The organism is Helicobacter sp. MIT 01-3238 (assembly GCF_003364135.1).
Taxonomy (GTDB): Bacteria; Campylobacterota; Campylobacteria; order Campylobacterales; family Helicobacteraceae; genus Helicobacter_B.
In genome coordinates this window covers 1-87,980 of sequence record NZ_NXLN01000009.1, presented here as the reverse complement: position 1 = coordinate 87,980, position 87,980 = coordinate 1, and the positions used below count along the sequence as shown (strand labels likewise).

Sequence of the window (87,980 nt, the reverse complement as noted above, 5' to 3'; positions counted from 1 at the left end):
GTTTATCGCTTTTTATTCCTTGTTGTAAGGAAGCAAAAAAACAAAACTTTTGCGAAAAATAGGCAAAAAGTCTTGACTAAAGTTTTATTTTTCACTAAAATTACGCTTTTGTTTTGCGATACTGCTTGGCGGTGTGCTATTTGGAAGCACTATTTGGAGTGTTTAGCGATGTTCTTTATCGGTGTTTTAGGCGCATTTGGTAGCATAGTGGCATTTAGGTATGTAGGCGCAACATTTTCTTAGATTAAAGTTATAGAGGAAATATTATGGAAAAGATTCGACTTAAGCTTAAGGCTTATGACCATAGGGTTTTAGACCGCTCGGTAGCTTCGATAGTAGAGGCGGTGAAGCGCACAGGCTCAGAGATTTGTGGACCGATACCTTTGCCTACCAAAAAGAAAAAATACACTGTGCTTCGTTCGCCACATATCAATAAGGACTCTCGAGAACAGTTTGAGATACGACTACATAGTAGAATCATAGATATTATGTCTGCTACACCTGATACAGTCGAGGGGCTTATGAAGCTAGATTTAGCACCTGAAGTGGATGTCGAAGTTACTTCAATGAGTAAGTAGGCATTTTTAGCAGGTATATCGGTAGATAACAGAAGTTAAAGTCATAGATTTAAGGAAAGAGAATGGAATTTTTGGTAGAAAAAATAGGAATGAGTAGGACGATAGGTTCTCCTAGCATTCCTGTTACTTTGTTGAAAATCATCAATGCTAAGGTGTGTGATACACAAGAAAATGGAAAAGTCATAGTGGCATATCCAAGAGGTAAAGCACACAACAAATCCATAGCAGGGCAACAAAAGAAATATAGCCTAAGCAAAGAGTTTAATCGTTTTGTAACGCTCCGCGTGAATGGCGAGGCTCAACAAGATGGACAAACAGATGGACAGGCAGAGTCAAACAAAGAAGCAAATAAATCAAAAGCAATTGATTTGGATATGTCTGTTTTAGAAAGTGCGGTGAGGGTAAAGGCTACTTTTTACACAAAGGGTCGTGGTTTTAGCGGTGTAATGAGGAGATGGAATTTTCAAGGTGGTCCCGCAGCTCACGGCTCACGGTTCCATCGCAGAGTGGGCTCTATCGGCAATAGAGAGTGGCCAGGGCGTGTCCAAAAGGGCAAAAAAATGGCTGGACACTATGGAAATGAAAAAGTTACCGTGCAAGCAGAGGTAGTGTCTTTTGACAAAGACAATTCTATCTTGGTACTAAAAGGCTCGGTGGCTGGATATAATGGTGCACAGGGCAAAATCTCTGTCATTAGGGGTGGCAAATGAGTGCAATAGTTTTGGATAATAAGTTTAAAAAAGCAAGTGAAATTGCTCTACCTGAGCGATATAAAGATATAAATGAGCATAATCTCTATTTGTATATAAAATCTTATTTAGCTTCGCTTAGAACCAATGGTGCAAAGGCAAAAAATCGTGGCGAAGTCAGTGGCGGTGGCAAGAAAACTTGGGCACAAAAAGGTGGAGGTAGAGCGCGTGCGGGGAGTATTACTTCTCCTGTGTTTGTTGGTGGTGGTGTTTCTCACGGACCGAGCAACAACAGAAACTATGAGATAAAAATCAACAAAAAACAGAAGCGACTAGCACTAGAGTATGCGCTTCAACAAAAAGCAAGCACAGGAAAGCTGTATGTGCTAGATTCACTAAGTATTCCTAGTGGCAAGACAAAAGACGCGTTTGGTGTGTTTAAGTCTATTGGCGAGCGTAGTGTGCTGTTCGTGGCACAAAGTATTGCCGATGAAAAAACATTCTTAGCATATAGAAATCTACAAGATTGCTATTTTATTGACGGTAATGAAATGAATGCTTACCTTGTAGCTGCTTTTCATAGTGTCGTTATTGAAAAAGCAGTGCTTGAGGCGTTTTTAGATTCTAGCGATAAGGGGAAATAATGGCTGATATAACTGATATAAAATCTATCCTTTACACAGAGAAATCACTTTCGTTACAGGAAAAAAGTGTGCTTGTGGTGCAAACTTCCACAAAAGTAACAAAAAATCAACTAAAAGAAGTGTTTAGAGAATACTTTGGTGTTGTGCCATTGAGAGTAAATTCTTTGCGACAAGAAGGCAAAGTTAAGCGATTCAAAGGAAGAGTTGGACAACGGAATTCATATAAGAAATTTTATGTGAAGATTCCAGAGGGTGCGAAAATCGATGCACTTACTGCTTAGATTTTTCTAAAAAGTAAAAGAGTTAAAGATACAAGATTAGGAGTAACAAATGGCGATTAAAACCTACAAACCATATACGCCCTCCCGCAGGTTTATGAGCAATCTTAGCTCAAAAGATATTACCGCAAAACCTAGTGTGCGAGGACTTTTGACAAAGCTGTCTGTGAGTGCTGGGCGCAACAACAACGGCAGAATCACAAGCCGACACAAAGAGGGTGGAGCAAAGAAGCTATATAGAATCATTGATTTTAAACGCAATAAATTTAATATTGAGGGCAGGGTTGTGGCTATTGAGTATGACCCATACAGAAATTGCAGAATCGCACTTATTTCTTACCCCGATGGCGAAAAACGATATATTTTGCAACCAAGCGGGCTAGGTGTAGGGAGTGTGGTTATCGCAGCAGAATCTGGACTAGATATAAAAACAGGCTATGCTATGAAGCTAAAAGCTATCCCCATAGGGACAATCGTGCATAATATTGAAATGCACCCCGGTGCTGGCGGGCAGCTCGCTAGAAGTGCAGGAGCAAGTGCGCAGATAATGGGGCGTGAGGGCAAATACATTATCCTAAGAATGCCAAGCGGAGAAATGCGCTACATTTTAGAAGAATGTATGGCGACAATCGGCGTGGTAGGAAATGAGGATTTTATCAATATTTCTATCGGTAAAGCAGGGCGCAATCGTCATCGTGGTATTCGCCCACAAACTCGCGGAAGTGCTATGAACCCAGTAGACCACCCACACGGTGGTGGTGAGGGCAAGACAGGTTCTAGCGGACACCCTGTTTCGCCTTGGGGCACGCCTGCAAAAGGCTTTAAAACTCGCAAGAAAAAGGCGAGCGATAGACTTATCATCTCAAGAAAGAAAAAATAATTAAAGGAAACAACAATGGCAAGGTCGATTAGAAAAGGTCCTTTTATAGATTCTCACTTAGCGAAAAAAGTGGCTAAAAGCAAGGAAACAAAAGATAACAAGCCTATTAAGACTTGGTCGCGCAGAAGCACAATTTTACCTGATATGATTGGGCTTACTTTCAATGTCCATAATGGTAGGGCATTTGTCCCTGTGTATATCACAGAAAATCATGTGGGTTATAAACTCGGTGAGTTTGCACCTACAAGGACATTTAAGGGACACAAGGGTAGTGTCCAAAAGAAAATTGGTAAATAGAGGTAAAAAATGAGCAAAGCATTATTACGATTTATACGATTGTCCCCCACAAAAGCTCGTTTGGTAGCAAGAGAAGTGCAAGGAATGAACGCAGAAATTGCGCTTGCAAGCCTAGAATTTACTCCTAATAAGGCGGCTAAAATTATTGCGAAGATTATTGCTTCAGCCGTAGCAAATGGTGGATATGAGGCAAAAAGTGCTATTGTTCATTCTTGCAGAGTGGATGCAGGTCCTGTTTTGCGTAGGTTTATGCCACGCGCTAGAGGTAGGGCTACACCGATTCGCAAGCCAACTTCTCATATACTTGTGGAAGTAATGAATCAGAGTGAAATTGACACACTAAAGACTTCTTTTAAAAACTCTAAAAAGACAGTTTCTAAGGTGGACCAAAGTGTTAAATCTGCAAAAAAGATAGAATCCAATGAGCCTGCTTCGGTGGCAAATAAATCAAGCCAAACAAAATCTAGTAACACAAAAATAAAGCAAGATGATTCTCAAAAAAAAGTGGCTCAAAAAAGTGCTACCAAGACAAACAAAGAAACAAAGGCTAGTTCAACTACCAATCCGAAAACTACGGCAAAACCCAAAACCACAAAAAAAGATGAGGATAAATAGCTATGGGACAAAAAGTTAATCCAATAGGACTTCGACTGGGGATAAATCGAAATTGGACTTCGCGATGGTTTCCAAACTCTAAAGTAACTCCCGCAAACATTATAGAGGACCATAAAATCCGCAAGTTTCTAAAAAAAGAATTATATTACGCGGGAGTGAGTGAAATCATCATTGAGCGTGCAGCTAGCAAAGTTCGCGTAACTGTCGTTGCAGCGCGTCCAGGGCTTATCATCGGTAAAAAAGGTGCTGATATAGAAATCAAGCGAGAAGCACTCAAAAAAGAGATTGGCAAAGAAGTATCTATCAATATCAAGGAGGTGAAACGCCCACAAGCAAATGCCCAACTTGCTGCCGAAAATGTTGCTACACAGCTAGAAAAACGCGTAGCGTTTCGTAGGGCAATGAAAAAGGTGATGCAGTCTGCAATGAAATCTGGTGCTAGAGGAGTAAAAATCAAAGTTTCTGGGCGTTTGGCTGGTGCTGAAATAGCACGGACAGAGTGGTATATGGAGGGTCGTGTGCCACTGCATACGCTTCGTGCAAAGATTGATTATGGCTTTGCTGAAGCATATACGACTTATGGAATCATCGGTGTGAAAGTGTGGATTTTCAAAGGTGAGATTTTACAAAAAGGAATCCAACCTGAGCGTAAAGAGGACGGTTACGAAGATTCTCGTCATAAATCTAGAAGAGGGAGACAAAGCTAATGTTGATGCCAAAGAAAACAAAATATCGCAAGCAGATGAAAGGTCGCAATCGTGGAAAAGCGATGCGTGGCTCAAGTTTAGCCTATGGAAACATAGGTATTAAGGCATTGGAGCTTGGACGCATTGATTCTAGACAGATTGAGGCTGCAAGAATTGCTCTCACGAGGCATATCAAGCGCACTGGTAAGGTATGGATTCGTGTTTTTCCAGATAAACCACTTACTGCTAAACCTCTAGAAGTGAGGATGGGGAAAGGTAAGGGAGCTGTGGAAAAATGGGTTATGAATATTAAGCCGGGTAGAATCATCTATGAAATCACGGGCGTGGAAGAGCAAATGGCAAGAGAGGCTCTTATGCTAGCGCAAAGCAAACTTCCTTTTAGGACAAAAATCATCACAAGTGAGGGTGAAAATGAAATTTACTGAAATAAAAGATAAAGAAAAAAACGAGTTACAAAAAATGTTGAAAGACAAAAAAAATGAGCTTTTTGAGCTTCGCTTACAGCTTAAAACAATGCAACTAACAAATACTAGCAAGATTTCTTCTGTTCGTAAAGATATTGCTAGGATAAATACGGCAATATCTGCTAAAAAGGACTAAGAAATGAATGATACGCAAAAGCAACCGCATAAGCGACTTATACAGGGTAAGGTAGTCTCTAAAGCTGGTGATAAGAGTGCCGTGATTTTAGTTGAACGAAAGGTGGTGCATCCGAAGTATCGCAAAATCGTTAAACGATTTAAAAAATACACTATTCACGATGAGAAAAATCAAGTCAAGGTGGGGGATGTTGTTTCTGCGATAGAGTGCAAGCCTATTTCTAAAACAAAGTCTTTCAATCTTAAAGAGATAGTTCAAGTTGGTGTGTAGCTGGACTTTATAGAAAAGAGCAGGAGAAAAATATGATACAGAGTTTTACTAGGCTAAATGTTGCTGATAATAGTGGCGCGAAAGAGATTATGTGTATCAAGGTGTTAGGCGGAAGCCACAAAAGGTATGCTAGCGTGGGCGATGTGATTGTCGCTTCTGTAAAAAAGGCTATACCAAATGGTAAGGTAAAAAAAGCTCAAGTTGTCAAGGCGGTCGTAGTAAGGACAAAAAAAGAGATTCATAGACAAAATGGTTCGCTAGTGAGATTTGATGATAATGCTGCCGTGATTTTGGACAACAAAAAAGAACCAATCGGCACGAGAATCTTTGGTCCTGTAAGCCGAGAAGTGCGATATGCAAATTTTATGAAAATCGTGTCGCTAGCACCAGAGGTGCTATAAAAAGTGTTTAAGAAAAATTAGGAGAGCAAAAAATGATAAAGTATAAAATCAAAAAAGGCGATATGGTGAAGATTGTCGCTGGCGATGATAAGGGGCGGGTAGGCAAAGTGCTTGCAGTGTATCCTAAACGCGCTCAAGTGCTTGTAGAGGGTTGCAAACTTGCTAAAAAAGCTATCAAGCCAAATGATGAGAATCAAAAAGGTGGCTTTATAAACAAGGAAATGCCTATGCACATTTCCAATGTCAAAAAAGAGGGAGAATAATCAATGTTTGGACTCAAAACAAAGTATAACCAAGAAATAAAAGAGCAACTTAAGAAAGAATTAGATATTACCAATCCTATGCTGTTGCCAAAATTGGAAAAAATTGTCATCAGTGTTGGTGCAGGGGATTACTCAAAAGATTCTAAGATTATGCAAAACATTGCGGATACTATCTCAATCATAGCTGGACAAAAAGCGATTATTACCAAGGCAAAAAAATCAGTTTCTAGCTTTAAGACAAGAGAGGGTATGCCTGTGGGCGTAAAAGTAACACTTCGTGGGAATCAAATGTATAATTTTCTGGAAAAACTCATTGTGATTTCTTTACCACGCGTGAAAGACTTTAGAGGTGTGCCAAGAAATGGCTTTGATGGGCGTGGAAATTATAGCTTCGGATTAAATGAACAGCTTATGTTTCCTGAAGTTGTTTATGATGATATTATGGTAACGCACGGTATGAATATCAACATAATCACTTCAACACAAGATGACAAAGAGGCGTACAAGCTACTAGAGCTATTTGGTATGCCTTTCTCAAAAGGACGATAAAATGGCAAAAAAATCAATGATTGCAAAAACAAAACGAAAGGCTAAGTTTGGCGTGAGGGCTTATACACGATGCAAGGTATGTGGGCGACCTCACTCTGTATATAGGGATTTTGGGCTTTGCAGGGTATGCTTGCGAAAGATGGGCAATGAGGGGTTGATTCCCGGATTGCGAAAATCTAGCTGGTAAGGAGTGTAAAAATGGTAAATGATATTATTGCAGATTCTATAACAAGAATTCGCAACGCATCAATGAGGCGATTAGAGTCTACAACACTATACTATGCAAAGATTGTCGTTTCTATACTTGAGGTGTTTAAATCAAGGGGATTTGTCAAGGGGTATAGCATAAACGATAAAGACGGAAAGCAGTCTATCCTTGTCCAGCTTGCTTATGATGAGCGAGGCAAGTCTGTAATAAATGAAATCAAGCGCATAAGCAAGCCCGGACGCCGTGTATACAAAGGACATAATGAATTAAAGCGATTTAAAAATGGCTATGGCGTGATTGTGGTTAGCACGAGTAAAGGTGTGATTTCAAATGATGAGGCTCATCGACAAAATGTTGGTGGTGAGGCACTTTGTAGCATTTGGTAATTTTGATAAAGTTATAGTTAGCATAAGGAGAACGATTATGTCAAGAGTTGGAAAGCGACCTATATCTATCCCAGATTCTATTCAAGCAAGTGTAGAAGAGAGTAGGATTGTATTTAAAGGCGCAAAGGCAAGTAAAGAGCTAGAGACTCACGGGCGAGTAAAAATTGATTTGCAAAACAAAGAGCTGACTTTTAGTGCGGTGGATTCTACTCCGCAATCTCGAGCGTTTTGGGGCACTTATAGGGCTTTGGCGAACAATATTGTGCTAGGGCTTACAAGTGGTTTTAGCAAGACACTAGAGATAAATGGCGTGGGATACAAGGCTTCTGTGGCTGGTAAAACATTGGAGCTTGCTCTTGGTTTTTCTCACCCTATAAAGTATCCTATTCCTGATGGTATTGAAATGAGTGTGGATAAAAATCAGCTCATCATCAAAGGTAGCGACAAACAGCAAATTGGGCAGATAGCTGCAGAAATTCGCGAATTTCGCCCGCCAGAGCCATACAAGGGTAAAGGGATTAAGTATATTGATGAGACTATTATCCGCAAAGCAGGTAAAACTGCCAAAAAATAGTAAAATCATAATACAAAAATGACAGATATAAAATTAGGTAAAAGGATAGCAAAATGACACCAAAGATTTTAGAACTAAAAAAGACGCTACGACTTAAGCGAAAGGCTCGTATTCGTGGTAAAATTTCAGGCACGAAGTCTTGCCCTAGAATCACTATTTTTCGCTCCAATAAATATCTGTATGCTCAAGCTATTGATGATACGGTAGGTATGACTATCGCAAGCATTGATGGCAGAAAGTTAAAGATTGGTAACAACAAAGAAAATGCTAAGCAAATTGGTGGTATTTTTGCCAAAGATTTGCAAAAAAAAGGTGTTAGCAACGCTGTGTTTGACCGCAATGGATATTTATTTCACGGCGTTGTCAAAGAGTTTGCAGAATCTTTGCGAGAAAATGGCATCACGCTATAAGCTATGATAAAAAGGGAAACAAAATGGAAATCAATAGAGAAGAATTTAGCGAGGTTGTTGTAAATATCGGGCGCGTAACCAAAGTCGTAAAAGGCGGTAGACGCTTGCGATTTAACGCACTTGTAGTAGTAGGCAATCGCAATGGACTTGTTGGCTTTGGACTTGGCAAGGCAAAAGAAGTGCCCGATGCGATAAAAAAAGCCATTGATGATGCGTTTAAAAATATCATCAAAGTCAATGTCAAAGGCACAACTATCGCTCACGATATAGAATACAAATACAATGCTAGTAGAATTTTACTAAAACCTGCAAGTGAGGGAACGGGCGTTATTGCTGGTGGTTCTGCTAGACCTGTGATAGAGTTGGCTGGGATAAAAGATATTCTTACTAAGTCGTTAGGTTCTAGCAATCCTTACAATGTCGTTAGGGCGACTTTTGATGCTCTTTCAAAAATCAAAGCATAAAAATCAAATCCATAAGGAGAAAAAATGGCTTCTCTACATCTAATTAAACCTGCTAGCGGTAGCACTAAGGATATTAAGCGAGTAGGGCGCGGACAGGGTAGTGGAATGGGTAAGACTTCTACTAGAGGGGGTAAAGGACAAACTGCGCGAACAGGCTATAAGGCAAAGAGGGGATTTGAGGGTGGACAGCAACCATTGCAAAGACGATTGCCAAAAGTGGGCTTTGCAAGTCGAGTGCAAAAACCGTACACAATAAATGTCGATAAAATAAAGCAAGTTGCTGAATTATCACAAATCAGTATAGAATCTATCCATTCTGTGCATAAACTTCCTACATTTGCTCGTGGTTTGGATATTGCTGATTCTAAAGGCTCTGATAAAATCTCAAAAAAAACACAAAAAAAAGAAACTGTAAGCAAAAACACAAAAGAAGTAATAAAAGAGCCAAAAAAGCAGATTTTAGTCAAACTCATCGGCAAGGGAGCGAAATCACTCTCTGGCAAGATAAAAGATGATAGAATCTCGCTAAGTGGTGGCAATGCTAAACATACCAAGTCAAAATCTAGCCAAAAAGACGACTAAGATTATCATTCATATAAGTTTGCAAAGAGCAAAAAGTAAAAAAGAGTAAGAAGCGATGAATAAAACAATCATTAACAAGATTTTAATCACTTTGGCATTTCTTTTTGCATATAGAGTGTTAGCATATATTACTATTCCCGGGGTTGATTTGGTTGTTATCAAAGATTTTTTTGATACCAACCAAAGTAATGCGTTAGGGTTGTTTAATATGTTTAGCGGGAATGCAGTAGAACGATTAAGTATAATCTCGCTAGGTATTATGCCCTACATTACCGCTTCTATTGTTATGGAGCTACTTGCAGCGACTTTTCCTGCACTTGGTAAGATGAAAAAAGAGCGCGACGGTATGCAGAAATATATGCAGATTATCCGTTATGTAACTATTTTTATTACCGTCGTTCAAGCCATTAGTGTGTCATTTGGTTTGCGTAGTATCGGTGGTGGTAGCAATGGTGCGATACTTATCAATATGAGTGAATTTTTGGTAATATCTGTATTTTGTATGCTTACGGGGACTATGCTACTTGTGTGGATAGGTGAGCAGATTACCCAAAGAGGTGTGGGGAATGGCATTAGTCTTATCATTTTTGGTGGTATCGTTTCTGGGATACCAAGCGCGGTGGCTGCGACATTTAAGCTAGTAAATACAGGCGAAATCAATATCCTTAGCCTCATATTTATTGTTGCGATTATCATCGCTACGATTTGCTGTATCGTGTATATTGAACTAGCAGAGCGCAGGATTCCCATTTCGTATGCCCGCAAAGTCATTATGCAAAACCAAAATAAGCGCATTATGAATTACATTCCTATCAAGCTAAATCTTAGTGGCGTGATTCCACCCATTTTTGCTTCCGCGATTTTGGTGTTTCCATCTACGATTTTGCAGGCTTCTAGCAATCAATATCTCCAAGCTATTTCAGATTTTCTAAATCCAAATCAATATTTTTATAACATTTTAATGTTTGTGCTTGTGGTGTTTTTTGCGTATTTTTATTCTTCTATTGTGTTTAATGCAAAAGACATTGCTGATAATCTCAAGCGACAAGGTGGATATATCCCCGGTATGCGACCGGGAGAGGGGACATCTTCGTTTTTGAATTCTGTGGCAAATAATCTTACTTTGTGGGGCTCTTTGTATCTCGCGCTTGTTTCTACGCTACCTTGGATTTTGGTAAAGCTACTTGGTGTGCCGTTTTATTTTGGTGGGACAGCAGTGCTGATTGTCGTGCAAGTAGCTATTGACACGATGCGCAAAATAGAAGCGCAAATCTATATGAACAAATACAAAACGCTTAGTGCGGTGGGATTCTAGTTTGGCTATCATCATTCGTAGCAAAAAGGAGATAGATTCTATCGCAAAGTCATCTGCTATCGTAGCTAGTGCGCTAGATTTTGCTTCTAAAAACGCTAAAGCAGGAGTTAGCTTAAAAGAGCTAGATTCTATGGTGGAAAATCATATTTTACAAAGTGGTGGCAAACCTGCATTTAAGGGACTTTATGGTTTCCCAAATGCTACTTGTTTGTCGTTAAATGAAGTCATCATTCACGGAATCCCTACAAACTACAAACTAAAAGAGGGTGATGTTTTGGGTATTGATTTGGGTGTGGAGTGTGATGGTTGGTATGGTGATGGCGCGGTAAGTGTGGGGATTGGCAATATTAGCAAAAAAGATGAGGAACTCATAGCTTGCGCTAAGGATACGCTTTATGAAGCGATAGATTTTATCAAGGTGGGCTTGCATTTTAAAGAGCTAAGTTCGTTTTTAGAAGAAGCTATCCATTCAAAAGGATTTGTGCCTTTGAAAGGGTTTTGTGGGCACGGTATAGGCAGGAAGCCACACGATGAGCCTGAAATTCCAAATTACCTAGAATCTCCAAACCCAAAGCAAGGTCCCAAAATCAAAGAAGGAATGGTGTTCTGCATAGAGCCGATGATAGCGCAAAAAGACGGCGAGCCTGTGATTTTGGAGGATAAGTGGTCAGTGGTGGCAAAAGATAGGCTAAATGGTAGCCACTATGAGCATACTATCGCTATCCAAAGTGGCAAAGCTAGAATCCTAACAACAGCTTAAGGAGGTTAGATTGGCAAAAGATGATGTCATAGAAGTCGATGGCAAAGTGATTGAAGCATTGCCAAATGCGACTTTTCGCGTGCAACTTGATAATGGACATATCGTGCTTTGTCATATTGCGGGCAAAATGCGGATGCACTATATTAAGATTTTGCCCGGCGATACGGTAAAGATTGAGCTTACCCCATATAGTTTGGACAAAGGTAGAATCACTTATCGACATAAGTGAAAATAAGCGTGTTTTAAACTAAATTTGGGTAAAATCTCGGTTTTCAAAAATGATAGGCACAAATTTTGACACAAAAAGGAGTGATATAAATGAAAGTGCGACCATCGGTAAAAAAAATGTGTGATAAGTGTAAGATTATCAAGCGAAAAGGCGTGGTAAGAGTGATTTGCTCCACACCCAAACACAAACAAAGACAAGGATAAAAAATGGCGAGAATTGCTGGTGTAGATTTGCCAAAAAAGAAACGAGTTGAGTATGCGCTTACTTATATCTATGGCATAGGGCTGAAGAGTTCTAGAGATATTTTAAACGCTGTAAATATTTCTTTTGATAAGCGAGTTGATAATCTCAGCGAGAGCGAAGTTTCCGTGATTGCAAAGAAAATACAAGAGAGTTATGTTGTTGAGGGGGATTTGCGCAAAAAAGTGCAAATGGATATAAAATCCTTAATGGATTTGGGGAGCTATCGTGGTTTGCGGCATAGAAAGGGACTCCCTGTGCGTGGGCAAACGACAAAAAATAATGCTCGCACTAGAAAGGGCAAACGCAAGACTGTGGGCTCAAAAAGCTCATAATATTTGAGTGTTATACAAGGATAAGATATGGCAAAAACCACTACAAATAAAAAGCGGGTTGTAAAGAAAAATATTGCACGAGGGATTGTGTGTATTTCTGCAACCTTTAACAACACAAATGTAACTGTTACTGATGAAATGGGCAATGTCATCTGCTGGGCAACTGCTGGTGGGCTAGGATTCAAAGGGAGTAAAAAATCCACCCCTTACGCAGCACAACAAGCAGTAGAGAGTGCGCTAGCTAAAGCAAAAGAGCACGGTGTGAAAGAAGTCGGTATCAAGGTGCAAGGACCGGGAAGCGGACGAGAAACAGCGATAAAAAGTGTGGGTGCGACAGAGGGCATCAAGGTGCTTTGGCTAAAGGATATTACACCGCTTCCGCACAATGGTTGCAGACCACCTAAAAGACGAAGAGTGTAAGGAGGTAGTATGGCACGATATAGAGGACCAGTAGAAAAACTAGAGAGACGATTTGGCGTATCTTTGGCACTAAAGGGAGAGAGGAGACTAGCAGGTAAGAGTGCGCTTGATAAGCGTCCTTATGCGCCCGGACAGCACGGACAAAGGCGAGGTAAGATTTCGGACTATGGATTGCAACTGCGTGAAAAACAAAAAGCAAAGGCAATGTATGGGGTGTCAGAGAAGCAGTTTCGCTCTATTTTTGTGGAGGCAAATCGCTTAGAAGGCAATACGGGTGAAAATCTTATTCAGCTTATTGAGCGAAGGCTTGATAATGTCGTGTATCGTATGGGCTTTGCTACCACTAGGAGAAATGCTCGTCAGCTTGTTACACACGGGCATATTTTAGTCGATGGCAAGAGGCTTGATATTCCCTCATATATAGTCAAAGCGGGGCAAAAGATTGAGCTAAAAGAAAAAACAAAAAGTAATCCGCAAGTTGTTCGCGCACTTGATTTGAGCACTCAAAGCGGAATCGTAGCGTGGGTTGATGTTGATAAAGATAAGAAGTTTGGGATTTTCACGCGCTATCCTCAAAGAGAAGAAGTTGTGATTCCTATCGAAGAGAGACTTATCGTTGAGTTGTATTCCAAATAATGCAAAAAAGTAGGTGGTAATATGGATATTTTCAAGACAGTTCCTCACATTCCAAATGAGATTTTAGTAGAGGATATTGGCACAAATCGTATTCGTGTAAGTGTGTGGCCTTTTGAGCCGGGCTATGCTATCACATTTGCACATCCGTTGCGCAGGCTTATGCTATCTTGCACGCCGGGCTATGCGCCTGTTATGCTGCATATTGATGGCGTTTCTCACGAGTTTGATTCTATGCGTGGTGTGGTTGAAGATGTGACGCCTTTCATTATGCATCTTAAAAAGATTCGCTTTGCTAGCAAATCTAAAGAGTTGCAAAACACTATTCGCGTTAATTATAACTTCAAAGGTCCTATGGAGTTGAAAGGCGCACATTTGGTTACTGATGAAATTGATGTCGTAAACAAAGAGGCTCATCTTGCTACTATCAATGAAGACGCGAAGTTTAGCTTCTCACTTGTAGTGAAGCGCTCTATCGGCTTTAAGCCAAATGACTTGGTGCGCAAAGACAAAGATTTCACAGGCGAAATCGGGCTTATTCCTTTGGATGCACATTTTACACCTGTAAAAAAAGTCATCTACGAAATCCAAGATGTTCTTGTAGACGATAATCCAAACTATGAAAAAGTTGTTTTTGAGATTGAGTCAGATGGACAAGTAGAGCCACTTGATGTGTTTAAAAACTCTATTGCTATCGCACAGGCTCATATGAATATATTTGGCAGTGAAGTTTCAGTGCTAAATCCAGATATAAAGTTTCCACCAGATGACCCGATTGACTTAAAAACCTTGCTTATCAAAATAGACACGCTAAACCTTAGTACGCGTTGTTTTCATTGCCTTGATAAAATCGGTGTGCAATACATTGGTGAGCTAGCTATGATGCCAGAATCAACCCTAAAAGGTATCAAAAATATGGGCAAAAAATCTTTTGATGAGATTGCTGAAAAGCTTAGCTCTCTTGGCTATCCTATTGGCTCAAATCTACCTCCAGAAGTCCAAGCAGCGTTTAACAAAAAAATCGGCAAAACAAGATAAGGAGAATCTAATGAGGCATAATCACGGCTATCGTAAATTAGGCAGGACAAGCTCGCATAGAAAGGCATTGTTAAAAAACCTTGCTATTGCGCTTATTGCCAATGAAAAAATTGAAACAGGCGTATTTAAGGCAAAAGAATTGCAAACCTATATAGAAAAACTTGTAACTACTGCGAGGGTAGGGGATTTTAATGCACATAGACTTGTGTATGCGTATTTGCAAAATAAATCCGCTACCAAAAAACTATGCACAGAAGTTGCCCCACGCTATAAAGATACCAAAGGTGGCTACACTCGTATCAATCGCACTCGCACAAGGCGTGGAGATGCTTCACAAATGGCTACTATTGAGTTTGTGAAAGACTAGAAATTCATCGTAAAAAAAGTAGCTAAAAAATACAAAAATCATAAAAATCCATTTTTTACTTATCGCTAAAAAAGATTACTTAAGAGTTAGGTTTACAGAATCTAGCTCTTAGTAGTTTTTGGTTAGTTTTTTTATGTTGTTTTTGCTTGTCGTTTTTTTACAGCGTGAAATTTTATAAAACTTAAACATTACGGAGGTTTTTACAATGTTTCACATATCTTTTTGTGCCAATGAAGCGTATGCGAAATATACTGCTGTGCTGATAACTAGCATTATCCAAAGCACAGATAGCACAAAACGATTTAGAGATTTCTTTGCTACAAGAGAGAGAGAGAGTTTAAATCCTAAAAGTCTATTAAAAAATTCTCATTTAGATTCCTACCCAAAGCGCAATTATGATTCGCTAAGCGATGATGAGAGGCGCGAAGGCTACATTTTTCACATAATTAGCGATTTTTTAAGCGATGATTCGCGCACTAGATTTGTTCATCTTGCCAAAGATTTAGCTAAAATCTATCCTTGCGAGATTTGCATTCATATTTGTGATGACAAGCTATTTAGTGGACTTCCGCGTCTTAATGGCAATTATTTGACATATTTTCGCTTTTTTATCCCGCAATTCATACCACAAAATTGCGTTTCGTGCTTGTATTTAGACATTGATATGCTTGTGGTGGGTGATTTGCGTGAATTATTCGCACTTGATATGGGTGATAAATGCGTGGGCGTGGTAAAGGACTATATCGTAAGGAACTCGTTGCGTAAAAAACCAAAACTAATTGCCAAGAGAAGTGATTTTAGAGATATTGATTTTACAGGGACGCATTTTAACGCGGGGTTTTTACTGCTAAATTTACCCGAATGGAAAAAACAAAATATTGTGCAAAAAAGCTTTGAGGTTATGAAAAATTATCATTTGGATATGCACGACCAAGATACGCTAAATGCCGTGATAGTTGAGCAAAATCGCCTAAAACTTCCTTTTGAATTCAACCTCTTGCCACGCGCATTTTTGCAAAGTATTTGCAATGATGAATCCAATCATTTTAAATTTGACTACACGCGCAAAGAGATGGATTTTGCATTAAAAAATCCTGTGATTTTTCACTTTACAAGTGCTTGTGTGAAACAGTGGCAAAATCCAAAAATCTGCAATGTGCAAGGACAAAATATTAGTTTGCTTTGGTGGGAAGTCGCGCTAAAAACGCCACGATTTGCGGATATTTTGCAAAGCGAGTTTGAGCAATTAAGCGCAAATAGCGATAAAAATTACGAAAATCGCGTGGCGATTTATTTGCTAAAATGCGTCAAAAATTTTCTTGGATTTTTCGCTTTGCCCTTTGTGGTGGCAAAAATCTTTGGCAAGAATCCGAATGAGATTTTGAAATCGCGCAAATTTGGCGAATCTAGTGTCAAATCTTGTGGTGGCAAAACTAACGATTTACACAAACTAAGCCCAAGCGATTATAACTTTGCCTTTGAGCTATTTTATCTTTGTCAAAAATGCTGGAATAAGCGCAAAAGAGGCTATTTGCTAATCTTGCCACTTAGAGCAATCAAGCTAAAAATCCGTCATAATCGCTATGGTATAAATAGAATCGCAAACAATCCATAAGAACAAAATACTATATTGCTAGACTTTTGTAGTCAAAATTTAGTAAAAACCACAAGAATCAAATCCCCTCAAAAATAGTTTTATAACCTAAAGACTGCAAACTCCCCTCGACAACAAAACCCCTCATAAAGCAAAGATTCACTAAAAACTAAACTACACACGGGGATTACGCAAAATCTTAGAATCCGTAAAAAAAACATATACAAAATAGAATCTAAACAAATCCCTCCACTTTGGCTTATGGCTATTTTGGACTTATACTATCTAAATCCTACACTTTTTGATTATGTGTGGTTTAGAGATTTTCACCCCTTATATCACTTCTGCCCTCTACTTCATCTAGTTCATCTTCTTTGTCCTCTTTGGGGCAAGTAACAGCAAACGCCACCTTTTCGCCTGCGACATTTACGATTTTGACACCCATTGTGTTGCGTGCGGACTCTCGTATTGCTTCGGTATCTACGCGTATCATCTTGCCCTTGCTTGTTAGCACCATAAGGTCTAGTTTTTCATCATTTACATTTACCACGCTTACGAGATTCCCCGTCTTTTTGTCATCTATTTTCATTACGATGACGCCCTTTCCTCCGCGCGATTGTAAGCGATATGCACCTGCATTTGTTTGCTTGCCGATACCGCGCTCACTCACGGTTAGGAGTTTGTCTTCATCGCTTCCTATCGTGGTGGCTGCGATGACACAATCTCCTTTTTCTTTGAATCGTATACCTGTTACACCTCTAGCTACTCTGCCGATTTCTCTTGCATCTTGTATGGGGAATTTGATACACATTCCCTTTTGCGTGGCGATAAATAGCTCTTTTACTTCTTGGGTAATGATTCTAGCAGTTACGACTTCATCTTTTTCATCGAGGTTTATTGCTCGCACGCCCACGCTTCTTATGTTGCTATATTCGCTTAGATTTGTGCGCTTGATGATTCCGTTTTTGGTAAAGAATACTAGCGATTTGTCTTTGTTAAAATCACTTGTGGTGATTGTCGCCATTATTTTTTCATCAGCTTGGAGATTGATTAGATTTACCACAGCTTTGCCGATAGCGGTGCGCCCTGCTTCTGGGATTTTATAAACCTTTAGCCAATAAAGCTGTCCGCGATTTGTGATAAACATTATCGTGTCGTGGGTATTTGCCACAAAGAATGATTCTATAAAATCATCTTCGTGTGTATTGCCACTTATTTTGCCTTTGCCACCGCGATTTTGCTTCTCATAGGTTTTGAGTAGCACTCGTTTGACATAGCCTCTATGGCTCATCGTTACTACCACAGGTTCATTTGGGATTAAATCCTCTATGTCAATATTGTCATAATCCTCCTCAATCTGCGTCCTGCGCGGTGTGGAGAATTTATCTTTGATTTCGGCTAGCTCTTCTTTGATGATTTCTTTTAGTCGTTCTTCGCTTTTGAGGATTTTGCTTAGCTCATCAATAAGTTTTAGTAGCTCGGCATATTCGTTTTCGATTTTGTCGCGCTCTAGTCCTGTTAGCCGTTGCAAGCGCATTTCTAGGATAGCTTTTGCTTGCAGTTCGCTTAAGCCAAATTTGCTCATAAGCCCATTTTTTGCTTCTTCTGTGTCTTTGCTAGCGCGGATTAGGGCGATGACTTCATCGATATTATCTAGCGCGATTTTTAGCCCCTCTAGTATGTGCGCTCTAGCTTTTGCCTTTTCTAGCTCAAAAATCGTGCGGCGAATGATGATGGTTTTTCGGTGTGAGATAAAAATATTTAGCAATTCTAAGAGAGTGAAAATCTTTGGTTCTTTGTTGTTGACAGCGAGCAATATTATCCCAAATGTGCTTTCCATTGTTGTTGATTTGTAGAGATTGTTTAGCACGATTTCGCTCATTGCGTCTTTTTTTAGTTCGATGACTACTCGCATACCCTCTCTATCGCTCTCATCACGCACTTCGCTTATGCCATCAATGATTTTTTCTTTTGCTAGTTCGCTTATTTGCTCGACAAGTTTTGCTTTGTTTACTTGGTAGGGAATCTCATCAATGATGATAATGTCTTTTGTCTTGGTTTTTTCTATGTGGGTTTTGGCTCGCACTCGTATGCGCCCTCTACCCGTGCCGTAGGCATCAATTATGCCTTGCTTGCCGTAGATGATTCCACCTGTTGGGAAATCTGGTCCTTTGATATGCTCTAGTAGCTCATCAAGCGGTGCTTTTGGATTGTCTATCACGCAAAAAAGCGCGTCTATTATTTCATCGATTCTGTGTGGTGGTATGCTTGTCGCCATACCTACGGCGATTCCGCTTGAGCCATTGACAAGGAGATTTGGTATGCGTGTGGGGAGGACATCTGGTTCTTTTTGGGTGTCATCATAGTTTGGGACAAAGTCAACTGTGTCTTTGTCTATGTCGCGTAGCATTTCCTCGCTTGCTTGTGTCATACGCGCTTCGGTATATCGCATAGCAGCTGCGCTATCGCCATCAATTGAGCCAAAGTTGCCCTGCCCATCGACTAGCTCTAGCCTCATAGAAAAATCTTGGGCAAGCCGCACAAGTGCGTCATATACGGCGATATCACCGTGTGGGTGGTATTTACCGATGACATCACCTACGATTCTAGCGGATTTTTTATAGCTTGCACGAGAGCTTACGCCTAGCTCATTCATCGCATAGAGGATTCTCCTATGCACAGGCTTTAGCCCGTCTTTGGCATCGGGCAATGCCCTCCCCACGATGACACTCATCGAATAATCTAAATAACTCTCCTTAATGCTATCATCAATATTTATGTCTATGATATTTTTATCATCAAGTAGATTCTCCATTTGTCGCGCTCCTGCCAAAAGTTAAAAGGTGATTCTAGCTAAAGTTTGCTTAAAAGCAAATTGTTTTAGGCAAATTGTTCGGTGGCTTAAGTTTTGCTAGATTGCGCTAGATTTTGGTTTGTGTTTTTGATTTTTCTATGGATTTTTGTGAGGTGATTTTGTGGCGATTTTGGTGGCAATTTTTGATTAAACTTACTAAACTTTGCGCTATGAAAAAATCATTAAACAAAAATATTCTCAAACTTGCTATAATCGCCTTTTTTTGCATTGTTGCTGTTTTAAGCGATAAAATCTAAAAAGGAATCTAAATATGTTGCCACAGCTTAAAATCCTTTCTTACACTTCTTGCTTCTGTCGCACTTTTTTGCTTCTGGGCTTTTTTGGGAGTGTTTTTGTTTATGCCAAACCACTAAATAATATCGCAAGTATGTCTGTAAATATGGAGGGCAAAGAAATGTTTAAGCTTTTTGCAAGGCAGGATTACAAAATTTGGGGGCTTGATTATTGCGCGAATTATTCGCGTGATTTGAATGTAGAATCAGAGGGCAAAAAAGATATAGATTCCCTAAAAGAGCGGCTAAAATGGGGGGGCAAACGCCCTCTAAAAGAGCTACAAAACTATATTGACAAACACCACAAAATCCGCTCGCTTCTATCTTGCTTTGCTATGTATGACTCGCCAAACTACCATAACGAAGTGGAGCGAATCGTAAAAAAATATTGCAAAGACTGCTATTGTGAAAATTGCAAGAAATAGCACAAAATTTTAAGAACATAGCAAGAGCTACAATTCAAAGATAAAATCTATAAATTGCTTTTATAAATGTGGTTAAACTACTTTTACAAATGCACTAAAAAGCATAGCTAAAATTCTAGGAATTCATCATCATCTGGGGGTAATTCTGGGAGGTTTTTTTGCACTTGTGGGGAAGCAAAACTCCCGCTAATATTTATTTGCAAGCCCTCTACTATATTTGCATTCTGCATATTTGGATTTTGCGTATTTGAGTAGTTTTGTGGGCTTAGGTTTTGCGAGTTTGGATTTTGCTGATTTTGTGGCGAAATCATATTTGATTCTAGCTCTTTTGATTCTAGCCATTTGGGCGGATTTTGTGCTTGATTTTGAGGATTTAGCGATTCTTGTTGTGTGTATTTTTTGGGCTTTAGGGTTAGGGCGATTTGTAGATTTTGAGCGATTAGGTTTATTATGCAGCGAGTGGATTCTATTTTTTCACTTGGTGTGTCTATGCTTAGAGAGCAGTCATTTACGCCTGCGTTTAGCTTGGATTGCATATTTAGGGTCGTGGTGTTTTGCAGTGTGTTTATCGCATTTTGTGGTGTGGTTTGCAAATCCCCAAAATCTAGCCTATTTGATTCTAAGATATTTTCCAAATCCACCACTAAAGGAGAGGGGTTTTTGCTAAGCCCCTCAATCCCATAAAAACTTAAATCCGCGCTATTGATATTTGCTCCAAGATTGCTTGCTTGCAGGCTCATAGCCCCTTTGGCAAAGAGAAAATTATAGTTTGCACTCATCTGCGCTCTCCCCTCAAGCACGCTAGGCGCACCAAATAGGGCTAAAAGTTTTTCTAAAGCGATATTTTCCGCATTTATTTTTAGATTGTCCCCATTTAGCTCAAAGTGGCTTACCCCTCCTAGCGTGTTGCTTTTGCCATCGATTATGCTATTTTGTATGTCATAGTTTCCTTGCAAGTGCATATCTCCTTGAAGTTTTAAACCTAGCATTGCGCCTAAATTCGTGAGGTTGAAAATCTCTAAGTCATATTCGCCATTTTGACTAAAATCAAGCCTGCCAAGTGGGATTTCATAGTTATCTGTGATTTTAGCTTGGGTTTTTAGGGTCTTTAGATTAGTGCTAGCTTGGGCTAGTAAAGTGAGATTTGGCAGTATATCTTTTGGCGTGCTTGGCTTATCTATGATATTTTTGCGCGGTGTTGATTTTAGGGATTTTAGCTGGGAGGTTAGGGAGGATTTTAGGCTTATAGATAGCGCGCTCAAAAGATTGCCCTCTTGCGTGCCAAATCTTGCTTGCAAGCTAAGCAGATTTGCATTTGGATTGCGCTGAATCTTTTGATTTTTTTGGTTCTTTTGTATGATTAGATTTTTGGCGTTTAAAATTGCGTTTATATTGCTTTTTTCTCTTTTGGCGTGAAGTGTGGCTTTTGCCTTTAGGTCAAAAATCCCATAAAAATCATAAGGAAAATCCAAAATCTTGCTTGCGATAATAGAGGGAAAAGCCTTTAGCTCTAAGATATATTGTTTTATCTCAAAAAATCTCGCCCTAGCCAAAATATTTACTTGTGGGGTTTGATTGGCTGGATTTTGCATCATATTTAGGGCAAAGTCAAGCGCGGAATCAAGCAAAATAGAATCAGGGCTAGAATCAAGAAGTGGATTTTGCAGCGTCAAATCAGGCGAATCTAGCGTAAAATCAAGCGAGGTAGAATCTGTATTGTCTAGTTGTGTGCTTGGATGGGATAAATCAGGTAGTGAGGGAAGTGTATTTAGAGAGGGCAAGGGGGTTTGTGAGTTTTGGGAGCGAAAACGCTCCATAGTGTTTTCAAACGAACCAAAATCGTCCTCATCTTGTAAGTTTTGCACTTGTGAATATTGTTCTTTAGAGGTATGTGATATGGCTTGCTGCTCTATTTGGGCTAATCTTGTTTGTGTGGGTTGCACACTTGCGTGAGTGGCAAAGGTGTGAGTAGAAAGAGGGCGAGTGGCAAGAGAGTGATTGGCAAGATGGTAAGTAGTGAGAGGATTAAGCATTGCGTGAGAGGGTGTGGGCAAATATTCAAGCGCGGATATTTGACTAGATTCTTTTATGCTTGTGATAATGTAGTCTTTATATCTGCCTACAAAGCGCAGAGTGAAAAGATATGGAGAAGTATTTTGCACAGGATTTTGTGCTTGACTTTGTGCGGGATTTTGTGAAGTGAATGGGGGAGGATTTTGCAGATTATTTTGTGGAGTATTTTTTGTGGAGTTTGGTGCTGATTTATTTTGATTTGAGTGTTTTTGGCTTGCGCTAAGTGTATCGCTAAGTGCGTATCCTAGCTCATCAGTAGGGGCAAAATCTGCCAAAATATCAAATCCTTTTAGCGTGTATCTGCCTTTGAGATTAGATTTTAGAGTGTCTGCGATGATGAGCGATGCCTCTATCTTGCCAAAAGATATACGCAATGATTGGATTTTGGTGCGAATGGGTAGCTTATAGTTTAGCCCTGCTTGGAGTATGGGGGCTAAAATCTTGTTGCCAAATGAGGTAAAAAGCAAAAGATTTGCGCTCACTATGAGCGTGGCTAGAAATACCCCAATGCTTAAAAGAATCTTGCGCAATGCTTTGCCTTATGTGTAGCTTTGTGTCTTAATACACGCCTTTTAGCTTTCGTCTAAAAAACGCAAAGACTATCAAAGCAATCGTGCCAAGCACAAAGGCATAGACATACCATTGTATGACGATGGGGTCGCCAGAGGCATAAGAATGTTTGCCTGATAGGAAATAATTTACCCCAAAATAAGTCATCAAAATACTATAAAACGACAGCACAGACGCGCTTGCAAACACAAATGGCATATTTGCAAACCCCATAAACCGCAAGTGCAAGACAATGGCATAGATTCCTATACTAATTAGTGCCCAAGTCTCTTTTGGGTCCCAGCCCCAATACCTCCCCCAAGACTCATTAGCCCACACCGCGCCCAAAAAATTACCAATAGTCAAAAACAAAATCCCCAAAATCATACTCATTTCATTGATAGCACCAACTGAAAAAATCGCTTTGTCAATGTTTGCCCTGCGCTCGCTTCGTAGCAAAAATAGCACAAGGCTAAACACACTAAGCATAAAGCACAATCCCAAAAATCCATATCCAGCTGTAATCACGCTTACGTGGATATTTAGCCAATAAGATTTTAGCACGGGGACGAGGTTTGTGATTTGTGGATTCATAAACCCAGCGTGCGCGACAAAAAGGCTAATACCAGATAAAAAGCTAGAAGCACACAATGCCAAAATATATCGCCTAAAAAACACCACTCCAGCTATGCCACTAGCCCACGCAATATATAGCATAGACTCATAGGCATCACTCCACGGGGCGTGTCCAGCGACATACCAGCGCAAGATAAGCCCAAAGCTATGTGCTAGCACAAACACCCCCAAAGATCCAAAAATACCATAATACAGCCCCTTTGGCAATGCCCTATCTTGCACGATAAAAACAAGCACCACTATAAATCCTGCAAATCCCAAAATCATATATGGAAAAATCAGTTTTTCAAAGATATTGTAATGATTTAGGGCGACTTCCCACTCGACTTGCGATTGGCTTAGGTAGTCGCTTCCACCATTGCTTTCTTGGTAGGATTCTATCGCTTTTAGGGCGATATTTGCGTTTTTCCAAGAATTAGTGATTGTCCCTTCTAGCACGCTAAATTGGAGCATATTTATCATCGAGGCTTGCACTTCAAAGAGTTTGGATTGCTCCTCATTTAGCATTTTTTGCATATATAGCACCATAAGTTCGCTAGGAGAAAACCACCTTTTGCTTTCTCTATCGGGGAAAATTCTTAGAGTAAGGAGGTTTTGGGTGTTGGTAAAAATCTCAAATCGCTCACTAACAGCGATGACATCTTTGTCAAATTTGCTATGCTCGCTAGCGGGGATTCTGCTTGTTTCAGCTAGGTAGTTGTGTAGCTTTGATTCCCCTAGATTGCTATCATAAATATCAAGCCAGCTTACATATTTTTTGTCTTTTGGTGTGCCCAAAATCTCACGCAGTCTTGGCGTGTCTGTGGCGATAAATTTCACCCTCATCCAATCATTTGGAAAAGCGATGATTCCTAGCAGGACTTCGACATTGCTAAGCCCGCTAAATCCGTCTTTTTTGTGGATTTTGTGCACAAATTCCATAGCAATGGTATCAAAAGGCTTGATTCGCCCTGCAAAGTCTTGCACTTGGATTTTGCCAAACCGCGCTTGAAACTCGCTAGCATTTGCCTTTAGTAGATTTTGCCTCTCTTGTATGTCCTCATCTTTTAGGAGATATGGGCTGATACGAGCGTCATTTAGAGCTTTTTCTAGTGTGGGAGAGAGATTTAGAGAATCTGCACTTGGCAGGGACATATCTTGCATATTTGGGTGTGGGTTTTGCGGTGCTTGGCTAGTGCTTTGCGTGCTTGATTGCGTGGCTTGCTTAGATGATGAGTGCGTTTGTATATTTTGGGCTTTGCTTGAATCTGCGATAGTGTTTTGCGTGGTAGCAATAAGTGCGAGTGAGGCAAGCGCAATGCCTATAACGCTAGATTTTAGCGTGGACTTTTTTGTGGTTTTGTTTGTGTTTTTCTTGGACTGATTGGTTTCTTGCATTTTTTTAGGTCGTCCCCTTTTGGTGCTTGTAGAATCTGTTTTGGAATCTGTTTTAGACTTTGCTTTGGAATTTGCTTTTGACTTTGCTTTGGAATCCGTTTTGGAGATTGTCTTTGAATCTATTTTTAAATCCACATTAGAATCTACAACAGAATTTGCTCTATCTTTTGTGCTAGATTCTTTTGGTTTTGGGAAATCGCTAGATTTTGCGCTAGATTCTGCCTCGCTATATTGCGTGCTAGATTCTGCATTGTGTAGATATTTTGCAAGCGTCCTAAATCGCCCATTTTTGTCAAATAGCACCAAAAGCCCAGCCAAAATCAAAAGCGCGTAGCCTATGTAGGTTGGGATTTTGCCGGGGTCGTTATTGACAGATAGCACGCTAGTGTAGGAGTTTGTCTCATCATCAAAGTAGTAATTGCTCTGATAAAATCGATACCCGCCAAAATCTAGCGTGTGATTCATATAGATTCTAAATGGAAACAAAATCTTGTCATTTTCATCTAGCACTTCGACTTGTGAGGCATAAGAGGAGGGATTTTCTGTGCCTGCGTAGGTTTTTTTCTCAAATTCTAGCAAGCGGATTTGGAAAGGCAAAGCCACTTTTTTTGCCCCCCAATGAAATCCAAACTTCATTCCTCCTATTTCTACGCGCAAGATTCTATGCTCATTAGAGCCACCTAGTCCGCCTAGTAGGGTTATTTCTTGTGTATCGCCATTGTAGCTTACTTCTAGGGTTAGGAGCATTTCTCTATTTTTTAGATTTTCTTCTTGTGGATTTGGTGGGGTTAGGGCTATATCTTTAGATACTATGTGTAAAGGTTTGCCAAAAATCTCTACAACCTCATTGATTTTTGGTTTGGCAAAAAATGTCCCATACACGCTAATATCCGCGCCTACAAATTGTGGTTGTGCTTTTTGCCAATTTTCATCAATCGCAGAGATATTTATATAGTTTTGGCTTGAATAATAAAAATCTGCTTTTTGATTTTCGCTTATGATAAACATTCCCTCCTTGCCAAAGTAGCGCGTGATACCTGCACCGATGATGATGATGATAAAAGAGAGGTGCAAGAGTGCGGAAGCGTATTTTTTGCGTGGCAATGAGCGATAATGGATAAAGCTCGCAATAAGTGCGAAAATAAGGTAAATATGCAAAAACGCAAACCACCACGAATTATACACAATCGCCCTTGCAGCAATCGTGCCATAGTCGTTTTCGATAAAAGTCGCTACTGCGCAAGAAAGTGCGTAGAAAAACATAATTGGCAAAATCACCCAAAATGAGTAAAAAATGCTAAGCAGTGATTCTTTTTGTGATTGTTTTTTGGGCTGCGAGTTTGTGCTTTGTGGATTTTTGTTTAGTTTTGTGCTTAATTTTGAGAAAAATGCCATTGTTGTCCTTTTGTTGTGATTTGTTGTGTTGTGATTTACTAGAAATTATTTTGTTCCCACGCTTTTTGTAGCTCTTTTTGCACAAGTGTGTTTAGCTTTTTTTCATCATCTTTTGCTTCGCGCCATTTCTCGCTTGTGATAAAGTCTAGCAACGCCCTAAACTGCACAGGTGGCAAGTAGCTAGGGTATTGCAAAATCGTCTGCCCTTCCTTGCTAGCTAGCACGATAGTGGGCGTGGGCGACACAGCATAGATTTGGGCTAGCTTTTTGGTGGGGAGTTTGACTTCTTTTATGCCCTTTTGTGCGTTGTTTTGTGTGGTGTTTGGTGTGCTTGATTGGGCGATTTTGAAGTTGTGGATTTTGGCATAGCTTAGGTTTATATAATACGCGCTAAAATCCTCTCCTATGGTTTTTTGCAGGGCTTCATCTTGCTTAATGTCGTTTTTTAGATTTTCGCAATATTTGCAACCATTTGCCCCAAATATCAGTAGCATATACTTGCCATCAGGGCTAATCTCTTTGGTATCTTTGAAAATATGCTCTAGCCCAGAATAAGAGTTTTTGTCTAAATCACTAGAATCTATGCTTTGGCTAGCTTCATCTTTGCAGCCACTTAGCAGCGTGGCATTTAGAGCTAAGAGAGCGTAAAAAAACGGCAAAAATGCGATATGTGCGAAGTGATTTTTGCGCTTTTTTAGCTTTGTTAGCAAATGGCTTAAGTTATTTTTGTCTAAGTGATTTTGTTTGATTTTTTTGAGATGATTTTGCGTTGGATTAGGCATTTGATTTTCCTTTTTTGTGATTTGTTTGGGGATTTTTGCTGTGTTTTTGTTTTGGTTTGGGTTTGTTGCTAGTTTTTGCATTGATAGATTTGTGTGGTTTTTTGGATTTGCTAGATTTTGGTTTAGGTTTTGTGTTTGGTTTTTTTGCTGATTTTGCGGGGGCGATTTGCTGTGTGGTGTGCTTTTGTAGGGCTTGATTTGCCAAGTCTATGATGACTTTGGCAAAGCCCTCTTTGTCATTTAGACACTCACACACGCGATAATCACGCACCCCAAAAGAATCTGCTAGCTCTTTGTATTGGATTTTTAGCTCATAGTCGGTTTCAGAGTTGTCTATGGTAAAGGCAAGTGGGTAGATGATGATTTTGCTATCTTTGTGTGCGGATATGGTGTCTTTTGTGCTTGGCTCTATCCAGCGCATAGGTCCTACTTTGCTTTGAAAGCAAAGCACGATTTTGGCAAAATCCACCCCCCTAGATTGCAAGATTTTGTATATTATTTGTTTGCCCCTCTCGCAATGCTCCACATAGCAATCGCCCTTTTCTATAAGACTTTTTGGTAGTCCGTGTGCGGAGAGTAGTAGCACAAACTCCTTGCTATCTGCGCCATCTAGTGTGGAGATAATCTCATCTGCGATTAGCTCATAAAAAGGCTCATACTCGCTAAAATGCTCTACCACACTCACGCGAGGTGCATACTCTAGGGACTTTAGGCAGGATTTGGCATCAAGCAAGGAAGAGTAAGTAGTAGCGGTAGAAAACTGCGGGTATAGGCTAAAAAGCACCAAATCTTGCACTCCTTGTGCTTTCAAATCAGCTAGGACATCTTTGCAAAATGGTGGGGAATATCTCATCGCATAGCTATAAGTCTTGCTAGAATCTAGCGCATTTAGCGCGGAAGTGAGGGCAAAAGTATGCTTGATAAGCGGGGAGTAGCCGCCTATTTTGCGGTAGTTTTCTTTGACAGATTCTAGTCGCTTGGATACGATTATGTTGCCTACCATTTTGCGAATCAAGCTGTTTTTTATAGGCAAAAGCAATGGGTCAGCAAAAATGTTTTTTAAAAACGGCTCTACGCCTGAAATATCGGTGGGTCCTCCCATATTTAGAAGCAAGACAGCGGTTTTGGGAGTGGAATCGGGGGATTTTTGTATCATTTATAACCCTCTTTTAAAAAATAAATCAAAATCTTAGCAAAATCCAAGCAAGATATTGCAAACAAATTATATTTGTAGCACCTTGCTTTGCTAAAAGATTTTGCTAAAGGCATAAAATTTGCTTAAACTAAGGAATCAAAAAGGAGTCAAAATGACAGCTACAATAAATCACAAAAAACAAAATCTAACACAAAGTATTTTGCACAAACTCTCTCTCTCTCTCTCTCTCTCTCTCTCTCTCGTAAAAGACTAGCTTTATTAACTGCTTCTTTATCTTTTTGTTTGCTTTCAAATTTTGCAAATGCTACGACTTATACAGAAACAAAAGGTTTTATAGACAAAGGGAATGGCGTATATGCTTATGAGAATTTCACCGAAACTAGCATATTCCTTGGGGGTATAAACGAACTTGGCTCACAGCTACGAAGAAAAGGTGCTTCTTATTTTGTCATTTCCGCTCCACAAGCGACTATCACTTCTTATAATGATATAGTTGCCAATGGTGGTGAAAATTCTCTTGGTTTCACTATCAGCGCAAAAGAGCTATTGCTTAGCCCCTATCTTGCTGATGCGAGTATGACTATATCACAACCATCAACTATCAATGCAAATCTCACCTTGCAGGGTGGTAGTCTAGAGGTTCGCACAGGGATAATGAAAATATATGACAATAACTTAGAACAAACTATGACTTTTAATGGAAGCCTAAAACTAAATGGCAATCTAAGCACGCAAGGTGCACAAATCAGCAATGTAGCTGGAGGGGTAAATAGAGGGCGTATCATCGTTAGCGGAAAAAGCAATATAACAAATACGAGCTTTTCAATCATCTCTAATGATTTTCAAGGAAACACTCAAACAAAGGTGCTAGTGCTTACCTCAAATGGTGGAATCACTTTGGGAGGTGGAAACACTGCTAGTTTTTGGGATATACATAGAGACATTACTATGCTAGAAAAAACTTATGATTTTGAGGTTTTGGACAAAAATAGCAAGAAAAGAGGTGCTATGATAGGATATGGTGGCGATATATTTGGTGCTAAACTAAAGCTGGAAAGAAATAATCTCTATGCTATGAAAGCAGTGGGTGAGAAAACGCTAAAAGAGCTAAAATCTGCTTTGATTGATATGGATATAGACGCGATATACGCGGAGCTATTTGAAATTGGAGCTGCAGAAAGTGCAGGTATAGATAGTGGATATTCACAAAGTGAAAAGACAAAGCTACAAGAACTAAAAGCAAGACTAGAATCCCTAAAAACCCAAGTGGAAAAACAAACAGACACCCAAATCGCAAAAGAATATAATGAAAAGTATGGCAATCAAGCAGGCGATATGCTACTCTCTGCCTTGCAATCAAAAAATCAAGATATAAAAGATAGTGCTGGTGCGATTATCGGCAGTGATTTGTTTTTTGGCTATGCAAAAGGGGCGATACAAGAGAATGTAAATACAGCTAAACAGACTTTACAAAATAGCTATTATGACAGTGCTATAACTGTTCAAAATATGCAAACGCAAATGGCTATACTTGAGCGAGTATCGCGATTTTCAAATCCATTTCAAAATATTCGCTACGCGCTAAACACTGCAAAAGCGAGTGTGGAAGATAGCGCAAGCAAAAATGATGCTTTAAGCCAAGCACTCACTACAAACGCATATTTTAGAGAGAGTCTACAAAATAATTTTTGGGCAAATGTATTTGGCGGGGCAAATATCATCGGGCAAAATTCAGGTGCGCTATATGGTATAAATGCGGGCTATGATAGGGATTTGGGGGTGCATTTTGTGGGTGGATATATAAGCTATGCCTATTCTACAATCAAAGATACAAATATCACGCAAAATAGCAACAATTTGCAGTTTGGTGGGTATGCGCGTCTTGTTTTTGAGAAAAATGAAGTGGATATAAAAGCATTTGGGCAAGTAGCGATAACCAAGCAAAATCGCTATGTTGTATCCACTCAAAATGAAGCAGATTTTGCGCGTGGATTTGTGGGTGTGAGTGGGACTTACGGGTATATTTTTACGCCACATAAGATGTTTGTAGCAAAGCCACTCATTGGACTAAATCTTTATTACAACCACACGCCAAAATACAGCGAAAATGGCGACTTGGCACTAGAGATAAATGCGATAAATAGTGTCAATATTAGCTTAGATTTTGGTGCGGATTTGCGTGGCTATTGGAATGCGGATAGTTTCTTTTATATAACACCAAAGTTTGAACAATATGTGTTAGTAAAAGGTGGCGATTTTGTGAGTGCGTTTGTAGGCTCGCCTACGACTTTTAGTATTTCTAGCACTCCACCGCTCAAAACTTATTTACAAACGATTGTAGGGGCAGATATTGGCGTGTATAATGGTGTTACAATTACACTAAGTGCAGGTGTCAAACAAATCATCGCAGGCAAAATACAAGATAAAAACGAAACTTTTGTAAGTGGGAATTTGGGGGTAAGGTATAGATTTTAGATTTTGGTTTGGGAGCTTTATAATCTGCTTTGTTTGGTATTTTGTCAGTATAAACTTGCTAAAATGCACTCATAAAAAAAATAATCCCTAAAAAAAGCATTTCACAAAACAATCCACAAAATAACTTGCAAAACAATTCACAAAACAATTTGCAAAACAAGGAGTAAATATGCCAAATGAAGCTGATATGGTGGTAAAAGCCTTTAATGATATGGTGTTTTTTCACGCATTTTTTATGGGATTTTTCCCTATACCTTTTCTTATCAATCTATACACGCTTTTTACTTACAAAACCTACCAAAAAGTGATTACAAAGATTTGGTTTGTGATGCCACTTATCTTTTTGCTTGTGAGTATTGGGAGCTTTACAGGGGTGTTTATCCTAGCTAGTGCGCAGTGGGCTATGAGTGCGCGTGTATGGGCTATGTGTGGGTTTATGGTGTTTGTATTTGCAGGAGAGATAGCACGGCTAAAGCGACTAAAAATCGCTAAGACAAGCGAAGTAAAAATGCTAAGTTACATAAGGTTTTGTAAATGGCTATACGCGCTAGATTTGCTTGGTGCGATAGTTTTTACTTTTAGGCTATTTGTGTAGGCGATTTTGTGCAGGACTTTAAATCGCTTGGCAAAATCATAGACCAAAATCATAGACAATGTAGAATCTATTTTTAAGCCTAAAAATATTTACTAAAGCATTCTAAAAAACTTTAAGATAAAAAATTTGCAAGATTTTATAAAAATCATATTTGTTAAGAAATAGCCAAAAAAGTGTGTCTTTTGTATAACTCATATTTGCTATAATCTCACGCTTTAGAAAGTCTAAATCTACTACTAGGCACGCGCATTTGCGCATATAGGTGATTTTGGGTGTGATTTAGAAGCTAAAATCTTTCTAAAAGATAAATTCGTATAAAAGGGTAATATTTAGAGATGGACAACGAAGCAAAAAACACAAAAGATAGGCATAAAAAATCTTTTAAAAAATCTTTGCCAAAATTTCCAAAATCTAGCGCACAATCTAGTATGCAGCCTTTTAAAAACATTTCTAACATATTAGACCGTGCTTTTGAAAATGTGCGCAATATGTGTAGTAGGCAAAACTTCCAACACGCTAAAAACACCAAAAACAACACTCCCACCAAAGATAACCCTACACAAAATATTTTTTACTCTATTTTTTCGCGTTTTGATACTCGCTTTTTTGCCGATTTGACTAACTCTCTTCATAGCCACCCTGCTTTTTTGGCATTTAAGGAGGCTTTTCCGCATACTTTGCCGATTTTTGTGGGCTATATTTTGATGGGTGCGACTTTTGGGATTTTGCTTCAAAAGGCTGGGTTTAGTTGGGTTTGGGCTTTGGGGATGGGGGTAGTTATCTATGCGGGGGCTATGCAGTTTGCTTGTGTGGCTTTGCTTGCAAATGGAGTAAGTCTGCTAGAATCGTTTTTGCTTGCTTTAATGATAAATTCTAGGCAGATTTTTTATGCGCTTTCTGCTCTTAGCTTGTTTAGAGGTGTTGAGAAAAAGAAAAAATGGTATTTGATTTTTTCGCTTACTGATGAGACTTTTGCACTGCTAAACCTAAAAAAACCTCGTCCAAGTAGTCAAAGTGCCAATCCAAATACTCTAAAGACTTCCCCAAAATCTCAAGCAGCCCACAAAGCAAAAATAGATAGTGGGTATTTTATGTTTTTCATCGCACTGCTAAACCAAACTTATTGGGTGATAGGTTGCGTGAGTGGGGCTTTGCTAAGTCAGCACCTAACGAGTTTTAACGCTCAAGGAATGGCGTTTGTAATGAATGCGATTTTTATCGTGCTATTTATCGAGCAGTGGCGCGTAGTGAGGGACAAATCCCCTGCACTTATTGGGATTTTTGTAAGTCTTATTTGCTTGTGGATTTTTGGCAAAGATATTTTTTTGCTTCCCTCTTTGGTGCTTATTTGCGCGCTACTTTTTTGGCTTGAGAAAGACAAATCTCTAAAAAGCAATAAATTTTTCAAATAAATAGATTTTGCATTTTGTGCGTTATTTGTGCTAAAATCGCGCTTTGTTTAAAACTTTTATTTTTGTGTCAAATTTTATAGATAAGGATTTTTATGGATTTAGAGATTTCTACCCAAGCAAAGCTGCCAACGCGATTTGGGGATTTTGTGATTCAGTCATTTTTGCAAAAATCTCCACAAAAAGAGAATATGCCACAAGCGCATTTTGCAAATCAACCAAAAGAGCATTTAGTCGTGCTAAGCGAGAATCTAGCAAAAATATTAGCCCAAAATCTACAAAATTTTGAGCAAAATCCCAAGCAGGATTTTGCAAATAAGGATTTTTGCGCCCAAGATTTTGGCAAGCAAGATTTTAAAAAAGTGGATTCTAGTCAAAAAGATTTTGGCAACACAGATTCCCCAAATGTTTCTCAAAAAACATTTAGTGATTTTGTCCCACTTTTGCGAGTGCATTCAGAATGCCTTACAGGCGATGTATTTGGCTCTCAAAAATGCGATTGTGGAGGAGAGCTAGCCCTAGCTATGCAAAAAATCGCCCAAAGCGACAAAGAGGGCAGGGGAGGGCTACTCATCTACTTGCGTCAAGAGGGCAGGGGTATCGGGCTTTTTAACAAGGTAAATGCCTATGCTCTGCAAGATAAGGGCTATGACACGGTGGAAGCAAATATCGCACTAGGTTTTAGTAGCGATGATAGGGATTATGCTATTGTGGGTGGGATTTTGGAGTATTATGGGATAGGGGAAGTGGAATTGCTTACAAATAACCCCAAAAAGATTGAAGCGATTTCGCGTTTTGTGAGAGTGAAGCGAAGTGAAATCATCATAGAGGCAAATAAACATAATCAAAAATATCTCGCCACCAAAAAGGCAAAACTAGGGCATTTACTATAAGCAAAATCATCGCTAAAATCACAAAAAACTTAAAACAAAACTCACACAGAGCAAAAAAATAGCAAAGCAAAAAATTAACAAGGCAAAAAACTTAGCAAGGAGAGAAAAAATGTCAAAACAAGATTCTGTCAAAAACCTAGAAGCAAGTCCAAACAAAAAGACTTCTCAAAAAACAAGCTGGCAAAAAACAAGCTGGAGGAGATTCCCTATAAAGCAGCACCCAACCTACACCGATAAAGCCGAGCTGGAATCTATCGAGCGTGAGCTAGCCTCATATCCTCCACTTGTGTTTGCAGGCGAAGCTAGAAGCCTAAAAGAGCGATTTAAGCAAGCCCAAAGAGGAGAGGCGTTTTTGTTGCAAGGAGGGGATTGCGCGGAGAGCTTTAGCCAATTTAGCGGAAGCGGAATCCGCGATTTGTTCAAAGTCATTATCCAAATGAGTGCGATTTTGACATTTGCAGGTGGGTGTCCTATCATCAAGGTGGGGCGGCTTGCAGGGCAGTTTGCCAAGCCTAGAAGTGCAGATTTTGAGGAAGTTCAGGGGGAGAGTTTGCCAAGCTATCGAGGCGATATTATAAATGGATTAGATTTTAGCGCGACTTCGCGCGAGCCACAGCCTGCACGAATGCTAAAGGCATATCATCAAAGTGCTGCTACGCTAAATCTTTTGCGTGCGTTTGCAAGCGGTGGGCTAGCTGATTTGAGTGAGGTGCATAGGTGGAATCTAGACTTTGTCAAAAACAACGCACTAGGGCAAAAATACGAGGAGCTAGCAAAAGATATTACAAAGGCGTTGGAGTTTATGAAAGCTTGTGGGATAGATTCTGCCAATACTCCTGCACTAAAAACTACGGAATTTTACACAAGCCACGAAGCACTACTACTAAACTATGAGGAACAGCTCGTGCGCAAAGATAGTCTAAGTGGCAAATGGTATGACTGCTCTGCACATATGCTTTGGATAGGCGAGCGCACGAGGGATTTGGACGGAGCGCATTTGGAGTTTTTGCGCGGGGTGGAAAATCCACTTGGTGTAAAGATAGGACCAAATGCGACAAAAGATGAAGTGCTAGGAATCTGTGATATTCTAAATCCTACAAATGAGGAGGGTAGGCTAAATCTAATCGTGCGAATGGGCGATGGGGTGCTACAAGAGAGATTTCCAAAGCTACTGCGTGAGGTATTAAGAGAGGGCAGGGCGATACTATGGAGTAGCGATGCGATGCACGGAAATACCATAAAAGCAAACAATGGCTACAAAACCCGAGCATTTGATAAAATCGCTAGCGAAATCAAGGCGTTTTTTGCTATCGCTAAGGCAGAGGGCGGTATCGCTGGCGGAGTGCATCTAGAGATGACGGGAGATGATGTAACTGAATGTGTGGGTGGCTCTCAAGCTATCACAGAGGCAAACCTCGCTTCTTGCTACAACACCCAATGCGACCCAAGACTAAATGCTACGCAGGCTATTGAGCTAGCGTTTTTAATCGCTGATATGCTAAAATCTCGCCAAAAATAAAGTGCGTATTTCAAGGTGTTTTTAAGATTTTGAGCGATTTTGGGGCTGTGATTTTTGGTGGCAAATCTAGCCAAAGATTTTGCACTAAATTTTGCTAGTTAAGCCAAAGTATTATAATTTTTGATTATAATGTCAGGTTTATTTGGGATAAAAAGTAACATAAAGCAAAATAAGCAAAATGCGATAAGCAAAGATAAAGTGGCCAAATCTTAAAAATAACTAAAATCCACATAAAATCCACAACAACTAAGGAGAGAAAATGCAAAATCACAATACTTCAAAAAAACTTAAAAAAATTCTTGTGCTTCTAGCAAGTGTAAGTGTGGGAATGGCACTATTTGGTTGCGCGTGTAAGTGCGATATGGAGGAGGTAAAAGCCCTCATCTCAAGTGAAATGGCAAAATACCCTGTAAACCCAAGCGCAAAATCAAGCAAGAGTACACCAAAAGTCGCAAGAAAATACAAGTATTTCCCCAAAACCAAAAAAGAGCTAATGATTCTCGTGCGTAAGCCAAGCGTGAATCTAGGCGAGATAAACACAAGCAAAATCACTGATATGAGTTCGCTATTTGCTATTCAGGGACTTAAGGGCGATGATGTGCTTGCTTCAAGGGATTATAGCGGGATAGAGCTGTGGGATACAAGTAATGTGGAAAATATGAGTTTTATGTTTCAAGGTGCAAAAACTTTCAACCAAGATATAAGTGATTGGAATGTCGGCAATGTCGAGCGAATGCACGCAATGTTTCATAATGCAATCTCGTTTAACAAACCACTTGATAAATGGGATGTAAGCAATGTCGAAGTAATGACTTTTATGTTTGCTGGGGCAAAAGCGTTTAATCAACCACTAAATTCGTGGAATGTCGAAAATGTCGAGGATATGACTTCTATGTTTGCTGGGGCAAAAAACTTCAATCAACCACTTAACAAATGGGATATGAGTGGTATAGAGAGTATGGGAAGTATGTTCTCAGACGCAGAATCATTTCAGCAGGATTTGGAAGCGTGGGGAGGGAAGCTAGATAAAGGTGTCGATGTAGATGATATGTTTGAGGGCTCTGGACTAGAATCCAAACCACCAAAATGGTATAAAAAACGCGCAAGACGATGATAAATAGCGATAAAAAAGCGTAGATTTTGAAAAAGCATTTGTAGCAGAGGCAAAAGGAGTAAAAATGCAAATTGATGATGAATTGCTAGGTAAGTTGCAACGATTGGCGATGATAGAAATCGATGATGAGCACAAAGAAAAAGTGCGTGAAAATCTTAGTGAGATTTTGAATTTTGTAGAAAATCTAAATAGCATTGATACGGATTCTATTACGCTTACAAACAATGAAAAAACACCACTAAGAGCTGATGAGCCAAAGCAATCAACAATAGCAAAAGAAGTGCTAGCAAACGCACCAAGCACGCAAGATGGCTTTTTTATCGTGCCTAAAATCATTGAATAAACAACGCAATTTGCAGCAAACTAAAATATAATTAAAAATAGACTTCAAGTAGTGTGATGCAAGATTTTATCCATATCATAGGCGCGAGAGAAAACAATCTCAAAAATCTAAGCCTAACAATCCCAAAAAATAAGCTAGTGGTTTTTACAGGGCTTTCAGGTAGTGGAAAATCAACCCTTGCATTTGACACGCTCTATGCAGAGGGACAGAGGCGATATATCGAGTCTCTATCAAGCTATGCTAGGCAGTTTTTGGATAGAGTAGGCAAGCCAGAGGTTGATAAAATCGAGGGGCTAACCCCTGCGATTGCTATCGACCAAAAGACTACTTCTAAAAATCCGCGCTCTACGGTTGGGACGATAACTGAAATCTATGATTATTTGCGCCTACTTTATGCAAGGGTGGGCAAGCAGCATTGTCATCTATGTGGCAAGCCTATTTCACAGATGAGTTCAAGTGATATTATCTCTCAAGTTTTATCACTACCAAGCAATACAAAAATGATGATTCTCTCCCCCATAGTGCGCGAAAAAAAAGGGACATTTGCTGATAAACTCCAAGACTTGCGACAAAAAGGCTTTGTCCGAGCGCAGATAAATGGTGTCATCACTCGACTTGATGAGGAAATAGAACTATCAAAAAGCAAAAAACACACGATAAAAGTTGTCATTGATAGGCTAACAAATACCGATGAAAACAAAACCCGACTTGCCCAAGCAGTAGAAAAAGCCCTAAATGAATCTTATGGCGAAGTAGAAATCGAATACACACTAGAATCTAAAGATTCTAAAGAGCAATCTAGCATTGCAGATTCTAGTGCAGAATCCAAGCTCGTGCATTATTCTGAACATTTTGCTTGCTTTGATTGTAAGGTGAGCTTTGAGCCGCTAGAGCCACTTAGCTTTAGCTTTAATTCCCCCAAAGGCGCGTGTGATATGTGCGGTGGGCTAGGTAGCACATATACGCTTGATATAAAAAAGATTTTAAACACTTCACTACCCTTGCTAGAGGGTGGCATAAAAGTCATTTTTGGCTACAATCGTAGCTATTATGCCGAGCTGTTTCGCGCTTTTTGCAAGGCAGAGGGGATAGATATAAAATCTAGCTTTGATGAGCTAAGTAAGCAACAGCAAGATTCTTTGCTTTATAACGGAGGCAAAGAGGTTGTGCTGGAATGGCGAGGGAGCAAGCTAAAGCGTGAGTGGAAAGGGATTTTAGCCATAGCACACGATATGTTTAGAGATGAGAGGGATTTGGCAGACTATATGAGTGAGAAGCCTTGTGGTGCGTGCAAAGCGCATAGACTAAAGCCAGAATCTCTAAGCGTAAAAGTCTCTAGCAAAGGCATCGGCGAAGTTATTGATATGCCCATAGAGGAGAGCTATGCTTTTTTTGCCAAAGAAGCAAACTTCACTCATCTAAATGCGCAAGAAAAGATGATAGCCGAGCCGATTCTAAAAGAGCTAAGAGAGAGGCTGTTTTTTTTGGTAGATGTGGGGCTAGGCTATCTTACTCTTGGTAGAGATGCACGCACTATAAGCGGTGGGGAGTCCCAAAGAATCCGCATAGCAAGCCAAATCGGTAGTGGGCTAACAGGTGTAATGTATGTGCTAGATGAGCCAAGTATCGGCTTGCACGAGCGCGATACTCTCAAACTCATAAAAACGCTTAGAAGCCTGCAAGAAAAAGGCAACACTGTAATCGTAGTCGAGCACGATAGAGAAACAATAATGAACGCAGACTTTATCGTAGATATAGGACCGGGTGCGGGCAATCGTGGAGGAGAGGTAATTTATAGTGGGGATTTGGGTGGAATGTTAAGCGCAAACACGCTTACAGCTGAATATATAAATCGCAAAAAAGATATTTTTTATCCGCAAAATCGTGCCCAAAAAGAGTGGCTAACTATCTCAAGCGTAACGATAAATAATATAAAAAATCTAAGCGTAAAGATTCCGCTTCGTAATTTTGTGTGTGTAACGGGTGTGAGTGGAAGTGGCAAAAGCTCTCTCATACTTCAGACGCTACTTCCCGTAGCCCAAGAGATTCTAAACAATGCTAGGAAAATCAAAAAATGCGATGGTGTAGAAATACTAGGGCTAGAGCATTTAGACAAGGTAATCTACCTAGACCAGACACCTATCGGGCGCACACCAAGAAGCAACCCCGCTACCTATACAGGCACAATGGACGAAATCCGTGCGTTATTTGCCCAAGTCAAAGAAGCAAAAATGCTAGGTTTTGGGGTAAGTCGCTTTAGCTTCAATGTCAAAGGCGGGAGGTGCGAGAAATGTCAAGGCGAGGGCGAAATCCGCATAGAAATGCACTTTTTACCAGATGTAATGGTAAAGTGTGATTTGTGTAATGGTGCGAAATACAATCCACAAACTTTATCAATCAAATACAAGGGAAAATCCATAGCTGAAGTGCTAGCGATGAGTGTGGATAGCGCGTGCGAATTTTTTGCCAAAATCCCTAGAATCTATCAAAAGCTAAAAACTTTGCAAGATGTCGGGCTTGGCTATATCCAGCTAGGACAAAATGCCCTAACGCTAAGCGGTGGCGAAGCCCAAAGAATCAAACTCGCAAAGGAGCTAAGTCGCAAAGACACGGGGCGCACGCTATATGTGCTAGATGAGCCAACTACGGGACTACACTTCGGCGATGTGGATAAGCTAACGCGTGTGCTTCATCATCTAGTCGAGCTAGGCAATAGTGTGATTGTTGTGGAGCATAATTTGGATTTAATCAAAAACGCTGATTATATAATCGATATGGGACCAGAGGGTGGGGCAAAAGGTGGCAAGGTAGTCGATAGTGGCAAGGTGGTAGATTTCATAAAAAACGCCAAAAAAAGTGGTAGCTACACAGCAAGATTTCTAGCGCAAGAGTTTGAATCCCAAAAATCTAAAAAATCCTAGATAATTACTAGATAGCAATAAATAACGATAAGCAGGTGTTTTTAGGTTTTAGAATCCAAAAGGTGGTTTATCTAGCTAAGCAAAAAATAATATCTCCGTTTTGGTAATTTTAAGGTTAGATTAAGAAATTTATAAAGATATTTTGATTGTTTGTCAAAAATGATATTTTCTACAAGAGTAGCAAAAAACATTGCAAATGGTAAAAGATTGCGTCATTTTTGGCAAGGATTTGTAAAAAATCAAGTTAGATTTGTCGTAAGCCTTTTTGGTGGATAGTGTAGGTGTAGGTGCACGATTTTGCTATGCTTTCATCGTGAGTGGCGATGATAAGCCCTGCTCTGTGATGGGAGATATATTCTTGCAAAGCGTTCATCACGCTTATTGCAGTGGTTTTGTCAAGATTACCCGTTGGCTCATCGGCATAGATTATGCGAGGTTTTTTTAGTAGCACGCGAGCGATAGATAGTCGCTGCTGTTGTCCGCCTGACAAATCAGCGGAGTTTTGGTGGAGAGTGTGGGCTATACCTAGATTTTCTAGTAGCTCCATATCAATAGGCTTTTGCGTGAGTGTCGCACTTACTTGGAGATTTTCTAGTGCGCTAAAACCGCGAAAAAGATAATGTGCTTGAAAGATTATGCCTAGATTTTCGCGCAGTAGTTTTAGTCGCTCATTTGGCTTTAGCGCGTAAATATCACTAGAATCTAGCAGTGAGATAGTGCCACTTTTTGGTGCTAGCATAGTGGATAGATTTGCTAGAAGTGTGGATTTGCCACTGCCAGATACGCCCAAAATAGCGATACTCTCTCCCTCTTGTAATTCCAAATCCACTCCCTCATATAAAAGTGTCTCAAAACTATGACTGACATTTTTCGCGCTTAGTAGCATTGTTTTTCCTTTGTATTTTAGTTTTTGATTTTCTAATCCTTGATATGTATCACGGTATCAAAATTATCATCAAGCACTTTTGATGATAGGATAAAAGATGGCGAAAGATTTGCCGAGTGTAAAATCGTGCTTTTTGCTTTTCTTGCATAATATTTCATAAGGGTTCGTTGCAAATATGGCTCAATGCTTGGATAAAACCAGCCATTGTTGCTTATCATCACTACGAGGTTTGGGCTATCAGCATATAGCTCTTTGCTCGTCCCCTCATAGCAAATGGCATTGCGAAATACACGCCTAAAAAGGCGAAAATCTTGTGGCACACTAGCAGAATCTAGCCCCTCATCAATCCCAAAAAACAGCTTCAAAAGTGGCTTTGCTAGAAAATCAGGCAGCGGCATTTTTTCGCCAAATGGAGCTAGAATCACTTTGTTTAGGATTTGCACATCGCCTTTGTAAATGATATAAGTGGAGTTAAAATTTGGCTTACTAAACGCTCCCAAGATGATAGCAATATCATCTGAAATGCTTTGTAGTTCCTCTAAAGTAGCGATTTGAGAATCTAGCACGATTGGCAGTATTGTTTCAGGCAAGATGATAGCTTTTTTGCCATTTGTTTTTGCTTGCTCAATGGTGCTAAATGTCGCTTCTTTTATCTCATCTAGTGCGCTTTTGCTCCATTTGAAATCTTGCTTAAAGTAGGTTTGGGCAAGGGCAAAATTTTCTCTTAAAAACAAATCGCTAGAATCTGTGCTAGATTTTGTGCCAAATTGTGAGTTGGATTTTGCGCTAGAATCTGTGCTAGTTTGAGTGTGCCTCCCTCCTAGTCCGCCTATGTCAAGTGCCAAAGCCAAACTTATCACACCAAAAAATCCTACGCAGATGCGGACACTAGGACGGGTATTAGAGAAGCGAGATTTTTTTGACTTTTTGGGGAAGTTTATATCACTTCTAAGCAAAGCTACTACTAGCGAAGCTACTCCCACAACAACAAATAAAAAATCCCACTCACTCACACCAAACGCGCTATATGCAAAAAAACTTTGTGGCACAAGCCAATCAAATCCAAAAGGGTGGATACTCCCCAAAATCATAAGTGTGAAAATCCTAAAAATGATATGTTTAAAAAAAAGCAATATCCAAAAAATCGCCCCAATGATAAAACCAATCCCAAGCCACACAAGAGGTATAAGAAAAGGAAATGGAGTGTAGCGAAATGAGAGCGCAATCCAATACAAAAGCAAAATCCCTGCAAAAAATCCAAAATAAAATCGTATCCTAACAGGTGCAAGCAGATAGCAAGCTATGCTAACAATCCCAAGCGCACTTAAGGCAATCACTCCAAAAATATTAAGCCACATAGACGCGCTATCACTAAAGCCACCACACACTTCCACAATCCCCACAAACGCATACAGCCACGCACTAAAGAGAATCCCAAAAATCAAACCATAATAATTTAGCAAAGCAAAATTTTGCCATTGGGATTTGTCAAATCGTACTAAAGAAAGCAAAGAAAGTTTGGGGATATTGGAGATAAAATCTAATTTGGAGTAAAAAAAATCTGCCATATTTTTAAAAATTTTGTAAGGAAGCAAATGTGGGGTGGAGGATTTTTTTGAGGAGTTGTTTTTTTTGTGATTTTTTTTCAAGGATTTTCCTTACAATTTTTTAAGTGAAAATTGATTTTTAAGTGAAAATAAGCTAGAATAATAGCCTTTTTTGGCTAAATTTCAAAATAAAATCCAAAAATAAAACCCCAAAATCTAAAAGTAAAATTTTGGCAGAATTGCTAAAAATACAAAATCAAAAAGAGTGGTGAAAAATGAATTATATTGATGCGGGCTTGATTGTTGTTATTGTCGTGTTTGGTTTTCGCGGTTTTGCAAATGGATTTATTAGAGAAGTGTGTAGCCTGCTAGGTATCCTTATCGGCGTGTATCTAGGCTCTATGTTTGCGATACCTGTGGGCGAAGTGCTAACCCAAATCCACGATTTTAATAGCAAAACCATTCATACTGTGCTTGGATTTTTTGTGGTGCTTGGCGTGAGCTGGATATTTTTTATGCTCGTTGCTTACGCACTTTCTAGGACTTTTACTTTTATGGGGTTGGATTTTGTAAACAAGACACTTGGTTTTGTTTTTTGCTCCGTAAAGACATTTTTTATTTTTAGCATTATTGCATATTGCTTATCTCAAGTGAAATTTATCGAAGAAAATGTCGGCAAAGTAGCACGAGAGAATAGTCAAATATACCTAAAAATGCTAAAAGCAGCGGAATTTGTTATACATTTTCCCATAGTCGATAGCGCAAAGCAAAATCTACCGCAAGTGCCTGAACCACTGCAAAATGTGCAAAAAAGCATAAAAGGCAAAAAATAGATTTTCTATGAAAGATTTGGGCGATAAAGCAAAATCTAAAGATTATAAAAAACTATAATCCAAAGAATCAAATGGCACAAAAAAAATAAAACAAACTAAGAAAGGTAAAGAAACAAGCAAAATGTTTGAAAACACTTATATCCAACAGCGAATCAAAAAAGCACATACTTTAAGAGAAAAAAACCTAAATCCTTATGCAAACGGCACAAAACGCACGATAACAAATGCAGAATTTCTACAAAAATATGCCTATCTAAAAACGCAAGAAACACAATCTAGACAAGAAACTGAATCTAGCAAAACACAAGATGAAATACAAAATGAAACAATAGTCGGGCGTGTGCGCTTTATCCGCCTTATGGGCAAAGCCTGCTTTATCAAAATCCAAGATGAAAGCGGCATTTTGCAAGCATATCTTTGCCTAAATGACTTAGATGAGACTTCGTGGGAAGTGGTAAAAAAGCTCCTTGAAGTAGGCGACATAGTGAGTGTAGAGGGATTTGGCTTTGTAACCAAAATGGGCGAGCTAAGTATCCACGCAAAAGGTTTTAAGATATTGACTAAAGCCATTGTGCCATTGCCAGAGAAATTTCACGGGCTAACAGATGTGGAGATTCGCTATCGTCAAAGATATGTGGACTTAATCGTAAATAGCGAAGTGCGAGAGGTTTTTAAACTTCGTAGCAAAATCGTTAGCCTTGTGCGGAGATTTTTTGAGGAAAAAGGGTTTTTGGAAGTGGAAACGCCTATGCTACACCCTATACCCGGGGGTGCAAATGCTAAGCCATTTATCACGCACCACAATGCGCTAGGTGTGGATAGGTATCTGCGAATTGCGCCAGAGCTGTATCTCAAGCGACTTATTGTAGGGGGGTTTGAAGCGGTATTTGAGCTAAATAGAAACTTTCGCAATGAGGGAATGGACCACAGCCACAACCCAGAATTTAGTATGATAGAGTTTTATTGGGCTTATCATACTTATGAGGATTTAATTGCCTTGACAAAGGAGTTTTTCTCCTATTTGCTAGAAAATCTAGGAATGAGCCAAAAAGTTCCTTTTTTGGATTCTAGTAAAGAATCAAATGGATATTTTGACACACAGAGTAATTCTAATGGGGGTGAGTCTAGCAATTTTGGTGGTGGCGATTCTAGCCAAAATCATAGCGAGGATTCTAGGGGTCAGTCTAGCTATATTGACTTTGGCAAATGGCAGATTTTGAGCTATGAGGATAGCTTGGAGCAAATCGGCGGGATTGCACGAGAGATTTTCACAGATGAGAAAAAACTACGCCAATACCTTGTAAAAAAGGGCGTAAAACTAGAATCAAATATGAGCTATGGCAAGCTACTTGATAGTGCGTTTAGCGAGTGTGTAGAATCTCATCTTATAAACCCTACTTTCATCACGCAGTATCCTATCGACATTAGTCCGCTTGCTAGGCGAAATGATAGCGATTCTAGCAAAGCAGATAGGTTTGAGTTATTTATCGGTGGCAAGGAGATTGCCAATGGATTTAGTGAGCTAAATGACCCGCTAGACCAGCTAGAGAGATTTCGCTCACAAGTAGCCCAAAAAGAAAAGGGCGATGAGGAAGCGCAGTATATGGACGAGGATTTTGTGTGGGCACTTGGCTATGGTATGCCACCCACAGCGGGGCAGGGCATAGGAATTGATAGGCTTGTTATGCTGCTGACAAACGCAAGGACAATCAAAGATGTGCTATTATTTCCTGCGATGAAGCCGATGAAAGAGGAGTTTGGCACAGAATCTAGCCAAGAATCAAATACAAAACCCAAAAAAGAAGATAAAAGCAAAATTTAAGGGGGTTTTAATAGCAAAAAGTTAAGTAAAGATTAACCAAAAATCTAACAAAAAGTGTGAAAATGTCGATTTGTAGTGCAGGGTTTTGCAAGATTAGCCTTGCGAAATTAGTATTGATTAGGATTAGCGCAAAATTTTAAGGCAATTCACCGCATAAAATAGCCAAAGCAACAAAACACAAGAACTCAAAATATACAAAAACTAAGGAGAGAAAATGCCCTACCACCTAGAATCCGCTGATAAAGATATATATGACTTACTACAAAAAGAACTTACCCGACAAAATCAACACCTAGAAATGATAGCAAGCGAGAATTATACTTTTCCAGCCGTTATGGAAGCACTAGGTAGTGTGCTTACCAACAAATACGCAGAGGGCTATCCAAGCAAGCGATATTATGGTGGCTGTGAGTTTGTCGATGAAGTCGAGTCTATTGCGATTGAGCGAGCAAAGAAGCTATTTGGCTGTGAGTATGCAAATGTCCAGCCTCATTCGGGTTCGCAAGCAAACGGTGCGGTTTATAACGCGCTTTTAAAGCCCTATGATAAGATTTTGGGAATGGACTTAAGCCACGGAGGACATCTCACACACGGTGCGAAAGTGAGCTCTTCTGGGCAGACTTATCATAGCTTTTCTTATGGAGTAGAGCTAGATGGCAAAATCAACTATGAAAAACTGGCAAATATCGCTTACGCAGTGAAGCCAAAGATTTTAGTCGCGGGATTTTCGGCATATACGCGCAAGCTAGATTTTGCTAAGTTTAGAGAGATTGCAGATGAGGTGGGGGCGATACTTATGGCAGATATAGCACATATCGCGGGGCTTGTAGTCGCAGGAGAAAATCCAAACCCATTTCCACATTGCGATGTCGTAACGACAACTACGCACAAGACTTTGCGAGGACCACGAGGGGGAATCATTCTAACAAACAATGAAGAAATCGCCACCAAGATAAACAAAAGTATTTTTCCCGGGATTCAAGGCGGACCGCTTATGAATGTCATAGCGGCAAAAGCGGTTGGATTTAGGGAAAATCTAAAGCCCCAATGGAAAGATTATGCTAAACAAGTTAAGGCAAATATTTCCAAAATGGCAGAAGTGTTAATAAATAGGGGGTATGATTTAGTCAGCGGAGGGAGTGATAATCATCTCATTTTGATGAGCTTTTTGACAAAGGATTTCAGTGGCAAAGATGCGGACATCGCACTAGGCAGAGCTGGAATCACGGTAAATAAAAACACCGTCCCCGGAGAGAAGCGAAGCCCTTTTGTAACAAGTGGTATCCGCATAGGCTCGCCCGCACTCACAGCGCGCGGAATGAAAGAAGCGGAGTTTGAGTGGATAGCGGGCAAAATCGCGGATATTTTGGACAATATCACAGATGAGAATCTCCAAAAGGCTACTTTGGCGGAGGTGAAGGAGCTAAGTTCTCGTTTTGTGGTGTATGACAAGGCGATATTTTAGGTTTTGTTAATATTTTGGTTTTACTAAGGATAGGCAATGACAGAAATGGATTTAAAACTCATCAAAATCCACACAGCGTTTTACTACAAAAAAATCGCTGGGTTAGGGCAAAAGATTCACTATAATGGCAGGCTTTTGTTTGATAAGTTTGAGCGCGTAGATTCTCTACTTTCAAGCCAACTCATAAAAGACCATTTCGCCCAAAAAATTATCGCTGCACATAGTTTGATTCTTCCGGGGGATAAGGTAGAAAATATCGTGTTTGATTACAACGGACGCGACCCAGAGAGATTTTATCACAAGGCACAGCTACTTTTTCGCGAAGAGGGGTTTATCAATTTCACAGCTTATAGCACCAAGACACCGGGACATCTTCACCTCTATATCCACAAAGGACACACTTCTTTGAGCGAGGGGCAAACGCTTGCTAGAATGCTTTCACTAAAACTTGGGCAAAAAACTCCTTTAGAATGGCGTGTATTTCCTAACAACGATTTACCAAAAGAATTTAATATTTTATCGTTGCCTTACGAAGTATATGCAAAAGAGCGCGGAGCTTCTTGGGCGAAACATCTTTAAACTATAAATAAGGAGTAAAAATGCAGAGAATCCAAACGCGCAGGAACGCAAAGGAGTAGTAGCAATGGATGAGAGAAATGAACTAAGCGAAATCCTGCTAGGCAACACGCGACAGAAGTCTTCTAGTGGTAAAAAAAGCATTATAATAGTGCTTATGGCGGTGGCTGTAATCGTGCTAGTAGCGTTTTTTATGTGGAAATTTCTAGGAGCAAATGAGGAAAAAATCTCAAAATCAGGCGATGGCACGATAGATAAAAGCATAGCTACACCATTTGAAAATGACTTTGGAAATCTTGGTGGCATAGATTTTGATGCGGGTTCTATTGATGATTCTCTCCTGAAAGGCATAGAGGGTATGCAAAACCCGCAAGAAGTGCCAAAACCAGATGAGGCAGAAACTTCTAGCCTAGATATGATAATCAATCGTCTAACAGGCTCATCACAGCAATCATCTCAACAGCCTACCCAAGCCGTAGCGCAAAATCCAGCTCCACAGCATACAAGCCAACAATCTCCACAAAAGCAAGCAACAGCTCAACCTCCTAAGCCTGCTAGCCCACAGCCACCACAAAATCTAAAACCACAGCAAGGCACACTTAGTGCAAATGGTGGTGCGCCAACGACAGGATTTTATTGGCAGCTTGGCTCTTTTAGCAAAGAGCCAAAGGCGGAGTTTGTCGCACTTGTCAAAAAATATTCCTATCGTATACAAAAAACTACAAATAAAAATGGACTAACCACTACTCGCTATCTGCTAGGTCCATATCCAAGTGAAGCGCAAGCTCCCACTAGGGAGGATGTTCAAAGGATTTTTAGCGAAAGTCCTATACGCGTTTTTATCCCTTAGTCCTTTTATGACCCTTTCATCTAGCGGTCAAGGATACTACCCTTTCTAGGTAGTTACGAAAGTTCGAATCTTTCAAGGGTCGCCATTTAATTCTTTTTAATAGTTTTTCTGCTTAACACTTCTCTTTGTATTTTTCTAGTTTTTACCGAAGTTTGTCAATGTGTTTAAGAATTTTTGTGAGTTTTTGTAGGGATTTTTGTGTGGATAAAAAATGAAGTAAAAAAGTATGGTGCGGAAGAGAGGACTTGAACCTCCATGCCTTGCGGCGCTAGATCCTAAGTCTAGTGCGTCTGCCAATTTCGCCACTTCCGCATAAGAAAGATAAAAAATAAAGTTGCTATTCTACCTAAAGAATGTTTAAAAAATCCTAAATATTTTGCAACTTTTTGCAGAAATTATCAACTCACTAGCATATTTTTTGCACTTTTTTGTGTCTTTGGCTTAATTTGCTTATATCTGTGCTTTTTTAAGATTTTTATTTATTAAATTTTTAGGTGGCATAATATGAGATTTATTAGTTTTTCTTGCTAAAAATACCTTAGACAAGGTTTACACAAGTCATTTTTAGCACTTTCTGCAAGCAAGTGCTAGTCTATCGTGGAATTAAATTTAAAACTCATTCAAAGAAAAATCACAATTTGGTAGCAAATATAATATGATTAGATAGTAGTAGGCGAGGTTTTATCTATCGTGTTTGTGCTAAAATATTTTGCTAGATTTGAGGTAGAAAAATAAAAAAGAGGAAAGGATAGACACAGAAAGAAAAATGGTGTCAAGGGGGAGACTTGAACTCCCGACCTCCGGCTTATGAGACCAGCGCTCTAAACCAGCTGAGCTACCCTGACAACAAGCCCAAAATTATAGGCAAAATGGACTTAAAAGTCAAGTATTTTGCACTAGATTTATTGCTTGCATTTTTGTAGCAATGCCATTAAAATCTTGCGACACAAAAATATCGCATAAGTATTGCTATACAAAAATACTATGCAAATATCACTCAAATATTTACACTACAAAACAACGCTACACAAAAGCGCAAAATCCCAAAAATCGACACTTCCAAAATCACTATTTCTGTAAAAAATAACTCAAAAAAAAAATAACTCAAACTTTTTTTATAACGCAAGCCCTACAACGCAAAATCCTCTAGCACAAAGTCAATGTAATTTCCACATTCTGCCCCCACCTTTGCGTCTATGCAGATAATCTTGCGCTTTGGGATATATTTGACTAGCTTTACGCAATCTTTGGGCAAATATATCCCATCTGCCTTTGCGAAAATCCCCTCTTTTATCTCGCGCAGGCTTGTGGATTCTAGTAGGCTTACAAGTCCCAAGTGTGAAGCAAAATCTATAAGTTCTTTTAGCTTGCCTTTGGGGGAGAGATGACTAAAAAGTAGCGCGTCTGCGCCATAAACAAGAGCTTGCAAAACCTGATATAAGCAGATAAAACAATCCTGCACGATGATTAGCGCGTCTGTATAGTGCCTTAGATAGCTTATGCACTCTAGTCCCTCTGCTCGCGGGTTTGCCCTACTATCGCGTGCGATGTCTAGGACAATGATTTTGGCATTTTGGGATTGCAAATTCGCCAAATCTACAAAGCTAAATGCTTGCACCCTCAATGTTTTTGGCATTTGCTTTGTATCGTTTTTTGGGCTGTTTTTGCTTGATTTTCTTAAATCTATAAGTGATTTTGTGGGCGTGGTTTCAAATGATTTTGAAAGCGATAGCGTGGGGAAAATCTCTCTAAAACGCGGTGGGTATGGATTATATGATAGGCTTCGTCCTAGCAAATCAAAAGGCAAAATCTCTTCTTGGGATTTTATCATCGCTTCCAAAAACGGCATAGAATCCGCATTAAAACTTTGGCTAAAATTTTGATTAAAATTTGCGCCAAAACTTTCGCTAAAATCTCCCATAAAACTTCCCAAAATCTTATGATGTTTATTCTTGCGCTTTGTCTAAATATGCTCTAAAATCTCTGCTAAATCACGATTTTCAATCACAACATTCGCGCTTTTTTTTAGCACTTCTTTGGCACAAAAAGCCACCCTTACACCAGCATAAGCAAACATACTTATGTCATTTGCCCCATCACCTACCACCATAGTGCTAGATTCATCTATTCTTAGTAGATTTTGGACTTTTTTTAGCATTATACCCTTAGAATCGCTAAACATCATTTCCCCTCCTACTTGCCCGCTTAAATAGCCATTTTTCGCGTGCAATATATTGCTAAAATCCGCCTCTAGTCCGAGAACTTTGGCAAAATGCCTAGTTGCAAGGCTAAACCCACCACTAAAGCACACTACGATGATTCCGCGCTTTTTTAGTGATTGCACGCATTTTTTTGCGCCATTCATCAAAGGCAGATTCTCGCATATCTCTTTTACCCTAGATTCACTCATTCCGCGCAAAAATTCCACTCGCTTTTGCAAACTCTCAAAAAAATCTAGCTCGCCAGACATTGCACGATGTGTGATAGCACTCACTTCATTTCCTACACCAAAATCTTTTGCTAGCTCATCTATGGTTTCGCCATCCATTAGCGTAGAGTCAAAGTCAAACACGGCTAGTTTTAGCCCTTTTGACGAAATCCTACTAGAATCCATTTTGCTTCCTTAAAGTTTTGTAGATTTTTGTGCTTGTTTGTTTGGTGTTTTTAGGCGTGGTTTTTATGCTATCTTGCAAAATTTTGCAACTATACTAGAGTAGCTCTAGCACGGCTTGTGCGTGTCCTTTTGCTTTGACATTATAAAGTGCGTGGAGGATTTTGCCATTTTGCACGACAAAAGTTGAGCGGATAATCCCTTGCACTTCTTTGCCATACATCATTTTTTTGCCATAGGCAAAATAAGAGCTAGCCACACTTTTATCACTATCGCTTAGGAGGATATGGGCTAGGCTATATTTGTCGATGAAGTTTTGATGAGATTTTGTGCTATCAGGGCTTATGCCGATTACTACGGCGTTTTTGGCAAGAAAATCGCTTAAAAGATTGCTAAAATCTTGGGCTTGTATGGTGCAGCCTGAAGTGTTGTCTTTGGGATAAAAATATAGCACAATGATTTTACTACCAAAATCTTGCAAGCTAACTTTTACGCCTTGTGCGTTTGGCAAGCTAAAATCAGGTGCGCTATCGCCTGCTTGAAGTCTAGGGCTTTTTGTGCTAGTTTTTGTGGATTCTGCCATAAGTTGTCCTTTGTCGAAGTAAATTTGTGTAAAAAATTGCAAACAAAAATGCCAAAGATTTTGGCAAAATCCGCATTATAGCAAAAGTTTGATAATTTTTCTTGGTGGTTTTTGTTGTTGTTTGTTTGTGTGGTTTTGCTACAAAAAGGCAAATGATATTATTTTGTCTATTTTGTCAAAATCTTGCTATAATGCTAGCCCAAACTAAAAGCCTGTCTTATCTATGGGAAATCTACAAAGAAGTTTTTGCTTAAAAAGATTTAAGAGATTTGCAGATAGAAATGCAGTTTTAATGCAGGCTTTGCTAAATACTACACACGGAGACTTAAAAATGCAAAATCAAAAAAATCTAGTCAAAAAAACTTCTACAAAATCAACCTCTACAACCTCCTCTAAAAAAACCACCAAAACAATAGCAGAATCTAGCACCAAAACTTCGACAAAATCTCCAAAATCCACCCAAAATCTAATCATCGTAGAATCTCCAGCAAAGGCAAAAACTATCAAAAATTTTTTAGGGCAGGGCTATGAAGTCATCGCTTCAAAGGGGCATATCCGCGATTTGCCAAAGTTCTCTTTTGGAATCAAAATAGAAAACAAACACTTCACACCACAATACACCATAGATGAGGGACACAAAGACACGATAGCGCAGATAAAGGCCCTTGCCAAAAATGCAAAAACCACCTATATCGCTACCGATGAGGATAGAGAGGGTGAAGCCATAGGCTATCATATCACTCAAGCACTTGATTCTAGCAAGCCACTATCTAGCTACCCTAGAATCGTATTTCACGAAATCACAAAAACAGCTATAAGCAACGCTCTAGCTAGCCCGCGAGAAATCGATATGGACAAGGTAAATGCCCAGCAAGCAAGGCGATTGCTTGATAGAATCGTAGGATTTAAGCTAAGTGGGCTTATCTCTAGCAAAATCTCAAAGGGACTATCCGCAGGGCGTGTCCAATCCGCCGCACTAAAAATCATCGTAGACAAAGAGCGTGAAATCCGCGCATTTATCCCACAGGATTTTTTCACTATTAGCGCGGTATTTGATAGTGTAGAATCCGAGCTAGTCATATACAAAGGCAAAAAACTACAAAAACTAGATATTAGCTCTCAAAGCAAGGCAGATGAAATGCTAGAGCACCTAAAAAGCTCAAGCTACACCATAGCCCAAATCACGCGCAAAGAAAAGAAAGTATCCACTCCGCCACCATTTATGACTTCTACACTTCAGCAGGCTGCTTCATCAGGCTTAAGCTACTCGCCTACGCGCACGATGAGTATCGCCCAAAGACTATATGAGGGTGTCCAAACAGACAAAGGCACGATGGGTGTCATCACATATATGCGGACAGATAGTCTAAATATCGCAAAAGAAGCCACACAAGCCGCTAGAGCGCACTTAGCAAAAGTCTATGGCGATAAATATGTCCCACAAAAACCCAAAATCTACACAAGTAAATCCAAAGGCGCGCAAGAAGCCCACGAAGCGATACGACCTACAAATATTGATTTTACTCCGCAAATCGCTAAAGGCTACCTAAAACCCGATGAACTAAAGCTCTACACCCTCATTTACAATCGCTTCTTGGCTTCCCAAAGTGAAGACGCGCTATATGAAACCCAAAGCGTTAGCTTTGCGACAAAGACTAGCCCAAGTGAAGTTAGTGAATTTCGCGCAAATGGTAGGAAGCTAATTTTTGATGGATTTTATAAAATACTAGGCAATGAGGATAAAGACAAACTTTTGCCAGATTTGAAACAAGGAGAGGAAATAACTCCAAGCAAAATCACTGCTAGCAAGCACACCACCGAGCCACCTGCGCGATATAGCGAGGCAAGCCTTATCAAAACGCTAGAATCACTTGGTATAGGGCGTCCTAGCACTTATGCCCCCACAGTTAGCCTGCTTGTAAATCGAGAATACATATCTATACAAAATCGCGCACTTATCCCGCAAGATAGTGCGTTTAGCGTGATAGAGCTATTAGAAGCGCATTTTAATGAAATAGTAGATAGTGCCTTTAGCGCGGGAATGGAAGAAAAGCTAGATTCTATCGCTCTAAAAAATGCTTCGTGGCAAGAAGTGCTGTGGAATTTCTATGAGCCTTTTATCGCTAAAATCGAGCAGGGCAAAACAAATATCGCAAGCCAAAAGCTAGCCAAACCCACAGGAGAATCCTGCCCACAATGTGGCAAAGAACTCATCGTGCGAAAATCACGGTATGGGGAATTTGTAGGGTGTAGTGGCTATCCAAAATGCAAATACATAAAAAGAGAATCTAACGATTTGGGAAGTGCTATCGGTGAGGCAAGCGAAGCAAATGGAGTGTGTGAGAAATGTGGCAAACCAATGGTAAAAAAGATGAGCAAAAGAGGGGAGTTTCTAGCGTGTAGTGGCTATCCAGCGTGCAAAAACGCTAAGTCACTAGGCGAAAAAAAGGAAGCAATCGCACTAGAGGGCATAGCCTGCCCAGAATGTGGCAAAGAATCTATCGTGCAACGAATGGGGAGAAGAGGTGCTTTTTATGGTTGCAAAAACTACCCAAAATGCAAATTTACTTCCCCACTAAAGCCTACAAACACTAAGTGTCAAAAATGTGGCAACATAATGGGTGAAAAATCCCTAAAAAGTGGCGAGTTTTTGGAATGCTTGAAGTGCAAAAATAGGGTAGAAATTTAGCAATAAGCCCAGGCAGATTTTCTTTAAAAAACATTGCGGACTTTCTAAGAAACCCTTTGGCTTCTTTAGTAAAACAAGGCAAAGCCGCATTTTCTTTAGTAATCCATACGCCACACCGTCATTGCGAGATTTTACTAAAGAAACTTCACTTCGTTTGTTTTGCGTAGCAAAATCGTGGCAATCCAAAATGAAGCACCATTAGTGCGGACAATGGATTTGCCGAGAGAATTCACTTCGTTCATTCTCTTACAATGACGGAAGGCATTGTCATACTTAAGGGCGTAGCCGAAGTATCTCAAAAAAGATTCCAAATAGATTTTGCAAATCTATGCCTTTTTCTATGCTTTTTGCAATCTCATTTGATTCTTTGAGATATTTTGCCTGTGCTTAAATATGGCAGCGGAAAATGAGCAGGCAAAATCTAGTATTTGTTATCTTAAGCGCAAGCTAAGTATCTCAAGTAGAATCAAGTAGAGATATTTCACTTTCAAACCTCAAATATGACAAAATGACTACACACTTGTGCTCTATGCTTGCACATTTACACTTACACCCCCGCTTACTTGCACGCCTACACTCCACTACTCAAACTCCGCTTTTTATTCATTTTTCATTTATTTTCTTGCATTTTTGTGTGTCTTTATGCCAAAATCACGGCTTAAAAACCCAACTTAAGGAAGCGCAAAAATGTCAAATGCAATAAAGCCCTTGATACCCACACGCGAGCTACTGACTATCGGGCGGTATTTCAAAGCTAGATTTGGCGAGCGAGTGAGAAAGATTCCTATATCTTTATCTGGCTTTACTTGCCCAAATATTGATGGTAGCAAATCAAAAGGCGGGTGCATTTATTGTGATAATGCGAGCTTTTCGCCTAGCTTCATAAAAGTGCAAAATCCCACTCACAAATCCACCACAAAACCCACTGCAAGTCTTACTCAAACCAAAATCCCGCCCACAACAATGCACTTCGCACTAGAATCAAACCCGCTACTAAAAACACAGCTAGAGGAGCTAGAGGAGCAGTTTTTGTGGCACACAGAGTTTCACAAGCGCAAGTTTGGCGTGCAAAAATATATGGTGTATTTCCAATCTTTTAGCAACACTTATGCCCACCCGCGCACGCTAAAGGCACTATGGGATAAAGCACTTAGCTTTGATGGTGTAGTGGGGCTAAATATCGGCACGCGCGTAGATTGCGTAGAAAATAGTGTGCTAGAGATATTGGGCGAGTATGTGAAAAACGGCAAAGAAATATGGCTAGAGTATGGAGTCCAAACCGTATCAGAGCACACACTAAATCTCATAAATCGCGCTCATAGCATAGAGGGCGTGCAAGAGCTATTTACACGCACTCGCAAAAAAGGCATAAAAATCTGCGCTCATCTCATCTATGGACTACCAAATGAGGACAAAGAAATGATGCTAACCTCCCTAAAAACCACGCTAAAATGGGGAATAGACGCACTAAAAATCCACCCGCTCTATGTCATAGCAGGCACACAGCTAGCAAAAATGTATGAAGCGGGGAAGTATGAACCTATTGATTTGGACTCATATATAGAACTAGTCGTGCACTCTATCGCGCTTATCCCTAGTGAGATTATCATTGAGCGGGTAAGTGCTGGGGCGCATATAGATAGCCTGCTTGCGCCAAAATGGTGCTTTGACAAAAATATTCAAATGCGACTTTTGCGTGAGAGACTGCTAGAAATAGGTATAGAGTATTAGCAAGCGCAAAAGCTAGCAAATATGAAAGCTAGCGGGCGTGAAGCACACTAGTAAGCGTGAAAACTAGATATACTTGAGGTTTGGCACAAACCGAAGTGCCCTCCTTGTAAGTGAAGTGCAAGCAAAAGTGAAATATCTTTACTTGATTTTGTTTATGGATTGCCACGCAAGTCTTGCGACTTGCTCGCAATGACGACAAGAATAGAATGCGGATTACTAAAGAAACTCTGCTTACGGTTAAATATGGCAAACTAGATTTATGACAAAAATTGGCTTTGCAACAAACTTTTAGCCTTTTTTGTCGCTAAACCACCCTTTGATTTTGCTTATCGCTTCTTCAAATACATTGCTATATGGTTCACTAGCGATTCCAAAGCTAGAATGCAGTTTTTCTACTAGCTCTTTTTGCTCGGTGTTTAGCGAGGTGGGGTAGGTGATTTTGACTTGGGCGATTAGCCTACCTTTGCGTGAGGAGTTTACTTCTTTTATCCCCTCTCCTGCGAACATAAACTGCTCTTTATCTTTGGTGTTTGGTGGGAGGTTTAGCTCTAGATTTTCGCCACGCAAAGAGGGGATAGGGATTTTCGCTCCTAATATGATTTGTGTGAAAAACACAGGCACTTCTATATAAATATCACTTCCGTGTCGCAAGAAATGCTCATCTTCTTTGACATAAATCACTAGATACAAATCCCCTCTACGCCCGTTTTTTAGCTCATTGCCTTTGCCACTAGCGCGTAGCCTCATCTCATCATCGACACCTGCTGGGACATCTATGTCAAAGTCTTGCTTCTCTATGCGGAATCCCTCGCCCTTGCACTCTTTGCAGGGATTTGTGATGACTTGTCCTTCGCCTCTGCATTTAGGGCAAGTCTGCCCTATCGCCATAATCCCGTGCCTGCTAAACACCTGCCCTCTGCCCCCGCACTCTTTGCACTGCTCGACTTTACCTCCCTCGCTTCCGCTACCATTGCAGGCTTTACAGGATTTTTTATAGTGTGTGGATACTTTTTTCTTACACCCAAAAACCGCTTCTTTAAATGTCAAGTCAAGTCTGTCTATAAAGTCCGGGCTGTATTTCTCATCGCTTCTACTTCGTCCTCTGCCACCGCCAAATCCAAACGCCTGTCCAAATATGCTTCCCAAATCATCAAAAATCGAGCTAAAATCCGTCCCGCTAAATCCAAAGCCCTGCTGCTCTAGCCCGTCCTTGCCGTATTTATCATAGATTGCGCGTTTGTTGTCATCGCTTAGCACTTCATAGGCTTCATTTATTTGCTTAAATTTCTCTTCAGCTGCTTTGTCATCTGGATTTCTATCGGGGTGGTATTTTAGAGCCATTTTGCGATAGGCTTTTTTGATGATTTCTTTGTCCCCCGTGCGCTCAATCTCTAAAATCTCATAATAATCAAAACTCTCCATTTATGCTCCTAAAAAAAAATTTCTAAAAGGCAATATTTAGCTTTAGCGTGCCACCATAGGAATAAAGATTTTGCGTTATTTTGCCATTTGCCACCACAGATAGTTTCACGCTCCTATTTAGCCTAAAATCTACCCCAACCAAAAGTAGCCCAAAACTGCGGTATTTTGTATCGTGCATCATTATTTCTATTTCGCCGTATTCATCGACATTTGCCACGCGCAAAAGCGGGTCGTTGTTTTCTGCACCGATAGTTTGCCGAAATCTAGGCGTAATGAAAAAATATACTCTATCATCGCCTAAATACTGCCGAAAGTGCGCACCTAGCTCAATATGTGAGTGCAAAGAATAATTTGGCAAACTCACGCCTTGCTTTTCGATAGCAAAAAGGCTAGCAATGCTAAATTTTCCATAAGGTTCAATAAAGCTACCTTTGCCTAGCGAAAAAACAAAGCCATAAGAGGCATTAAAATTTGTCGTGCTTGAAGAGATAGCTTTATCAAGCCCGCTAGAATCTAAAAAATTAAAACTTTGGGCAAATCTAGCTTGCAAATGGTGTGCATCGATGAAATTATCTGTGTATGCGCCAATAATAACTGTGTGTGCTTTTGTATTGTTTATCTCTCTATTAAGCGCAAATGTGTTATTTGTCGTGCCATTGAGCGCGAAATCATTAAACACATAGCTTGCAAAACCGCCTACGCCATATCGCTCTACTAAGCCATCATAGCTAAATGTCGCCCCGCCGTAGTTTTGCGTTACGGAGTTGCCACTATCGCTTACTCTTATTTGCCCGCCAAACGCGCTTATATTTACATTGTGCTGTGAGTCAAAGCGAGTGTTGTAGCGATGAGTGAAAGTAGAGTAAGAATCAAGTGTGCTAGAATCGATATAGGTAGAATCTCTAAATGGATTTTGAAGTGGATTTTGATTTTGCGTGGAATGTAGTGGGTTTGGTAGCGCATTTGGCGAGGTGCTTTGTGGTGTGTTTGGCGTGGTTTGAGCTTGGAGTGGGACAAAGCCAAATGCCAAAAGCGCAACAAACACACGAAAAAATAAAGTGCGAAAAAGGCAAGCACGCAAAAAGCAAAAATAATCATAGCGCGAAATCAAAGAGGGGATAAACGCAACAAAACGCATAAAAGTCCTTTGCATAAAAAGTCTTTTTGTGGGATAAAAGAATTTAGCAATATTTTGCTAAAATACTTGCGCGATTTTAGCAAAATATTCTTACAAAATCTTTACAAAGATGCTTAAACGAGCAAAACAAGCAAAATAAGGAGAATCCAAATGAGTAGCAAAGAGCTAAAAGATTTTAGTCTGTGGTGTGATTTTGTGGAGAGGGAGTTTTTGGAGTGTGAGTTTGGCAGGCTTTTGGAGCAGAGCAAGTTTGTAGGAGCTACGAGCAATCCTAGCATTTTTGCTAGTGCGATTGGCACTTCGGGGGCGTATAAAGATGATTTAGAAAGGCTAAAGGGCAAAAATGCCAAAGAGAAATACGAGAAGCTAGCTATCACAGACATCGCACTAGCAGCAGATAAACTAGAGCCTTTGTATCGGGTGAATAAGGATTGTGGGTTTATAAGCATAGAGATAGACCCTATGCTATGTGATGATGTGAGTGCGAGCGTGAGCGAGGGGAGGCGACTATATGAGAGTATAGGCAAAGAAAATGTGATGATAAAAGTCCCTGCCACACAAGCGGGATATGTCATAATGGGCGAGCTAGCAAAAGCAGGAATCCACATAAATGCTACGCTGATTTTTAGCCAAGAGCAAGCGAGGCAATGCGCTATCGTGCTAAATGAGAATCTGCGCAATGATGCTAGAGGAGTGATAAGCGTGTTTGTTTCGCGATTTGATAGCGTGGTAGATACAAGCCCACAAGCGCATTTGATAAAATCTTGCTTTGTGGATTCTTTTGCGCATTTGCTTGATTTTAGGGAATCTAGCGCAAAGTCTAGTGCGGATTTCGCACCCTGTCCAGCACTTGGCGTGCTAAATGCCTTTGCGTGCTATGATGAGATAGAACAGGTAGCAAATCCACATATCCGCACGCTATTTGCCTCCACAGGTGCGAAGCTAGAGGGGCTGCCTAAGGATTATTACATTACCAATCTTGTAGCACCTCATTGTGTAAATACCGCGCCTTTGGCTACGATTGAGGCATTTTGGGAGCGGGCTAATAGCGCAAATGGGGTTGAGAGGATTTTTAGGTGGCAGAGCGAGCAATGGAGTGGGCAAGGTGGCAAGCAAGTAGGAGGGCAGGGCAAAAAAGCCCTAGAATCTATCGCAAAGCTAAATCTAGGTGGAAAAAGTCTAAGCCAAATCCAAAATGCACTTTTATCAAATGGCTTGCAAGCGTTTAAAGATGCTTTTTTGCAAATGCTAAAAGGGCTAGAAAATAGATGAGTGGGATATAAAAACGATTCTACAAAACAATGCAGAATCTAGTAGATATATTTCGCTAACGCTCAATACGACAAAGAAAGATTAGTAAGCAAAAAACTAGCAAAAAATCTTTCTCAACCTATCCTCAAAGTCCTCAATCGGCTCTAAGTCTTTTAAATTTAAAGTAAGTTTGAAATTTGCTTGATTGTGCGGATTCATCGCTACGATTTGCTTTTGCTTATCATCGACATTAAGATAAAATTTTCTTGTCTTGTGATTGTAGATTTTCTCTCCACTGATGATTTTAAAAAACGCCGCTTTCGCGCTCAAACCCACACAAATAATGTATTTGCAATTATAATTTGGATTTATGCCATTAAATTGAAATGTATCGTTTTTTAGCCCCTTTCGTGCGGTTTTAATCTCAATTTTTGTGCCATCAATTAAGCAAATATCAAATTCATCGTGAATTACCTCGCCAAAATCTTGCATTTGCAAACCCAAATCTACAAACACCATTTTTACAAATTTTTCGCCAATTTGCCCAATAGCGTTTGCCTCAAATTCGTTGATTTTATCAAAGATTCCACTTTCTTTAAATTTGGCTAATTCTGCGTATTTTTCCTCAATTAACCCCCTTAGCATTGCGTTTAGATTCATCGGGCAAATCCTTTGTCTTCCAAAAGCTGAAAAATATGGCTTTTGCCAATGTGATAGCAACCATTTGTCGCTTTTGTCGAGTAGTGTAGCCAATCAGCACTTCTAAAAAGCCTATCTAGCTCATCTTTGCGGGATAAATCATTATAGATGATAGCAATTCCGCTTTTGTATTTAACCTTTTCAAAGCTATCCACGACTGCATTTTGCTTGAAAAAAGTCGAGCTTAGATAAAAATCCGCCTTTTTGTTAAAAATCCACTCTTTGCCACATTCTCGATTTTTTGCTAGGCTTACGGTTACAACCTTTAGAATCTCGCTAAATGGCTCTTTGCCACTATCTTTATACCAGCTAAATTCGCTTCTTTCGCTTTTGTGATTTTTGCTATAAATTTGAAAGCAGCAATGCACATCAGCGTCCTTGCCACTAGGCGTATAAAAGCTATTTTTAGGCAAGACTTCCTCATAGAGCAAATGCAGATTTTGTGGCACTCGGTAGCGAATCGAGCCTTTGCCCAGACTTTGAAAAAACATAGGCAAAATAAAGGCGATAAAATCCGCATTTTGTGCGTGCTTGATAAATTCTAACGCCAAAACACCGCGATGCCCAAAAGGTGGATTGCCAATGACGATAAAGGGCGCACTTGGCAGCGCATAGCTTAAAAAATCGCTTTGTATCGTGCCAAATTCTGTGGGTTTTATGTCAATGCCGATTGTGTTATCTCGTGGTAAAAGGTTAAAAAACGCGCCATTGCCGACACTTGGCTCAATCCAACAAAATTTCGTCAAATCTTCTTTTTGCCCCACGATTTGGCAAAATTTATCAAAGAGTTGCTTAGCAATTTCTGGCTTGGTAAAGTATTCATCAAATTTATTTTTGGCATTATCTTTCATCAAATTGCCATTTGTGTATTTAAATGCCTTATTCATTGCTAAAGCCTTTTATCATAATCGCGCTTGCCTCAAATCGTGCTATCTCAAAACCTAGCGCAAAATCTAAAAAATGCTTTTTAGATTTTGCCACCTCATTGCGCGGGGATAAACGCACTCTCATTTGTCGTAAAGATTCTGTTTTTATATTGGATTTGGTTTGATTGCATAGATTCTTCAAAATATCGCTTAAACCCGCGCTCATATAGCGATAACCCAAACTCCACCCCTATGCAAGTCGCATAGCTTACCCAATCATACTGCAAGTCGCTATTTAGTAGCGTGGCGTATTCATTTAGCTTTTTATCACTCTCTCCTATGGCATTTACTACAAAAAAGTTTCGTCTGCTTGATGGCATACTAAGCTGTAAAATCGTGGGGTTAAAATTCACTTGCGTGGATAGAAATCGCTTAGGTGCGCGTGCGGAGTAGCGGATTTGGGATAGTAAAAGCCCGCTTTTGGAAGCAGAAGTGTTTAGCAAAAGATTTTGTCCTGCGAAGTAGGGGGCTTCTTGGGGGAGCATTCTAGTGAAGTTTGAAGCGTCTTGGTTGTTTATGGTGCGCTGTCTAGTTGGGTTTAGGTTGTAAGTATTAAAGAGATTTGTGAGGTATAAGCCGATTTGGCTATCATCGCCGTATTCTACCACGCGAGCGTCTCTCATCAGTGGCAGTAGCATATCAAGCTGTTCTTTGTAACTGATTCCACCAAAGTATAGATTTCTAGGTGTGCTTCTAGCTATGCGTTCTTTGTTTATCGTAGGCACATAAGTAGGATAAGAAATCCACACGCTATCGATTAGATTTTCTACGCCTTGCTGGCTAAGTATAGCGATGACTAGGTGAAAATTGCCTTGTTTTATCCTGTCATAGTGGGTTTTGAGATTGCGACTACTCTCATCGACACTATCAAACATCTCAAACTCATAGTCTATGCCTCTAGCGATGAGGTAAGCCAAAATCGTGTTGGAGATATTTACAGAGTATCGCCCTACAAGTTGCTTTGGGATAAGTAGTGCTACTTTAAACGCACTTCTTTTGCTTTTTTTTAGGATTTTGTCATCTTCATAATAGTCATCGCTCAAAGCCTCTTGGATTTGCTGATTTTGAGCTATTTGCGCTGATTTGGCTTGCTTTGCTGATTTTGTGGTTTGCTGTTGTGTTTGCGCTTGTTGTGCTTGCTGGAGTGCTGCCCTTATGGGTCTTTTTTTGGAGGAGTTTAGTGCACAGCCCGTGAAAGCAAGCAAGATAAGGATACAAAAAAACGCGTATAAAAAGTTTTTGGGCTTAAAATGTGTGAAGTGTGCAAAAAGTGTAGAATGTCTAAAAGGTGCAAGTTGTGTAAAGTGTGCAAAATGTGTAAGGGGTGCGAAGTGCGTGAAATATGTGAAGCGGGATTTTTTCATAGATTCTCCTTAAATCAAGTAAGCACCAAAAGCGCGTTAAATGCTAAGCCTAAAAGTGTATCGCCCTAAAGCATACACTAAAAAAATGTGGCAAAAAATGCAAAAAATATGAGCAAGATTTTGTTTTATTTTGTTTTGGGCAAGATTTTGCAATCATATCACATTTTACCCAACACGGCGATAGTTTAGTGCTTCTAGCAAGTGGGATTTTCCTATCTCTTCTTTAGCGTCCAAATCAGCAATAGTGCGCGATAATTTCTTTAGCTTTTGGATACTTCTATGCGATAGACTAAATCTCTGTGCTGCTTGCAAAAGTAGCCTTTGAGATTCCTCACTAAGCGTGCAAAACTCCTCTATTTCTTTCTCATTTAGCTTGCCATTTGCGTGGCTTTGCCCGCGCTTTATTTGTGCTTTATATGCGCCAAACACCGCTTCTTGCATTTGCGCAGAAGTGATACTTGGCTTTGCATCTTGCTCATTTTCTTGCATTTGTATAAACATATCGATTCTATCCAAAAACGGCTCACTTAGTCGCGCTCTATACGAGGCGATTTCTTTTTGTGAGCAACGGCACTCTTTGCTTAGGCTTAGTAGATTTCCACAAGGGCAGGGGTTTTGCGCACCGACAAAGAGAAACGAAGTGGGGTAAGCGATTTTGCTATGCACGCGTGAGATGACAAGCTCGTTGTTTTCTAACGGTTCTCGCAGTGCTTCTAGCACTTCTTTTGAGAAATGAGGCAACTCATCAAAAAACAAGATTCCATTGTGGGCTAGGGCGATTTCCCCCGGCTTTGCTTCACTTTGCGTAGCAGAGCCTAGTATGGAGGATTTGGACGCGCTTTGGTGTGGATTGCGGAATGGTCGCAGTGGCGAGTAGGTGGCTTTTTGTCCGCTTATGGCTTGGAGGCGCACGCATTGTATGATTTCGCTTAGACTCATCGGTGGCAGGATTTCGCGCATTCGCTTTGCTATCATACTTTTGCCACAGCCCGGTGAGCCCTCAAAGATGATATTGTGCATACCGCTTGCTGCGATGAGTGCGGCTCTTTTGGCGATTTCTTGTCCTCTCACTTGGGCAAAATCACTGCTAAAAATTCGCGTGTGATAAAACTCCTCGCCATTTATGTTTATAGAAGCAAAATCTAGGCTTTTTGGCTTTGGCATTGACTCTGTGCTATCATCTTGCAAATCTGCGTTTTGGATAAGCTCGAGTGCGTCTTTTAGGCTACTAGCATAAAAAAGCCTAAGATTTGGGATATGACAAAAGAGATTTTCCCCTTCTTTTGGGACGATGACTTTTGCGTTTGGGTAGAGTAGAGATACTTCTAAAAGTAGTGGATAGATAGCTTCACTATGTCGTATCTCGCCATCAAGCCCTAGCTCCCCAAAGGCAAACCATTTTTGCTCCTCGCTAGCGTTTGTGCCTTGCTTTTGCAGGGCGATAAGTAGGGCGATAGGCAAGTCAAAGTGGCTACCAGACTTGGCTATGTCAGCAGGGGAGAGATGCACGGCGATTTTTAGCGGTGGGAAAGTGAAGTTTATGTGGTTTAGGGCGGATTGGATTCTTTGCTTGCTTTCTTGGATAGCGTTGTTTGCAAGCCCCGTGATGACAAAGGCGGGCAGGGCGCGCACAAAAGTGGCTTGCACTTCGACTATCTCGCCACCGATACCATTACGCGTGGCACATAGGATTTTGTTTACCATTATGGATTTTGCCTTATTTTGATGAAGTGATTATTATAATGTTTGGAACATAAAAATCAATCGTCATTGCGAGCCGACTTTAGTCGGCTCGCAATGACGAAAAATATTGTCATACCGAGCAAAAGGCGGAATTGTAACCAAACTTTGATAAAACTTTGCTTTAGTCAAAGTCTTAGTTAAATCTTATGGACAATGAAGCTATGGCAATGAAGTCGTGGCAAAAAGAGCAAACATTGTCATTGCGAGCGAACGAAGTGAGCGTAGCAATCCAAAATGAAGCAACATTAGTGTATACAATAGATTGCTACGAAAATTCGCCACGCTCATTTTCTCGCAATGATAAAAAATATTGTCATCTTAAGCGTTATGACAATATTAAAAATCTATCACGCATTTTTATCGCTATTGTTTAGCTTTATGATGAGGGTGCGGATTTGCTCAAAGCACTCGTGCAAACCCTTATCGCTAGCGTAGTTTATAAATTCCCCTTTTGAGTGCTCTTTGTAGCAAATCTCTTGTGCTAATACACTTGATATATCAAAATCACTTTGAGTATCTTTGGCTAAATATTGCTTTGGGACATATCCTCGCACTTGGAGTGTTTCTATGGGCAAAATCTCACTAAATTCATCTTTGTAGCACTTCAAACACGATATAATATCTTTGATTTTGTAGCGATTAAATTCATTTGCAAAGCTGGGGTGGCTAAAGGCAAATAAAATCTTGTGAGGGTGGTAGCTTATGCGCACTAGATTTTGCTGCATAGAAAGGGGTAGCGCGGCTTTTAGTCGCTCTAGGCTTTTTTGTGTGTGGAAAGTTTTGCCTAGCTTTGCATAAGCTGGATTTGATAGTATTGAGGAGATGATATGTTTGGCATTTTTTATAGAATCCATAGAATTAGCCTTTGTAGATTGTTTGGCATTGTGCGTGCGGGCGCACTTTTGGGTATGCTTTTGGGTGTGATTTTGGCTTTTGGTGGCTGTGGGTTTAAGGGCGACCCATACTTTTCTACTCCAAGTCAAGCCATAGATTTCAAAGACTTAGACAATATCGACACACGCGTAGAGTAGGCAAACCACTAAGAAGCTATGTAGCCAAAACCATAAAATCATATTTATGTTTTTTTGTTATTTTGGCTTTGTGATTAGAAAATCCTGTCTTATTTTTTGCTTGGAATTTTACTTGAAAAATATTTACTTAAAAAAAATTGGCTAGATTTTTATCTGCACTTTATTTTGACTGCTCCCATCTTTGAAGTAGGGCTATATCCTCATAGCTTGTCATATCCACACTCAAAGGTGTGATAGAGACATATCCACTCATCACTGCTTCAAAGTCGCATAGATTTTCACTGCGTTTTTTCCACTTGATAGGGTGTGTGCCTAGCCAAAAATACTCCTTTCCGCGCGGATTTGTTGCCTTGCGAGTGTCATTGCCATAGAGGCGGTATCCTAGCTCGGTGATTTTGTAGCCTTTGGATTGCTTTGTCTTTGGGATATTGACATTTAGTAGCTTGCGCTTGGATAAGCACAAGGCTTCATTTCCCTCCAAAATATCCTTTGCGATTTGGTAGGCAGCGACTTTGGCAAGTGAGAAATCACAATCCCTATCATCACCCTCCTTGTCTACAAGTTGTGAAATCGCCACACTTGGAATCCCAAAAATACACGCTTCCATAGCACCTGCGACGGTTCCAGAGTAGGTTACATCTTCGCCCATATTACACCCGATATTTATGCCTGATACGACTAAATCTGGCGGATTATCATAGAGTGTGTTTAGCGCGAGATATACACAATCTGATGGTGCGCCGTCATCTAGTTTGTAAAAATCAGATTCTACCTCGTGTAGCGTGAGCGGCTTTGTGATAGTTAGTCCGTGTCCGCAGGCTGATTTTTCACGCGCTGGGGCGACTACTATTACTCGTCCTAGTGGGCTTAGGGCTTGCTTTAGCGCAAGAAGTCCTAGTGAGTCAAACCCATCATCATTGGTAAGCAAAATATTTTTTGTGCGCGTTTTGTCTGAAGCGTTTTTTGGCATTGTGCCTCCTTAAAAGAAAGTAAGAAATTTATGAAGTGATTTTGCAAATAGCCTATTTGATTTCTTTAAAAAACTCTGCTAGCAAAAATCTAAGGTTTTTTTGTATGCCTTTGGGAAAAGAATCTAGGCTAGATTCTAGCTTATCTTTTAGTTCATTTAGCTTTTGCCTTGCGCCACTTAAGCCTAGCAGATTTACATAGCTATTTTTGGCACTATCATTTTGCGTGGTTTTGCCCGCTTGGGTGCTATCTTGCACTGCATCTATGATGTCATCTCTCACTTGAAAAAACAGCCCTAGCTCTAGCCCATAAGATTCTAGTTTGGCGATTAGTTCGCTTGGTGCATTGGCGATTATCGCGCCCATTTTTAGGCTTGCGGCGATGAGTTTTGCGGTTTTGTGGATATGGATTGTTTGGAGTTTTTCTAGGCTTAGTTTTTGTTTTTCATAGTGGCAGTCAAGTGCTTGCCCGATTATCATTCCCTCTAGCCCGCCACTCATAGCTAGCTCACGCACAAGGGATATAGCTACGCTAGGTGGTAGGACACACTCGCTAAGCAGATAAAATGTATATGTGTTTAGCCCATCTCCTACCAAAATCGCCGTAGTCTCATCATAAGAAGTGTGAAGCGTGGGGTGTCCCCTGCGCAAAGGTGCGTTATCCATACTTGGCAAATCATCGTGGATAAGCGAATAAGTATGCAGGCACTCTAGGGCGAGTGCGGGCAAAAAGGCGTTTTTATTTAGCATAGGGTTTAGCCCATCGACTACGGCTAGCAATAGATTTGGACGAAATCGCTTGCCACCATTTAGTAGCATTTCCCAAAAGGCTAGCAAAAAGTGCGGGTGAAAATCAGGTGGCAAAAAGCTAGGGCTAGAATCTTGCAAAGTGGAGTGATGGGAGGTGGAATCTTGCGAGGTAGAATTTGGTAAAGTGGAATTTTTTGAGCTAGAATCTTTGTGGTTAGAATTTTGAGTGGTGGAGTTTTGCGAGACAGAGTGCTTTTTGCGCTCTTTTGTGTCAAAAATGCTGCTAGGATTTTGCGTTTGCAAAAACGCTTCAAAGTCAGCCATTGCTTGCTTGTAGCTTGCGAGATTTTGCGCTGGTTTTTTAGCAGAGTCGCAAGCACAATCGCTAGTGGAGCTAAAAGTGGAGTTAGCAAGAGTTTTCATCTACATTCTCTTTTGGTGTGGATTTGATAAGTAGTTGGTGGATTTTTGATAGCGGATTGTAGCCAAAATCAACTTAAAAGCGCAAAAATTTGTGAATCTTAACAAAAAATACAATAATATATCACACTACTTTTAAAAGAAAAACCAAAGGAGCTAAGAAATGCAAGAGCGCAAGATAATCTCAAGCAAAAAAGCAAGGGAAAAAATAGAGCAAATAAGCCTAAGCAAATACAAAAATAGCGTAGTTTTTGGAAGTCTTTTTTTGGCTTGCTTTGCGTTTGGAGAGCCACTTTCAAATGTACAATCAAATCCTCAATCTAGTCTGCAATCAGGTGCGCAATCTAGTGAAGCAAATGCCTACACAGGCGATAATGCAGAATCTAGCCTAGATTCTAGTAAAGATTTTGGCACGGATTCTAGCCTAGATTTGTCCTCTAGCGATTCTAGTCAAAAATCTAGCTTTAGTAAAGATTCTAGTAAGGACACGGACACAAAGCCAGCCAAAAAGCCCACTTCTATCGTAGAGAGAGAAAACTTTAGCCTTATCTACACAGGCTGGGTGGAGAGCTTTAGCAAAATCGGGTTTAACAACCAAAGCATAGATGCTAATCTAGGAAAATACCCAACTGATAGCTTTAGTGCTATGGTGGGTAGCTTTGGACTAAAAAGTGAGCTAAAATCTCAAATCCAAACACTAAAAGCAGGGCTTAGCGTAACTGCGGGTGCGCTTGTGTATGACTCTAGTAGTGAATCATACCCCGGTGGCACAGGAAGCGTAATGGACGAGTATATAGGAATGTGGCGGGGTTTTGATACAGGTGGAAATGTCAGTAAGCGACATTACTATGTGGTAAATAACGCATACTTGGACTATGAGCTAAAGCTAGGCGCAAAAAGTGGATTTTACCTAAAAGGTGGGCGATATGAGTCAAGCGCGGAATATATGAGTGGCTACACACAGGGCTTTGAGGTGGGGCTAAACTTAAGCAATCTCAAATTATGGTGGTTTAGCTCCTATGGCAGAGCGTTTGCGTATGGGCAGTGGCTAGTGGATTTTTATGCCCCACGCGGATATTACAACACAGATGCAAATGGCAATAATGTCGGCAAATTTATCCACAACGGAATCCACGCATTCAAAGCGACATATAGCTTTTTGGGACTTGATATTATCCCAGCGGTGTATTTCTCAAAAGGCACTTATATCGCCCCAATCATTGAGGCTAGATATGATACCAAAAGAGATTTTGATGGCAAGGGGTTTCGCTCTCAAACTACCGTGCATTTTATGAATCCATTGCACGAATCGCGCGTGGTTGGAAACTATCGCTATGGCGACTTGGTAGGCAAGGAAGCACAGACGCTATATATCAAGCAGCGATTTGATATAAATCAATACAACTTCGGGCTTGGGCTGTATAAAAACTTTGGCAATGCAAACGCTTACATAGGGACTATTGGCAATCCTTTGAGTTTGGATTTGTGGACTACTACGGCTTATGACTTGGGGCGAAATATCAGCGATATGATTGGCAAAGATGCGATTACGCCATTTGTGTTTGTGGGTGGGAAGCACTTTGATAATAAATTTAGCTGGAATTTTATTTCTCGGTATAGTGATTCTAAGAGAAGTGAGGAGGCTTCTATCGCAGGCTCTCTCTCTTATGCACTTGGTGGTGGGCTTAGCGTGGGCGTGAAACTAGAGTGGCTAAGAGATACTACCAAAGCAGGCTATCGCGTAGGCTCAAATGGTAGTGGTAGCATAAATAGCGTAGCTGGTGCTAGCAGCGGGGATACAAAATCCACTCCCAAACGCACTGATGATAGAAGCCATAGCTTTATTTGGGTGAGGTATGAGTTTTAGGGTTTCTGCTTAGGGCAGGATTTGAGCTAGGAAGTAGATTTTGCTTGATAGATTCACTATTTTTTATCTAAAAAATAGAATTTTTAACGAACATTTATTATAATTACGAGGTCGCTTGAGGTCGGGCTCAAGTGCGAAATAATTTTGACTATCAAGGAGCAATCAAATGAGCAAAATCCTGCTTATCGAAGATGATTTAGAAATACAAGGACTTATTAAGACTTATTTAGAACAAGCAAATTTTGAAGTGATAGCTACTGCTTCTCCACTAGAGGGGCTAGAAATCATCAAAGAATCTCGCAATGGCATCGAGCTAGTGATACTTGATTTGGGATTGCCACAAATGGATGGCTTGGAGCTGTGCAAAAAGGTGCGACAAGAGAGCAAAATCCCTATCATTATCTCTTCGGCTCGTGGCGATATTTACAACAAAATACAAGGCTTTGACAAAGGAGCTGATGATTATCTAGCAAAGCCCTATGAGCCTGTGGAGCTTATCGCTCGTATAAACGCCCTGCTTCGTAGGCTAAAGCCAAAAGAAAGTGCCTTTGGTCCTTTGCGCATAGATACTCAAAAGCGCGAAGTTCATCTAGATGGTGAGCTTCTTGATTTGACAAATACGGAGTTTGACATACTTGCACTTCTTATCGAAAACCGCCTACACCCCATAAGCCGAGAATCTATCGCAAATACGATTTCTACCATACACGATGATAGCTCACTGCGCAATGTAGACACGCATATCCGCAACCTCCGCATAAAGCTAAATGACAATGCAAAAGAGCCGAAGTTTTTACAATCTGTGTGGGGGATAGGCTATAAGTTTTGCTTGTAGTTTTTGTAAAGATAAATGGCAAATTGCCGTTGTGGTGGATAAGATTTAGCTTTGCAAATCAAGCAATGTATCGATTTTGAAGTCGTTATTTTTGTATTAAATTTTGCTTGGTATAGTGCGGGCTAAATTTATCCCAAAAGGAGACAAAATGAAACAACAATCTACAAAAAACGAAATGGCAATATGCAAGAAACAAAGCATAAGCGAAAGCGCAAAACGATTTGGAAAATATCTCGCTTGCTCTACATTGCTAGCGGGTATGCTTACAAATAGTGCTAGCGCACTAGGCATAGGTAGCTTCAAAATCAACCCCGATATAGGCGTGTCTGCGGGAGCTAATGTCCACGAAGGTAGTGCGCTAAATAATGCGTTTTTGCTAGGTGGATATGCTCGCGTGTGGCTAGGCGGTAGCTTGACAATCGCGCCAATGGTGAAGTATAACTATGTATTTGACAAAAACAAAGCAAATGGCTTTGGCAATTTGCAAGTGGGTGGTTTGCTAGGATATAGAGTGTGGAGATTTATCCCTTATATCGGTGGTAGCTACTCTCGCTTTGATAAAATCGGCTATGAGGACACTGCAGCGATAAACTATGGAATCAATTTTGATATTCCTGTGTTGCCACTAAGTGTGGGACTAGATGTATCCTCTCAAAATCCAAAAGTCATCGGCAGTGTGCGCGGTGGCTGGCAACACCAAGTCGCAGTTACGCTTGGGCTTTATTTTTAGGTAAGTTTTTGGAGGGGGGGTTTGTTTTTGATGATTTTTAATGAGGGCTAGGGCTTTTGTTTCGCTTTGAAGCCTTATCTTTAGCGTGAGGGAGTTTGGTGGAGTGGGTTTAGCTTTTTCTACTTCTGTGAAAATTTACTTCTATCTGTGAACCTTGCCTCTTTCTTTTATATGGCTTCTTTGCTTTATGGTAAGTGTTTTTTAGAATCGTGCTTAAAGTTTAATTGACTTTCTAACTTCTTTCTATTTTGTTTATTACTTTTTTGTCATTCTTAAGGGCTTTGCAAAATGTTGTGTAAAAAATCGCACGATAAAAGTTTTTAGCTAATGGCAACTGACTTGTGCACCGAAGTTTTCATCGTATTTATAATCCCTTATTATTCCTTGCCAGCGCACTTTTTTGTTGTATTTTAGAGGGGACTCTAGCTCTAGCACTTCCACAAACGCATCAAGTGGGATTATGTAGTCAAGGATTTTGTAGGCTTTTAGTGCGTATTGTGAGGGTGGCTTGGGCTGTTTGGGTGGTTTTTGCGTGTTTTGCTCTGTGGGTTTGGCGGGGTTTGGTTTTACATCTTGCTTTTGCTCTGCATTTGATTCTTCTTGCGATTCTGTCGTTGGTTTTTCTTGTGGTTCTTGCGAAGATTTTGCCTCACTAGAATCGTTAGATTCTTTTTGCTCATTAGCAAAATTTTGATTTTGTGCTTGGCTAGATTGTTCGTTGGCTTGATTAGATTGCTCATTGTCTTGGCTAGGCTTTTCATCATTAGAATCCATTTGGTTAGAATCCGCTTGGAGGGAATCTGCTTGAGTGGAATCCATTTGAGTAGATTCTATTTGGCTAGAATTTACTTGAGTAGAATCTAGTAGAGCGATATTTTTAGGCTTTGGCAGGATATTTGCCCCCTCACGCTTTGGGATAATCGTAAGAAAACATTTCTTTAGCGGTAGCTTTGCTTTGCTTGTGATTTCTATGTCGTAGTTAAACCCCGTAGTATACACAAATGGGCGAAATTTGTCATATCGCACTTCTATGGGGTAGATTATCTTTTGGGATACGGCAGAAATTCCATAAGGAATGCTAAGCAAAATCCCTGTTTCAATAAGAAAAAACACAAAAAGAATGCGTCTAAATCCCCAAAAAATAAGTGATAAAAAAAAGCAAAAAACAAAAACTAGGAAAAAGAGCATAAACACGCCGATTTCGGCAAATGTGATATTATCAAGCGAGGCTAGAAGCATGGCCTTTAGTGGTGTAAAAGATAGTGGGGGATACATTATTTACCCTTTATTTTGCTTTTTTTGGTTGCTTTTTGTGGTTTTTTGTGAGATTTTGCTTGACTTTTTGCTTTGGGTGTTTTTGATTTTGCTATTTTTTGTGTGCTAGATTTTTTAGATTTTACGCTAGATTTAGCACTTCGACTTGCTTTTTCTGCCAAGCCACCGATTCCAAATCGCCTTGCTAGCTCGGATTTTACCTGCTCGGGGTGGATATTGTGCTTTGCTAGAGCGACAAGGCTATGGTATAGCAAATCAGCGCATTCATAGACAAGGTGGGCTTGTAGGCTTTTATCGGTAGAATCTTTTTTGGATTTTTCTGCTTCTTTGGTGCTTGTTTGGCAATCTTTTTTGGGATTTGCTGATTGGAAGTCTTTTAGGGCGAGGGCTACTTCGCTAGCTTCTTCGATGATTTTCTTTGCGATTGTGTCGACACCTTTGGCATAGAGAGAGGCAGTATAAGAAGTGCTTGGGTCAGCACTCTTGCGCTCCAAAAGTGTGTGGTATAAGTCATCGATTATGCCATAGCTTAGTTTTGATTTTGGTGGTTTTGCTTGATTTGTGGATATGAAATCTATCTCTCTAAAAAAGCAGCTTTTTTGCCCCGTGTGGCAAGCAGCACCTTTTTGTTTGATTAGAAACACAAGTGCGTCATTGTCGCAATCAATAAGGACTTTTTGCACGATTTGTATGTGTCCGCTTTGCTCACCTTTGCGCCAAATGCGATTTTTGGAGCGAGAGAAGTAGTGCATTTGCCCACTTTGTAGGGTGAGATTTAGGGCTTCTTTATCCATAAACGCAAGCATTAGGATTTCTTTGGTGTCGCTATCTTGGGCGATTGCGGGGATAAGTGGCGAGCTATCCCACGAAAAAAGCGAGAGAATCTTTTGGATTTTGGTGTTTTGTGGCATTGTTTTTCCCTTGTTTTCCTTTGCTTGCCTTTGATTCGCCTTTATTGATTTTGTCAATTTTACACTTTTTGCTAGAAATGTGCTTTTTTCGGCAAAGATTTGTGCAAAAATTGATTTTGCAAAAAACTTATAAAACTAACCACTGCGCAGGTAGCAAGAATGTAGCCACAAGAATGTAGATTTACTTGCTAATGACCGTGTTTTGCTGCTTGCTTTTGCTATCTACCCAGATATTTGGGACTGCACCACCGGGTGTCAAAAAGATTTGAGCATCTTTATTTTCTTTCAACGCTTCATTAAACTTGCCTTGCATTTCGATTTGTCGCAGTTCCAAAAGCCGTTGGGAAAGGCTATCATTTACAAGGCGGTTTGCTTGGGATTGCCCTTTTGCTTCGATTTCTAGTGAGTCGGCTTTACCTTTTGCCCTCTCACGCAGGGCGTTTGCTTCCTCTTTTGCTTTTTGGGCATCCCTTTTTGCTAGCTCTACACCCTCGATTCGCGATTTGACTTCTTCGGGTAGGACGATTTCACGCAGTTGGATAGATTCTAGCTTCACAGGTTGATTTGGCACAGAATCTATGCTGTTTTTGAAGCCATTGTAAATAAGGCTTGCTACTTCATCACGCTTGGTGGGTAGCTCTTCTGTGGGGTATTTTCCCACCGCACTTCGCACGATGTCGCGGATAACGGGGTTTATAAGTTTTTGCTCCCACGCAGTTCCGTAGTTTGCGATAGTGAAAGGCACTTTGGCTTCATCTAGTCGATATTGCACGGTTAGCTCAATAGAGATTGTCATACCGCTAGTGTCCATTACATTGATTGCGCCATTTCGTAAAATGCTTTGATTTTTGCCGACATTGCCCATATCTTCTGTGCTAGAGAAATTTAGCGTGCGAACTTTTGTGTCGATGATGATGACATCTTGAAAAATAGGGACAAAAAAGTGTAATCCCGGCTTCATAGGATGGTCATAGTCGTATGCACCCATCGTTACTTTGATGCCTGTTTCGCCAGAATTTACCACTACAAATGGACGCGCCATTACAAACAGCAACACAGCGATTACTCCCACTATTGCGTAAGTTACAAAACGAGAGCTTAGCAGATTTGGAGGGAGGTTGAAATTGGGATTAAAATTTGGTGGGAAAGGCGACTTGTTTTTATCGTTGTCTTGGTTATTTCTGTCGTTGTTTGAGCCATTTCCACGATTTTGTGGATTTTCGTTATTTTGATTTGAGCCGTTGTTGGCATTTTTGCGTTTTAGGTGTTCGTTTAAGTCAATCGGCATTGATTCTCCTTAGGTTTTTAGATTTTGTTTTGTAGTTGTGTTTTAAAATTTTCGCTTCTGCTACTTTTGTAGTAGCTTTGCTTTAGTCAATAAAAGTGAGATAGTGCGCGTATTTTGGATTCTCACCATTGATGATTTTGTTAAACTCGGCTTGGAGGGATTTTGTAATCTTACCTGCCTTGCCCGAGCCTATGGGATAGAAATCCACCTCGCGTATAGGCGTAATCTCCGCAGCCGTGCCTGTGAAAAACGCCTCATCAGCGATATAGACTTCATCACGCGTGATATTTCGCTCAATGACTTCTAAGCCCAAATCACGCGCTATTTCTATGGTGGTGGCTTGGGTTATGGATTCTAGAGTATAGTCGTGCGGAGGGGTGATGAGCTTGCCATCGCGCACGATGAAAAAGCACTCCCCACTTCCCTCGCTTACAAACCCGTTTTCATCAAGTAGCAATGCCTCCTCGCACCCACAAGCAATCGCTTCGTATTTTGCCATTTGGGAGTTTAGGTAGTTTGCTGCGGCTTTTGCCTTGCCCATCAAGCTTTTGACAGAATTACGCGCAAAAGAGCTCATTTTGACCTTGATTCCATTGTTTATGCCCTCTTCGCCAAGATATGCGCCCCACTCCCACGCAGCGATTGCTGTTTCCACAGGTGCATTTGCGTGATACACACCCATAACGCCATAGCCCAAGAAAATAAATGGGCGAATATAGACATTGCCTTTGTAATCAGCCTTGTTTGCCTTTAGCAAGTCGATATGGGCTTGCTTGAGCTCCTCTAGGCTGTATGGACAATGTATGCGCACGATTTTTGCAGAATTTAGCAACCTTTTGCAGTGCTCATCAAGCCGAAAAATCGCTAGTCCTTTTGGCGTCATATATGCCCTTGTGCCCTCAAATACGGCATTTCCATAATGAATAGTGTGGCTTAGGATATGTGTGGTGGCGTCTTTCCACGCCACAAGATTGCCATTTTTCCAAATGTAGCTAGACTCTTTTAGTGCCATTTTTGCTCCTTTTTGCAGGGTTTGTTGATTTTGTCGTGCAAAGTTATTTGTGTTTAGGGTGTCTATTTGAGCTAGTGCGCTCACTAGGATTTCTATGGTTTGTTTTGTGGCGATTTTTGGTGTGGCTTGGTTTGTGGCGAGATTTGCTAGCAGAATCTTTTTTTTGCTTGGAATCTTTAGATTCTGTCATTTGAGGGAGTTTTGGCATTTCTGGCGTGGTTTTGCTTAGATAATGCGTAAGTAGCTTTAAGCATAGCTGACTTAGCTCGATTTCTTTGCCTATGCGAGAATACGCTTCGATAGCCTCATCTGAAATCTTTGTTTCTAAGAGTTTGTTTAGCCCCTGTGCTGGGTCGATAGGCACCTCAAATAGCTCTAGCTTTGAGCCGACATCATCTTGGATTCTCTGCAATTCTCTATATTCTAGTGGGCTTACTAGCGTGATAGCTACGCCCTTTTTGCCTGCTCTACCTGTGCGTCCTATGCGGTGGATATAGCTTTCTGGGTTTAGCGGAATGTGGTAATTAAACACGTGGCTTACATTGCTAATATCTAGCCCACGACTTGCTACATCAGTGGCTACAAGGATGGGCACGCGCTTCTTATCGGTATTTCGCCCCTTAAATGCGTTTATCGCTTCTCGTCTTGCCCTCTGGTCTAAATCCCCGTGCAACGCGACAGAATCATAGCCTTGCGCGTGCAAAAACTCATTTAGATTGTCTGCTTCTTTTTTGGTGCGAGTAAAGATGATTGATGAAGTGGGGTTTTGTGTATCGAGCAATCGTATTATGGCTTCATTGCGCTCGTTTTCGTTGATGACATAGTATTTTTGGGTAATGTCGTGGTTTGTTACTTCTGCGGGTGCGATTTTGATTTTGGTGGGGTTGATTAGGAGTTTGTCAGCTAGCTCTTGGATAGGCTTTGGCATAGTCGCAGAAAAAAGCAACACTTGGATTTCTTCGGGCAAGTATGAAAAAATCTCCTCAATAGAATCCAAAAACCCCATATCAAGCATTTCATCGCTTTCATCAAGGACGATGATTCTAGGGGTGAAGTTGCGTAAGCGGTTGTTTTGTAAGTGGTCTAGGAGGCGTCCGGGTGTGGCTATCATTATTTGTGGTTTTTTATCTAAAAAGCTAATTTGATGCTTGATATTTTGCCCTCCATAGACACATATCGTGCGAGTGCGACAAAATCTACCTAGCTTAAATGCTTCATCGCTGATTTGTATAGCAAGCTCACGAGTTGGAGTAATGATTAGTGCTTCGATTTCGCCGTTATTTTTTAGGTTGTGCAAGATGGGGAGGACAAAGGCTGCGGTTTTGCCCGTGCCTGTCTGGGCTTGGGCGATGACATCGCCTCCTTTTAGCACGGCTGGTATGGCTTGGGATTGGATAGGGCTAGGCGTGCCAAATCCCGCAGCTTCTACGCCTTTTAGGACTGATTTTTTTAGCCCCAAATCATTAAAACTAATTTGCTGTGTTTCCACTTATTTCCTTTTTTATCTCATTTTCACTATTTTTGTTTCAAAAATGTAATTTGTGCGAATTTATTGTTTGTATAAAATCTCGCATAATTATATCGCTTAAGCCTTACATTTTGGTTAAAAATGCTAGATTTTATATTTTTTTAGCACCACAGCACTACAAGTGCTACATATAGTTGATAGTAGAGATTTTGCTAGATTTTGGCAAGAATCCAAAAAATTGGTATAATTCCACTTTATGAGCTTTTATTTTGGTAAAAATTTTAGAGATAAAAAAATACAAAAACTTCAAACGATTCAAAAAACCACAAAAAAAGATAACTAAAGTAATAAAGGAAACACAATGCCAAACACACCCCCAAACATAAATGCAGATTCTAGCCAAGCCACATTTACGCGCAATTCTAAAGCCTATTTGCTCATCGTGCTTGCGTGTTTAAGTGCCTTTGGTCCTTTTATTACGGATTTTTACCTGCCCGCTTTGCCAAAGATTCAAGAACTTTTCCACTCCAGCAAAACCTATGTCCAGCTCTCTATCACTTGTTCGCTTTTGGGACTAGGGCTAGGGCAGCTTGTTATGGGTCCGCTAAGTGATATGTATGGGCGCAAACGCGTGCTTGTCATCTCGCTCGTTTTGTTTGTGCTAAGCACGGTTGCGTGTATTTTTAGCTGGGATATTGGCTCATTTGTCGGGTTTCGTTTGTTACAAGGCATTGCCGCAAGCGGTGGTGTGGTGATTTCGCGCTCTGTGGTGGCGGATTTGTTTGCTGGGGAGGAGTTAGCGAAGTTTTATGCAATGCTTGGTGCGATACACGGGCTTGCGCCTATTTGCGCTCCTGTGCTTGGTGGGATAATGCTTGAATTTACCGATTGGCGCGGGATTTTTGTGGCGTTATTTGGCATTGGTTTGGCACTTTTAATCGCTGTGTTTTTCTTCCGCGAAAGCCTACCACCACAAAACCGCCTAAAGGGCAAAATCTATGAGAGTTTCTCATTTTTATCCATAGCAAAAAACCGCGCTTTTATGCTTTATACGGCGATAAATGCCGTTGCTATGGGGTTTATGTTTAGTTTTATTTCCTCGAGTTCTTTTATTTTTGAGGGGCATTTTGGGCTAAGCGAATTGCAATATGGATTTTGCTTTGGTGCTGCGGCGTTAGGGATTACCATTGGTGCGAGTGTTACGCCATTATTTAAAAGCGAGCGCAAGGCACTAAAAGTCGGCATTATGGGGTTTTTTGTGCTAGGACTTACCACAAGCGCAATCGTGCTTTGGCACGGCAATATGTGGATTTTAGAATCAAGTGTCGTGCTTACGCTTATTTTTCTAGGTATGATTTTGCCTTCAGCCACCGCACTAGCAATGGAAATGGAGCGCAAAAACGCGGGCAACGCCTCTGCGGTTCTTGGATTTTCACTTTTTGCTTTTGGTGGGATTGTCTCGCCACTCACAGGGCTTGGAGATATTTTTATATGCACAAGCGCGGTAATGGCAGGCTCCGCAATCCTTTTGGCAATTTGTGGAATTCTCACAAAATTTGTAAAATCTCGCTCTTAAGAAAGGAGTAGTATGCACTTTAGGTGGCGTTCAAAAAGACACACGCATTTGGAGCATAGCGCGAAGTTCGCCCTCAAAGGTGCGTTTGCTATCTCGCTTGGGCTTATTTTTGCCCTGCTTTGCGCGATTATAAGTGCGCTTATTAGCATTTATTATTTTGATGCGAGTGCGCAGGTGGGCGCGTTTATGGGGATTCTTTGCTTGCTTATCATTCTTTGGACAAACCAAGCCCTGCCGCTTGGCATTGTCTCGCTCCTGCCTATCGTGCTTTTCCCCGCTTTTGGAATCCTTGATGTAAAATCCGCTACGAGCAATTACGCAAATCCTATCATTTTTTTGTTTTTGGGCGGGTTTATGCTAGCCACTGCGGTGGAAAAAATCGGGCTTCATCGCATAATCGCAAAAGCGTTTTTAAGCCACTTCCCACCCACGCCAAAAGGCGTAATCACTGCGCTTGGCGTGGCAAGTGTCGCGCTTGGTAGTGCGCTCTCAAACTCCACAGTCGCCCTGCTGCTTATCCCTGTGGCGTTGTCTGTCTCAAAAGATGCCGTGCTAAAGACGCGATTTTTGCTTAGTGTGGCGTTTGGGGCGAGCATTAGCGGGATTACCACGCCTATTGGCACACCGCCAAACCTTATATTTATCGGGTTTTTGGAGACTGTGGGCTTTGAGGGGATTGGCTTTATGACTTGGATTATGATGATGCTCCCGCTTACGATTTGTATGCTTTATGCAATGGTGAAAGTCCTCTCTTTTGGCTTGCCAAATGAGACGCTTCAAATCGAGGTGTTTAAAGAAATCGGGGTGAGTTTCGCGCATAAGCGATTGCTTGTTATGCTTGCGTTTTTGCTTATTTTGCTACTGCTAAATTCCCCTATAAAGCCTTTTTATGATGGGCTAGGGCTAAATGAAAATGTCGTACTACTTTTTTTTGGCTTGCTTATGTTTGTGCCAAAGGTTGGGTTTTTGCAGTGGGAAGATTCTAAGCAGATTCCCTATGAGATTAACTTTTTGTTTGGTGCGGGGTTTTGCGTGGCTATGGCGATTTCTGAAATGCACTTAGGTAGCGCATTTGCACCGATTTTTAGCTATCTCTCAAGCCTGCCAATCCTCGTGTTTATCCTGCTTTTGTGCTTGCTCGTGCTGGTGCTAAGTATGTTTATTAGCTCTACGGCACTTATTGCGATTTTGCTTTCTATCATTTTTGCGAGCACCAAAGGATTTTTGGACGCGCAAATGCAAAGCCTTGTGATGCTTATCGCCACGATTTGTGTGGGCTTTAGCTTTATGTTTCCTATCTCTACGCCACCAAATGCGATTGTTTTTAGCAAGGGCGGGATAAAAATCTGGGATATGTTTCGCTTCGGTATCGTGCTAAGCGGGGTGGGTATCGTGCTGCTGATTGCCTTTGCAATGCTGTATTGGCGGTGGGTTTTGTAGGGTGGTTTTTGGTATTGATTTTTTTGGGTTTCTAGAATTTAAATTTTAAAAAAGCGTTTGTTTAGTAGCTAGAATAACTCGCTATGTGAGCAAAAATATGGATTTTTTACAAAAGTATTGAATATTTTTAACAAAAATATGGAATTTTTCTTTTTATCAAGTGTTTTTTGTGTTATAATCCGCTTGTTTTCTAGGGGGCACTTGTCCCCACTTCTATTCACTTCTGTTTAGCTTCTTAGTTTTTTATATTCTCGTTATAGCGTGCGTAAGTTATCAAATCTTTATCAAAATTTGTGATTAAATCATCAAGAAACACCGTGATTTTACTTGGTTTTATGGCTATGTATGCCTTTTCTTTGTGTTTGTTTTGTATTTTTACATTCAGTCTAGGATAACCATTTTGCGTAATTTTGAAAAGATTTTCAAAGTGAAAGGCGCGGTTTCTAATAAGTCTAAAAAGTTGGATAATCGCACTTACTTTGTGATGACGCATTATGCTTGTGCTGTAAAAATGGTGCGGATTTTTCGCACAATATTTTTTCAAATCTAAATTATCCAAAAAATCCTTTCCAAATACTTGATTGTGGATTTTATAGTGCTCTACCACTTGCACCCAAAAACCCAAACTTTGCATAGAAATGATTTTATCGCGCGTTGGATTTTGCTCGTTTTTATCCTTTTTTAGCTCAAAATCTTGTGGCAGAGATTGTAGCCATTTTGGATTTTGTGCTTGCATAATCTCATCAATGCTATTGCGCAATATGATTTCTAAAATACCTATTTTGCGTGATATTGTGCCAATTAGAGCGAGATTTTCCTCGTGTTCTTGTGGGCTAGTATAACCATTTAGCCTTGCTTGTGAAAAAAGTTTGATAAGTTTTTGTGTCTGCAAAAAAATCCTTATATTTGTATATTTTTGCGTGATTTGTGTAGTTATCTTGCCATTAAATTTCGCGTATTGTAGCATAATTTTATTCTACGATTGGAGGTTTGTTTGGTGGGAGTTTTTGTTATGTTGAGCGGAGTGAAATATCTTTGTCGTGTGGGTTTGGCAAAAGGTTTTGCGATTTGGCACATTGCTTTTTAAGCCTACAATTTAGCTTTTTATCGTATAATCCGCGTTTTTAAAATCTAAAACCTAAAAAGGACAATACCAAACACTATGGATAAAGATAAACAAATCGCGCTCTTTTCGCAAAAACGATTGCAAAGCTATGAATCCACCGAGCAACACAAAGAAAATTTTTTGCTTATACAAAGATTGTGTGCCAAAATCGGGCTTTTGGAAATCATCACGCGCAATAAAGTCGCACAGATTTTGCAAATAGGCGATGATGAGTTTATATCTAAGCAAACGCTAGGCTTTTGGGGCGATAAAATCAATGAGTGCAAAATCCACAATGCCCTTGTGAATCTAGCGCATATAGACTTCAAAAAATACTCAAAGTTTAATAAAAAAGACAAAATGCGCAATTATCAAAAGGTCATCGTGGCTTACGCGTTATTTCGCACGATGAGAAACCGCGCCTTTCACTTTGAAAATCTTTTCAAACGCAATGCGAATGGGACTTATAGGCTTTCTACTTGTCTAACTTTTGGCAAAACAAAAATCGTAGTGGGGATAGAGCCAAACAAAATGGAAGTATTCTTAGATGATATGATAGAGGCTTTTGATAGCGAGTTGGTGGGATTTTTTGATTGAAGTGATTGAAAGTTTAGTTGAGTCCAAAAAAGGTGGCGGTAAAGCACCGCCGTGAATACGCGCAAATTATAGCGCGTTTTTAGTGCGTTGTCAATAGTGGGGTGCTAGGTGGATTGTATGGTTTTGATTTCATCTTGGGTTAGCTCATAGAGCTGATAGACTAAGTCATCGATTTTGGATTCTAGGTCGCTTATTATTTTGTCATTTTGAGGGAGCGAAGCGAGCGAAAAATCTCTCTTTTGTTTTTGAGATACTTCGCTACGCTCAGTATGACAAAGCTGGGTGCTTGGGCTTGTGTCTTTGCCTTGTTTTTTGCATTCTAGAATCTTAGTTACCAAAGCGGTTATCTCATCAGCGATTTTCTTGTTTTTGGCATTTGGCTTGGGTATAGGAAATTTTTTCAAAGTAAATAAGGTAAGTTCCCCCTCAATACCACCGCCCACATAGAAAGCATTGTAGGCAAGATAAAACATTTTGGAATTTAAAACGCCAAGCAGGTAATATAAAAATTTGTCAGCTTTAAGGATATAAGTTGTAACATCGCCATAATATTCGCCCTCATTGTCTAAGTAAAACGCATTTATCTGTGAGGCTTTATTAAGCATTATTTTAGGCTTATTAAAATCCTCTACATACGCACAATTCCTTAGATTGTATGGTGTTATACCTTTATCATCTCTATCTAAAAAACCTTTCCCCTTTCCTACATTTAGTCTTGCTTTTTTATCAAAATGTTTTTTCAAGGCAGGGTATTGTTTTATGTCGATGGGAGGAATTTTATCGCCATTAGGCAACGAATATCCATTATGTGTATTTATAAGCCAAAGATTAGCCCATTCATAGCCATACCTTTTGATATGTTCGCCTTTTAACATTTTTTTGATAATTTGTTTTGTGTGTTTGCGCTCAGATTCTGTTTTGCAATCTGCTAGTATTTTATCTTTTGTTTTTGTGTCAATGATAAAAGCCTCATTGTAACCTGTCTTGATTCCAGAATTTACTTCAACCCATTCTTCTAAAGGAGTGCCACTTGCTTCAATTTTTGCCTTTAGGGCTAGAGCAGTAGAATCTAAAAATAAATATATTTCGGGGGTAAGTATAGATTGTGAAATGTGCTTATATGTTAGATTTGATAAATCTTTACTTTTTGGATTTGCATAGTTTATTAAATGTGATTTTGGCGGTTTGGATTTTAGTAGATTTATAATGCAAGTATCAACCGTAGCTTTATCAAAGACTTTCACTCCATTTAAATCCACAAAATCTAAAATAGTCGTAGAATTTAGTAAAAATGCCCGCAGATTTTCTCCATAACCAGAACGACAGAACTTATTGGAAGTGATTAGGCTAAGAGTGCCATTATTTTTAAGCAAATTATAGCCTTGCTCATAGAAGTAAGTGTAAATGTCGCTTGTGCTTGAGTAAATGTTAAATGCTTTTTTTAGATTTGGTTTCAAATCTTTGATTTCCTCTTGGGAAATATATGGGGGATTGCCGATGATTAAATCAAACCCCATAAAATCGCCTTTTTTATTTTTTATAATGTTTTGCGTGTCGCCCTTGATTTTACTTTGATTATTCTTAGCTATTTGTTCTGTGCTTAGTCCTGCATTAAGGAGTTTTGAAAACTCTATACGCCACTCAAAAGTGCCTTGCAAGCTGAAAATCTCATCGTGGGATTTTTTGAGATTTTCTAAATCTTTTTTGGCTCTTGCTTTGTTTATATCATCTTCGCTTGGCGCAAGCATACTAGATATATGGATATTTTCTTTCAAAAATTTATAATGCTCGCTTAAAGATTCTTTGCCAAAATTCCCAAAATTTTTAGCATAAATATCGCACTCTTTAATTAGGGATTCTATTTTGTTATGAAATTTGGTTTTAAAATAGCTATTTGTCAATTCTTGCTTAATGTTTTGGATTTTGTTTATATGGGCTTGTCTATCCTCATACATAGCGTGGAAATAATCTTTTTCTAGCTCTTGGTATGTTTTGATTTTTTCGGTTATTTTTATGGGTAGTGGTTCATTTATGGCTAGATATGAGATGAGAGAGTTGCCACATTTTATGTTTATATCGATATTTGGCAGGGTTTGCATTTGGTGGTAGCTATCACGCAGACTCTCATCAAAGCCCTCGCTTTCCTGCGTGAGATAGTAGCTATTTTTTAGTAGCTCAATCCAAAGGCGCAGCTTGCAGATTTCTACGGAATTGGGATTTATATCCACGCCAAAGAGGTTGTTTTGGATTATGGATTTTTTGAGGGTAAAAAGGCACTTTTGCACCGCTTGGCTGTTTTCGTTTGGCTTGGTTGGCTTTTTGTAGTCAAAGACTTTGTCTTTTGCCACATAGATTATGATTTCATCATCATCGATTTTGAGTTCGTATTCGTTGAGTTCATCGCTTAGGCGCAAGGAGTGGTAGATGCGTATCATTTCACATAGTGCGGAGACAAGGAAGTGCCCGCTGCCTACGCTTGGGTCGCAGATACGCACCCCGCGCAAAATCGCTTTGAACTCATCTTTGCGCTCTCTCTCATCGCGGATAAGCTCGGCTAGCTGTGCTAGGCTTGTGGCATTCCACTTGGGATTTGCTTCGTTAAATCGCTCCAAAACCACTTGCTCTAGGCTAATGCGACACATATAGCTAGTGATGAAGTTTGGTGTGTAAAAGCTCCCCTCTTTGTAGCCATTTAGCTTTTCAAACACTAGCCCTAAGACATTTGTTTTGATAAGCTCTTTTTGCTCGATAATTCTAGAATCTTCGCCCTCATAACCGCTTATGTCGTTATTTCTTGTTTCACTTTCGCCACTGCCAAAGTCAAACGCGTCTAAAAACTCAAAAATATAGCTTAGCAGATTTACTTTGCCTGCTTGCCTTTTGCCCTCTTTGCGCACTTGCGTGGTGGCATAGTAGGAAAACTCCGCGCTATTATCAAGCATAGAAATCTCTAGCACCTCCTCGCAGGGCTGTCGCTCAAACAGGCTGGAATTTAGGTGGGGGAGGTAGGCTAGGGGAGAGTCCTTTGGTCGCTTGCTATGCTCCTTTGCCAAAATCTCAAAGAACAGGTGGGAGAGTGCTTGATAGTCCTTTAGCTTGGATTTGTTTAGGAATGCTAGGGCTTTGTCATCGTTGAAGCGAATGAGGTTTGCCTCGATGAGCTTTAAAAAAAGTATGCGGTTTAGCCACAGGATAATGTATTGCATTACAAAGTCTAGATTCTGAACTTCGCTTGGGTGGGTGGCTTGTAGTTGGGTAATGATGAGATGATAGAGGGTATTTGCGCCCTCAAGGCTTTCTTTGCTAGGCAAAATTAGGATTTTGCCACTGCGCTTATACTCGCTTAAGCCCAAAATGTATAACAGCTCGTTATAAAATCGCGGGCTTAAAGGATTGCTCTGCTTAAACTCGCCAAAGAGGAAGTCTTTGTGAAAGATTTTGCAAAGGGTTTCTAGGGATTTTTTGCCCTTTGGAGTGAGGGCTTGCGTGGTGCTTGTAGCGAGATTTTGGCTTTGCTCGGGGTTTTGTAGGTGGCTTGGATTTTGGTTTTTTGCGCTTTGCGCGGGGGTTGCTTTGGTAAGCCCCGCTAGGCTTGATAAATCCACGCACACACCACAAATCTCATCATTAAGCAAATCCAAAATGCCCTGTGCTTTTGCATAAAAATTGCTCGTGTCGTTTTTGTATTTGGCAAAAATGTCTTTGATTTTGGCGTTTTTGGCAAAGAGCCGCTCAAACTCCTTGTAGCCAAAGATAAAAAAGCGCGTAAAATCCGTGATGATGATAGTTTCTACGCTGAAATTTTGCTTATCCACCACTTCGCGCAAGTAGTATAAAATCGCCTCGTGCAGTGCCTTGCAGTTGGGATTTTGGGCTGAAAACATTTGCTTGCTTTTGGTTATGGATTCTGGAAGTTTTGCCTCGATAATGACTTTTACACTACCGTTTTGCAAAAGGGCTAAGTCAATCGCGCTATTTACGCTTTGTGCGCCACTTTCTTGGTCGATTTGGGTTTGAAATCCTAGCGCGTCAAAAAAGCGCGCTAGCTCGTTGCCTGCGATATTGCGCTCGCTGTATTTGGTGGTGCTTGCGCTGATTTGAGCGAGCTTAGCTTGGGCGTTTGTGTGATACTCGCCAAAGACTTTGGCAAAGGCATTTAGCTCGTTTTTCTCTAAGCCCTCTTGTGCGTAGATAGAGTTTATCTCCTCTAGCTTGGTCGCGCGAAATGCTAGCATTCTTTTAAGTCCTTATCGCTTGGGGGTTGTTGCGTTTGTTGCGTTTGTCGTGCTTGGGGTTGTCGTGCTTGCATTTGCGCTCGCTTCGCTTGTGTCTGTGCTACATTCACAAGGGCTATGCTCGATAATGATAGGTAGCCCTAAGTGCAAGCCCCTGTCCTTGTCGTAGTGAATCATCGTAGCAATCAGCAATATAGCCACTATGATAAGCACAATATCTCGTAAATCTCGTAGTCCCGTGTCTTTATTCTTTTTCATCGCTTTACTCCTTTTTGTGGGGTTGTGTTTTATCGTGTTTTCTTTATTGCTCGTTTTGCGCCCCACGCTTATTTCACTTCTTTCTTGCGCTTTTGTTGGGCTTTTGTATTTAGCTTCATTTAGCTTCTTTAGCTTCCGCGCTTGACAATAAATGCAAAAACAGAATAACAAGCGATATTTTATCAAACCTGAATAAATTTTGACAAAAATAGCACTTCATAGCACTTCGGGGATTTTGGGATTTTAAAATTTAAAATTACACCCCAGCAAAACCAACTAATGCGAGAAATAAGGCTTTATCATTTTTATGCTTTTTGTAAAGCTATTGCGTTTAAAGTGGCAAAAATAGCAAGTTTATTTATCTTTATAGTGCGTTTTGCGCGCCACGATAAAAATATGCTCCTTGTCAGTGAAATACACAAGGCGGTGTTTGTCATTTATGCGCCGTGAATATAGTCCGCTTAAATCACCCTTTAACGCTTCAGGCTTACCAAGTCCTTTTAGCGCACCATTTCGCTCAATATCTTTTATAAGCGTGTTGATTTTGTCTAAAATCTTTTTATCAACGCTCTGCCAATATAAATACTGCTCCCAAGCATTATCCCAAAAGACTTTACGCATTGATTAGTTCTCTTTCAATGCCACGCCCTGCTTTTAGCTCTTTGTAGCCTTGCTTTAGCTGTGCCACATTTTCAGGGCTATAAAATGCCTCTTCTTCAGTCCGTTCTTCGCTCTTTGCCTTTATGCTAAAAGGAATCGCGCGTTTTTTAAGGGCTTGTTTGATAAACACGCGAATCGCCGTGCTGGTATCTAGCCCAAGCTCGCTAAAAAGTGCGTCTGCTTCTTTTTTGGTCTGCGCGTCAATGCGCACTTGTAGTAATGTCGTTGCCATAGTTATCCTTTAATTTAGAATTAAATTTGTATTGTAACATAATTTTGTTGTAATGATATTGCGCTTCACAACACCAACCCCTTTAAGTGCCTTTCATTTGCTTTTGGATTTTGTGGTAATTTTGCATTTTAAGTAGCAAGTTGCCTTTTAAATTTTAAAAAACTCCCACTTAATGCTCCCTAATCTTTAATCGCTTGATTCCGCGTGTCATCATAAAGCTTTGTTCATAAAAGATTGAGAGCACCACTAGCACGCCCGCCACGAGCGAGAGCGAGACAGAAAACATAATCATAAAATTATCAAAAAAACTTAGCAGATACTCTAAGCGCGTGGCATCATCTCTATGCTCGATAAAATCAAGGAGCGAGATGATACTTTGGTAGCCGTATTTGCCCGGAAACATAGGTAAAAGTGCGGGGAAAATCACCACTTCGATAGGGGCTTTTAGACGCTTTGCCACAAATGTGCCAAGCAGCCCGATAAAAAGGCTCGCCACAAAGCTAGCCCCCGAAAAGCTAAGAGCCCCACTCTCCATAAGTGAGGAGCGCGAGATATGCCCGATAGAGGCAAAAATCCCGCTCCACACGAGTGTCTTAAGCGGTGGGTTTAGCCCATAAGTAAAGCCAAAACCCGCCAAAAACGCGCAGATAAAATGCCCGATGATTGATTGCATAAATGAGCCTTGCAAAATCTCTGTGTGTAAAATCGCCAAAATACTCTCGTGCTGTGCCCAAAAGCTCGCTATGTCGCTATGCAAATTAAAATCAAACATTTTTACTCCTTAAACATTTTTTGCGCTTTTTGCGTGTGTTTTGCTTAAAAAACACATAAAATCCGCTCGCTTAAAATCTCTTAAAAACGCCACCTAAAACTCCTTATAAAATATTGATTTTAGCAATCCCAAGTGTGATAAACACGCCTGCGGCAAGGCAAATCATCACTACTGCCATATTTATGGTGCGCGAAACGCCCATTAGCGTGTTTTCGTGGATAATATCCACAAAGGCGTTGATGATAAGTGCTCCCGGGATAAGATAGAGGATACTCCCTGCGATTGCTATATCAGGAGTGGCTGTGATACCTAGCCACACGCCGATATAGGCGACAAAAGACACGATAAAAGAGCATAGCAAATATTGCGCTCGAGAATCTAGCTTGATTTTGTGGCAAAAAATGCGCGTCCAAATCCCCACAAAAGTCCCTGCAAATATGCAAAGCAGCGCACCTAAATCCCCACCAAAAAGCCGACAAAACGCTGCGTTGCCTACACTTATGACAAACACGCCCAAAATCGGGGATAATCGCTTTTGGGCGATATTGTAGTCATAAGACTGCTGTGCTTGGGGGAGGGTGAGCTTTTCATCGTGGATTTGCCAGCTTAGTGCGCTTAGGTTTGAGATAAGGGCGAGATTTAGGCTTAAGGGGGCGTTTTTTATGACTTGAGTGCGCCTTTTGTCATAGTTTTGGGTGTCGGTGATATTTATGGTAATGTATTTTAAAAACACAGTCAAATGCACCTCATAGCCCCACGCCCTAGCGATTCGCTCGGTGCATTTGATGATACGCGAAGTGTATGCGCCATTGCTAAGAAGCGCGCTTGAGTAATGCGCCAAAAAATCACACGCTTGCTCTATGGTGGGCTTTTGAGCGAGCTTTTTGGTAGTGTCTTTGTGTGGCATTTGCACTCCTTAAATATTTTTTGCAAATTTCTGCAAGGTAAGCCAAAAATTTGGCAGTCGAGTTTTGGCTAAAATCCAAGTTCAAAATCTAATAGAGAAGTATAAAAAAAGAAAGTATCAATTTGTGTAAAAAAATGTAAAATTACTTCAAAATCAAAATAAATCAATGAAATTTTGCAAGCAAAATTTGTTTTGCAAAAAAACAAAAAATAAGGCATAGAAGTGATAGAATCTACTCAAAAAAATCTAGCCACAAAAGCTAGCAAAATCAACGCTACCGCCGTCTATAACGAACTGCGCTTAGAGCATTCCCTAGAGATTATCGCACAAAAACTTTTCCTCCACACAGGCACTTTGAAGCGGTGGGAAGCT

General features: G+C 40.2%; 86 protein-coding genes, 3 tRNA genes and 1 pseudogene. 55 read left to right on the top strand and 35 right to left on the bottom strand.

Going from position 1 to position 87,980, the window contains the following annotated elements:
• Positions 1-266: 266 nt before the first annotated feature.
• The 30 genes from rpsJ to CQA40_RS04530 all read left to right on the top strand — a co-directional run bounded on the left by rpsJ (position 267) and on the right by CQA40_RS04530 (position 16,347).
• Positions 267-578 carry a 30S ribosomal protein S10 gene (gene rpsJ / locus CQA40_RS04675; RefSeq protein ID WP_023927923.1) on the top strand — a complete coding sequence of 104 codons (312 nt, stop codon included), beginning with the start codon at positions 267-269 and terminating at the stop codon, positions 576-578.
• A 62-nt stretch (positions 579-640) separates the two neighbouring features.
• Positions 641-1,288 (top strand): 50S ribosomal protein L3, encoded by a 648-nt coding sequence (rplC, locus tag CQA40_RS04670; RefSeq protein WP_115519757.1) that lies wholly within the window; start codon positions 641-643, stop codon positions 1,286-1,288.
• Positions 1,285-1,911 carry a 50S ribosomal protein L4 gene (gene rplD / locus CQA40_RS04665; RefSeq protein WP_115519756.1) on the top strand — a complete coding sequence of 209 codons (627 nt, stop codon included), beginning with the start codon at positions 1,285-1,287 and terminating at the stop codon, positions 1,909-1,911. Before rplC ends, rplD begins: the two co-directional genes overlap by 4 nt.
• Complete coding sequence (locus CQA40_RS04660) at positions 1,911-2,192, top strand: 50S ribosomal protein L23 (RefSeq protein ID WP_023927920.1); 282 nt, start codon at positions 1,911-1,913, stop codon at positions 2,190-2,192. Before rplD ends, CQA40_RS04660 begins: the two co-directional genes overlap by 1 nt.
• Positions 2,193-2,241: 49 nt before the next feature.
• Complete coding sequence (rplB, locus tag CQA40_RS04655; RefSeq protein ID WP_115519755.1) at positions 2,242-3,069, top strand: 50S ribosomal protein L2; 828 nt, start codon at positions 2,242-2,244, stop codon at positions 3,067-3,069.
• A gap of 15 nt (positions 3,070-3,084) precedes the next feature.
• Positions 3,085-3,366, top strand: coding sequence for a 30S ribosomal protein S19 (gene rpsS / locus CQA40_RS04650; RefSeq protein ID WP_115519754.1), 282 nt, complete (start codon positions 3,085-3,087; stop codon positions 3,364-3,366).
• Positions 3,367-3,375: 9 nt separating this feature from the next.
• Entirely contained in the window at positions 3,376-3,981 is a 606-nt protein-coding gene (rplV, locus tag CQA40_RS11570; protein ID WP_115519753.1) for a 50S ribosomal protein L22, read from the top strand.
• A 2-nt stretch (positions 3,982-3,983) separates the two neighbouring features.
• Entirely contained in the window at positions 3,984-4,688 is a 705-nt protein-coding gene (rpsC, locus tag CQA40_RS04640) for a 30S ribosomal protein S3 (RefSeq protein WP_023927915.1), read from the top strand.
• The gene (rplP, locus tag CQA40_RS04635; RefSeq protein WP_023927913.1) at positions 4,688-5,113 is read left to right on the top strand and encodes a 50S ribosomal protein L16; all 426 of its coding nucleotides are present in this window, start codon (positions 4,688-4,690) and stop codon (positions 5,111-5,113) included. Before rpsC ends, rplP begins: the two co-directional genes overlap by 1 nt.
• A complete protein-coding gene (rpmC, locus tag CQA40_RS04630) occupies positions 5,100-5,288 on the top strand; it encodes a 50S ribosomal protein L29 (protein ID WP_023927911.1) in 189 nt (62 codons plus the stop codon). Before rplP ends, rpmC begins: the two co-directional genes overlap by 14 nt.
• A gap of 3 nt (positions 5,289-5,291) precedes the next feature.
• Positions 5,292-5,558: a 30S ribosomal protein S17 gene (gene rpsQ / locus CQA40_RS04625; RefSeq protein WP_115519752.1), complete on the top strand. Its 267-nt coding sequence runs from the start codon at positions 5,292-5,294 to the stop codon at positions 5,556-5,558.
• A gap of 32 nt (positions 5,559-5,590) precedes the next feature.
• The gene (gene rplN / locus CQA40_RS04620) at positions 5,591-5,959 is read left to right on the top strand and encodes a 50S ribosomal protein L14 (RefSeq protein ID WP_023927909.1); all 369 of its coding nucleotides are present in this window, start codon (positions 5,591-5,593) and stop codon (positions 5,957-5,959) included.
• Positions 5,960-5,991: 32 nt separating this feature from the next.
• Positions 5,992-6,222 (top strand): 50S ribosomal protein L24, encoded by a 231-nt coding sequence (gene rplX, locus CQA40_RS04615; protein WP_023927907.1) that lies wholly within the window; start codon positions 5,992-5,994, stop codon positions 6,220-6,222.
• Between the two features lie 3 nt (positions 6,223-6,225).
• On the top strand, positions 6,226-6,771 hold the full coding sequence (gene rplE, locus CQA40_RS04610) for a 50S ribosomal protein L5 (protein WP_115519751.1): 546 nt from the start codon (positions 6,226-6,228) through the stop codon (positions 6,769-6,771).
• A gap of 1 nt (position 6,772) precedes the next feature.
• On the top strand, positions 6,773-6,958 hold the full coding sequence (locus CQA40_RS04605) for a type Z 30S ribosomal protein S14 (protein ID WP_023927904.1): 186 nt from the start codon (positions 6,773-6,775) through the stop codon (positions 6,956-6,958).
• Between the two features lie 11 nt (positions 6,959-6,969).
• On the top strand, positions 6,970-7,365 hold the full coding sequence (rpsH, locus tag CQA40_RS04600; protein WP_023927903.1) for a 30S ribosomal protein S8: 396 nt from the start codon (positions 6,970-6,972) through the stop codon (positions 7,363-7,365).
• 37 nt (positions 7,366-7,402) lie between these two features.
• Positions 7,403-7,939 carry a 50S ribosomal protein L6 gene (gene rplF / locus CQA40_RS04595; protein WP_115519750.1) on the top strand — a complete coding sequence of 179 codons (537 nt, stop codon included), beginning with the start codon at positions 7,403-7,405 and terminating at the stop codon, positions 7,937-7,939.
• Between the two features lie 53 nt (positions 7,940-7,992).
• The gene (rplR, locus tag CQA40_RS04590; protein WP_115519749.1) at positions 7,993-8,349 is read left to right on the top strand and encodes a 50S ribosomal protein L18; all 357 of its coding nucleotides are present in this window, start codon (positions 7,993-7,995) and stop codon (positions 8,347-8,349) included.
• 23 nt (positions 8,350-8,372) lie between these two features.
• On the top strand, positions 8,373-8,813 hold the full coding sequence (gene rpsE, locus CQA40_RS04585) for a 30S ribosomal protein S5 (protein ID WP_023927900.1): 441 nt from the start codon (positions 8,373-8,375) through the stop codon (positions 8,811-8,813).
• Between the two features lie 24 nt (positions 8,814-8,837).
• Positions 8,838-9,395 (top strand): 50S ribosomal protein L15, encoded by a 558-nt coding sequence (gene rplO, locus CQA40_RS04580; RefSeq protein ID WP_115519748.1) that lies wholly within the window; start codon positions 8,838-8,840, stop codon positions 9,393-9,395.
• A 55-nt stretch (positions 9,396-9,450) separates the two neighbouring features.
• Positions 9,451-10,710 carry a preprotein translocase subunit SecY gene (gene secY, locus CQA40_RS04575; RefSeq protein WP_115519747.1) on the top strand — a complete coding sequence of 420 codons (1,260 nt, stop codon included), beginning with the start codon at positions 9,451-9,453 and terminating at the stop codon, positions 10,708-10,710.
• 1 nt (position 10,711) lies between these two features.
• Positions 10,712-11,470 carry a type I methionyl aminopeptidase gene (gene map / locus CQA40_RS04570; protein ID WP_115519746.1) on the top strand — a complete coding sequence of 253 codons (759 nt, stop codon included), beginning with the start codon at positions 10,712-10,714 and terminating at the stop codon, positions 11,468-11,470.
• Positions 11,471-11,480: 10 nt separating this feature from the next.
• Entirely contained in the window at positions 11,481-11,699 is a 219-nt protein-coding gene (infA, locus tag CQA40_RS04565; protein ID WP_115519745.1) for a translation initiation factor IF-1, read from the top strand.
• Between the two features lie 89 nt (positions 11,700-11,788).
• A complete protein-coding gene (gene rpmJ / locus CQA40_RS04560; protein WP_023927895.1) occupies positions 11,789-11,902 on the top strand; it encodes a 50S ribosomal protein L36 in 114 nt (37 codons plus the stop codon).
• 3 nt (positions 11,903-11,905) lie between these two features.
• Complete coding sequence (rpsM, locus tag CQA40_RS04555; RefSeq protein ID WP_023927894.1) at positions 11,906-12,274, top strand: 30S ribosomal protein S13; 369 nt, start codon at positions 11,906-11,908, stop codon at positions 12,272-12,274.
• Positions 12,275-12,301: 27 nt separating this feature from the next.
• Positions 12,302-12,694 (top strand): 30S ribosomal protein S11, encoded by a 393-nt coding sequence (gene rpsK / locus CQA40_RS04550; RefSeq protein ID WP_115519744.1) that lies wholly within the window; start codon positions 12,302-12,304, stop codon positions 12,692-12,694.
• A 9-nt stretch (positions 12,695-12,703) separates the two neighbouring features.
• Entirely contained in the window at positions 12,704-13,330 is a 627-nt protein-coding gene (gene rpsD, locus CQA40_RS04545) for a 30S ribosomal protein S4 (protein ID WP_115519743.1), read from the top strand.
• Positions 13,331-13,351: 21 nt separating this feature from the next.
• Positions 13,352-14,365 (top strand): DNA-directed RNA polymerase subunit alpha, encoded by a 1,014-nt coding sequence (locus CQA40_RS04540; RefSeq protein ID WP_023927891.1) that lies wholly within the window; start codon positions 13,352-13,354, stop codon positions 14,363-14,365.
• 10 nt (positions 14,366-14,375) lie between these two features.
• Positions 14,376-14,732, top strand: coding sequence for a 50S ribosomal protein L17 (gene rplQ, locus CQA40_RS04535; protein WP_115519742.1), 357 nt, complete (start codon positions 14,376-14,378; stop codon positions 14,730-14,732).
• A 205-nt stretch (positions 14,733-14,937) separates the two neighbouring features.
• On the top strand, positions 14,938-16,347 hold the full coding sequence (locus CQA40_RS04530) for a glycosyltransferase family 8 protein (protein ID WP_115519741.1): 1,410 nt from the start codon (positions 14,938-14,940) through the stop codon (positions 16,345-16,347).
• 295 nt (positions 16,348-16,642) lie between these two features.
• Here the strand turns inward: CQA40_RS04530 and gyrA are convergent, their stop codons facing one another.
• On the bottom strand, positions 16,643-19,141 hold the full coding sequence (gene gyrA, locus CQA40_RS04525; protein ID WP_115519740.1) for a DNA gyrase subunit A: 2,499 nt from the start codon (positions 19,139-19,141) through the stop codon (positions 16,643-16,645).
• Positions 19,142-19,451: 310 nt separating this feature from the next.
• Between gyrA and CQA40_RS04520 the strand changes: the two genes are divergently transcribed.
• Positions 19,452-19,898 carry a hypothetical protein gene (locus tag CQA40_RS04520; RefSeq protein ID WP_115519739.1) on the top strand — a complete coding sequence of 149 codons (447 nt, stop codon included), beginning with the start codon at positions 19,452-19,454 and terminating at the stop codon, positions 19,896-19,898.
• A gap of 107 nt (positions 19,899-20,005) precedes the next feature.
• Here the strand turns inward: CQA40_RS04520 and CQA40_RS04515 are convergent, their stop codons facing one another.
• The 4 genes and pseudogenes from CQA40_RS04515 to hemH form a co-directional block, all read right to left on the bottom strand.
• Complete coding sequence (locus CQA40_RS04515; RefSeq protein ID WP_115519738.1) at positions 20,006-22,501, bottom strand: hypothetical protein; 2,496 nt, start codon at positions 22,499-22,501, stop codon at positions 20,006-20,008.
• Positions 22,502-22,529: 28 nt separating this feature from the next.
• A complete protein-coding gene (ccsA, locus tag CQA40_RS04510; protein ID WP_115519737.1) occupies positions 22,530-25,928 on the bottom strand; it encodes a cytochrome c biogenesis protein in 3,399 nt (1,132 codons plus the stop codon).
• Positions 25,929-25,966: 38 nt separating this feature from the next.
• Positions 25,967-26,710 carry a thioredoxin fold domain-containing protein gene (locus tag CQA40_RS04505; RefSeq protein ID WP_115519736.1) on the bottom strand — a complete coding sequence of 248 codons (744 nt, stop codon included), beginning with the start codon at positions 26,708-26,710 and terminating at the stop codon, positions 25,967-25,969.
• A 196-nt stretch (positions 26,711-26,906) separates the two neighbouring features.
• Positions 26,907-27,866 (bottom strand): annotated as a pseudogene (gene hemH / locus CQA40_RS04500) (ferrochelatase); the annotation flags it as partial.
• Between the two features lie 282 nt (positions 27,867-28,148).
• On the opposite strand from hemH, the gene CQA40_RS04495 reads away from it, so the two are divergent.
• The 8 genes from CQA40_RS04495 (at position 28,149) to uvrA (ending at position 39,135) form a co-directional block, all read left to right on the top strand.
• On the top strand, positions 28,149-30,341 hold the full coding sequence (locus CQA40_RS04495; RefSeq protein WP_115519734.1) for an autotransporter outer membrane beta-barrel domain-containing protein: 2,193 nt from the start codon (positions 28,149-28,151) through the stop codon (positions 30,339-30,341).
• A gap of 169 nt (positions 30,342-30,510) precedes the next feature.
• On the top strand, positions 30,511-30,936 hold the full coding sequence (locus CQA40_RS04490) for a hypothetical protein (RefSeq protein ID WP_115519733.1): 426 nt from the start codon (positions 30,511-30,513) through the stop codon (positions 30,934-30,936).
• A 335-nt stretch (positions 30,937-31,271) separates the two neighbouring features.
• Entirely contained in the window at positions 31,272-32,348 is a 1,077-nt protein-coding gene (locus CQA40_RS04485) for an AzlC family ABC transporter permease (RefSeq protein ID WP_309544449.1), read from the top strand.
• 188 nt (positions 32,349-32,536) lie between these two features.
• Entirely contained in the window at positions 32,537-33,238 is a 702-nt protein-coding gene (gene ribA / locus CQA40_RS04480) for a GTP cyclohydrolase II (RefSeq protein ID WP_408941410.1), read from the top strand.
• 109 nt (positions 33,239-33,347) lie between these two features.
• Positions 33,348-34,757, top strand: a complete 1,410-nt coding sequence (locus CQA40_RS04475; protein ID WP_115519731.1) for a class II 3-deoxy-7-phosphoheptulonate synthase — start codon at positions 33,348-33,350, stop codon at positions 34,755-34,757.
• A gap of 259 nt (positions 34,758-35,016) precedes the next feature.
• Positions 35,017-35,871: a BspA family leucine-rich repeat surface protein gene (locus tag CQA40_RS04470; protein ID WP_258864458.1), complete on the top strand. Its 855-nt coding sequence runs from the start codon at positions 35,017-35,019 to the stop codon at positions 35,869-35,871.
• A gap of 64 nt (positions 35,872-35,935) precedes the next feature.
• Entirely contained in the window at positions 35,936-36,214 is a 279-nt protein-coding gene (gene gatC, locus CQA40_RS04465) for an Asp-tRNA(Asn)/Glu-tRNA(Gln) amidotransferase subunit GatC (protein ID WP_023927874.1), read from the top strand.
• 56 nt (positions 36,215-36,270) lie between these two features.
• The gene (gene uvrA / locus CQA40_RS04460; RefSeq protein ID WP_181882833.1) at positions 36,271-39,135 is read left to right on the top strand and encodes an excinuclease ABC subunit UvrA; all 2,865 of its coding nucleotides are present in this window, start codon (positions 36,271-36,273) and stop codon (positions 39,133-39,135) included.
• A gap of 244 nt (positions 39,136-39,379) precedes the next feature.
• On the opposite strand, the gene CQA40_RS04455 is transcribed toward uvrA, so the two are convergent.
• Together CQA40_RS04455 and CQA40_RS04450 are read right to left on the bottom strand one after the other, a co-directional pair.
• Complete coding sequence (locus tag CQA40_RS04455) at positions 39,380-40,021, bottom strand: ABC transporter ATP-binding protein (RefSeq protein WP_115519729.1); 642 nt, start codon at positions 40,019-40,021, stop codon at positions 39,380-39,382.
• A 32-nt stretch (positions 40,022-40,053) separates the two neighbouring features.
• Positions 40,054-41,670 carry an apolipoprotein N-acyltransferase gene (locus CQA40_RS04450; RefSeq protein ID WP_115519728.1) on the bottom strand — a complete coding sequence of 539 codons (1,617 nt, stop codon included), beginning with the start codon at positions 41,668-41,670 and terminating at the stop codon, positions 40,054-40,056.
• A gap of 173 nt (positions 41,671-41,843) precedes the next feature.
• On the opposite strand from CQA40_RS04450, the gene CQA40_RS04445 reads away from it, so the two are divergent.
• The 6 genes from CQA40_RS04445 (at position 41,844) to CQA40_RS04420 (ending at position 47,199) form a co-directional block, all read left to right on the top strand.
• Positions 41,844-42,401: a CvpA family protein gene (locus CQA40_RS04445; protein ID WP_115519727.1), complete on the top strand. Its 558-nt coding sequence runs from the start codon at positions 41,844-41,846 to the stop codon at positions 42,399-42,401.
• Between the two features lie 121 nt (positions 42,402-42,522).
• The gene (gene lysS, locus CQA40_RS04440; protein WP_115519726.1) at positions 42,523-44,223 is read left to right on the top strand and encodes a lysine--tRNA ligase; all 1,701 of its coding nucleotides are present in this window, start codon (positions 42,523-42,525) and stop codon (positions 44,221-44,223) included.
• A 214-nt stretch (positions 44,224-44,437) separates the two neighbouring features.
• Positions 44,438-45,688, top strand: a complete 1,251-nt coding sequence (locus CQA40_RS04435; protein ID WP_115519725.1) for a serine hydroxymethyltransferase — start codon at positions 44,438-44,440, stop codon at positions 45,686-45,688.
• 36 nt (positions 45,689-45,724) lie between these two features.
• The gene (locus tag CQA40_RS04430; RefSeq protein ID WP_023927867.1) at positions 45,725-46,267 is read left to right on the top strand and encodes a DUF1882 domain-containing protein; all 543 of its coding nucleotides are present in this window, start codon (positions 45,725-45,727) and stop codon (positions 46,265-46,267) included.
• 64 nt (positions 46,268-46,331) lie between these two features.
• The gene (locus CQA40_RS04425; RefSeq protein WP_115519724.1) at positions 46,332-47,114 is read left to right on the top strand and encodes an SPOR domain-containing protein; all 783 of its coding nucleotides are present in this window, start codon (positions 46,332-46,334) and stop codon (positions 47,112-47,114) included.
• A 9-nt stretch (positions 47,115-47,123) separates the two neighbouring features.
• Positions 47,124-47,199 (top strand) — tRNA-Glu (locus tag CQA40_RS04420).
• Between the two features lie 142 nt (positions 47,200-47,341).
• On the opposite strand, the gene CQA40_RS04415 is transcribed toward CQA40_RS04420, so the two are convergent.
• From CQA40_RS04415 to CQA40_RS04395, 5 genes are all read right to left on the bottom strand, one after another.
• Positions 47,342-47,426 (bottom strand) — tRNA-Leu (locus tag CQA40_RS04415).
• A 455-nt stretch (positions 47,427-47,881) separates the two neighbouring features.
• Positions 47,882-47,959 (bottom strand) — tRNA-Met (locus CQA40_RS04410).
• Positions 47,960-48,243: 284 nt separating this feature from the next.
• Positions 48,244-49,035 (bottom strand): hypothetical protein, encoded by a 792-nt coding sequence (locus tag CQA40_RS04405; RefSeq protein ID WP_115519723.1) that lies wholly within the window; start codon positions 49,033-49,035, stop codon positions 48,244-48,246.
• Between the two features lie 42 nt (positions 49,036-49,077).
• Complete coding sequence (serB, locus tag CQA40_RS04400; RefSeq protein ID WP_115519722.1) at positions 49,078-49,728, bottom strand: phosphoserine phosphatase SerB; 651 nt, start codon at positions 49,726-49,728, stop codon at positions 49,078-49,080.
• Between the two features lie 94 nt (positions 49,729-49,822).
• Positions 49,823-50,308, bottom strand: a complete 486-nt coding sequence (locus CQA40_RS04395) for a peroxiredoxin (RefSeq protein ID WP_115519721.1) — start codon at positions 50,306-50,308, stop codon at positions 49,823-49,825.
• Positions 50,309-50,639: 331 nt separating this feature from the next.
• On the opposite strand from CQA40_RS04395, the gene topA reads away from it, so the two are divergent.
• On the top strand, positions 50,640-52,997 hold the full coding sequence (gene topA / locus CQA40_RS04390; RefSeq protein ID WP_115519763.1) for a type I DNA topoisomerase: 2,358 nt from the start codon (positions 50,640-50,642) through the stop codon (positions 52,995-52,997).
• A 134-nt stretch (positions 52,998-53,131) separates the two neighbouring features.
• Here the strand turns inward: topA and CQA40_RS11080 are convergent, their stop codons facing one another.
• Entirely contained in the window at positions 53,132-53,296 is a 165-nt protein-coding gene (locus tag CQA40_RS11080; protein ID WP_181882832.1) for a hypothetical protein, read from the bottom strand.
• 388 nt (positions 53,297-53,684) lie between these two features.
• Here CQA40_RS11080 and CQA40_RS04385 point away from each other — a divergent pair, with 388 nt between their 5' ends.
• Entirely contained in the window at positions 53,685-54,728 is a 1,044-nt protein-coding gene (locus tag CQA40_RS04385) for a TIGR01212 family radical SAM protein (protein ID WP_115519720.1), read from the top strand.
• 288 nt (positions 54,729-55,016) lie between these two features.
• On the opposite strand, the gene dnaJ is transcribed toward CQA40_RS04385, so the two are convergent.
• Together dnaJ and CQA40_RS04375 are read right to left on the bottom strand one after the other, a co-directional pair.
• The gene (gene dnaJ / locus CQA40_RS04380; RefSeq protein WP_115519719.1) at positions 55,017-56,150 is read right to left on the bottom strand and encodes a molecular chaperone DnaJ; all 1,134 of its coding nucleotides are present in this window, start codon (positions 56,148-56,150) and stop codon (positions 55,017-55,019) included.
• A 22-nt stretch (positions 56,151-56,172) separates the two neighbouring features.
• Entirely contained in the window at positions 56,173-57,288 is a 1,116-nt protein-coding gene (locus CQA40_RS04375; RefSeq protein ID WP_147290159.1) for an autotransporter outer membrane beta-barrel domain-containing protein, read from the bottom strand.
• 150 nt (positions 57,289-57,438) lie between these two features.
• On the opposite strand from CQA40_RS04375, the gene CQA40_RS04370 reads away from it, so the two are divergent.
• Positions 57,439-58,560, top strand: coding sequence for a transaldolase family protein (locus CQA40_RS04370; protein ID WP_115519717.1), 1,122 nt, complete (start codon positions 57,439-57,441; stop codon positions 58,558-58,560).
• Positions 58,561-58,656: 96 nt separating this feature from the next.
• Here the strand turns inward: CQA40_RS04370 and CQA40_RS04365 are convergent, their stop codons facing one another.
• From CQA40_RS04365 to CQA40_RS04345, 6 genes are all read right to left on the bottom strand, one after another.
• The gene (locus CQA40_RS04365) at positions 58,657-59,199 is read right to left on the bottom strand and encodes a restriction endonuclease (protein WP_115519716.1); all 543 of its coding nucleotides are present in this window, start codon (positions 59,197-59,199) and stop codon (positions 58,657-58,659) included.
• Positions 59,196-60,125 carry an SAM-dependent methyltransferase gene (locus tag CQA40_RS04360; RefSeq protein ID WP_181882831.1) on the bottom strand — a complete coding sequence of 310 codons (930 nt, stop codon included), beginning with the start codon at positions 60,123-60,125 and terminating at the stop codon, positions 59,196-59,198. The genes CQA40_RS04365 and CQA40_RS04360 overlap by 4 nt, the downstream gene beginning before the upstream one ends.
• Positions 60,118-60,249, bottom strand: a complete 132-nt coding sequence (locus tag CQA40_RS11565) for a hypothetical protein (protein WP_258864457.1) — start codon at positions 60,247-60,249, stop codon at positions 60,118-60,120. Before CQA40_RS11565 ends, CQA40_RS04360 begins: the two co-directional genes overlap by 8 nt.
• Positions 60,221-61,528, bottom strand: coding sequence for a hypothetical protein (locus tag CQA40_RS04355; RefSeq protein WP_115519715.1), 1,308 nt, complete (start codon positions 61,526-61,528; stop codon positions 60,221-60,223). Before CQA40_RS04355 ends, CQA40_RS11565 begins: the two co-directional genes overlap by 29 nt.
• A gap of 165 nt (positions 61,529-61,693) precedes the next feature.
• Complete coding sequence (locus tag CQA40_RS04350; RefSeq protein ID WP_115519714.1) at positions 61,694-63,232, bottom strand: YifB family Mg chelatase-like AAA ATPase; 1,539 nt, start codon at positions 63,230-63,232, stop codon at positions 61,694-61,696.
• 386 nt (positions 63,233-63,618) lie between these two features.
• Positions 63,619-64,125 carry a hypothetical protein gene (locus CQA40_RS04345; protein ID WP_115519713.1) on the bottom strand — a complete coding sequence of 169 codons (507 nt, stop codon included), beginning with the start codon at positions 64,123-64,125 and terminating at the stop codon, positions 63,619-63,621.
• Between CQA40_RS04345 and CQA40_RS10860 the strand changes: the two genes are divergently transcribed.
• Complete coding sequence (locus CQA40_RS10860) at positions 64,099-64,302, top strand: lipoprotein (protein ID WP_147290158.1); 204 nt, start codon at positions 64,099-64,101, stop codon at positions 64,300-64,302. The two genes, CQA40_RS04345 and CQA40_RS10860, sit on opposite strands and share 27 nt — an antisense overlap.
• 160 nt (positions 64,303-64,462) lie before the next feature.
• On the opposite strand, the gene surE is transcribed toward CQA40_RS10860, so the two are convergent.
• Together surE and CQA40_RS04335 are read right to left on the bottom strand one after the other, a co-directional pair.
• Positions 64,463-65,272, bottom strand: a complete 810-nt coding sequence (gene surE / locus CQA40_RS04340; RefSeq protein WP_115519712.1) for a 5'/3'-nucleotidase SurE — start codon at positions 65,270-65,272, stop codon at positions 64,463-64,465.
• Positions 65,273-65,324: 52 nt separating this feature from the next.
• Complete coding sequence (locus tag CQA40_RS04335; protein ID WP_309544448.1) at positions 65,325-66,443, bottom strand: polyprenyl synthetase family protein; 1,119 nt, start codon at positions 66,441-66,443, stop codon at positions 65,325-65,327.
• 160 nt (positions 66,444-66,603) lie between these two features.
• Between CQA40_RS04335 and CQA40_RS04330 the strand changes: the two genes are divergently transcribed.
• The 3 genes from CQA40_RS04330 to CQA40_RS04320 all read left to right on the top strand — a co-directional run bounded on the left by CQA40_RS04330 (position 66,604) and on the right by CQA40_RS04320 (position 69,872).
• Entirely contained in the window at positions 66,604-68,307 is a 1,704-nt protein-coding gene (locus CQA40_RS04330) for an outer membrane family protein (RefSeq protein WP_115519711.1), read from the top strand.
• 166 nt (positions 68,308-68,473) lie between these two features.
• Positions 68,474-69,142 carry a response regulator transcription factor gene (locus tag CQA40_RS04325; protein ID WP_115519710.1) on the top strand — a complete coding sequence of 223 codons (669 nt, stop codon included), beginning with the start codon at positions 68,474-68,476 and terminating at the stop codon, positions 69,140-69,142.
• Positions 69,143-69,290: 148 nt separating this feature from the next.
• Positions 69,291-69,872 carry a hypothetical protein gene (locus CQA40_RS04320; protein WP_115519709.1) on the top strand — a complete coding sequence of 194 codons (582 nt, stop codon included), beginning with the start codon at positions 69,291-69,293 and terminating at the stop codon, positions 69,870-69,872.
• Between the two features lie 324 nt (positions 69,873-70,196).
• Here the strand turns inward: CQA40_RS04320 and CQA40_RS04315 are convergent, their stop codons facing one another.
• The 5 genes from CQA40_RS04315 to CQA40_RS04295 all read right to left on the bottom strand — a co-directional run bounded on the left by CQA40_RS04315 (position 70,197) and on the right by CQA40_RS04295 (position 75,847).
• Entirely contained in the window at positions 70,197-71,111 is a 915-nt protein-coding gene (locus CQA40_RS04315) for a DUF2393 family protein (RefSeq protein WP_181882830.1), read from the bottom strand.
• Positions 71,112-71,146: 35 nt separating this feature from the next.
• Positions 71,147-72,058, bottom strand: coding sequence for a bifunctional phosphoribosyl-AMP cyclohydrolase/phosphoribosyl-ATP diphosphatase HisIE (gene hisIE / locus CQA40_RS04310; protein ID WP_115519760.1), 912 nt, complete (start codon positions 72,056-72,058; stop codon positions 71,147-71,149).
• 181 nt (positions 72,059-72,239) lie between these two features.
• On the bottom strand, positions 72,240-73,346 hold the full coding sequence (locus CQA40_RS04305) for a prohibitin family protein (protein WP_115519707.1): 1,107 nt from the start codon (positions 73,344-73,346) through the stop codon (positions 72,240-72,242).
• Positions 73,347-73,428: 82 nt separating this feature from the next.
• A complete protein-coding gene (locus CQA40_RS04300) occupies positions 73,429-74,358 on the bottom strand; it encodes a branched-chain amino acid transaminase (protein WP_115519759.1) in 930 nt (309 codons plus the stop codon).
• 43 nt (positions 74,359-74,401) lie between these two features.
• Positions 74,402-75,847, bottom strand: coding sequence for a DEAD/DEAH box helicase (locus CQA40_RS04295; RefSeq protein ID WP_115519706.1), 1,446 nt, complete (start codon positions 75,845-75,847; stop codon positions 74,402-74,404).
• Positions 75,848-76,187: 340 nt separating this feature from the next.
• Here CQA40_RS04295 and CQA40_RS04290 point away from each other — a divergent pair, with 340 nt between their 5' ends.
• Complete coding sequence (locus CQA40_RS04290) at positions 76,188-77,402, top strand: Bcr/CflA family efflux MFS transporter (RefSeq protein WP_115519705.1); 1,215 nt, start codon at positions 76,188-76,190, stop codon at positions 77,400-77,402.
• A gap of 12 nt (positions 77,403-77,414) precedes the next feature.
• Positions 77,415-78,842, top strand: a complete 1,428-nt coding sequence (locus CQA40_RS04285; protein WP_115519704.1) for an SLC13 family permease — start codon at positions 77,415-77,417, stop codon at positions 78,840-78,842.
• A 235-nt stretch (positions 78,843-79,077) separates the two neighbouring features.
• On the opposite strand, the gene CQA40_RS04280 is transcribed toward CQA40_RS04285, so the two are convergent.
• The gene (locus tag CQA40_RS04280; protein ID WP_258864456.1) at positions 79,078-79,734 is read right to left on the bottom strand and encodes a hypothetical protein; all 657 of its coding nucleotides are present in this window, start codon (positions 79,732-79,734) and stop codon (positions 79,078-79,080) included.
• 270 nt (positions 79,735-80,004) lie between these two features.
• On the opposite strand from CQA40_RS04280, the gene CQA40_RS04275 reads away from it, so the two are divergent.
• Positions 80,005-80,544, top strand: coding sequence for an ATPase (locus CQA40_RS04275; protein WP_115519703.1), 540 nt, complete (start codon positions 80,005-80,007; stop codon positions 80,542-80,544).
• Positions 80,545-80,648: 104 nt separating this feature from the next.
• Here the strand turns inward: CQA40_RS04275 and CQA40_RS04270 are convergent, their stop codons facing one another.
• The 6 genes from CQA40_RS04270 to CQA40_RS04245 form a co-directional block, all read right to left on the bottom strand.
• On the bottom strand, positions 80,649-84,779 hold the full coding sequence (locus CQA40_RS04270) for an Eco57I restriction-modification methylase domain-containing protein (protein WP_115519702.1): 4,131 nt from the start codon (positions 84,777-84,779) through the stop codon (positions 80,649-80,651).
• 12 nt (positions 84,780-84,791) lie between these two features.
• Positions 84,792-85,037: a hypothetical protein gene (locus CQA40_RS10855; protein ID WP_147290157.1), complete on the bottom strand. Its 246-nt coding sequence runs from the start codon at positions 85,035-85,037 to the stop codon at positions 84,792-84,794.
• 354 nt (positions 85,038-85,391) lie between these two features.
• Positions 85,392-85,658 (bottom strand): Txe/YoeB family addiction module toxin, encoded by a 267-nt coding sequence (locus tag CQA40_RS04260; protein WP_115519700.1) that lies wholly within the window; start codon positions 85,656-85,658, stop codon positions 85,392-85,394.
• Positions 85,651-85,929, bottom strand: a complete 279-nt coding sequence (locus CQA40_RS04255; RefSeq protein ID WP_115519699.1) for a type II toxin-antitoxin system RelB/DinJ family antitoxin — start codon at positions 85,927-85,929, stop codon at positions 85,651-85,653. Before CQA40_RS04255 ends, CQA40_RS04260 begins: the two co-directional genes overlap by 8 nt.
• Positions 85,930-86,098: 169 nt before the next feature.
• Complete coding sequence (locus CQA40_RS04250; protein ID WP_115519698.1) at positions 86,099-86,701, bottom strand: threonine/serine exporter family protein; 603 nt, start codon at positions 86,699-86,701, stop codon at positions 86,099-86,101.
• A gap of 103 nt (positions 86,702-86,804) precedes the next feature.
• Positions 86,805-87,608, bottom strand: a complete 804-nt coding sequence (locus CQA40_RS04245; RefSeq protein ID WP_115519697.1) for a threonine/serine exporter ThrE family protein — start codon at positions 87,606-87,608, stop codon at positions 86,805-86,807.
• Positions 87,609-87,980: the final 372 nt, after the last annotated feature.

What these genes read in the sequence shown, in the direction of transcription:
- rpsJ (WP_023927923.1), top strand. Translation starts at nt 267, where the DNA reads ATGGAAAAGATTCGACTTAAGCTTAAGGCTTATGACCATAGGGTTTTA.
- rplC (WP_115519757.1), top strand. Translation starts at nt 641, where the DNA reads ATGGAATTTTTGGTAGAAAAAATAGGAATGAGTAGGACGATAGGTTCT.
- rplD (WP_115519756.1), top strand. Translation starts at nt 1,285, where the DNA reads ATGAGTGCAATAGTTTTGGATAATAAGTTTAAAAAAGCAAGTGAAATT.
- CQA40_RS04660 (WP_023927920.1), top strand. Translation starts at nt 1,911, where the DNA reads ATGGCTGATATAACTGATATAAAATCTATCCTTTACACAGAGAAATCA.
- rplB (WP_115519755.1), top strand. Translation starts at nt 2,242, where the DNA reads ATGGCGATTAAAACCTACAAACCATATACGCCCTCCCGCAGGTTTATG.
- rpsS (WP_115519754.1), top strand. Translation starts at nt 3,085, where the DNA reads ATGGCAAGGTCGATTAGAAAAGGTCCTTTTATAGATTCTCACTTAGCG.
- rplV (WP_115519753.1), top strand. Translation starts at nt 3,376, where the DNA reads ATGAGCAAAGCATTATTACGATTTATACGATTGTCCCCCACAAAAGCT.
- rpsC (WP_023927915.1), top strand. Translation starts at nt 3,984, where the DNA reads ATGGGACAAAAAGTTAATCCAATAGGACTTCGACTGGGGATAAATCGA.
- rplP (WP_023927913.1), top strand. Translation starts at nt 4,688, where the DNA reads ATGTTGATGCCAAAGAAAACAAAATATCGCAAGCAGATGAAAGGTCGC.
- rpmC (WP_023927911.1), top strand. Translation starts at nt 5,100, where the DNA reads ATGAAATTTACTGAAATAAAAGATAAAGAAAAAAACGAGTTACAAAAA.
- rpsQ (WP_115519752.1), top strand. Translation starts at nt 5,292, where the DNA reads ATGAATGATACGCAAAAGCAACCGCATAAGCGACTTATACAGGGTAAG.
- rplN (WP_023927909.1), top strand. Translation starts at nt 5,591, where the DNA reads ATGATACAGAGTTTTACTAGGCTAAATGTTGCTGATAATAGTGGCGCG.
- rplX (WP_023927907.1), top strand. Translation starts at nt 5,992, where the DNA reads ATGATAAAGTATAAAATCAAAAAAGGCGATATGGTGAAGATTGTCGCT.
- rplE (WP_115519751.1), top strand. Translation starts at nt 6,226, where the DNA reads ATGTTTGGACTCAAAACAAAGTATAACCAAGAAATAAAAGAGCAACTT.
- CQA40_RS04605 (WP_023927904.1), top strand. Translation starts at nt 6,773, where the DNA reads ATGGCAAAAAAATCAATGATTGCAAAAACAAAACGAAAGGCTAAGTTT.
- rpsH (WP_023927903.1), top strand. Translation starts at nt 6,970, where the DNA reads ATGGTAAATGATATTATTGCAGATTCTATAACAAGAATTCGCAACGCA.
- rplF (WP_115519750.1), top strand. Translation starts at nt 7,403, where the DNA reads ATGTCAAGAGTTGGAAAGCGACCTATATCTATCCCAGATTCTATTCAA.
- rplR (WP_115519749.1), top strand. Translation starts at nt 7,993, where the DNA reads ATGACACCAAAGATTTTAGAACTAAAAAAGACGCTACGACTTAAGCGA.
- rpsE (WP_023927900.1), top strand. Translation starts at nt 8,373, where the DNA reads ATGGAAATCAATAGAGAAGAATTTAGCGAGGTTGTTGTAAATATCGGG.
- rplO (WP_115519748.1), top strand. Translation starts at nt 8,838, where the DNA reads ATGGCTTCTCTACATCTAATTAAACCTGCTAGCGGTAGCACTAAGGAT.
- secY (WP_115519747.1), top strand. Translation starts at nt 9,451, where the DNA reads ATGAATAAAACAATCATTAACAAGATTTTAATCACTTTGGCATTTCTT.
- rpmJ (WP_023927895.1), top strand. Translation starts at nt 11,789, where the DNA reads ATGAAAGTGCGACCATCGGTAAAAAAAATGTGTGATAAGTGTAAGATT.
- rpsM (WP_023927894.1), top strand. Translation starts at nt 11,906, where the DNA reads ATGGCGAGAATTGCTGGTGTAGATTTGCCAAAAAAGAAACGAGTTGAG.
- rpsK (WP_115519744.1), top strand. Translation starts at nt 12,302, where the DNA reads ATGGCAAAAACCACTACAAATAAAAAGCGGGTTGTAAAGAAAAATATT.
- rpsD (WP_115519743.1), top strand. Translation starts at nt 12,704, where the DNA reads ATGGCACGATATAGAGGACCAGTAGAAAAACTAGAGAGACGATTTGGC.
- CQA40_RS04540 (WP_023927891.1), top strand. Translation starts at nt 13,352, where the DNA reads ATGGATATTTTCAAGACAGTTCCTCACATTCCAAATGAGATTTTAGTA.
- rplQ (WP_115519742.1), top strand. Translation starts at nt 14,376, where the DNA reads ATGAGGCATAATCACGGCTATCGTAAATTAGGCAGGACAAGCTCGCAT.
- CQA40_RS04530 (WP_115519741.1), top strand. Translation starts at nt 14,938, where the DNA reads ATGTTTCACATATCTTTTTGTGCCAATGAAGCGTATGCGAAATATACT.
- gyrA (WP_115519740.1), bottom strand. Translation starts at nt 19,141, where the DNA reads ATGGAGAATCTACTTGATGATAAAAATATCATAGACATAAATATTGAT.
- CQA40_RS04520 (WP_115519739.1), top strand. Translation starts at nt 19,452, where the DNA reads ATGTTGCCACAGCTTAAAATCCTTTCTTACACTTCTTGCTTCTGTCGC.
- ccsA (WP_115519737.1), bottom strand. Translation starts at nt 25,928, where the DNA reads ATGGCATTTTTCTCAAAATTAAGCACAAAACTAAACAAAAATCCACAA.
- CQA40_RS04505 (WP_115519736.1), bottom strand. Translation starts at nt 26,710, where the DNA reads ATGCCTAATCCAACGCAAAATCATCTCAAAAAAATCAAACAAAATCAC.
- CQA40_RS04490 (WP_115519733.1), top strand. Translation starts at nt 30,511, where the DNA reads ATGCCAAATGAAGCTGATATGGTGGTAAAAGCCTTTAATGATATGGTG.
- CQA40_RS04485 (WP_309544449.1), top strand. Translation starts at nt 31,272, where the DNA reads ATGGACAACGAAGCAAAAAACACAAAAGATAGGCATAAAAAATCTTTT.
- ribA (WP_408941410.1), top strand. Translation starts at nt 32,537, where the DNA reads ATGCCACAAGCGCATTTTGCAAATCAACCAAAAGAGCATTTAGTCGTG.
- CQA40_RS04475 (WP_115519731.1), top strand. Translation starts at nt 33,348, where the DNA reads ATGTCAAAACAAGATTCTGTCAAAAACCTAGAAGCAAGTCCAAACAAA.
- CQA40_RS04470 (WP_258864458.1), top strand. Translation starts at nt 35,017, where the DNA reads ATGCAAAATCACAATACTTCAAAAAAACTTAAAAAAATTCTTGTGCTT.
- gatC (WP_023927874.1), top strand. Translation starts at nt 35,936, where the DNA reads ATGCAAATTGATGATGAATTGCTAGGTAAGTTGCAACGATTGGCGATG.
- uvrA (WP_181882833.1), top strand. Translation starts at nt 36,271, where the DNA reads ATGCAAGATTTTATCCATATCATAGGCGCGAGAGAAAACAATCTCAAA.
- CQA40_RS04455 (WP_115519729.1), bottom strand. Translation starts at nt 40,021, where the DNA reads ATGCTACTAAGCGCGAAAAATGTCAGTCATAGTTTTGAGACACTTTTA.
- CQA40_RS04445 (WP_115519727.1), top strand. Translation starts at nt 41,844, where the DNA reads ATGAATTATATTGATGCGGGCTTGATTGTTGTTATTGTCGTGTTTGGT.
- lysS (WP_115519726.1), top strand. Translation starts at nt 42,523, where the DNA reads ATGTTTGAAAACACTTATATCCAACAGCGAATCAAAAAAGCACATACT.
- CQA40_RS04435 (WP_115519725.1), top strand. Translation starts at nt 44,438, where the DNA reads ATGCCCTACCACCTAGAATCCGCTGATAAAGATATATATGACTTACTA.
- CQA40_RS04430 (WP_023927867.1), top strand. Translation starts at nt 45,725, where the DNA reads ATGACAGAAATGGATTTAAAACTCATCAAAATCCACACAGCGTTTTAC.
- CQA40_RS04425 (WP_115519724.1), top strand. Translation starts at nt 46,332, where the DNA reads ATGGATGAGAGAAATGAACTAAGCGAAATCCTGCTAGGCAACACGCGA.
- CQA40_RS04405 (WP_115519723.1), bottom strand. Translation starts at nt 49,035, where the DNA reads ATGGGAGATTTTAGCGAAAGTTTTGGCGCAAATTTTAATCAAAATTTT.
- serB (WP_115519722.1), bottom strand. Translation starts at nt 49,728, where the DNA reads ATGGATTCTAGTAGGATTTCGTCAAAAGGGCTAAAACTAGCCGTGTTT.
- CQA40_RS04395 (WP_115519721.1), bottom strand. Translation starts at nt 50,308, where the DNA reads ATGGCAGAATCCACAAAAACTAGCACAAAAAGCCCTAGACTTCAAGCA.
- topA (WP_115519763.1), top strand. Translation starts at nt 50,640, where the DNA reads ATGCAAAATCAAAAAAATCTAGTCAAAAAAACTTCTACAAAATCAACC.
- CQA40_RS04385 (WP_115519720.1), top strand. Translation starts at nt 53,685, where the DNA reads ATGTCAAATGCAATAAAGCCCTTGATACCCACACGCGAGCTACTGACT.
- dnaJ (WP_115519719.1), bottom strand. Translation starts at nt 56,150, where the DNA reads ATGGAGAGTTTTGATTATTATGAGATTTTAGAGATTGAGCGCACGGGG.
- CQA40_RS04375 (WP_147290159.1), bottom strand. Translation starts at nt 57,288, where the DNA reads ATGCGTTTTGTTGCGTTTATCCCCTCTTTGATTTCGCGCTATGATTAT.
- CQA40_RS04370 (WP_115519717.1), top strand. Translation starts at nt 57,439, where the DNA reads ATGAGTAGCAAAGAGCTAAAAGATTTTAGTCTGTGGTGTGATTTTGTG.
- CQA40_RS04365 (WP_115519716.1), bottom strand. Translation starts at nt 59,199, where the DNA reads ATGAATCTAAACGCAATGCTAAGGGGGTTAATTGAGGAAAAATACGCA.
- CQA40_RS04360 (WP_181882831.1), bottom strand. Translation starts at nt 60,125, where the DNA reads ATGAATAAGGCATTTAAATACACAAATGGCAATTTGATGAAAGATAAT.
- CQA40_RS11565 (WP_258864457.1), bottom strand. Translation starts at nt 60,249, where the DNA reads ATGAGAGTGCGTTTATCCCCGCGCAATGAGGTGGCAAAATCTAAAAAG.
- CQA40_RS04355 (WP_115519715.1), bottom strand. Translation starts at nt 61,528, where the DNA reads ATGAAAAAATCCCGCTTCACATATTTCACGCACTTCGCACCCCTTACA.
- CQA40_RS04350 (WP_115519714.1), bottom strand. Translation starts at nt 63,232, where the DNA reads ATGGTAAACAAAATCCTATGTGCCACGCGTAATGGTATCGGTGGCGAG.
- CQA40_RS10860 (WP_147290158.1), top strand. Translation starts at nt 64,099, where the DNA reads ATGTTTGGCATTTTTTATAGAATCCATAGAATTAGCCTTTGTAGATTG.
- CQA40_RS04345 (WP_115519713.1), bottom strand. Translation starts at nt 64,125, where the DNA reads ATGGATTCTATAAAAAATGCCAAACATATCATCTCCTCAATACTATCA.
- surE (WP_115519712.1), bottom strand. Translation starts at nt 65,272, where the DNA reads ATGCCAAAAAACGCTTCAGACAAAACGCGCACAAAAAATATTTTGCTT.
- CQA40_RS04335 (WP_309544448.1), bottom strand. Translation starts at nt 66,443, where the DNA reads ATGAAAACTCTTGCTAACTCCACTTTTAGCTCCACTAGCGATTGTGCT.
- CQA40_RS04330 (WP_115519711.1), top strand. Translation starts at nt 66,604, where the DNA reads ATGCAAGAGCGCAAGATAATCTCAAGCAAAAAAGCAAGGGAAAAAATA.
- CQA40_RS04325 (WP_115519710.1), top strand. Translation starts at nt 68,474, where the DNA reads ATGAGCAAAATCCTGCTTATCGAAGATGATTTAGAAATACAAGGACTT.
- CQA40_RS04320 (WP_115519709.1), top strand. Translation starts at nt 69,291, where the DNA reads ATGAAACAACAATCTACAAAAAACGAAATGGCAATATGCAAGAAACAA.
- CQA40_RS04315 (WP_181882830.1), bottom strand. Translation starts at nt 71,111, where the DNA reads ATGCTTCTAGCCTCGCTTGATAATATCACATTTGCCGAAATCGGCGTG.
- hisIE (WP_115519760.1), bottom strand. Translation starts at nt 72,058, where the DNA reads ATGCCACAAAACACCAAAATCCAAAAGATTCTCTCGCTTTTTTCGTGG.
- CQA40_RS04305 (WP_115519707.1), bottom strand. Translation starts at nt 73,346, where the DNA reads ATGCCGATTGACTTAAACGAACACCTAAAACGCAAAAATGCCAACAAC.
- CQA40_RS04300 (WP_115519759.1), bottom strand. Translation starts at nt 74,358, where the DNA reads ATGGCACTAAAAGAGTCTAGCTACATTTGGAAAAATGGCAATCTTGTG.
- CQA40_RS04290 (WP_115519705.1), top strand. Translation starts at nt 76,188, where the DNA reads ATGCCAAACACACCCCCAAACATAAATGCAGATTCTAGCCAAGCCACA.
- CQA40_RS04285 (WP_115519704.1), top strand. Translation starts at nt 77,415, where the DNA reads ATGCACTTTAGGTGGCGTTCAAAAAGACACACGCATTTGGAGCATAGC.
- CQA40_RS04275 (WP_115519703.1), top strand. Translation starts at nt 80,005, where the DNA reads ATGGATAAAGATAAACAAATCGCGCTCTTTTCGCAAAAACGATTGCAA.
- CQA40_RS04270 (WP_115519702.1), bottom strand. Translation starts at nt 84,779, where the DNA reads ATGCTAGCATTTCGCGCGACCAAGCTAGAGGAGATAAACTCTATCTAC.
- CQA40_RS10855 (WP_147290157.1), bottom strand. Translation starts at nt 85,037, where the DNA reads ATGAAAAAGAATAAAGACACGGGACTACGAGATTTACGAGATATTGTG.
- CQA40_RS04260 (WP_115519700.1), bottom strand. Translation starts at nt 85,658, where the DNA reads ATGCGTAAAGTCTTTTGGGATAATGCTTGGGAGCAGTATTTATATTGG.
- CQA40_RS04255 (WP_115519699.1), bottom strand. Translation starts at nt 85,929, where the DNA reads ATGGCAACGACATTACTACAAGTGCGCATTGACGCGCAGACCAAAAAA.
- CQA40_RS04250 (WP_115519698.1), bottom strand. Translation starts at nt 86,701, where the DNA reads ATGTTTGATTTTAATTTGCATAGCGACATAGCGAGCTTTTGGGCACAG.
- CQA40_RS04245 (WP_115519697.1), bottom strand. Translation starts at nt 87,608, where the DNA reads ATGCCACACAAAGACACTACCAAAAAGCTCGCTCAAAAGCCCACCATA.